Genomic DNA, 114299 nt, shown 5'->3' with positions numbered 1-114299 from the left:
CTTTCGCGCGCCGCAACTGCCGCAGCAACAGCCGGACCGCTCGACCCTCGACGCCGCCGACCACGCGATGCGGCACTGGACGAGCACCGTCAGCGGCCCGCTGCGGCCTGGCTCGGACGCGCACCGGCAGGAAATGTGCCGCATGTTTCGCGACACTTTTAATCCGTATCGCCCGTCCGTGCTAGCATGGCCGCAACTCGAAGCTGCAACGCTCCGGCGCATCGTCGCGCTGCCCATCTGGGACATCGCCGTGCAAACCGAAGGCAGGGCTCGCCTGCGCATGGCCGCCTACGCGGCGACGCTCGACACCCCGGACTTGCGCGACGCACTCGCGCTGAACGCGTGGGAAGAAAACCGCCATAAGGAAGTGCTGTCGCGCATGGTGCACGCGTATGGCATCGCGCTCGCGAGCGAGCCGCCCTACGTCTATCCAAAAGACACGGAACGGGCTTACCTCGTGACCGGCTATAGCGAATGTATCGACAGCTTCTTCGCCTTCGGCCTGTTCGAAGTGGCGCGGCGCTCGGGCCTGTTTCCGCCGGCGCTGACAGAAACCTTCGAGCCGGTGATGCAGGAAGAGTGCCGCCATATTCTGCTGTTCGCAAACTGGGTCGCATGGCATCGCGCGCAGCTTTCATGGTGGCGGCGCATCCGCTTCGAGATCAAGGTGGCGGGCGTGTGGGCGTTTCTGGTTTGGGAGCGTATCGGGCTCGCGCGTGCGATGGATGCCGACGGTAACGTCCACGAGCACGATAACAACTTCACGGTAAACGGTGCGCAGTCGGTGACGGATGTCGATATCAGCGTGCCCGAATTGATGCAGCTGTGTCTTCTGGAAAATGAACGGCGATTCGCGGGGTATGACCCACGGTTGTTGCGCCCCGAAACGATGCCGTGGCTGGTGCGCTTCGGCTTGAAGTTCGTGCGCAAGAAGAAATGAGCCGGGTCGCGGGCACACGCTCTGCCCGCGCGACCCGGCATTCGAGACTGGCGAATCGCTGAATGACGGTCTCGTCAGCGCCTCACCCCTGCCACGAACATCGCGATCCTCTCGCACGCCTCGATCAACCGATCCTCGCTCACCACCAGCCCCAGTCTCACGAATCCCTTCGCCGTCTCCCCGAACGCGCTCGCGTCGAGCACGGCCACGCCTTGCGCACGAAACAGCTGCCACGTGAACTCGATCGTATCGAGCCCGCTCCCGCTGACGTCGACCATCACGAACATACCCGCTTCGGGCAACAGGCATCGCAAGCCCGGCACGCGATGCAAGCGCTCGAACACGACGTCGCGCCGTCGCCGGTAGATCTCGCGAATGTCGGCGACGATGTCCGCCCTGTTCTCCAAAGCCGTCAACGCGGCCTGCTGGATGAAACCCGGCAGGCCGTACAGCATCGCGAGCGCGAGCCGCGCCATGTGCTCGATCAGCGTCGCCGGCCCGATTGCCCAGCCGACGCGCCACCCCGCCATCGCGTGCGACTTCGACAGACTGCCGAGCGTGACCGTGCGCGACGCCATGCCGGGCAACGACGCCATGCTCACGTGCTCACGCTCGAACGTGAGCTCCGCATAGACCTCGTCGGACAGCACCCACAGGTCGTGCTCGCACGCGAGCCGCGCGATGCGCTCGAGATCCGCGCGCTGCATGACGACGCCGGTCGGATTGCACGGCGTCGCGAAGAAGATCGCTTTGGTGCGCGGCGTGATCGCCGCTTCGAGCGCGTCGCAGTCGACGTGAAACGCGCGCGCCGGATCGACCGGCACCGCGACGAGCGTCGCGCCCGCCGCGCGCACGCAGGCCTCGTAGGTCAGATACATCGGTTCGGGGACGATCACTTCGTCGCCGGCTTCCAGCAGGCATAGCGACACCGCGAACACGCCGTTTTGCGCGCCGGCGGTCAACACCACGTTGGCGACGCTCACATCGCAGCCCGTCGTGCGCGCGTGCTGCGCGGCGATCGCCGCGCGCAGCGGCTCGCGACCGGCTATCGCCGTATAGTGCGTATCGCCGGCGCGCAACGCGTCGATGGCGCGCTCGACGATCGGCGCGGGCGTCGAGAATTCCGGATCGCCGACGCTCAGCACGATCACGTCTTCACCGTTGGCGGCGGCCTGCTGCGCGACGCGATGGATTTCCCACGCCGAGGTGCGCCGCCCTTGCAGTCGCTCGACCAGATTCGAATACTTCATTGCGCTCACCCGTTGTTGTGCCGTTCCGTTGATCGGTTCGGATTCGAGCCGCCAATGTAATGGCGCGCCGACGAAACGTCCAGAGACGAAAAAGGGTCATGCGAGTGGACAACCTCACATGACCCGGTGCGCAATGTACTGCTGTTTGAATGACTGCTTTTTTCACCCCCGCTAAGAACTTCGGTGCGTCAAAGCTGCCGGCGCAGTTCCGCCGGCGGCACCTTCATCAGATGCCGGTATTTCGCCACTGTGCGCCGCGCGACCAGTACGCCCTGATCCGCGAGCATCTTCGCAAGCGTCACGTCCGACAGCGGATCGCGCGTGTTCTCCGCGGCGATCATCTCCTTGAGCAGCGCGCGCACAGCCGCGGCCGAACAGGTGCCGCCGCTTTCGGTGCCGAGCTCGCGCGGGAAGAAATGCTTGAACTCGAAGATGCCGCGCGGCGTCGCCATATATTTGTTGCCGGTCGCGCGCGAGATGGTCGACTCGTGCAGGCCCAGTTCGTCGGCCACGTCGCGCAGCACCATCGGCTTGAGCGCGATTTCGCCGTATTGGAAGAAGGCCTTCTGATGCGCGACGATGCATTCGGCGACACGCTGAATCGTATCGAAACGCTGTTGCGCGTTACGGATCAGCCAGCGCGCTTCCTGCAGCTGCTGCGCGAGCGGCGAACGGCTCGCGCCGGCCGACTGCGCGAACAGCTGCGCATACATGCGATGGATTCGCGCCCGCGGCTGCACCGCCGGATTGATCGATACGACCCACTTGTTGCGCACCTGACGCACGATCACATCGGGCACCACGTAGTTATCCTCGGCTCGGCCGTAGCAATTGCCCGGCTTCGGATCGAGCTTGCGCACCAGCGCGCAGGCCACGCGCAGCTCCTCCGCGCTGCAGCCGATCTGCTTTTGCAACTCTGCCTGCTCGCGGCGTGCGAGACGTTCCAGATGATGCTCGGCGATCTGCCGCGCGACGTCGCGCCCGGGCGTATCGGCGGGCAGCGCATTGATCTGCAGCGCGAGGCATTCCGATAGCGAACGCGCGCCGAGCCCCGGACGATCGAGCGACTGCACGAGGCGCAACGCCACCAGCAGTTCTTCCTCGGTCAGCGTGGGTTCGAGATCGACGCTATCGGCCAGGTCCGCGAGCGATTGCCGCAGATAGCCGTCGTCGTCGAGCGCCTCGATGATGAAGCGCGCCACCGCGCGATCACGGTCGTCGAGCCGGTACAGGCGCAACGCGTCGTGCAACTGCTCGCGCAGCGTGGGTTGCGAACGAGCCCAATCGGCCGGGTCGCTGCCGTCCGAGTCGCCGTTCTGGCGTGTCGAGTTGCGCGAACCGTAGTCGCCGGAAAAGTCGGCGGGCATGTCGTCCTGGCCCGCGCTTTCGAGCGTGTCGCTAGCGGCGCTTTCCGCGGTCAACCCGTCGGGCTGGACGGCGGCAAGCGTATCCGCGGCGGGCGGCACGCTGGCGTCTTCGCCCGGCGTCGTGCCGGCGAGCGCGACGTCGTCCGCTTCGGATGAATCGTATTCGAGGAACGGATTGGTATCGAGCGCCGTGCGCAATTCCTGCTGAAACTCGAGAGCCGACAATTGCAAGAGCCGCACCGATTGCTGAAGACGAGGCGTCAGTGCAAGAGACTGCCTTGTGCGTAGTTCGATCGAAGGCATTGGAGTAGATCCCGTTCGTTAGTAGCCAAAGACTCAATGAGCCGCGTTCACCCACCAACGCAACGTCCGTACCAGTTTGCGCAAACCGCTGTTTCGATTGCGCTTTGTTTTTTCAGGCCCATGAATTGCACTGCCCGCGAGCGTCGGTTTTTACAAACGGCAGGCAATTTCCGGTCCCTTCTTCACCTCTCGGGCCGGCTTGCGCATTGCGGCGCCGGGACTCGATTCGTCAGTCGAAAAGTCCTTGGCGGCGCGGGTCCCGCTCGCGGCATCGTTTGGCATAGAGCGCGTGGGCACGATGCTTGCGGAGCGTGGTGGGTGGACGGACGCCGCCCTTCGCTAATGCGCCAATGCAGCGCGGATGCGAGTGCAGCGTCCGGTGTCGAGAAACGGGCCCTGACGGTACCGTAGCGGCGACGACCCACGTGCGTCATCAGCGGCTTCGGCCGCGATCGGCCACCGGCAACAAGACCGCCATTTTCATCACCACCGGAAGGAGAGAACCATGAAAAAGATCCAGCTTCTGAAGACCGCAGGCAGCATCGCCGTTGTCGCGTTTGCGTTGAACGCAAACGCACAGACCAGCGCCTCGGCCCCGCCCGCGGCGTCGGAGAGCGTCGGCCAGCATATCGACGACGGCACCATCACGACCAAGGTCAAGGCGGATCTGCTTGCCGCGAAGAACGTCAAATCGACGCATATCCACGTGAAGACCCGTAAGGGTGTCGTGTGGCTCACGGGTTCGGTGCCTTCGGCCGACGAGAAGTCCGCCGCCGAAGATGTCGTGCAGAACGTGAAGGGCGTGACCAGCGTGAAGAATCATCTGAAGGTCGCGGCCGAATAATACCGGCGCAATCGGTTCGCGCCGATTCGCCCGGGTGGAACGACAGAGAGCCGGCATCGCCGGCTCTCTTTCTACCGCACCGACACGTCGATCAACGCTTCATCGCCGCATACTGGTCGCGCAGATCGCGCACGCGATCATGCGTCTGCAGAAGGCCATGGTACTGCCGCTCGACGATCGCCCGCACGTCGGCTGGCAAGTCCTTTTCGAGCGCGTCGTGATAGTGTTTCTTCGCGACGTCTTCGCCTTTTTCGCACTCGGCGAGAATCGCATGGTCGCTGCGGTCCGACACCGCCGATCTCACGTCGACCCAGCCGCGATGCAGCGCACCGCTCATGCTGCCGCGGTTCTCGGGCTTGCCGCCCAGCGTCTGAACGACATCCTGCAACTCGCGTGCGCCGCGCGAGCAATCTTCAGCACTCGAGCGGAACAGCGTCTTCAGTTGTTCGTCGTGCGCATCCTCGGCTGCCTTCATAAAGCCCTTTTCGCCATCCTTCGACGTTTCGACGAGATCATTCAATACGGAAACAACGTTGGTAGCCATTCAATACCTCCAAGGGTTTCGTTCATCGCGCAATCCGCCGCGCCGGGCTTTTTATTCGCCTCGCGATGAATCGGTCCAACGCGCGGCAGACTGCCTGTGATGCCCGCACGACGCGTGCCCGGCATACATCGCTGCCGCCCCACGGTGCGCGGCGATCGAGGGCTAACGCGACGACGAAACCGCGCCGTAAACGGGAAACCCAAAACGGAAAACGGTCCGATCGCCGTCGGGCCGTTTTTGTCGATACGGCGCGTCGCTTACATCACGCGCTTCTCCGCGAATTCCTTGATTGGCTCGGGCGTCTTCAGCGGATCGAAATCGGCCCAGCGTCCTTGCTGCCAGCGGCCGGTCGCCTTCTCGATCGCCACGCCGCCCGCTTCACGCAGCACCCGCGCGGCCTGAAGCTGATTGTCGGGCGATACGTGCACGGCGACGAGCACGCCCGAATCGCGCGCCTCCTCGTGATAAGGCACACGATGGTCCGATTTGCGGCGCTCATGGGTGCGCGACATGGCGCCGGCCAGCGAGCCGACATACGCGCCGACGCCCGCCGCGAGCAGTGACACCAGCAGGGGTGCGGAAAACGCCGCGAAGATCGCCACGCCGACGACCGCACCGATCACCGCGCCGATAGTCACCCCAATGCCCGCGCCTTTGGGCGCCTCTCGCGCGGCGGGGTCGGTATCGGTGTCGCCGCCGATCGGGAAACGCGCATGCTGACCGCGCGGATTGACGAAAAACAGCGTGACGTCTTCTTCCACGAAACCTGCATCAAAAAGCTTTTGCGCCGCGCTTTCCGCGGCCGGGAAAGTCGTGAAGCGCGCTGCGACGATGAGTGACATAAGGCCTCCTTATCGTTAGTTGGCGTTCGCAGACCATACGGTCGCCGGGTGGCACGCGTCACAGCAGTGCGCCCGGTCAGCGCGGCACGCGGCGGCGCTACGCCGCGGCGCCGCGATCCGGTTCCATGCCTTCCACTCTGAACAGTCCGCTATGCAACACTACGCCTTCTCCATTGTTCTGGTCGAGCGCTTCGGCGCAGACCGAGCGGATGCGCTGACGGCCTCTGTCGAAGGCGGCCAACTGTGCCGCTTCGAGTGCCGACTCGGCGCCGAAATGATCTTCCAGCGCCTCGGCGGTGATCGCGCAGACCACCGGCTCGCCATCGACCCGCGCAACGAAGCGCACGATCAGATTGGCGCCGTCGAAGGCCGGTTCGTCGTCGGGGAAATCGATCTGCATCAGAGAGTCCTCATAGGCCGGCCGTGGCAGGATCGCGTTCATGACGAGCCCTTCAATTTGCCGGCAAGTTGCTGCGCCATCTCGAGGTGATGCTTGATGATCGGCAGCGCCTGCGTGGCCGCGGCCTTCAGTTGCGCGTCGGTGCCGCTGCCGCTTTGCTGCTGGAACAGATCCACCGCGCGCTGATGCGCTTCCACGCCGACCTGCTCGACGTAGGCCTGATCGAACGCGGTACCCTTCAACGTCTGCAGCTTGCCGACTAGCGCGGAATCCGCGGATGGCGTCGGCTTGAAGCCCTTCTTCGCGACCAGCGCGGCCATGGTGTGCGACAGCTTCGTGTGGTCGGTAATCATCTGCTGCGCGAACTTCTTGACCTGCGGATTGTTGGAGTTTTTCAGCGCGATCCTGCCGGCGGCAATCTCGGTCGCGTCTGACTTCGACGCATCGAGCACGAACTGCTGATCCGCTGGCGAGAGCGTCGTGCGGCCGGTGGGTGCGGCGCTCGCGGGTGCATCGCTCGCCTGCGCGCAGGCCGTGTCGATCGATGCCGCGCTCATGCCCAGCACGGCCAGCGCCGTAGTCAACACTTGTAGGGAATACCGGAATTTCATGCATTTTCTCCCTGTTGCGGCATCGATGCGCAAGCGCCGACGCGAACGCGCCGCCTGCGATCACGCCGCCTTGCGCTTCGTCAGTTGACCGATCAGCGTCTTGTTGAAGGCGGGAATGTCGTCGGGTTTGCGGCTCGAAATCAGATTGCCGTCCTCGACCACTTCCTGATCGACCCAGGTGCCCCCCGCGTTGCGAATATCGTCCTGCAGGCTAGGCCAGCTCGTTACCGTGCGCCCCTTGATGATCCCCGCCGACACCGGCAGCCACGTGCCGTGGCAGATCACCGCGATCGGCTTCTTCGCGTTATCGACCGCCTTGACGAAGGCTTGCGCCTGCGGCAGCAGCCGGAGCGCGTCGCCGTTCACGACGCCGCCCGGCAACACGAGCGCGTCATAGTCGTCGGGACTGGCCTTGTCGAATGTCGCATCGACGTCGACGGTGTCAGCCTTGTCGACGTGCTTGAAGCCCTGGATCTTGCCCGGTTTCGCCGAAATTACGTGGACCGTCGCGCCCGCCTCCACGAGCGCGCGTTTCGGCTCCACCAGTTCGGCCTGCTCGAAACCGTCCACGGCGAGTACCGCTACCTTGTAGCCATTCAGTGCGTCAGTCATGCGTCCTCTCCTTCGCGCAGTGCCGCGCTCATGCACGGGTCCGATATGCATGTGCACAGCGCGGCGCCTTCGTTAAAGCGCTGATACGCAAAACCTGTGCCCGCCGCATTGTCACAGCGTTCCCGCTGCGCAGCGCGGGCTGCGTCATCAGTACAGCGTCGTAGTCAGACGTCGGTTTCGTCTTCGCCGAGGCGCTCCGCGTCCGGCGGCACTTGCGGATCGACGACGTGGTCCGCCTCGATATCGCGGTCCAGCTCCAACGCTGAATCGCCATCGGCCGACGCGCGCTCGCCAGTACCCGCGCGATCGGTATCGCTGGCGAGTTCGGCGTCGCCGGTTTCCAGTGCGTGGTTGTCGAGCTCCGTATCGACGTCGAACTCGTGACGCTTTGCGCCCGCCACATCGCTGCCGCTATCGGACGAGTCGCTCGGACCCAGCGCGCCCGTCGTGCCGGACGTTTGCTTGACGGTCTGCTGCGGCTCTTCATCGGGATTGAGTGTGCTGCTCATGAAAGCCCCTTTCCGGTTGATCACACCGACTTTTGCGCAAGGACCGTTCCGCTGCGGCACTCCTCTCGATGCTGTCGAATGGCATCCCTCTTGCTTCCCGCCGAGCACACGGCATGCATCGCGCCCTGCCGGGCGAACCGATCCGAACCACGCTTGAAACTTCTACCTGCAACGATGGCTACCGCAACTCGTTCAACCACCGCATCACGCAGCCCGACGGCAGCGAATGGCAACACCGCCTCGCACGCCATGCCGCCGGGTCTGCACCACGCCGACGACAGCAGGCCCGGCTACACCCGCAAGCGCGACAGGAACGGCTTTGTGTATTTCGACGTGAACGGCGAGCGCATCATCGACGAGAACGAGATTCAACGCATCAACTCGCTCGCGATTCCGCCCGCTTATGAGAACGTGTGGATTTGCCCCGATCCGCGAGGTCATCTGCAGGCGACCGGCCGCGACGCGCGTGGCCGCAAGCAGTATCGCTATCACCCGCGCTGGCGCGAAACGCGCGACGCCGACAAGTACGAACGGATGGCCGAGTTCGGCCGGGCGTTGCCGAAAATCCGCGCGCGCGTCGCGCGTGATCTGAAGTTGCCTGGCATGCCGCTCGACAAGGTGGTCGCGGCCATCGTGCAATTGCTCGATACGACGCTGATCCGCGTCGGCAGCGTCGAATACGCGCGCGATAATCAGTCATACGGATTGACCACGCTGCGCAAGAAGCACGTGAAGATCAAGGCCGGTCAGTTGCGCTTCCAGTTTCGCGGCAAGAGCGGCATCGAGCACGACGTGACGGTGGGCGATCCGAACATCAAGCGCATCGTGCGGCGTTGCGCGGAGCTGCCGGGTCACGATCTGTTCCAGTATCTCGACGAAGACGGCACGCGCCACACCGTCGGCTCGACCGACATCAACGACTACCTGCGCCGCGTGAGCGGGGCGGACTTCACCGCCAAGGACTATCGCACGTGGGCGGGCAGCGTCTTCGCGCTTGCGGCATTGCGCCGGTTGATCTGCGGCAGCGTGGCCGAAGCGCGCCATCATATCGTTGCGACCGTGAAAGAAGTGGCGACGCTGCTACGCAACACACCCGCCGTCTGCCGGCGCTGCTATATCCACCCGGCGATCATCAGCGCGTTCGAAGCCGATGAGTTGCAAAGCCTCGCGCCGGGGCAATCGCGCCGCGGACTCAAAGCCGATGAGCTAGCCTTCGCGGTCCTCCTCGCGCAAGCGGAAAAACAAGCGGCGAAACTCGCGCGCGCTTCCGGCGCGAAAGGCCGCAAGACGCGGGAGTCGGCGGTCGACGAGAGCATCAACGGTTCGCTGACGAGTTTGCTGAAAAAGTCGCGCGTGGTGCGTAAGAAAACCGCCGGCGCGGCACCGACACGCGCCGGGGAAGATCTGCGCGCTCCCGCGCGCGCGCGTACGCCGCGCACTGCGCAGGAAATGGCATCCGAACTGAAACCGCCGACTCAGTGACAGGCTCAATGCTGAATCGATGATGGCTCAAACACGTTCGGCGAACGCGGCCATCACACCGTCACTGGCCTTTCGTATCGCTGCTGGCATTCGCGCCAGGTGTGTTAGTCGTGTCGGTCATCGGTTTGTTTGCCTTCGATTTCTTGTGATGATGCTTCATCGACGAAGTCGAACCCGCAGTGTTGCCCATGGCACCCGACGCAGGCTCGTTGCCCGCGGTCGGCGCGGCGGTCGCAGCGCCATGCGCGTTGCCGCCGCCGGCGCCGCTATTGCCGTTGCCGCCGCCCGCCTGCGCGAACGCAGCGCTCGATGCGATTACACATGCCGCGGCCAGCCATGCCTTCGGATACTTGCTCATCTGGGTTCTCCCTGAAGTAAAAAAGACGGACGTGATCCTTACCCTGCCGTCACCCGAAGTCGAGCAAAGGCTATGCCGCGCGGGGCGCTCGTCGCAACCCGCGTCAAGCTAGTCTTCTACCGGCTTGCGGCGACACAAACGAAATAATTTCAAACGCGCTCGCATCCTTTACGCGCGCGGTGCCTCGTCTCGCGGATGCGCCGAGCACCACGGCGCAACGGCGCGCACGGCTGGATGGAACGGCCGTTGCTAGATGCCTCTGTACATTCACCCCTTTAAAGGAGCCCATCATGGTCATCCAGACCCAGACGCAAGGTGCGAACATCGTCGGTAAAGGCGCCGCAACCGCGGAAGGCCCAGGCCCGGATGTGATGGCCGCGGATACGCTCGACGGCAACAAGGTCATCAGCAGCGACGGCGAGCACATCGGCAAGATCAAGGACATCATGCTCGACGTGCGTTCGGGCCGCATCGCGTATGCGGTGCTGTCGAGCGGTGGTTTCCTCGGCATCGGCGACAAGCTGTTCGCGATTCCCTGGCGTGCGCTGACGCTCGATACGGAGGAAAAATGCTTCGTGCTGAACATGACGGCCGAGCGCGTGAAGAACGCCCCGGGATTTGATAAGGATCACTGGCCATCGATGGCGGATGAGACGTGGGCTACCACCGTGCATCAGTATTACGGCAGCGAACCGTACTGGGGCGGCGACGTCTACACGAGTCGCGATGAGCCAGGCGTCGGTGACATTCCTCCGGGATCGTCGGACGCGCCCGAGGCCGGCGGCGTGAAACTCTGATCGCCAACTCGACCATTGTCGACGCGTGGCCTGTCCGACATTGCGCTTCAGAAGAGAACACCATGGGGACCCGAAAGACCAGCAGCAGATCAAAACGCCCTGTGGCCCGTGGGAAGTCGGGACGGCCACCGCGTCAGCGCCATGCGCAGGCGCACGCCGCGCATCGCGCGAAAACCGCGAAATCGAAAGGCGCTTCCGGCACGAAGAAATGGTCGCATCACGTGATGGAAACGAGCGACGCGATGGACATCCAGAAGGATATTTTCAAAACTGGCAGCGCGGAGTCCATCGCGCAATCGTTGAAGCATTCGTCGACGGTGAGCCGTCGACGCAAGGGCACACCGTTTCAATCGGCGATGTCGATGCTCAATTTCTACATCAATCGAGCGGGCCGCAACCTGCCTAAGGAGCGGCGCGATACGTTGCAGCGGGCCAAGCGCAAGCTGCGCGAAGCGTTTGGGCGCGAGCCGCGGTGAAGCGACGAAACGGCCGCGCCAGCACGCGACGCGGCGCCGCGCTTCAATCGGCTCCGGGCTGAAGGCCGAACGCACTCTGTACGGCTTCGAATCGCGAATTGACGTTCAGTTTCTCGAAGACGTTTTTCATATGCCATTTGACCGTCTCCGGCGCCAGATTCAATGAGCGTCCGACTTCCTTGTTGGACAGTCCGCGCGCAACGTAGCTCAGGATTTCGAGCTCTCGCGCGCTCAGCGTGCCCGGCGTCATCTTCGTGTCGGCATAGCTCGACGACGAAGATCGCATGTTGTCGGCATCGTCGAAAGCCGACAGCAGCGTGCCGATATAGCTGTCGTGCTTTGCCGCGATTTCCGACGGCGTGCGACGAAAGCGTGCCAGTAACGCACGCATCGGTGCCCCCTCATCCACGACGCTATTGATCATCCCTATCGCGCTGCCGATCCTCACCGCGTTGCCCAGTGCGGCGAACGCCTGTTCCGAAGCGCCGTTCTGCTCATGCGCGAGAGCAAGCAGCAATGACACAGCGGCCTCGGCATAGCGCCAGCCCAGCGCAACCAGATTCTCGAGTGAGCGCGAAAGAAAGCCGACGGCGTCCCCGGCGGCATTTTCCGCGAGCAGAACGCGGGCTTGCAGCACGCAGTAGCTTACCCACGTTTCGATCGCCGAGCCTCGCCGTCCTTCGCACATCATGGGTACGCTCGCGCTCAGATCGTCGGAGAGCTGTCGCGCCTCGGCCACCCTACCGTCGGCGAGGAGCTGTCTGGCGGTTTCCGCATCGCACGCGAGCTTAAGACGCAACCATCGACGGGTGATCGCGACCTGTCGACCATCCTCGAGAACGGCCAACGCCGGCCCCTTCTTGCCATCGCGCCACAGCAGACGTGACGCGGTGAGCATGTAGCGCATCGACGCGGCGAGTGGCGCCGTCTCCAAGGCGAGGGTCATGCGCCCCTCGATCAACTTTCGCGCTTCGGACAGTTCGTTGCACTCGTAGTAAATCGATGCAAGGCAGCCGGCCACCGCGGCCGCGCCCGCCGACCACTCCCCTTGCTCTTCTTCGGAGTACCGCATCGCTCGTTCCATCACCTGCCTTGCCTCTGGAAGTTCGCCGTGTATCAGTGCGGCGACGCCGTACATCACGTCGGGCAGCATATCGGTGCTGTTCGGCTTCCGGCTGAGTCCCACCTGATTGGCTGCGGCTCTCCACACGCTGGATATGTAGGCGAACTGCCCTCTATACACCAGGCCGAAAATTTCCGCGCTTTGAGCGTAGTGACGTACCCAGGAATCCACAGGCGCCGTCGATGCCACAACGGCGCGCCCGAGTTCGAGCGCATGCTCGCTGTCGTCATTCACGGCAGCGATCACCGCGCGGATCGCATTGATCTCCGCCCATGCGACCTCGTCGGCTACCGACCGATCATCGCGAGCGACACGCTCGAAGTCGTCGGCAATCTTGGTGATCTCCTTGGACGCGCGCGCGGTTTCAAGCGACATCGCGAGAGCCCAGGCTTTCGCGAGACGCAAGCGCAGTCGACCCGCGATCACATCCGGCGGAAGTTTCCGAATCCAGCCCGGCAGCTTGAACGGGTCGCCGCGTTGGAGCATCTCCATCGCGCAGTTTTCGGCCCACCCTGCCGCCTGCGCGAGATCGCCCGCCGCCAGCGCATGTCGCACGGCTTCGGGCCACAAACGAGCCCGCGCGAACCAGAGGCTTGCGCGCCGATGCAGCAACGGGACTTGTCGTGGCGTCTGACGCACGAGACGGCGACGGAGCGCATCGCTGAGCAACGCGTGATAGCGATACCAGCTTTGCGTTTCATCGAGCGGCCGAATGAACACGTTATGCCGCTCGAGCCAGTCCAGTTTCTCTCCACTGTCGCTTTCACCGCCCATGACTTCGTCGCACAGCGTCGCGGTGAGCCGCTCAAGGATCGACGTGCACAGCAGAAACGTCAACATATGCGACGGTAAATTTGCAAACACCGTATCGTTAAGATAGCGATCGATTCCGAATCGGGAATCGGCGAGATGACCGGCGAGCGCGGTTACGTCATCGACCCGGTTCAATCCCAGCACAGCCAGTTGCAAGCCGGCCACCCAGCCTTCGGTCGCGCTGTTCAACAACTCGACGCTGTTACGGCTGAGCAGCGTGTTACCGGTGTGGTCGAAAAACGCCTGAGCATCGTCGAGCGAAAAGCGAAGATCGTCGACATCCACATGCGAAAGTTTGTCGGGGGAGCACAGCCCGCTCAGCGATAGCGCCGGTTCGCCGCGCGCGCCGAGCAGGACGTGGAGGTTGTCGGGCGCGTAGCGCAGCAGGCGCGACACGATCGCGAGAACGGGTCTCGCGCTCAGGCGGTCGACGTCGTCGAGTACGAGGAAAACACTGCGGCCGTATGCGGCGATGCCATTGAGCAGCACTGAAATGACGGTTCTGACCGGCGTGTGTGCATCGTTATCGAGGACGTGCTGTGCCTGCCACGCGATCTCCGTCGACGCACGAGAAATCGCCGCCACCAGATAGGCACCAAGTTGCTGCGGATCGTCGTCTTCTTCATCGAGACTGAGCCACGCAACCGGACGCTTCTTTCTCGTTTGCGCTTCGCTCCACGCGGCAAGCAAGGTCGTTTTGCCGAAACCCGCGGGCGCGGTGACGAGCGTGATCTGACGTGGGCGTCGTTCATCGAGTCGCCGGAGCAATAGAGGCCGATGCACGCAACCCGCGGGAAGGCGCGGGGGCATCATCTTGGTCTGGATCAGCGACACGATCCATTCACGCTCGAAACTATCTGCGGGTGTATTCATGAGTAGTCCTCTCACAGCTATCGGTGAGGGGCAAGGAGGGTCTTGAGAATTCGCGTTTAAGATACGCCGAACCGTGTGATGACTCAATGCGGAGCTGTGCAACGAGGTGCGACGACCGGAATCCGCTTCAGATCGCGCATGGCCTCGTGTCGAATCGCTAGCGGCGATTGCTCTGCGCGCCGAGTTCCGGCGTGTCGTTCTGCGCGACGGGAACCTCGGGTTCGGAGTCCACCGACGCTTGCAGGTCCACGCTGCCGGCATCGACCTCGTCGAGCCGGTAGCCGTGCGTATAGACGGTCGTCAATCGCACGCCATTGTCCGGGCACAGCGCCAGCTTGCGTCGAAGCCGGTAGATATGCGTATCGATCGTGCGCGACGTACTGTCCAGTTCGCGGCCCCAGACCAGCTTCGCCAAAAGCCTTTTGGAAACGACCCGCCCCACGTTCGAGAAGAAATGCGCCGCTACGACGAATTCCTTTTCCGTCAGCAAGATCGATTCGCCATGCAGATAAGCGGCGCGCCGCGTGACGTCGAAGGAATACGGTCCAACAGCGATTGCGCTTTCGACTTTCGCGCTGCGCCGTGTGCGGCGCAACAGTGCGCCGACTCTCGCCACCAGTTCTTCGGTCCGGAACGGCTTGACGACGTAGTCATCCGCGCCAGCGTCTAGCGCCTGCACGATGTCGACTTCCAGAAGTCGGCTGGTCACGAACAGCACCGCGGGTTCGCGGCCCAGATGACGGCGTATCCAGTACAGCACCTCGAAGCCGCTCACGCCCGGCAGTTCCCAATCGAGCACCACGAGGTCGACTTCGTTAGCCTGAAGAAAACTGATTGCGTCCTTGCCCCGCTCCACCTTGCTTATTCGATGCCCGGATTGCCTGATTTCCCTTTCGACCGAATCAGCTTGCGCGGTATCGTCTTCTACCAACAGGATATTCATTTATCACCTTTTTTCTTTCGCTCGACTGGAACACCGACCCCCCACAAATGCGGCGAAAGACATTTGCTCTGGAATTCCACTCACACGAGCAACGAGTTCAACGGGACGAAAAACCAACTTGCTAATCGCATACGGTCCAGGGTCGGCGTGAGCGGGTAGCGACGTCGGCCCCATATGCTTTGTGAAATTCGAGAAGAAAGATAGAGCCAGTCGCCTTTCAAATGCCCCCCTTCGGGGAGGGGGGATGGCGTTTTTCGAAGGGGGGGTCATATTGTGTGGTCACCCCCCCTTGCCCGTCATTCGATCTGGCAAGCGCATCCGGCCGCGCGTCGGCGGCGGCGATAAAACGATCGCGGTCGTCGACGACGCACCGCCGGTTTGCCCGACTATGGTGGAATCATCGTCAGCGCGGTCGCGGCGATGAGGCGGGAATAAGCGTGGCGCGAGGTTCGAGATCGTCCGCTCGCGGGGGATGTTCGGGATAGTGCGAATTCAAAGGTCGCTGTTGAATCGCTGAGCGAGCTTGGACACCGACTTGCGAAGCGGCGTCGTTATCGAAGGTGCTGGAACGGCGGAACAGTTCGGGTCGAGATAATCAGCCGTCCCGGCCTGGATCAATCTCAAACGCCATTCCCGCCCACCGTCCGCTGACTCTTCCACTGCCCCTGCTGCACCTCGAACAGCGTATACGGCGGCTTGATCAGATCTCCGTGCGGATCAAACGCGATTTTCCCCGTCACGCCCGTCACGTTGACCTTCGGGAAAGCCGCGACGATCTTCGCGCGATCGAGCGAGTCCGCGTCCTGAATCGCCTGAATCATCGCGAGCGCGGCGTCGTAGGCAAACGGCGCATACAGTTCGACATCCTGATTGAAGCGCGCCTTGTAGCGCTTGCCGAACTCCTGCGCGGCCGGCAGCTTGTCGAGAGCCGGGCCGGGTTCGAGATCGCGCGTCCCCTCGCCCGCGTTGCCTGCGATCTGCAGGAACGCATTGCTCTTCAGCGCGCCCGCACCGAACAGTTGCGCGGGCATGCCGAGCGAGCGCATCTGCTTGACCAGCATCGCGCCTTGCTCGTCGAGACCGCCGAAGAAAACCAGATCGACGTTTTTCTGCTTCAACGAGGTCAGGATTGCGCGCAGATCGACCGCCTTGTCGTTCGTGAACTCGCGATCGACGATATTGCCGTTCGCTTGTTTTGCACCCTTCTCGAACGCATCGGCGAGGCCCTGGCCGAACGCGGTGCGATCGTCGATGATGCCGATGCGCTTCGCCTTCAGTTGCTGCACCGCGAACTCGCCCGCGATCACGCCGCCGACGCCGTCGTGTCCCATTGTGCGAAACACGTTTGCGAAACCCTGCGCGGTCAGAGCCGGGTTCGTCGAGCCCGGCGTGATCATCGCGACGTTCGCCGTGTGATAGACGGCCGAGGCGGGAATGCTGCAACCCGAGTTGTAATGGCCGATCACGCCGACCACGCCATCGTCGACCAACTTCTGGGCGACCTGGATCGCGATGCGCGGATCGGCCTGGTCGTCCTGCACGTCGAGCACATATTTGACGGGTTTGCCGCCGATCGTCGGATGCTTCGCGTTCGCTTCGTCCACCGCAAGCTGCGCGCCGTTCTGCAAGTCCTTTCCGACCCGCGCGACCGGTCCGGTCAGCGGTCCGGCGAAGCCGATCTTCACGACTTGTGGCTCGGCGCCGTACGACGGCGCATGCGCGCACAACATCCCAAGGGCGAGTGCGACGACCAGGTTTCTGCGTTTCATGATGTCCATCCTCTTCCGTGCAGCAGTTGCGGTGGTTAAAAACGACGCGGGCTATAAGGCGCGAGATCGACCGGCGGCATGCGCCCCGCCACCAGATCGGCGACGACGCTGCCCGTCACGCCGCCCAGCGTGACGCCCAGATGCTGATGGCCGAACGCGTAGACGACGCGTGGCGACGCGCTCGACGGGCCGACGACCGGCAGTCCGTCGGGCAGCTCGGCCGCAAGCCGAGCCAGTCGCTATCCGGCTGCGGCAATTGCGGCAGCGCGTGCCGCGCGGAGCGCGTGATCAGGTCGAGCAGCGCGGCATTGCGCTGCGATCCGTAGCCGCCGAGCTCGACGGTGCCCGCCGCGCGGATGCCGCCGTCCATCGGCACCATGTAGAAGCCGCGCTCAGCCCAGCCGCACGGCCGTGAAATCAGCGACGACGTGCCGGGGAAACGCACGTGATAGCCGCGCTCGGTATCGAGCGGTACGCGGTCGCCGCATTGGCGCGCGAAGCGTCGCGAAAACGCCCCCGTGCAGATCACCACCTGTGCGGCGTCATAGGCGCGACCCGCATCGTCGACGATGCGCACGCTGGCGCCGCCCGGCGCGAGGGTGCGAACCGCGATGCGCTCGTGCCGCAGACCGCGCGCGAGCAGCGCTGTGTGCAGCGCCTGCAAAAAGCCGCGCGGATCGCTGAGGAACCAACTGCCGTTGAACAAGGTGCCGTGCGCAAAAATGGGCGCGAGATTCGGTTCGAGTGCGGCGATGCCGGCTCGGTCGACGTTTTGGAAGCGCACGCCAAGCGAGCGGCGCAATGCGAGCGACGGCTGCGCCGCCTCGAACGACGCCGCACTCGAGTACAGATACAGGCATTCGCGCGGCCGCACGAAGCGAGACAGGTCGTCGCTCGCCAGCATTTCATCGTAGCCGTCAGACGCGCGCGACAGCAGGCTCGCAAGCGCCTGCGCGCTGTGCAGGTAGCGCCGCGGCATCGATGCGCACAGAAAGCGCGCGAGCCACGGCGCGAGCTGCGGCAGATAGCGCCAGCGGATCCGCAGCGGACTCGTCGGCGAAAACAGGAAACGCGGCAGATTGCGAAACACCGCCGGGTTGTTCACCGGAATGCAGCCGTAGTTGGCGAACGTGCCTGCGTTGCCGTACGACGTGGCCTCGCCCGGACCGAGCGGGTCGAACAGCGTGACGTGGTGACCGTCGCGCATCAGCCAGTAGGCGCTCGACAGGCCGATGAAGCCCGCGCCCAGCACGGCGACTTCGCTCATCGCGCTTGCCGGCCGGTACAACCGCCCGCGCGACCCGAAGCCGGGCCGAGTGCATCGACCGGGCGCAGCGTTCTCTGTTGCTCTGTCATGACTGTCCCTCCTGCACTGCAGTTGCAGGTCGCCGTTGGATGCAGCGCCATACAAATCATGCTTTAATACTCACACAAAGATTTTTTGTGCGCAATTACTTTGGCTTTGTGTGGACTTAGGTACTTTCCCGAGCCAATGCGGGCAGGCATCGTGCGTGTAGAGGTTCGCCTGTCGACCAGTCGGCAAATGGGTTTAGTATTGGCTTGCCGGCACGCTCGAACAAGTTTTTGTATGGAGAAGAAATCTGGATGAAGAGCACAATTGACCACACAAACGGCGAAGACATTCTCCAGTCAAAGGGACGTCAGCCGACCTATCTTGAGGTGTCGCGCAACCTCGAGGAAAAAGTCCGCAACGGGCTCTACCCGCCAGGTAGCCGCCTGCCGCCTCAGCGCGAGCTTGCGATCGAGCTGGGTCTGAATGTCTCCACCGTGTCACGTGCATACAAGGAATTGCAGGCGCGTGGACTGATCGTGGCGAGCAAGCGGCGCGGCTCGATCGTGACCGGCGGTGCCATGCCTGCCGTGCATGCCCGCAGCGACAACGCCTCGGCAAGCGGCAATGCAAAAACGAACGCCGTAATCGACCTGACCGTGAACCGGCCGGCCACCGGCGAGTTCCTGACGCAGCTCGCGCGGACGATGGCGCAGATCGCGCACGATCCCCGCTATCCGGAGACTCAGGAATATCAACCTCCGCAAGGCCCCGAGTGGGCGCGCGCGGCGGGTGCGCAGTGGCTCGCCGCGCCCGGCTTCGCACCCGGCGCCGACAGCGTGGTCGTCACGAGCGGCGCGCAGCATGGCCTGTATGCGGTGCTCAGCAGCCTGATGGGTCACGAGGGCGTGATCCTGTCGGATCAGCTGACCTACTACGGCCTGAAAGCACTCGCGCCGGTGTTCCAGTTCGAACTGGTCGGCATTCCGAGCGACGACGAAGGGCTGCTGCCCGACCGTCTCGAAGATGTGTGCCGCCACAGGCGCGTGAAGGCGATTTTCACGGTGCCGAATCTGCAGAACCCGACCGTCGTGACGATGAGCCTCGCGCGTCGCGCGGCGCTCGCCGACATTGCGCGTCGGCATCACATCGTGATCATCGAGGACGACGTGTACGGCCCGCTGCTGCAAGCGCGCCTGCCGACGATTGCGAGTCTGTGCCCGGAGCTGACCTTTCACATCACGTCGACGTCGAAGATCCTCGCGCCGGGTTTGCGCGTCGGCTATCTGCACACGCCGCCGCACGGCGCGGCGCTCGCCGCGGAGGCGGTACGCACGACCGCGTGGATGCCCGCGCCGCTGTCGACGCTGATCGCCACGCGCTGGATCGAGGACGGCACCGCGCTGACGATCCTCGACGCGCAGCGCACCGAGCTGCGCGCGCGCCAGCAGATCGCGCGCGAACTGTTGCCCATCGAGCATCTGAAGAGCGATCCCGCATGCATGTTCGTGTGGTTGCGCGTACCGCCGCCGTGGCGCTCGGACGACTTCGCGGCGAACGCGCTCGCGCGCGGCGTCAACACGATGCCCGCATCCGCGTTTGCGGTCGATCGCTCGACGGTCGAGCACGGCGTGCGCATCAATCTCGCTTGCGCCGAGTCGCGCGAGCAGTTGACGCGCGCCCTGCAGGTTCTGGCGCACACGCTGCGCGACCGGCCGCGCGCGCTGTTCGGCACGATTTAGATGTAGCGATGGAACCGTCAGGCGGCGCGGCTAGAATACGGCACTATCATGCCCCGCCGAGCCGCCTTCATCCGATGACTCCGTCCGACGATTCAAGCCATTCCTCGCGCACGACCGCCGCCGATGCGCTGTTCGCTTTCCTGAAGACGCTGCCGCTCGGCGACAGGTTGATCGAGGGCGGCTTCATGGCGGTGCAGGCGGTGGCAGGCGCGAGTCTCGCGTTCGGCATCGGCCACACGCTGCATATCGAGCAGGCGTTCTGGGCCGCGATCACCGCGATTGCGGTGAGCCAGCACAGCTATATCGACACCCGCAAGCTGTCGCGCGACCAGTTCATCGGCGCGATGGTCGGCGGCATCTGCGGGCTCGTCGGCACGCTCGTGGGCGGCGGCCATTTCGCCGCCTACGCGGCGACCGTAGCGATCGCGATCATGATCTGCTGGGTGGTCAACGTCGGCAGCGCGGCACGCCTCGGCGGCATCACCGCGACGATCATGCTGCTGGTGCCGGGCCTCGGCCCCGCATGGGACAAGGCGCTGGTGCGGCTTGCCGAAGTGACGCTCGGCACGGTCTGCGCGCTGCTGGTCGCGCGGTTGATGGCGTCGCTCGAAAGACGTGCATTCAGCAAGAGAGCACCGCACAAATAGCATCGCACGCACGCGTCGAGTTTTTAGTCAGTCATCCAGAGCATCGTCCGCTTGCTTGCGACGTCGGTAGCGTCCCGGCGTCACCCCGACGCTTTGCGCGAACGCCTTGCCGAACGCCGCTTCCGATTGATAGCCGACCGCCTCGCCGATGTCCGCCGCGCTGCGTCGGGTACGCAACAGCAGATCGCTGGCGATCGCCATGCGGATCTGCGTCAAGAAATCCAGCACAGTCATGCCCGCGCGCTCGTTGAAGTGGCGCGCGTAGGTCGCGCGCGACATCGCCGCGCGCTCGCCGAGTTCAGAGATCGTCCATGCCCGTTCGGGCGCGTCGAGCATCGCCTGAACCGATGCGCCGAGGCGGGCGTCCGTGAGCAACGCGAGCATGCCGGCGTTGTTCGCGTTGCGCTCGCCGTGCACGCGCAGCGCCATCGTGAACAGCGCGTGGCTCAGTGCCGTCACGATCGCCACCGCGCCAGGCTGACGCCGCTCCGCTTCGCCGCGCATGAGCGCGATCACCGTTTGCAACGCATCGAGCGTGTGCGGGTCGCCGAGCGACACGTGCAGCGGATCGGGCAGCGCATTGAGCAGCAGCGCCGATGAACCGGGCGCATAGACGAAGCGGCCGCACAGCAGATCGACACGGTCATGAATGGCCGTGTCGTTGGGCGCGCGCGCCGACGTGTCGGTGATTCGATGGCCGTCGTTGCGCCGCACGGGCAGCATGCCGTCATGCCCGAGCGTCACCGGCAAGCCGCCCGCCGAGCGCGTCACGTCACGCACGCGATGCGCGGCGCCACGCGGAAACAGTATGAAATCGCCGGCCTGCATGTCGAGCGACTCGCCGGCGGCGGTCTCGATCACGCAGGTGCCGGCGAGCACCAGATGAAACGGCGCGACGCCCGCTTCGAAAGGCGCATGATCGATATCGAATGCGCCCGACAGCAGGCAGCGAAGATCGAGACTCGCTTGCGGCCGGGCAAGGTCGATCAGGCGACTGAGCGTGTCCATGAGACGAGCGCGCTAAAAATTGAGTCGAATGAGTATTCAGGATATCGCGGTGCGGCGCAATACTGTGGCCCACGACGCCGGCATCCGCCGACGCGCAACGGACCAAGGAGCACTGCCATGTTGAACTGGATCGATTACCGCAAGGAACTGTTCGGCCGAATCGGCGAAATGTCGAAGCTCGCGCCGGACAGTGTGAAAGCCTATCAGGCGATGTCGAACGCCGGTCAGAAGACCGACCTGCTAGGCGCAAAAACACGCGAGCTGATCGCGCTCGCGGTCGCGGTCAGCCTGCGCTGTGACGGCTGTATCACGGTCCATACGGCCGAGGCGCTGAAGCACGGCGCGACGCGTGAAGAAATCGCCGAAGCGCTCGGCGTCGCGATGGCGATCAACGCCGGCGCGACGCTGGTGTATTCGGCGCGCACGCTGGACGCAGTGGCCGCGCATACGCAGGGATAAACCACATCGACGATTCGGTTATTCGCGGCAAGGAAAGCCCGCGCGCCACATCTTCGATCATGATCGGTAGAGGCGGCGCGTCAGGCTCGGGCGAAGACTGACCCGCGGCCGCGGCCAGAGCCGACGAACAGATGATGAGCGTCCCGGCCGCGCGATTACCGCGGCACGACGTGCCGAACCTCCGCCAGCTGCTGGCGGCGCTGCTCGCCCTGCCGCTCCAGCATCCAGCCCGGATACTCCGCTGGCAGCGTGCTGACCTCCGCGAGCTTCGCGAGTTCGTCGGCGGACAGCGCGACGTTGGTCGCCGCGATGTTGTCGTCGAGCTGCTCGATTTTCTTCGCGCCGACGATCACCGTGCTAACGACGCGCTGATGCAGCAACCACGCGAGCGCGATCTGCGCGACCGAGACGTTCTTCGCCGCGGCGATCCCGCGCATCACGTCGATGCAGTCATACGCCCGCTCGCGATCGACCGGCGGAAAATCGAAGCTGGTGCGACGGCTGCCCGCCTCGGCCTGCTGCTCGCGGCCGTATTTGCCGCTCAACAAACCACCCGCGAGCGGACTCCACACCATCAGGCCGAGACCTTCGCTTTGCAGCATCGGCACGAGCTCGCGTTCGAGATCGCGGCCCGCCAGCGTGTAATACGCTTGCAGCGATTCGAAGCGCGCGGTGCCGAGCCGCTCGGCGATCCCGAGCGCCTTGACGATCTGCCAGGCGGCCCAGTTCGACACGCCGACATAGCGCACGTGGCCGTGCTGTACGAGCGTATCGAGTGCGCGCACGGTTTCCTCGATCGGCGTGGCCGGATCGAAACCGTGGATCTGATACAGGTCGACATGATCGAGCTGCAGACGCTTCAGGCTCGCCTTGATGCCGTCGAGGATGTGATAGCGCGACGCGCCGCGAGCGTTCGCGAACTCGCCGGTCTGGCCGAACACCTTGGTCGCGATCACGACCTTGTCGCGCGGCACTTTCAGATTCTTCAGCGCCTGGCCGGTGATCTGCTCGGACAGGCCCCCCGCGTAGACGTCGGCCGTGTCGATGAAATTGATACCCGCGTCGAGCGCCCGGCCGACCAGCCGCTCCGCGTCGTTCTGCTGCAGATCGCCGATCTGCCGCCAGATGCCTTCGCCGCCGCCGAAGGTCATCGTGCCCAAACACAACTCCGAAACAAACACACCGGTACGGCCCAACTGGTTATATCGCATCGTCGACGCTCCATCGCGGGTGCAGGAAGAATCGTCAAGCGTACTGCAATTGGTGGCGCTGCGCAGGTGACGCGCATTGGCACGACCCATGTCCCTGACACCGACAGACCACGCGCACGGAAGAAAACGCCGCGGCGCGCGCAAGCCGCGAAAACCTGCGAGACTGAGCGTTGCCGCGCATCGGCCCGTGCCGGCCGGCAACGCCGCGGCGACCTCACGACTGACTACCCCGCCCCATCTACACGAGCATGACTTCGGCCAACCCATCCGCCGCACTCGACACGACGCCCGGTTCTCGCAAGACCCGCACCACAGTGAGCGCGGCGCGGCCCGCCGGGCCTACCCAGCCGCCGGTACGGCAGGCACTCGAAGGTTTTCACCCAGCCGTCGCCGGCTGGTTCCTGAAAACCTTCGCCGCCCCGACCGACGCGCAGGCCGCCGCATGGCCGCAAATCCGTAGCGGCCGCTCGACGCTGGTCGCCGCGCCGACCGGTTCCGGCAAAACGCTGACCGCGTTCCTGTCCGCGCTGAACGACCTGGTGTCGCGAGGCCTCGCCAACGGCGGCACGCTGCCCGACGAAACGCTGGTCGTCTACGTGTCGCCGCTGAAGGCGCTTTCCAACGACATCCGCCTCAATTTGCAGCTGCCGCTGCAAGGCATTGCCGCCGAGCTGGATGCGCTCGGCCAGCCGGCGCTCGAGATCCGCACCGCGGTGCGCACCGGCGATACCACGCAGCAGGAGCGCAACGCGCTAAAGAAACGCGCGCCGCACATTCTCGTGACGACGCCGGAATCGCTGTACGTGCTCCTCGGCTCGGACTCGGGACGCCGCATGCTGGCGACGGTGCGCACGGTGATCGTCGATGAAATCCACGCGCTCGCGGGCAGCAAGCGCGGCAGTCATCTCGCGCTGAGCCTCGAACGGCTCGACGCGCTGTGCGGGCAACGTCTGCCGCGCATCGGGCTGTCGGCGACGCAAAAACCGGTCAGTGCGGTCGCCCGGTTCTTAGTCGGCGGCGCGAGCCTCGACAGCGACGTGCCGGCCGAATGCGCGGTGATCGACGTCGGCCACGTCCGCGCGCGCGACCTCGCGCTCGAGATCCCGCCGGTACCGCTCGAAGCGGTGCTGCCCAACGAGGTGTGGGAGCGCGTCTACGACCGGCTCGCCGAGCTGGTCGCGCAGCACCGCACTACGCTGATCTTCGTCAACACGCGCCGCATGGCCGAGCGCGCCGCGCGTCATCTGACCGAGCGGCTCGGCAAGGACGCAGTCGCCGCGCATCACGGCAGTCTCGCCAAGGAACATCGGTTCGACGCGGAGCAGCGCTTGAAACGCGGCGAGCTGCGGGTGCTGATCGCGACCGCGTCGCTCGAACTCGGCATCGATATCGGCGATGTCGACCTCGTCTGCCAGATGGGTTCGCCGCGCGCGATCGCGCCGTTCCTGCAACGCGTCGGCCGCTCGGGGCACCACGTGGGCGGCATGCCGAAGGGGCGGCTGTTTCCGGCCTCGCGCGACGATCTGCTCGAATGCGCGGCGCTGCTCGATTGCGTGCGGCGTGGCGAGCTCGACGCGCTGCGCATTCCGCGCGCGCCGCTCGACGTGCTCGCGCAACAGATCGTCGCGGAAGTGTCGAGCGCCGAGTGGAGCGAGGATGCGCTGTTCGACATGCTGCGGCGCGCCGCGCCGTACGCGGATCTGCCGCGCGAACAATACGACGCGGTGCTGCGCATGCTCGCCGAGGGCTATACGAGCCGCCACGGTCCGCGCGCGGCGTACGTGCATCGCGATGCCGTCAGCGGCACGCTGCGGGGCCGGCGCGGCGGCAAGCTGGTCGCCGTGACCTCGGGCGGCACGATCCCCGAAAACGCGGATTATGCGGTCGTGCTCGAACCGCAGGCGATCAATATCGGCACCGTCAACGAGGACTTCGCGGTCGAAAGCCTCGCCGGCGATGTGTTCCAGCTCGGCAATGCGTCGTACCGGATTCTGCGCATCGAAAGCGGCCGCGTGCGGGTCGAGGACGCGCAAGGGCAACCGCCGAACATTCCGTTCTGGCTCGGCGAGGCGCCGGGGCGCAGCGACGAACTGTCGTTCGCGGTCGCGCGACTGCGCGAGCAGGTCGAAGGTCTGCTGACGGAGCGCGAGCCCGCGGCACGCGCGCTCGCGTCGGCGGGAATCGCCGCGACAGAAGTCGCACATGAAACCGGCCCCACCGCGCCGCGGCTCGACCACGCGATCGCATGGCTCATCGACAACCTCGCGCTCGACGAATCCGCCGCGCGCCAGATCGTCGAATACCTCGCTCGCGCCCGCGCGGCGCTCGGCGCACTGCCGACGCAGAGCACGCTCGTGATGGAGCGCTTCTTCGACGAATCGGGCGGCACCCAGCTCGTGATCCACTCGCCGTTCGGCAGCCGCGTGAATCGCGCGTGGGGGCTCGCGCTGCGCAAGCGCTTCTGCCGCAGCTTCAACTTCGAGCTGCAGGCCGCGGCCACCGAAGACGCGATCGTGCTGTCGCTGACCGGCAGCCACTCGTTCGTACTCGACGATGTCTGGCGCTATCTGCATTCGAACAGCGCCGAGCATCTGCTGATCCAGGCGCTGCTCGATGCGCCGTTATTCGGCGTGCGCTGGCGCTGGAACGCGACGACCGCGCTCGGCCTGCCGCGCTACACGGGCGGCCGCAAAACCGCGCCGCAACTGCAGCGCATGCGCAGCGAGGATCTGCTCGCCAGCGTGTTTCCGGAGCAGGCCGCGTGTCTGGAGAACGTCGTCGGCGAACGCGAGGTGCCGCGCCACCCTTTGGTTGACCAGACCATCGACGACTGTCTGCACGACGCGATGGACAGCGAACGCTGGCTCGCGCTGCTACGCCGCATCGAGCACGGCGAGCTGCGGCTCGTCGCGCGCGACCTGCCGGCGCCGTCGCCGCTCGCTGCCGAAGTCCTGACCGCGAAGCCCTACGCCTATCTGGACGACGCGCCGATCGAGGAGCGCCGCACCCAGGCGGTACTGAACCGCCGCTGGACCGATCCGGAAAGCGCCGACGATCTCGGCGCGCTCGACTCCGCCGCGCTCGACAGCGTGCGCGACGAAGCCTGGCCGCAGGCACGCACCGCCGACGAAATGCACGAAGCGCTGACCGGCCTCGCGTGCATCACCGCAGCCGAAGCGCTCGCGCACGAGGCTTGGCCGGCGCTGCTGGCGGGCTTGGCGAAGGCTGGCCGGGCGACGCGCTTGCCGCTGGCCACGACAGCAAACGCGGGCAGCGCCAATTACAGCGACAGCGACAGCGACAGCGCACTGTGGCTGCCCGCCGAACGCCTCACCTGCTTTGAAGCGCTCTACCTAGGCATCCCGCGCGATCGCTACGCTCCGCCGCTGAGCGCTCCGAAGGGCTACACCGAAAGCTGGAGCGCCGACGACGCGCTCGTCGACGTACTGCGCGCGCGTCTGACCGGTTTCGGCCCGCTAACGGTCGACGCGATCGCGCGCCCGCTCGGTTTGCCGGTCGATCGGGTCGAACCGGCGCTGATCCGGCTCGAAGCCGAAGGCTATCTGCTGCGCGGCCGCTTCACGCCGCACACGAGCGAGGAGGAATGGTGCGAGCGGCACCTGCTTGCGCGCATCCACCGCTACACGGTGAAGCGGCTGCGGCGTGAGATCGAGCCGGTCGAGCGGCACGACTTCATGCGCTTCCTGTTCGAGTGGCAGCATCTGACGCCGACCACGCGCGCCGAGGGCCGCGACGCGCTCGCCGCCGCGCTCGATCAGCTCGAAGGCTTCCAGGCCGCGGCCGGCGCGTGGGAGGAAGACATCCTGCCCGCGCGCGTGCGCGCCTACGCGAACAGTTCGCTCGACGAGCTTTGCCGCGCCGGCAAGATCGTCTGGACCCGTCTGACCGAGCGGGCGCGCGGCGCCGCCGGTCCGGTGCGCGGCACGCCGATCGTGCTGCTGCCGCGCGCCCAGCTGCGTGCGTGGCGCGCGTTGCTCGATCCGGCTCGCGAGGTCGAGTTGTCGGCGCTCGCGCAAGGCGTGCACGACACGCTCGCGCAACACGGCGCGATGTTCTTCGACGAACTGCTGGCCGAGGTGCGCGTGCTGCGCATCGAGCTCGAAAACGCGCTCGGCGAGTTGGTCGCGGCCGGCCTCGCGAACTCCGACAGCTTCGCGGGTCTGCGCGCGTTGCTGAAGCCGGCCGCCAAACGCAACGCGTTTTCCAGCAGCCGGCGCGCGCGCGCGAGCGCGCTGATCGGCGGCATGGACGACGCGGGGCGTTGGGCGCTGGTGAGCCGTCCGTCGGCCGCCGCGCCGGAACATCCATCCGAGCGGCGCCGCCAGTTGCCGCCCGAGGTGCTCGAACATGTCGCGATGACCTTGTTGCGCCGCTACGGCGTCGTATTCTGGCGCGTGCTCGAACGCGAAGCCGAATGGCTGCCGCCGTGGCGCGATCTGCTGCGCGTGCTGCAGCGGCTGGAAGCACGCGGCGTGATCCGCGGCGGTCGTTTCGTCAACGGGCTCGCCGGCGAGCAGTTCGCGCTGCCCGAGGCGATTCCACTGCTGCGCGAAGTGCGGCGCCAGCCGAGCGACGGCGCGCTTATTTGCGTTGCGGGCACGGACCCGCTGAATCTCGCCGGCACGCTTCTGGTCGGCGACAAGGTGCCGGCCGTCGCCGGAAACCGCGTGCTCTATCGCGACGGCGTCGTGGCGGCCACGCTGGTGGCCGGCAAGTTCTGGTTCGACGGGGCGCTCGACGCCAATCCGCTCGAGCGCGAACGTGCCCGCGCGTTGCTCACGCGCCGCTTCTAGCGGCGTCACCGCGGCGTCGTTTTGCCGTGAAATAGTCGCACCGCGCGGGCTCGCGCGCATGGTTAGCGAAACGTTAATGATTCTTCGCTCGAATAGTCACGCTTAGATACAATGAGACAGTTTCGAATTAGTATGAGGAAGACTGTCGGCCGCCGCCGCCCTTGATAAGGGATCGCCGGCACACTCCGGGGATTTCATGAGCGACGAGCTACACGACCAGGTGCTTCACGCGCGGTTCGGCACGAGCAGCCCCTGCTGGCGCCTGGCGGCCGCCAGCGACACGCTGGAACTCCTGCCAGCGCACGGCGACGCGGCCGCCGGCGTCGCGATTCCCCTCAAATCTCCTGAAGCCTCCCGGGTCCGCGCGCTGAGCGGCGTGACCTCGCACGTGGTCGTCGACGTGCAGCTGGACGGCGTGCCGCTGCGGCTGCATCTGGTCGGCAAGAAGCTCGACTGTCATCGCTGGGGCGGCACCGCCTCGGCCGATGCCGACACCGAATCCGTCGCGCGCGCGTTGCTGCACGGTCTGTCGTTCGCCGAACGGGTGGTCTCCGAGGTGAACTCGGTCGTCGTGATCGTCGACCGGCACGGCCGGATACAGCGCTTTAACCGCCTCGCCGAGGAGCTGACCGGACTCAGGGAAGAAGACATCATCGGCCGCAGCGTCTGGACGCTGTTCATGTCGTCCGACGACGGCGCGGTCTCGAACGAGGTCAGCGCGAACTTCTTCAATCGTGGCGAACCGTACGAGGTCGAACGGCGCATCAAGACGGTGCACGGCGAGCGGCTGTTCCTGTTTCGCAACAAGCTCGTGCGCAGCGGCAGCGGCATCGAAGGCCAGTTCCTGATCTGCTCGGGCACCGACATCACCGAGCAACGGCTCGCGCAGGACCGCCTGATCGAGCAGGCCACCACCGACCCGCTCACCGGCCTCGCCAATCGCAACGCAATCCAGGAGCGCATCCAGATCGCGATCGAACAGGCGGCGCCTGGCGAAACCGTCGGTGTGCTGTTTCTCGATCTCGACAACTTCAAGAAGGTCAACGATCACTACGGCCACGTGTTCGGCGATCGGCTGATCTGCGACGTGTCGGACGCGATCCGCAACTGCCTGAACCCGGGCGACTCGCTCGCGCGGCTCGGCGGCGACGAATTCATCGTGCTGGCCGCGAAGGGCGCCGCGCATGAGCTCGAAAACACCGCGCAGCGCATCCTCGACCGCATGCGCATGCCGTTCGCGGTCGGGCTGGTCGAGGTGTACACCGGCTGCTCGATCGGCATCGCGCGTTCGCCGGAGCACGGGGACACCCTCGAATCACTGATCCGTTCGGCCGACACCGCGATGTACGTCGCGAAGGACGAAGGCAAGCGCACCCATCGCGTGTTCTCGCCGGACATGAACCGCCGCGTCGCCGAGTTCATGTGGCTCGACACGAATTTGCGCCGCGGACTCGACGAGGGCCAGCTCGCGCTGCACTATCAGCCGAAGCTGAACCTTGCCACGGGCGCCGTGCAAGGCGCCGAAGCGCTGGTGCGCTGGAATTCGCCGGAGCGTGGACAGATCATGCCGGTCGAATTCATCCGTTATGCGGAGGAATCCGGACTGATCGGCGTGCTCGGCCGCTGGGTGATGGAAACCGCCGCCAAACAGGCGGCCCGCTGGAAAGCGGCCGGCTATGACCTGCGCGTCGCGATCAACGTGTCGGCGCGACAGCTCACGGATACGGCCGTGGTCCGCCATTTCACCGAGGCCTTGCAGCACGCGAGCCTCGATCCCTGTCTGATCGACCTCGAGCTGACCGAAAGCTGTCTGATCGAAAACGAAGCGGCCGCGATCGAACTGATCAAGCAGTTCCGCCAGCTCGGCGCGCAGGTGCATCTGGACGACTTCGGCACCGGCTACTCGTCGCTGTCCCAACTCGGCCGCATTCCGCTCGACGTAATCAAGCTCGACCGCAGCTTCGTGCGCTCGATCCACGCGGACATGAAGGCGCAGGCGCTGGTGCGCTCGATGGTCGCGGTCGCGCAGGAGCTCGATTTCCAGGTAGTCGCCGAAGGGATCGAAACCGAAGCGGAAGAAGCCTTCATGAAGGGGCTCGGCGTCGATTACGTGCAGGGCTTCCTGTACGCCAAGCCGATGCCCGCCACCGAGTTCGAGCGCTGGCTGCTCGATAGGCGCAGCAAGCTCAGGCTGATCGCCTGAGCCTCCTTTGTCGCGCGGGTCAGCGCAGGCGCGCCGACCACCCCGCTACTTCGTTCTCGCTGACGCCGACGGCGCGCGCCGCAGCGTGGATTTGCGTCCATGTGGCCGCGTCGATCGGAATGCCGGCGGCCTCGCGTTGCGCGCGTGTCACGCGCTCCGGCTCGCCGGGTTCGTAGATGTGCGCAGTGCCCGCCGCGAGCGGCGACGCCTTCACCCACGCGAGGAACGCATCGGCTTCGGCTTGCGCGTCGGGCGCGTCGAATGCGGCCGGATCGATGATCACCGACAGCATGCAGTTGATGATCGCGTGCGTGGTGACGAGCGTGTCCGCATGCGTCGTGAAGCCGCCCGACAGCGCGCCGCCGAAGATCTCGCACATCGCCGCGAGCCCGAAACCCTTGTATCCGCCAAACGGCGTCAGCGCGCCGAACGGCGCTTCGTGCATGACTTTCGGTTCGAGCGTCGGCATGCCGTCGTGATCGATCAGCGCGCCGGGTGGCGTGTGCTTGCCCTGGTTATAAGCGACGCGGGTCTTGCCGAATGCGATCGTGCTGGTCGCGAAGTCGAGCACGAGCGGCGGTTTGCCGGGCCGCGGATAAGCGGCGCAGAAGGGGTTCGTGCCGATGCGCCGGTCGGCGCCGCCGAACGGCGCGACGAGCGGGTCGCCCGCCACGTTCACGAAGTGGAACGACACCAGCCCGGCGCGCGCGCACTGCTCGGCCCAATGCCCGATGCGGCCGATATGATGCGCGCCGCGCAGGCCCACCGCGCAGATGCCGAGCCGCCGCGCACGCTCGATGCCCCGCTCCATCGCCTCGAACGCGATCACCTGACCGAAGCCCTGGCCGCCTTCGACGGTCAGTACCGCGCCCGCGTCTTTGACGATGTCGGCGTGCCGATTCAATTGCAGTTGCTTGTCGGCGAGCGACTCGACATAGCGCGGGATCATGCCGACGCCGTGCGAGTCGTGTCCGGTCAGATTCGCGGCCACCAGATGATCGGCCACCAGCTCCGCTTCGCGCGGCGCGCTGCCCGCTCGCTCCCAGATCGCCATGACGTAGGCATGCAGTTGATCGGCCGGAATCCGGGGCGTGGTGGCGCGGGCGGTCGGGGAGTCGGTCATTCAGCGGGTCGGCGTGGTTCGAACGGAGGGAATCAACCGGCGGGACGAAGCTCAAGGCGCCGCGGCGATCACCTCGGCAACCGCGGCTGTCAGCTTCTTGCCGTACGGCACGTGCAGGAATTCGTTCGGCCCATGGGCGTTCGACTTCGGCCCGAGCACGCCGCACACCATGAACTGCGACTTCGGGAATCCCGCCCTGAGCACGTTCATCAGCGGGATCGTGCCGCCGAGGCCCATGTAGGCAGCGTCGGCGCCGAAGTGCTGACGCGATGCGTCGTTGAGCGCGGTGGCGAGCCACGGCGCGACCTCCGGTGCGTTCCAGCCACTCGCCCCGCCCGCATCCGGCTTGAACGTGACCTTCGCGTTGTACGGCGGATCGAATTCGAGCAACGCCTTCAGTTCGGCGACCGCCTTGTCCGCTTCGATGGTCGGCGGCAGACGCAGCGACAGCTTGAACGCCGTGCGCGGACGCAGCACGTTGCCGGCGTCGGCGAGCGCGGGCAAACCCGCCGCGCCCGTCACCGACAGCGAAGGACGCCACGTCGAATTGAGCAGCGCCTCGCGCGGATCGGTCGTGGTGGGCAGCACCTGGCGGCCGTCCTGGCCGCACGCCCACGGCATCTTCTTCCAGACGTCATCGCCGAGGATCTTTGCGGCGGCTTCCGCTTCGCGCAGACGATCGGCCGGCACCGGGCAGTGGAAGCCCTTCGGCAACAGCGTGCCGTTCGCGGAGTCTTCGAGACGGTCGAACAGCTGCCGCATGATGCGGAAGCTCGACGGTACGATGCCGCCGTAGACGCCGGAGTGGATCCCTTCGTCGAGCACCTGCACTTCGAGATCGCCGCCGACGAGCCCGCGCAGCGACGTGGTCAGCCACAGCTGATCGTAGTTGCCCGCGCCCGAATCGAGACACACGACGAGCCCGACCTTACCGAGTCGCTCGCGCAGTGCGTCGACGTAGGGCAGCAGGTCGTAGCTGCCCGACTCCTCGCAGGTTTCGATCAGCCCGACGCAGCGAGGACGCTCGACACCCTGTGCATCGAGCGCGGCAAGCGCCGTCAAGCTGGCGTAGATCGCGTAGCCGTCGTCCGCGCCGCCCCGGCCGTAGAGCTTGCCGTCTTCGAGCTTCGGCGTCCACGGGCCAAGGTCGTTGCGCCAGCCGTCGAACTCGGGCTGCTTGTCGAGGTGGCCGTACAGCACGATGGTTTCATCGCTGCCCGAGCGCGTCGCGGCCGTCTCGAAGAAGATCACCGGCGTGCGGCCCGGCAGGCGGATCACCTCGAGCTTCAGACCGCGTACCGGTTGCTGCTCGGCCCATTGCGCGGCGTCGGTGATGACGCGCTCCAGATAACCGTGCTTTGCCCAGTCCGGATCGAACGCCGGACTCTTGGCCGGCACCGCGATGTAGTCCGTCAGCGCGGGCACGATCTCGTCGTTCCACTTGCGCTCGACGAATTCTCGTAGCGTGTCCGCGTTGAGTTGAGTCTGCCGGGTCGTGTCGTCGGTGATCATGATCGGGTCCATGAAGTACTGTGGGTCGAAACGATCATCATAGTCCCGATGCGTGCAGCGCTGAACCCCTTGCGGTGATGGAGTGCGCAGCGGCAATGCGCGAGGGCGAGGCGCGAAGCGGCCATTCGCGCGACAATCTCTACATGCATCGCGCACGAGGAGCTTTTATGGGTGGCAACGTGGCCGTTCAGGCCATCGCCGCGGCGTTCGCGCTGGCGCTGTATTTTCTGCCGGCGATCATCGCGGACCGGCGCAAGCGTCGCGACGTGCTGACGCTCGCGCTCTTTAACGCCTGCCTCGGCTGGACCGTACTCGGCTGGGTGCTCGCGTTGTATTGGGCGCTGCAGCCGAATCCGGCCGAGAGCCTCGCGAGCGACATCGTGCAGACACGCAAGCTGTCGAGCATGCGCGCGTTTTCATCGGCGCTGATGCTGCGCGTGCGGCGGCGTGAGGCCGCGCGCGACCGGCCCGAACGCTGAAACGCTTCGGGCGGCTCGATCGATACGAGCAATAAACGAGCAATAAACGGTGTGATTGACGTGCACGGGTGTCGTTCAGGCCGCGCGCCCGATGCGACTCCACTGTACCGAGCCCGCCGGAATCGAACGCGGTTCCGCACGCACGGCTTGCTGGGCAAACATTTCCTGGCGCAGTTCGCCGTGTTCGTCGAACCATTCGCAGATCAGCCACTCGCCGGGATTCAGCGCGACCGGACCTGCGTACGTCACGGTCATGCGCGGCCCCCCTTCCTTCAATTTGACCACGTCGCCCACGCTGAAGGCGGCGGATGTTGTCTCGAATGCGTCAATGGTAGCGGTCAGCATATTCGGCCCCCTATCTTGAGCGTTATTAAGTCATTGAGCCTAGGCTATATGGACTTCGACCTGTTGAATGAAGACTCTAAAGTTAAGACAGATTAACAATTCAATTTAAACGCGGCAAGCCCTTTTTATTGATACCGTTTTCAGCCGGAGCGGCGTTCATGCCTGCACGTAAAGCTGCCTGCGTTCCGAGAAAATATCGGCGATACCATACGGGTAACCCTATGTGCGCTACCGCACATACGCAACTGTTACTGCAGGCCGTTTGCGGGCCGGTAGAAAATGCGAGAATCGTTTCGTCTGATTAGAAATCCTGACGCAGTTCGGCAGCCGCGTTATTGCAGCAAGCCGGTTTATCTAAATCAGAATTACCTATGAACGAGTAGATCGCCGGTAAATGCCGCACAATGGGTTATACCGTTCCGTTCAAATTGAACGATTTGTTCCGGCAGCCAACCACTGAAAACGATTACGAACGAGTTAATCTGAAACTGCCTAGGCAGCTGAGCGTCGCACGGCTTGTTGATGACGCACCAGCAGCACGCTCAGGCCGATACACACGAACATCAGCACGGCATTGATCGCGAGGCTCAGCTGGAATGCTTGGGCATAGGACATGGGTGCTGCGCTGCCGCCGAGCGCCCCGAAAAACGCCCCGCTGATCGCCGCGGTGCCGAACGCGGAGCCAATCTGCAACGTCGACGACACCACTCCGGATGCAAGCCCGGCCTTCTCGGGCACCACCTCCTGCAGCACGATCCGCATGATCGATGGCAACAGCAGCCCATGTCCGACGCCCGCGCACACCAGCCCGCAGTAGAACAGCAGGTCCGGCGTTGCGGATCGGGTCGCGGACCAGCCGGTCACGGCAAAGCCCAGCGTCATCATCGAGAAACCGAGCGTCAGCACATGCGCGCCGATGCGCTTGACCACGGCCGGTGAAGTCAGCGGCCCGATCACGAAGCCGAGCGCGAACGGCATGATCGCGATACCCGACGCGAGCGGCGTCCAGTGCAGACCGGTCTGCAGGAAGATGCCGTAGGTCAGAAAGAACGCGCTATTGCAATAGAACAGGAACGCGAGCACGAGACCGAGCGCGAACGCGCGGTTGCGAAACAGTTGCAGATCGACGAGAGGATGGCCGCCGCCGTGCTCGACGCGCCGCTCGGTCGCGACGAACAGCGCGAACACCGGCACCGCCAGCGCAAACATCGCGAAGGTCCACGCGGGCCAGCCGGCTTCGCGGCCATGCGTCATCGGATAGATGACGAGCAGCAGCACCGCCGACAGCAGCGCGACGCCCTTCAGATCGACGCCTGTATGGGTGGCCGGCTGGTTCTCCGGCACGAACTTCCATGTGCCGATAAACGCCGCGATGCCGACCGGGATGTTGATCAGGAAGATCACGCGCCAGTCGAGCCCGAACGGGTGATACGTGATCAGCGCGCCGCCGCCGAGTTGCCCGACGATCGACGACAGCCCGAACACGAAACCATACAGACTCATCACGCGCGTCTGCTGATGCAACGGCACGACCGCGCGAATCGTCGCGAGCACTTGCGGCGCCATCACCGCGGCCGCGATGCCTTGCACGATGCGCGAGATCACGAGCATGTGGCCGCTCGTCGCGAAGCCGCACAGCGCCGACGCGATCACGAAAGCCGCCATGCCGGTCATGAACATGCGGCGGCGGCCGAACAGATCGCCGAGGCGGCCGCCCGTGATCAGCAGTACCGCGTAGGCGGACGCATAGGCCGATACGACGAGTTGCAGCTGCGCGTCGCTCGCATTGAGACCGGTGCGAATCGACGGCAAGGCGAGATTGACGATGAAGTAATCGAGCGGCGCGAGAAAGGCGCCGACGAACAGCACGGCGAGCGCGAGCGCCTGGCGCGGCGAGCGCGGCGGTGCCGCTTTGGCCGCCGCAGCCATGCCGGCCACCGCCGGGCCGGGACCGGTCACGGCCCCGGCTGCGCTGCCCGCGCCGTTGACGGATTCGGCGAATGCCGCCGGAGCGGACTTGATCGTTGCTCTTTTCATGACCGATCGTTCAAAAATTAGTTAAAAAATTTGCGCCGTCAGGCGCTACGCCAGCGCGCGCATCGCCACATCGACGATACCGGTCAGCGCATCTTCCTGATGCGCGACCCGTCCCATCACCCGCAAACCCTGCATCACGCACAGTAGGAAATCGCCGACGGCTTTTTCGTCGAGCGTCGAATCGAATGCGCCGCTCACCTGACCGCGAATCACCGCTGCGGCGAGCAAGGTTGCCATGCGGCGCTGAATCGCGGCGACGCGCGCGCGCAGCACCTCGTCGTCGGGTTGCATTTCCAGCGTGGTGTTCGTAATGAAGCAACTGCGCCGGCCGCTCAGCGCGCAGGCGACTCGCGCGTAGTGCAGCAGCGCGTCGCGCAGCGCCTGGGCGGGGTCGGCAGACGCGCTCAATCGCTGCGCAAGCCGCGCGACCGCGCCTTCCGAGTAATGATCCAGCGCGGCAAGCATGATGCCGTGCTTGTCGCCGAATACACCGTACAGGCTGCCGCGCAGCAGACCGGTGGCCTTGCAGAGATCGTCGATCGACGTCGCGTGATAGCCGTGATCCCAGAACACCTGGCTCGCGCTCGCCAGCACGGCGTCCGTGTCGAATTCGCGCGGACGGCCGCGCTGACATGTTTCGCCGGCTTTTTTCCCGGCTTGCTTCGAATGATCCACTTGCGATGACCTTGAATTCCTAGCGTCGATTCGTTGATATTATGACTGGACGTTCAATAAATCAAGGACGTGTTCCCGTAGGCCTGTTTGCGTTGGGGTTATACATGCATTCGACAACCGCATGAAAAAACCGGCGGCGGGCGTGGCCCTTCGCCGGCTTCGGTGTGCGCTGACAGTGACAGCGCAGGCTCAGGTCTCCAGCTTCGCATCCATCGTAATCGTCGCATTCAGCACTTTCGACACCGGGCAACCGGCCTTCGCGTCCGCGGTCGCCTTGTCGAACGCGGCCTTGTCGCCGCCCGGAATTTTCACGGTCACGTCGAGATGCACCGCGGTGATCGCGAACCCGCCGCCGTCCTTGTCGAGCGTCACGGTGGCCGTGGTGCCGATCCGCTCCGGTGTGATGTTGGCCTTGCCCAGCTCCGCCGACAACGCCATCGAGAAACACCCCGCATGTGCAGCCGCGATCAGCTCTTCCGGATTCGTGCCGATGCCGTCCGCGAAGCGGGTGGAGAACGAGTACTGAGTGTCCTTCAGGACGCCGCTGTCGGTGGAAATCGAGCCCTTGCCGTTCTGCAGGCCGCCTTGCCAGACTGCCGATGCCTTGCGCTTCATTGCTCTCTCCTGTTTGTGCCTTACCGCGTACGCTGCTCGACCGAAGCTGATGCCCGCTACGGCGGTCCGCCCGGATGTGTCCGCGCCTGGGCATCGGTCGCAGGTGCCGCGCGGCTTGCAGGCGCGGGCGTGGACCGGATTTCATCATAGGCGCTTCCGTGTGCCGGCGCGGAAAAGCGCCGTCCTTACCATCTCAATTTCGGCAACGATATTTCACTGGAATGCGGCTTTTTTGCAGACTTCGTAAGAAATAGACTGGTTCGAACGGATCGGGAAACGTGTTTGACGCCGATCCAGTCACTAAACAAACCGGAGGTCATCATGAAATCGCTTCTTTCCGCAGTCGTCGTCGCATCGGCTCTTATCGTTCCCGCAGCGTCGTTCGCCCAGCAGGCAAACGGTCCGGTCACGCGCGCGCAGGTGCGCGCTGAACTCGTCGCCGCACAAAAGGCGGGCCTTCTGAACCAGAACGACACCACTTATCCGAAGGCGGTGCCCCAGGATTCGACGATCGCCACCGCTTCGGCGCAAGCTTCACAGGATGTCGGCGGCGCGAAGGCCAGCTCGTCCGACGCGGGCGCGCCGGCGACGGTGCAGCAACGCCTGTTCTCGACGTATCGTGGTAACTGAGCGCGCTAGCAGTTAGTGCAGTACGCAGTAAAAAAGCCCCGGTTGCGAAGTTCGGCAACCGGGGCTTTTCGTTGGCGCACGCGGCGCTGCTGCGCAGCCGCGCGTCGGTCGACAGGCTATTCGGGAAACGGCAGGCTTTGCTGTCCCAATGCGCGCATGTCGAACACGTTCAGCGTCATCGCGACCAGCGCGTAGTAGCCGAGCAGGCCGACCAGATTGATCACGACCTCATGCCCGAAACGCCCGACGGCCTGCGCGTAGGTGGCGTCCGACACCCGCTTCGTCTCGTACAGTTCGCTCGCGAAGTCGTAGATCAATGCGTCGTCGGCATCGGCGAAATCAGGACGGCGCCCCTCGCGGATCGTCTCGGCATCGGCTTCGCCGACGCCCGCCTGCAGCGCAATCGGATAGTGGATGTACCACTCCGCCTGCGCCTGCCAGCGCGACGCGGTGACCAGGATCGCGAGTTCCGACAGACGCAGCGACAGGCCGGTCTGGTAGCGGCAAAACGCGCCGAGGCGCTGCGCGTGCTGCGCGAGCTCCGGGCTATGGATCCAGCCAAGGAACGGCCCGTTCAGGTTGCCGCGCGGGCCGGAACGGATTTCATCGAGCACCGCCTTCTGTTCAGGCGTGGCGGTAGATACATCGAAGTGAGGCAAGCGCTCGGTCATCATCGTTCTCGCAAGGGGGACGCGTCGAATGTCAGAGCGCGGCGAGCGACGCGCCGATCGCATCGCTCAGACGGCTGACGATCTCGTCGATATCGCGCGCCGTGCAGATGAACGGCGGCGCGAGCAGCACATGGTCGCCGCTGTTGCCGTCGACGGTGCCGCCCATCGGGTACACCATCAGGCCGCGCGCGAACGCTTCGCGTTTGATCGCCGCGTGAAGTTTCCGTTTGGCATCGAACGGCTCTTTGTTGGCGCGATCTTTGACGAGCTCGACGCCGACGAACAGCCCTCGCCCGCGCACGTCGCCGATATGCGGATGCTGCGCATAGTGCTCGCGCAGCCGGCCGCGCAACTGCTCGCCGCGCGCCTGCACATTCGCCAGCAACTGGTCTTCCGCGATCACGCGCTGCACCTCGAGCGCCGCCGCGCACGCGGTCGCATGGCCGATATAGGTATGGCCATGCTGGAAGAAGCCCGAGCCCCCGACGATCGTCTGATAGATGCGCTCGCTGACGAGCGTCGCGCCGATCGGCTGATAACCCGCGCCAAGGCCTTTGGCGATGGTCAGCAGGTCGGGCGCCACGCCGTCCTCCTCGCACGCGAACAGATAGCCGGTACGACCCATGCCCGACATGATCTCGTCGAGAATCAGCAGCACGCCGTAGCGGTCGCAGACCGCGCGAATCTTGCGGAAGTATTCGCGCACCGGCGGCACCGCGCCCGCCGTGGCGCCGACCACCGTTTCCGCGACGAACGCCGCGACCGTGTCCGCACCGAGTTCGAGAATCTTCTGCTCGAGTTCATCGGCGAGACGCTGCGCGAACGCTTCTTCGGTTTCGTCCGCGCGCTGCTCCCGATACGCGTAGCACGGGCTCACGTGATGCGCTTCGATCAGCATCGGCAGGAACGGCTCCCGGCGCCATGCATTGCCGCCGATCGCGAGCGCACCGAGTGTGTTGCCGTGATAGCTCTGCCGACGCGCGATGAAATGACGCCGCTGTGTCTCGCCCTTCTCGACGAAATACTGACGCGCGAGCTTCAGTGCCGCCTCGATCGCCTCCGAGCCACCGGACACGAAGTACACGTGTTCGAGTCCGGCCGGCGCACTCGCGACGAGCCGGCCGGCCAGTTCCTCGGCCGGCTCGGTCGTAAAGAACGAGGTGTGCGCGTACGGCAGCTGTTGCGCTTGCCGCTTGATCGCGTCGATCACGCGTTGGTTGCTGTGCCCGAGGCATGACACGGCGGCGCCGCCGGACGCGTCGATATAGCGCTTGCCGGTGGAGTCGATGAGTTCGATGCCGTCGCCTGCGACGGCCACCGGCAACGATTGCTTCGGAGAACGATGGAAAACGGTGGACATGGTGTTCAGTTCCTGGTGATCGCGGCATGCCCCGAAGCGCGGGCCGGCTCGAGCGTCGCACACGCGATGACGGTGTCGACCGCATATTCAACAATCGGTACGTATTTATACGCTCATACAACATTTGTTGTCAAATAATGTTGTATCGCACCGGTTGGCGCGTGGCGTGCGTCGGCCAACGCTCAGGGCACGTACGCGCCCTTCGCATGCAGCGATTGTTCGGCGAGCGCGAGTTGCTCGAGCGCGTCCGTGCCTTCGAGCGCGAGCAGATGCGCGACCAGCGCCTCGGCGATCGCGGTGGCGGCCACCAGCGATGGAAAGAACGACGGGCTTTCGTGCGAGAAGATCAGTACCTTGTCGGCGTTCAGCGCGATCGGCGATACGGCGCTGTCGGTGATGGCGATCAGCTTGCTGCCCTTTTCGAGCGCGGCCTCGGCGACGCGCGCCGCTTCGACCGAATAGGGCGCAAAGCTGATGACGACGGTCGCGCTGTCGCGCTCGATCGTGCGCAGCTGCATTTCGAGCGTGCCGGCCTCGCCGTTGAGCAGCGACACCGACGAACGAAACAGCCGGTAGCCATAGACGAGACCGAACGCGACCGGATAGCACGAACGGAAGCCCGCCACGTGCACGTGCGGGGCGCGCCGCAACACCCGCGCCGCCTCGACGATGACGCGGCCGCTATGCGCGGCGGTCGTTTCGAGATTGTGCTGCTGCGCGACGAGCAGATCGTTGGCGAGCGCATCTTTCGATTTGACCATCGAGCGCGCCCGGCTCGTCAACGGCTCGGGCCGCGTGCGCACGCGCGCAACGAACAGATCGCGCAATTCGTTCCAGCCGGGAAAACCCAGTTGCTGCGACAGCCGCACGAGCGACGCGGGCTGCACCTGCGCGCGCTCGGCCACTTTGCGCATCGAGGACACCGCGACCTCGTCGGGATGATCGAGCAGGAAGCCCGCTCCCATCTGAAACTGTGGGCTCAATTCGGGGAAGCGCGCCCGGATCAGGGCGGCCAGCTGATCGAAGCTGTCTGGCATGTCGAGTTGGGGGGCGCCGGGGTGAGAGATGTCAACAAATGTTACCACCGGGTCAGCGCGTTGCAACGCAGCGAATGCGCGCAACCGCTCAGTTTTCGAAGGCGCTATTCATCACACGTCCTTGCCTTGCGTCTTCTTTGCCGTCGCTCTGCCGCGGTTGCGAACCGCGAACAACGCACCGATTCCGATCGCGACGAGCAGGCCCAGGATCAGGCCGCCACTCATGCCGGGCATGCCGCGGGATTCGCTCTCGCGAGGAGCCGCCGACGCAGCTACGGGCGCGGAGGCCTCCGGCGCAACGGGCTGCGGAAGCGCCACGCCTGCGGCACTGCCTTGGCGTACCAGAGAAGCCTCCGATGTCGGCGAGGCCTGGGACGCCTGCGGCAGATCGGACGCGGATGGAACCGCAGGCGCGTCCGGATTGGGACCGACAGGCGCCATCGCCGTTTCCGAAACAGGCACGGCAGGCACAGCCGCCTGCGGAACCGTTTCGACGGACCGGGCCATTGTCTTCCACTGGGCGAACACGCCATCCACGCAGTGAACATCGATACAGGCGTTTCGCGCTTGCCGCCACCGGGCGAGCTGTGCGGACGAAAGTTTGCCGCTGCTCAGCAGAGCCTGTTGCTGCGCGAAGATATCGTCGTACTCGTTGTTCAGGATCGCGTGATCGCAAATCACGCGCTCAGCGGGTTGCTGCGTGCTTGCACACTGAATGTCGTTCGCCCATGCCGCGGTCGAACCCAACGCCGCCATGGAGAGCAGCCATACCGCAAGTCGTCGTTCCAGATGCACCCGTCCTCCCAGATGTGAGTGTCAAGTCCAGGCGCCACAAAGCATCCGCCCGGCGCGTCACCCTACGTATCGACTGTGCCGGGTAGCAGATAACGTGCCGCCCACGCGCGCAGCGTCAAAGCAACGCCACCACTCTCACATCGCCCTGCTCCGCCGACGCCACCACCTTGTCGCCGATCCGGCGGAACGTAATCGACACCGACGCATCGCCGACCCGCAGATCGCTGACCTCGAGCCAGTCGATACCGTCGGGCAGCATCGGCTGTTCGATCAGCACTTCGCGGCGCTCGGCATCGATCGTGATGCCTAGACATGCCTCGAGCATCATGAACGGCGAGCCCGCCGCCCATGCCTGCGGCAAGCACGCGACCGGGTAGGCAGTGGGCGGCTCGCCGCGGCGTCGCGGGAAGCCGCAGAACAGCTCGGGCAAACGCATGTCGAAATTGACCGCGGCCTGGAACAGCGCCTGCAGCAGCTTCACGGCCGACGCCTTACCGCCGTAACGCGACAGCCCGCGCGCGCATAGCGCGTTGTCGTGCGGCCAGACCGAGCCGTTGTGATACGCCATCGGATTGAAGCGCGCCTGGCTCGCGGCCAGCGTGCGCACGCCCCAGCCGGTATGAAACAGCGTCGAGTCGAGCGCCCGCACCACCGCGTCGCCGCGCTCGCGCGTGGGCAGCCCGAACGCCAGCAGATGCCCTGCGTTCGATGCCATCACGCGACACAGGTCGCCGTGACCGTCGAGCGCGATGCCGTAAAAGCCGACGTCGTCCATCCAGTACTTTTCCTCGACGCAGCGGCGGATCTTCTTCGCCCGCTCCGCGTATTGCGCGGCGTCGTCGCGCAGACCACGCAGCTTCGCGTAGTGAGCCATCGTGTCGAAGGCGGCGCTCGCATAGGCCTGCACTTCGACCAGCGCGATCGGCCCGTCGGGGAAGCGCCCGTCCGCATGAAACACCGAATCGTGACTGTCCTTCCAGCCCTGATTCGCGAGGCCGCCATCGGATTCGCGCTGATAGTCGAGCAGCCCGAAACGGTTCTTGTCGCACACGCCCGCGACCCATTGCGCTGCGCGTTCGAGCGCCGGCCACAATTCGTCGATCATCGCGAGGTCGCCGGTGCGCGCCGCGTAGGCGCCAGCCAACACGATGAAAAGCGGTGTGGTGTCGACACCGCCGTAGTACAGCGCGAACGGCACTTCGCCGGCCGCGGCCATTTCGCCCTTGCGCATCTCGTGCATGATCTTGCCCGGCGCGGCGTCGCGAAACGGCGAGTTTTCGCGCGCCTGGTGTTCGGCGAGAAAGCGCAGCACCCCGGCCGCGAGATGCGGCTGCAGCCACAGCGTCTGCAGCGACGTGATCACCGCGTCGCGGCCGAACGGGGTCGAGAACCACGGGATGCCCGCATAGGGGTACGGGCCGGTGGCGAGATCGGTTGTCAGCAGGCCGAGATCGGCGAACGAGCGGTCGATCCACGCGTTGAACAGCGGGTTGCTCGAACGCACGCGCGCGCTCACGCGGCGGCGCTCGCGCATCACCAGGTGCGCGTCCACCAATGCCGCGCGTACTGCCGCACGGCCGACGCGCGGCCGCTCCGCGTCGATCTGCGACAGATGCGCTTCGCTCAGCGCATGTACCGGCTTCGAAATGTCGGCGCCGGGCTTGCCCGTCATCGGCACGACGCGCACCGCCACCGACAGATAGATCGACACGCATGCCTGCGCGGGCAGCTTGACGGTGTAGTCGGCGCGGTCGGCGAACAGCTTATCCGGCTGCGGCGAGAAAGCGATCTGCACGTTGCGCGCCACGTCGTCGAGACCGACATAGCCGAGCAGCACCTCCTGATTCTCGATACGCGCGGGCTGGATGCGCCCCTGTTTGTCTCGCTTCAGGCCGCGCACTTCGAACATGTCGCGGAAATCGCTGGAAAACGAAATGGATAGCGGCACGGTCGCATCGCTCGTGCCGTAGTTCGTGAGTTCGATCGCCTCGTTGAGCACGGTACCGGACAGCACGCGCACGCGTTCGACGTGGATCACGCCTTCGGGCGTGCTGCTGCCGCCGAGCGGCGGCAGCGGACGGTTGGTCAGGTGCGCGGTGAAGGTGGTGTTGTCGCTGCTGACGCTGCCCGACAGCAGCGACGGCGCGCGACCGCCGAAGGTCAGGCGCAGTTGCGACATCACGCGCGTGTCGTTGACGAACAGGCCATCGTCGTGACCGGTGATATCGCCGAGCGCATCGTTGACGATAAAGGTGTCGCCCGACTTGAGCACGTGCTGCGTGGCGCTCGCGACGTTGAGGTTTTCCGTCGGGATGAAGACGCCGTCCTGCTCGGCGTCGCGATGATCGACACCGCCCGAGTGAGTCAGCCCGCCGAGGGCTTCTGGCTGCTGTATCAAGGTCGCTCCTATGGGTTCGCTGCTGCGTTCAGTTGCACATCGGGTCCCGCCCCGGATTTGCCACCCGGTTGCCCGGCGCCCGGATCGCTGGCCGATCCGATTGTAGAGGCTCTGTGCGCGTGAGACGAACTTATCGTGTCGGAGTTTCGGCTTTTTTTGCCGTTTCATGACGGCATTTGCGGTGGCACAGGACGTGCAGGCGGCGCGAATGCGCGCAACGCAAAAAAACCCACGGCCTTGTGAGCCGTGGGTCGGGGACCTTCAATCAACGTATTGCCGGCGTCTATCCGGCCTGTTAGCGCTTCGCGAGCGGCTTCGCTTCACGCAGCGTGTCGCCGACGAACAGCTGACGCGGACGGCCGATCTTCTGCTCGGGATCGGCGATCATTTCGGTCCACTGCGCAATCCAGCCGACCGTACGTGCCATCGCGAAGATACACGTGAACATCGACGTCGGGATGCCCAGCGCGCGCTGCACGATACCCGAGTAGAAGTCGACGTTCGGATACAGCTTGCGCGACACGAAGTATTCGTCTTCGAGCGCGATCTTTTCGAGCGCCATCGCGAGCTTGAACAGCGGGTCGTCGTGCAGGCCCAGTTCTTCGAGCACTTCGTGGCAGGTTTCGCGCATCAGCTTCGCGCGCGGGTCGTAGTTCTTGTAGACCCGGTGGCCGAAGCCCATCAGCTTCACGCCCGAGTTCTTGTCCTTCACCTTCGCGATGAATTCGGGGATGTTGTCGACCGAGCCGATTTCTTCGAGCATGTTCAGCGCGGCTTCGTTTGCACCGCCATGAGCCGGGCCCCACAAACATGCGATACCCGCCGCGATACATGCGAACGGATTCGCGCCCGATGAACCCGCGAGCCGCACGGTCGACGTCGACGCGTTCTGCTCGTGGTCCGCGTGCAGGATCAGGATGCGGTCGAGCGCGCGCACCAGCACGTCGTTGACCTCGTACTCCTCGGCCGGATTCGCGAACATCATGCGCATGAAGTTCGCGCTGTATGACAGATCGTTCTTCGGATACACGAACGGTTGACCGACGCTGTACTTGTACGCCATCGCGACCAGCGTGGGCAGCTTCGCGATCATGCGGATCGCCGATACGTCGCGGTGCTGCTGGTTCGTGATATCGAGCGAGTCGTGATAGAAGGCCGACAGTGCGCCGACCGCGGCAACCAGAATCGCCATCGGATGCGCGTCGCGACGGAAGCCGCGGAAGAAGAAATGCATCTGCTCGTGCACCATCGTGTGTTGCGTGACGGTGTTCACGAACTCGGCTTTCTGCTGCGCGTTCGGCAGTTCGCCCTTCAGCAGCAGATAACAGGTTTCGAGGAAGTCGGCGTTTTGCGCGAGGTTGTCGATCGGATAGCCGCGGTAGAGCAGTTCGCCCTTGTCGCCGTCGATGTAGGTGATCGCCGAATTACACGCCGCCGTCGACATGAAGCCCGGGTCGTACGTGAATTTGCCGGTCTGGCCGTACAGCTTGCGGATGTCGATGACGTCGGGGCCCAGCGAGCCCTGATAGATCGGCAGATCGATGGTCTGGTCGCTGTCGGAGAAGCTCAGCGTTGCGTGTGACTTCGAGTTCATCTACGTCTTCCTTTTGCTTGATACCGCACACGTGCCGGCATGCGTCGCGGTCGTACCGCGAGGCGCGACAGCAGCGCTCTCGAAGAAGTACGGGCATGCTCAGGCTCCGCTGCGCATTCTACGGGGCCGCGTGTCGTTGATTGCGTCGATTGATGGCAACAATCCATCTCGGCGTGTGCAACATTCGTTGTCGGCACGGCGAAGCCAATGAAAGTTGCCCGAAAGTCGGAACACCGGCCGCAACAATGTTTTGCTGCCGGCACCCTGCGTCGGTGCGGATTGATCTGCGATACTCAGTCCGTGCATGAATGCTTGCGGCCCGCGACTCGAAGCGGGCTTTTTTGATCACCCAGAAAAGCAGGAACAACAGAAATGAATGTCTCTCTCGAAACGCTGTTTCCGGATCACGTCCATACCGAAGACCACACCGTCACCGCGCTCAACCATCAGGACATCGTCGTCGCGTTGTCGGCAGCGCTGAAGACGCAGGACGTCGCCGTGTTGCACATGCTGTATCCGCGCACCGACGCGCGCACGCATCGCAGCCTCGACATGCTCGTCGACGTGCTGCATGGACACGGCCTGCATGAGGTAGCGGATCTGATCGCGCAGGAAGCGCACTATCTGCTGTTCAAGGACCCGGCGAAGGCGTGGAAGGTGTTCCACGAAATTCGCAACGACTCGCTCGCGATCGGCGTGCATCTGTACTATCACGGGCTCGTCGGCGAGGCGGCCGAACTCGCGCTCGACAAGGACGCGCATCGCAAGGCCTGATGTAGTCAACCGGCGATCGGCGGCGGCGCGCGCAGGCCGACTGCCGTTGACATCCGCTTCACGCGTTCAGCGCGCGCTCATCGTCTGAATGAATTCATCGACGTAACGATTGAACGCGGACGGATGCGCGAGGTTCATGCCGTGCGACGCACCGCGTACCGTTGCGCGGCGCGCCTCCGGCAACCATCCCTGCAACGCCGTCACCGTGCGGTGGAACATGTCGGGACTCTTCTCGCCGTCGATCAGCAGCAGCGGGCAGCGCAGGTCGGCCGCGTCCTCGGGCACGTACGCGGGCAGCGGATCGCGGAATTGCCGCGCAAGCGTGTGCGCGTTGTCGGTCGCCATGCGGCGAAAACCCGGCGTGCTCATCGTCCAGAAGCCGGGGCGGCTCACCGAATCGACGAACAGTTGCAAGCCTGCTTCGACCTTGCCGCTTTCGATCAGCTGGGCCGCTTTCGCGCGCAATGCGTTGACCGTCTCCGGCAGGCGCGTGGGCGGACGTCCGGCGATCTGCAGCGGGCCGCCCGGATCGGCGAGCGTCAGCGTGCGCACGCGTTCCGGATGGCGTCGCGCGAAATGATAGGCGACGCAACCGCCGCGCGAATGCCCGACTACATGCGCGGGCCCCGCGCCGAAACGATCGATGAATTCCGCCACTTCGTCCGCGTGGACGCTCCAGCTGAACGGCAGGTCCGCCGCGCTATCGGTCACCGGCCAGTAATGCGTGAGACTGACCGCGACGCAGCGATAGCGCTGCGACAGACCGGCTAGCTGCGGCTGCCAGTAACGGTAATCGCACAGCGAGCCGTGCACGAACAGCAGCAACCCACCTTCGCCGGCTTCGACGTAAGGCATGCGCAAGCCGCTGCGCAGATCGATGAAGGATGGCGATGACGACAGCGACGAAGCGGGAACGGATTGATTCACAGGTGATAGACGGACAGCGCGGCATCGGCGCGCGAATGCGAGGGAAGCCGGCGACAGGCATTGGGAAATGAGCGTACCGGTGTCCTGAAAATCGGGACGCGATGCGCATTGTCACATAAGCGGCAGCGACGCGTTGGGCAGGCGTCTTGATGAAACCACTGACGCGTAGCGAGCGCTGCGGCGGCAACGCTGGCCGCTTCTGTTCGCGGCCGCGTTCGTTAATTGAGTGTGTTTGTCAGCGTCGATCGAACAGCAGCCCGTTTACCCAGCCACCGAACGCCGGGGTTTTTGCGGACCCGCAGTGAAGCCCCTATCCACCGCTCACGCGCCCCCAACCTCGTCCACCCAGCCCGCCGCGGCCGCCGCGCCCGCGCCGCGCACCGCGCAGGTCAGCGGTTCGTCGGCGACGCGCACGTCGAGGCCGATTTCCTCGCTCAAACGCCGCCCCAGATGGCTGAGTAGCGCACCGCCACCGGTCAGCACGATGCCGTTGTGCGCGATGTCCGTCACGAGTTCGGCGGGCGCCATTTCGAGCCCGCGTTTGACCGCGCCGATCACCTGACGCAGCGGGCCTTCGATCGCCTCGGCGATATCGCGATTGCTCAGTTGCACCGTGCGCGGCAGGCCGTCGTCGACGCTGCGACCGGTCGCGTTCATCTGCTCGAGCGGCACGTCGTGGACGGCCGAGCCGATGTTTCGCTTCACGTGCTCGGCGGTCTGCTCGCCGAGCAGTACGCCGTACAGATTGCGCACGTAGCTGATGATCGCCGCGTCGAAATTGTCGCCGCCAACGCGCACCGAGCCGCTATACGCGGTGCCACCCAGCGCGAGCACGCCGACCTCGGTGGTGCCGCCACCGATGTCGACCACCATCGAGCCGGTCGCGTCGCGTACCGGCAGGCCCGCGCCGAGCGCGGACGCAAGCGATTCGCCGATCAGACTGACCTTCCACGCGCCGGCCGCCTCGGCCGCTTCGCGGATCGCGCGGCGCTCGACGTGGGTCGCCGCGGCCGGCACGCACAGCGTGAATGCCGCGCGCCGGCTGAATAGCGAGCGCGGCCGTGCCATGTCGACGAATTGTTTGATCATTCGTTCGGCGGCGGAGAAATTGGCGATGACGCCGTGGCGCATCGGCCGCACCGCTTCCAGATTGCGCGGCGCGCGGCCGAGCAGCTGGTGCGCCTCGACGCCGATCGCGGCGATCCGTTTCGATCCGCTCGTGGGCTGTTTCTCGAAGCACACGACGGACGGCTGGTTCAGCACGATGCCGCCGTCGTCGGTATAGATGAGCGTGTTGGCCGTGCCGAGATCGACCGCCACGGCGTGGCGGAACAGTCGCTCGAAGAGCGGGTAATGCGGCGTCGGTGTGGCCATATGCAGGCTCTGATGTGTCGTTATCCGCCGTCTTGGGCGGTGGAAATGCGCCCCCGGTACCCCGAAGCCGCGCGACACGCCCGGCGGGGCGTTGCGCTTCCCGCGCGGCGGGGGTGATTTTCAAGCTATTGCCCGTATGACGGCAAGTCCATCAGAATCTTTAGGCTTACTTTCTGTTGAGGTTGTGTCAATCGCGCGACAGTGCACCCAGAGCGCGTTCCAGTGCGTCACGGCCGAGCGCGACCCCGTCGGCGGTGATCGTGTGGCCGACGCCGGGCAGCACGTAGGCGTCGACCGGGTAGCCGGCTTCGTCGAGCGCTTCGGCCGCGGCTTCGAGTTCGCGCACCGGGATCACCTGGTCGTCCTCGCCGTGGACCAGCGTGAGCCGCGTCGCGCGATTCGACGACACGATGGGCGAGGCGAGCCGCCCCGAATACGCCACGACGCCCGCCGCGCCCTCCGCGCTCGACGCGACGTGATGCAGCGCCATGATCGAACCTTGCGAGAAGCCGACGAGCGCAAGCCGGTCGAAAGACAACCGCCAATGCGCGAGTTCGGCATCGAGCACGCGGCGCAGCGCCGTATAGGCGGCGGCGACGCGCGCCTCGCGGTTCGCCTCGTTGACGTCGCGCAGGCTAAACCACTGGCGGCCGCCGAAGCCGCCATCGAACGGATCGGTGCCATCGAGCGACACGAACGCCGTGCCGGGCAGGTCCTCGCTCCAGATGTCCGCGAGCGGCATCAGATCGCGCGCGTTGCTGCCGACGCCGTGCATCAGCACGACCAGACTCGAAGCGGGCGCATCGTTCGACGTGCGCTGCGATGCGTCTTGCGGCGCGCGCCGCCAGCCGTGTTCGAATTCCTGCCAGCTCATGGTGGTGTCCTTTTTTCCGTGGTTTCGTGTTCCGGCCCGGGTGACTCAGCCTTAGCCGCGAGCATACGCCGCGCGCCGCGCTCGCGTCGGCGCAAGCACCACGGGCCGCGGCTGTGGCCGACGCCGGCGGGCGATTGCAGGTATGCTTTTGCGCATCGACGGGCCGCCGCCGCGGCGCGTCGTGCGCGGCACCCCGCGCTGAGCATGCATTGCGAATCGCGCGCCCTCGCCGTTCGTCCCCACACCGTCCGCACTGTCCGCTGCAACCCATCCGGAGAACACCGTTTGAGCCAGCCTACCGCCGCGCCTAATTCCGCGTCGCCGCCGCCTCAGCCTCCCGCGCCACCGGCGCCGCCCGCGCCTCTCGAAGGCGGCCGGCTGGTGCTCGCGACGTTCGCGGTCGCGCTCGCCACGTTCATGAACGTGCTCGATACGTCGATCGCGAACGTCGCGATTCCGACCATTTCCGGCAACCTCGGTGTATCGGTCGACGAAGGCACGTGGGTCATCACCGTGTTCGCGGCGGCCAACGCGGTGGCGATTCCGCTGACCGGCTGGCTTACGCAGCGCATCGGCCAGGTGAAGCTGTTCGTCGGCGCGATTCTCTCGTTCACGCTCGCGTCATGGCTGTGCGGCATCGCGCCGACGCTGCCGATCCTGCTGCTCGCGCGGGTTTTCCAGGGCGCGGTGGCCGGCCCGCTGATTCCGCTGTCGCAAGCGATCCTGCTCGGCTCGTATCCGAAAGAGAAATCGTCGACCGCGCTCGCGCTGTGGGCGATGACCGCCACCGTCGGCCCGATCGCCGGCCCGCTGCTGGGCGGCTGGATCACGGACAGTTACAGCTGGTCGTGGATCTTCTACATCAACATTCCGGTCGGCCTGTTCGCGGCGAGTGTCACGTGGATGATCTACCGCACCCGTGAATCGCCGACCCGCCGTCCGCCGATCGACGTGGTCGGCCTCGGTCTGCTGATCACGTGGGTCGCGTCGTTGCAGATCATGCTCGACAAGGGCAAGGACCTCGACTGGTTCTCGTCGCCGGTCATCTCGATTCTCGGCCTCGTCGCACTGATCAGCTTCGCGTTTTTCCTCGTATGGGAGCTAACCGAGGAGCACCCGATCGTCGATCTGCGGCTCTTTGGGCAGCGCAATTTCCTCGGCGGCACCATCGCGATTTCGATCGCCTACGGCGTGTTCTTCGGCAACCTCGTGCTGCTGCCGCAATGGATGCAGGAGTATCTGAACTACCGCTCGGTCGACGCCGGTCTCGTCACCGCACCGCTCGGCGTCTTCGCGATCATTCTTGCGCCGGTGCTCGGCCGCGTGCTGCCGCGCTCGGATGCGCGCGTGATCTCGACGGTTGCGTTCGTCGGCTTCGCGATCGTGTTCTACATGCGCTCGAAGTACGTGATCGAGATCGACACGTGGCACCTGGTGCTGCCGACGCTGCTGCAAGGCATTCCGATGGCGCTGTTCTTCGTGCCGCTGACGGCGATCATCCTCGCAGGTCAGCCGCAGCACCGGATTCCGGCGGCGGCGGGTCTGTCGAATTTCGTGCGGGTGTTTTGCGGCGCGGTCGGCACCTCGATCGCGGGTACCGCATGGAACAACCGCACGATACTGCATCATGCGCGGATCACTGAGCAGGCGTCGGTCGACAACCCGCTGTTCACGCAGCAGATCGACACTACGCAGTCGCTGCTGCGGCTCAATACGCAATCGGCGCATGCGTTGTTCGATTTCACCGTGAACACCCAGGCCGCGATGATGGGCCTGAACGACATCTTCTTTGTCTCGGCGATCATCTTCGTGCTGATCATTCCGCTGATCTGGATCACGCGGCCGGGCAAGGGCGGTGGTGGGTCGGATGCGGCCGGCGCGCATTGACGCGGCTCGGTACGCGCGGCCGTGAGATTCGCGCGGTCGCCGGGAGGCCGCGTCAGCGGAAATCGCGCGCCGGCGTGGGGCCGAACGCGTCGCGAGAACTTGAATGCCGTTCTGCATGCCGGCTCCGATTCAGGAAGTCCTGACGACTGAAATCAGCGATTCCTGAGCCGACATTCCGGCCGGCGCCGATTGGACCCACACATTCGTCGCCATAGCATCGAATCATCGTGCATCACGAGGGAAATCATGGCGAGTAACCGATCGCTGCGTTCTCATCGGCCGACCGGTGCGTTTTCACCCTTCTTCTTTCGACATGCCGACGGCACGTGACACGTGTTTCCGCCGGGCCAGCGCCGTCCCGATGGGGATAGGCCGCATGGCGGTCTGATCATTCAGCAAGTCAGGGACACGCACGACCGTTGTCACGACCATGCTCGAAAAACGGTGAAGTCATTCAATGAAACATCACATTGTCGGGCGTTATCGCGGATTCGTCATCGAAGCGCACATCGAGCCGCGGACGGCCCGTCTATCCGATGGAATCGCGTTGACATATCGCGTCACGTGGTCGTTGCGTATGAGGACACGAAAACAGCACGTCACCGGTGAGTTAGCCGATGCCGTGACCTACGAGTCGGAAAGTGTTGCTCTCACGTGCGTCGACCGCAAGGCTCGTGCTCTTATCGATGCCCTGCTGGCGAATCAAGGAGCGTTAAAAGCCGTGGGGGCGTAACTCTGATGCCCTGAGGGCCCTCGCTTCGCGCGAGTCTTAGGTTCCCGCAGAACTCTGTCGTGCGCCCCTCCATCGCAAAAAGAGTTTGACAGACTATCTTAAGATATATATCTTAAGATGCATCTTACGACATCCATGCGAGATTCCGAGATGCATCATCCTCATCATTCTTCCAGCCCGCGCGGCACGCACGACCGTTGTCACGCCGGCCTACGCCGTGCGGCCTTCGCGTCGCCCGATACCCGCCACCGCTTCCTGCTCTACGTCTTGCTTCACTCGTTCGGCCGCCACCACGAGCGTCGCTTCGGCGGCCGTGGCTCACGCTTCGGCGGTCACGGCGGTCATGGCGGTCATGGGGGCTACGGTGGTTTCGGCGGCGCGCCGGGTGGCTTCGGCGGCGACGGCGAAGCTTTCCCGCGCGGCCGCAAATTCAGCTCCGACGATCTGCAACTGTTGCTGCTGTCGTTGATCGACACGCAGCCGAGCCACGGCTACGAGCTGATCAAGGCGCTCGAAGCGCGCTCGAACGGTTTCTACAGCCCGAGCCCCGGCATGGTCTACCCGGCGCTGACCTACCTGGAGGAACTCGGCTACGTGACGGTGCAGCTCGAAGGCAATCGCAAACGCTACGAGCTGGCGGAGGCGGGCCGCGAATATCTGGCCGCGAACCGCGAGCGCGTCGAGCTGATGCTGGCTCGGCTCTCCCATATCGCACGCAAGATGGATTCCGTGCGTCGCGCGTTTGCCGGCGAAGCGCCGGCCGATGTCAGTGAAGGTGGCTGGGTGCCAGAACTGAACGAAGCGCGCCGCGCACTAAAGAGCGCGCTGCTGCGCCGAGACAACGCACCAGCCGACGAGCAGCGCCGCATCGCCGCGATCCTGCTGCGCGCGGCCAAACAGATCGAAGGCGGCGACGACGGTGACAACGCAAAGGCCACCGACGGCGAGCCTACCGCCCTATAGCGCGCGCTCGTTCACGAGACAACCCGCGCGTCCTCCCGAACCGAACTGGAGCACCACCCTGATGCAAGAACAATCCAATCGCCCCGATCTCGCCGTGCATCGCGTGCGGCATCCGTTGAAGTTTCGTCTGCTGCAGGTCAAGCAGGTGCGCGCGCTGACGCCGCACCTGATTCGCGTGACCCTGACCGGCGACGATCTGCACGACTTCGTTTCCGCGTCGTTCGACGATCACATCAAGGTCTTTTTCCCCGAACCGGGCGCCGACAAACCGACGCTGCCGCAAGCCGGCCCCGACGGCCCGGTGTTCGCGGAAGGCAAGCGGCCGACGGCGCGCGATTTCACGCCGCGCCGTTTCGATCGCGACGCCCGCGAGCTCGACATCGAATTCGCGATGCACGATGCGGGTCCGGCCGCGACGTGGGCCGCGCAGGCGAAGGTGGGCCAATATCTGGGCGTCGGCGGCCCGCGCGGCTCGCTGGTGATTCCGACCGGCTTCGATTGGCATCTGCTGATCGGCGACGACACCGCGCTGCCCGCGATCGCGCGCCGTCTCGAAGAGTTGCCGGCCGGCACACGCGTCGCCGCGGTAATCGAAGTCGCCGATCCGTCGGCGCGCCTCGAATTCGCGACCCAGGCCGAGCTGCACCTCGTCTGGTGCTATCGCGGCGAAGCCGACACCCGGACCGGCGCGCGCAGCGAAGCGCTGTTGCACGCGGTGCGCGATACCTGGCTGCCGGTGAACGGCGAAGGCTATGTGTGGGCCGCCGGCGAAGCGGCGGCGATCCGCGCGGTGCGTCAGCATCTGTGCGGCGAGCGCGGCGTCGACAAGGCGCGGATTCGCGCGGCCAGCTACTGGAAACAGGGCGCGGTCGCTGTCCACGAAACGATCGACGACTGAGCGTCCGCTCGCTTGGCGAGCGGCACTAGCGGCGCATGAACGACACGACCAAAGGAAACCGAGGTGCGCGAGCACTTCACCCGAGCCCCGGTGTGAGCGGCTTGCGCGGCCCCCGCGCCACGCAAGCCTTCCCCCGTGAGCGCGCTACCTGCGCGTTTCGCCCAGCGTCGCGTCGCCCGCCTGCGCGGTTGCGGACGTCGTGGACGCTGACGACGGCGAGTGCACCGACTCAATGGCTTTGTGCGCATGCGTCGACGTCGTCTGCACCGCGTCGTCGGTCGCCGAGCGCACGCCTTGGGAAAGCTGCGTTGTCGCCGCCTGCGTGACCTGTTCCTTCGCCGACTGGAACAACTGGCTCAACTGCGCGTGACTGCTCACCGAGATCAACCCCACCACGATCCCGGCCAGAATTCGTTTCGTCATCGAAATGTCTCCATCTTCAAAAAGTTCGAGCGGGCGCGCCGACGCGCTGCCCGCGCGCATCATTGCCCGGTCCTGAAAGGGGCGAAGAACGCGTCGGCCATCTCTTCCGGAAAGCCGACGGAAGTGGTGGGACGCAGGTCGCGCATATCGACGTTGAAGTCATACGTCTTCTGACGCTGCTGCTTGTCCTGGTGCATCATCACCTGCTTGTCGACCGAGTCCTTGATCGTCGACATGTGCTCGAGCATCTTCGCGCCGATCTGCTGCACGCCCCCGATCACGTTGCTGGCATTGCTCGATGAAGCCGTCGACATATCCGGGACCGAGTCAAGAAACGGCTGCGCCATCGAACTGCTGGCGTCCTGTCCGTACTGATGTGCATTGCTGCATGCGGCGAGAATTTCCTTCGGATCGATCATTTCGTTTTCCCTTCAGATTGATGCGCGCTGTGGCGCGTGACTACCGATGCGCAAACGCATCAGGATGGACACCTGAACGACTGCAGGATGCCCGACCATAGAGGCGACGGCAGCGTCAACGCCTGCCATTCGATACGAACCGTGCCGAGGCTCGTGTGGTACAGCCGCTCGCGCCGGTCCGCCGTGCCCGCGCCGCCGGCGGCCTGGCCCGCGTCGAAGAAGCGGAACAGCGCCCACGGCCCGTCGAACTGCAGCGTCGTCATCCGGCCATCGACGGACTTCACCTGCAGCCGGATCGCAAGCGGTGTGTTCTGACCGCTCCAGTCGATCCGGTGCGGCGAGGTCACCCCGTGCGCAAAGCGCAGCGTCTGCCCGGCAACGCTCAACTGCGCGTCGGACAGTTGAGAGTCCATGTCGATGAAGCGCAGAACGGTGGAGATGCGCAAGTGTCCCGACTCGTCCAGCGCCGCGCCGCGGATGCGCTCGGCGCTCTCGTATGAATCGAGAACCGGCTGACTGACCATGCCGCTCGGGCCGCCGTTGGAACGCAATGCCTGCCAGGGTTTCGTCGACGTATCGACATAAGCGGCAAGATGATCGCGGAAGTAAGTCGCCATCAGTCCTTGCGCGCCGAACAGCCGTTCGAAATCCTCGACACCCGCATCCCCCTGCGCGCCGCGACGGAACGGATAGCGGCTCGTGAAGCCCTGATCGCAGACTGTCTTCGTCGCGCCTGCCGCGCCGCGACTGAGGAGCGCGCCCGTTTCGCGCGTCGACATCGTCGTGCCGCTGCTCACGAGGTCGAGCATGATCCCGCGCACGGGTTCCGGCTGACGCGCGGCCGTCTCCTTCAACTGCGCGAATGCATCGTACTGCGCGGGCAGCACCTGCCCCGCCAGCAGCGCGCCGTTGACGAGCCCGAGCTGCCGGTAGACCGGCTCGAACAGTCGCGACAGCGGATTGCTTGCGACCGTGCCGTTGCGATTCAACTCCGCGGCGAGCTGACGAATCGCCTGGAAGTGCTCCTCGACGACGTGCTCGGGCAGCAGCACAGTCCGGTAGTGCTGACCGTTCAGTTCGCCGACGATCTGGCGGCGCCCCTGCTCGAAGCGATATTTCTGACGGTCGACCCAGCTATCGATGTTGCCCTCGTCACCGGCACCGGTCAGCGTCGTCTCGCGCCCCGCGAAGCGCACCAGACTCGCAAGCGGCGATTGCGCCTCCATCATCGCGGCGGCCAGCTGCGACGCATCGTCGAGACCTGTCACGCCGCGCACCGTCACGTCGTTCAGGAAGTTCTGCCACGCGGCGATGTAGTCCTGCAGGAACTGATCGCGCGCGGAATCGGCGAGCTTCTGCACGAGCCCGTCGATCTCGAAGCTGTTGCCTGCGAGCGTCTCGTCGCGCAACACCCAACTGTCCTCTTCGAGCATCGCGCGCGCGCTCTTGAGCAATCGCGGCATGAACACGTCGGTATAGCCGGCCCGCGTGAACCAGCCGGACACCGCGGTGTCGGTAGCCGACATGTTGCTGCGCATGCGCAGACTCATCGCCGCTTCGAAGCCGGCGGCGCGCGACAGCGAAATGTCGTTGACCTGCGCAGGCAACCCCTGCGAGCGGACGTGCCGCAACACGCGCGTGACGAGCGGAATCTGCGCGGCCTTCGCGCGCGCCGAGCGCACGAGATTCTGGTCTTCCGGCGTCGCCGGAAGATCCGGCAGCGAGATCAGCGTGCGGACGTGCGCGAGCAGCGCGCGGCGCTCGTCGTCCGGATACTGGCCGCCCGATAACGCGTCCCAGCGGCCATCGAGCCAGCGGACGACCTCGTCGGCCGAGCGGCGAGACGGACGGCAAAGCATCAGGTAGACCTTCAGCGTCTGGTAGATGTCGCCCGCGCCGCTGTCGAGCTGCGACACCAGCGTGCGCCGCACCTCGTTGTACAACTCGGGCATCAGCATCTTGCGCAGATGCCGGTAATAGGTCGCGCGTGCCGCCTCGGCAACGAGCCCATGCTCGAAGTAAGGCGTCGTCACACCCTGCGCGGCGCCTTCGGCCTGTAGTTGCGCATAGCGCATCTGGCTTGCGATCTCGATGAGCGAGGAGCCGCCGTCCGCGCCGTACGACACCTGCGCCTGCGCAAGCCGCTTCGCCTCGGCAAATTGCGCCCCCACGCCGTCGAGGTAATCGCGCTCGGCCACATAGCCCCAGCCGAACCACGCGAGCAAAGCCAGCGCGACGAGCGGCACCGCGCCCCAGCGCAGCGCGGCGCCGAGGCGGCCACGCCACGTCCGCGAGCCGCTCGGGCGGGCCGCGTCGCGTTCCAGTCCCAGCTGGCGGATGAGCGGCGTCCACAGCTCGTTCAGCCGCGCAGCCGCCGGCGGCTGCGACGCGCCAAACTCCGCCGCGGCCGGCTGCGCCGCGGCGAACTCGGCCATCGAGCCCAGCCAGACGCCGCGCAGCCGCGCGGCCGCCTGCTCGTCGCCCGGCGCGAGTGCGACGTGCAGCCACGCGACGAGCGCCTTGTGCAGGCGGCTTAGCGTCTCGACGAAGCGCAGTTGCGCATGGTTCGTCGACACGTCGACGGCGGCGGGCGCCGAGTACAGCACCTGCTGCTGCACCCGCTGCTGCAAGCCGAGCAACGCCTGTTGCCAGACCGAGTCGGCGCGCGACGCATCGGCTTGCGCGTCGTCGTCGGGCAGTGCGAAGCCCATGCCGTTCGCCCATTTCGATGCATCGAGCAGCGACAGCATCGACACCGCCCCGTCGAGCCGGTCGACCCCGTTCAGCGCGACATACACCGGCGCCTGCTGGCCGAATGCATCGCGCACGTCTTCGAGCCGCGCGCGCACCGCGTCGGCGAGCCCCTTGCGCGTGTCGATCGACGCGTCGACCATCCCGGCGCTGTCGACGCACAGCACGACGCCGCTCACCGGCGTGTGCTTGCGCAATCGCCGGATCCCGCGCAGCAGCTTGCGCCACGCGCCCAGCTCGGCCTCGCCGGCGTCGGGGCGCAGACTCCAGCGACCGCCGATATCGATCCACACCGCGTCGCGCGTGACCCGGCAGTTGAAGTCGTCGCCGCGCGCATACGTCGCGTCCGTCCCCGATACCCCGTCGTAGCGTGCGCCGGACCAACCGGCCGCCTTCGCAACGAGGCTGGTCTTGCCGCTGCCTTGCGCGCCGAGTACGAGATACAACGGCAGCCTTGTGCGATAGGCACGTGTGAGCGCGCCGCTCCAGCGCTGCCAGCGGCTCCCCGGCTCCTTGCGCCAGCACGCCTTCAGTTGCCGGTCGAGTTCGCGCAAGTATCTGTCGACGAAGTCGAGCTGCCTGGCCTGCGGCGCGACCCTGATCTGCCGCGGACTCATCGCGAGCCGCGCCCATAGGCGCGCCAGAGTCGGCCAACAGCCCCACGACAGCACGAGCGCGACCAGCACCTCGCGCACCCACACGGAGCCGAGCGGATGATAGATGCCAAACGCGAACAGCGGCCCGATCCACCAGATCAGAAGCGCGACGAGGATCGCCACGGAGATTCTCAAGCTCGTGCGGATCATGGCTGACGGCCCTCGGTCGTGGCATACGGCGATTGCGGTTCAGGCGAGATGACGACGCCTTCCGGCATCGCCGGGCGCGCCGCCGAGTCGGCGGGCGACACCGGCCGCAGCAGCTCGACGTCGCTATCGCGCCGCGCGCCGCCATCGGGAATCACCTTCCACAGCACGTCGACGCGGCGGTTGCGCTCGTACGCGGCGGGAGTGTGTGCGGGGTCGATCGGCTGGCTGTCGCCGCGTCCCGAGTATTGGACGTTCCGCTGCACCGCGTTCTGCGGCGCGTGCGAGCCGCCCGGCAACGCGGTCTTGCGCAGCTCGTCGGCGACCGTGCGCGCCCGCGCCTCCGAGAGCGCCTGGTTGTCCGGGAACTCGCCCGTGTGGATCGGCTGCGGGTCGGTATGACCGATCACTTCGAGATCGCCCGGCCACGGCGCGAATGCGAGTCCGAGCCGCTCGATGTTGTTGATGAAGTCCGGCCGCACGCCGGCCTTGCCGGCTTCGAACGCGCCATCGCTCCTGAACACGAGCAGCCACCCTTGCGGATGCTTGTACGCGGTGAGCCACCCTTCCGTCAGCAGCTGCGGCAACGGCGGCGGCAGCGTCTCGGCGAGATTGATCGTCCGCGTCGGCGGCATCCACGCGGCGAGGGCGTGGCGGATCGGCCGCCCCTGCGAATCCAGCCCGACGCTGATCGCGCCGTACGCAAGCGCGAGCGCACCGAGCGAGACGGCCGCCGCGCGCGTCGGGTTCCACCACGAGCGCCGCCGCTTCGGCGGCTCGAACAGTTCCGTGCCGAGCGGGCCCGGCTGCGCGTGATGCCAGACCAGCGCGTGCAATTGCGAGCGCAGATCCTGCAGCAGCACGTCGCCGCGATCGAGCACGCGGTAGCGTCCGCGCCAGCCGAAAGACAGGATCAGTTCGTAAAACGACAGTAGCGCGACAGGGGGTTCGGCGGCCTTCATCCAACGCGACAGATCGGCGAACGCGTCCTCGCCACCCCATGCGTCGTCGTGAAATTCGACGAGAAGACTGCGTTCGCCGTCATACACGGTCTGCGACTGCTCGCGCGCCAGATCATTGACGGCCTCGTCGAGAAACGTGCACAGCAGATAGGACGCGTCGCGCGTCTGCTCCCATTCGCAGCCGGAGCCCGCGAGCCGCTCGCGATAGAGCCGCACTTCGAGCCCGAGCTGCGTACGGATCGCGCTCTGGCTGAGCGGCGCCGTCGCGCGATAGCGCTGCAATTGCAGCATCGCGGGCAGCGCATGCGACACGAACGGGTTGCTCCAGGTCGCCTGCTGCTGCCCCGCTTTGTTGATCGCCGGCTGCTCGCCGCGCGCTCCATGGACCAGCACCGGCGCCGAGCCCTGGCGGGTGTCCGCCTTGGCCGTGCCGCCCGCCACCGGCAATTGCAACACGGCCGAGTGGCGAGGCGCTTCATCGACGCGCGGCAACGCATCCGCGGAGCTCGATGCCGGCGTCGGAAGCCGCGTCGCAAGCGGCGGGCTCGCGCTCGCGAGGTCGAGCTGATCGGCCGAGGGAACGCGGCGTAACGCGGTGGATAGGTTTCTTAGCAGGCTCATGGCGGATTGCGTCTCGGGTCGTGCTTCAGGCCACCTTGTCATCTCTGAGCCCCCACGCTTCGAAGCGCAGTTCGGGAAAGTCGCCGACGATGCGCAGTGCCATCGCCGAGCCGGCGAGGGTCTGCGTCCAGAACGGATCGGTCGACTCCACCTCGAAGTACGTGCTCTGGGCGTAGTACGGAATCTGGCGCGGCGGATTGGCCAGCGCGATCAGGCGCGCGCCCGGCAGTTGCAGATCGACGAGCTTCTGGATCTGCTCGACGGCGCCCAGCTTGGCCTGCTGTGGCAGCAACTGGCGTAGTTTGTCTGCTGGCATCGCGGCCGAAAACACGAACACCAGTTTCTTCAGCTTCCACTGCCTGTCGACGATGCAAACGTGCACCTGGTCGCCCCGGTCCTCGAAACGCAGCGGCACCACCGGCGTCTCGATCACGCGCGCGAGCGCCTCGCGCAGCAGCGCCGCGAGCGGTTCGAAACTCGTTTGCAGATCGTGATGGCGGTAGCCGAGCTCGCGCTCAGCGAGCCCGTCGTCGAGGCCCGGCAGCACGCTCAGGCGTCCGAGCAGACCGACGAGTTCGTGGTACAGCATGGCGGGCGGCAGTGGATCGAACGCGTCGAGATTCGCGAGGCGCATCCTGTATTCGGCGATCGCCTGCCTCAACAGCAGTTCGCTGAAATCCGCGAGCCCGCCGCCCGTCGACAGCACGCGCTGCGCGGACGTGCTCGCGAGCCGCACCCGCAACGCGCTCTGCAGTTCGTCGATCAGCGAGCGCAGCACCAGGTGCGCGCGCGTATCGAGCAGCGGCGGGATGAAGCGCGGATCGAGCGACACCGTGCCGCTTACGTTGCGGCCGGCGACGCGAGCAATCGGCAGTGAGACTTCGTCCGAGCGCAACTGCGACTTCCAGCACAGCCGCGTGGCGAGCTGGCCCGTCTCGATGGTCAGGCGCCGTGGCGTACCTGGCGCGTCGAGTCCGACCGCGAGATCCGGCACCTCGCTCGACACCGCGCGATAGCGCGACGCCGACGCGACGTCGCCGAACGCCATCTCCGGGGCGCCCGTGCGCGCGGCCTGAAGCGCGAGAAACGCCATGTCGCCCGCCTGCGCGAACTGGGTTTCGAGCGGCGGCGGCAGCGGATCGTCGGATGGCAGCGAAAACGCGGTGCCGTCCTGAAATACGCCACGCGCGCGACGCAGCGCGAGCCGGCCGAGCCCGAGACCGTCCTGATCGAGATCGAGCAACGTGAATCCCCAACCGTGGTTCGAGGTCTGGTCGAGGCGCAGCGCGGCCTGATGCGCCAGATGCCGCTCCAGTTGCTGAAAGTGCTGCGTCTCGATCAGCATGCCGTCGCTCCATGCGACCGGCCCTACCGGCAGACTGCTCATGGCCTGCTTCTCCTTGTCGCTTCGGTGGTTTTCGTCTTGCGCGCGGTCTGAGAATCGTCAGCGCGCGCGGCCGGCACCGCGCCCGGCAACGACGCGTTGTAGATTCCGTCGCGGTCGAGCCAGACGGCCTGATGAATCAGTCCGCGGCCCTCGATCCGAATGCGCAACGGCGCGTAGTTCGACGGGCGCCGCGCATAGTCCGCGTCGGTCACGAGCCAGAGCTCGCCGGAACGCGGCAGATCGAGCGAGAACTGCAGCACCTGGTCCGGCGCGATCACGTGGCGCGACTCGGCGACGACCGTGCTGTCCTGACCGCGCGACGCGCACGACGAGTCGTCGCCGCCAGGCGCCGGTAGCCAGTCGGCCGCGCTCACGACGTAGATGCAAGCCTGGATCGGACGCGGCTCGCCGCTCGCGGAGACGTTCAGACGGCTGCCGCCGACCAGCGTCACGTGCAACTGACGCGGCAGCTGCGGCTCCGACGAGGAAAACACCGAACATCCGGCGAGAACCGTCAGCGTCGCCGTCACCGCAAACGCTTTGAAAAAGCTTCTGCTCATGTGGCGCCCGGCATCAACTGAGGGTCATCGTGATGGTCTGCGACGGAACCGCCGAGAAGCCGGACGTGTTCTGACTGTTCGGCAAGGTCGTGTCCGTGAGGCGCGTCTCGGGCGCGCCCTGGATCATCACCTTGCTCGAACCTTTTACGTGCCGCGACTGCCCGCCGACCGTGCCCGACGCGACGCCGCCCATCGATCCGGCCTCGTCGGCGTGCGTCATCGGGATGATCGTATTCATGTTGTGGACCGGGCCGCCCGCGCAAATGATGGTCGGAATGTTGGGCACCGCCTCGCACTTGTTCGCGATGTTCGAATAGGACATCGGTATCGCGACAGGCGGCGTTTTGCAGACGTCGTTGCCCGGCGCAATTGCCATTCCGCCGGCAGAGCAATTCGAAAACATGGAAACTCCTGGAGAAACTGCAAAGCAAACAGCCGCTAGCCCATATGGATCTGACCGGCGTCGATCTTCATGAGCGCCGACGCCGTGACGAAGGCACTTTTCGCATGCATCGCCAGATGCCGCTCGTTGTGCACGATGGTGCTGCCCGCGTGAGTCGTATCCGTTCCGCTCACGCGTGTCTGGCGCTCGGCGGCGGCCTGCGTGACGAGCTGCGCGCGGCTCGTGAGCCGGGCCGCCTCGAACGACAAGCCGTCGGATACCTCGACGCGCATCTCGCGCGCGCGCAGCGTCACCGGCGCGTCGCCGAAATCGAGCGCAAGCTCACTGCCCGCATCGCGTCGTTCGAGCACCGCGAGCACCCAGCAGCGCTCGCCGTCGACGCAGATCTGGACGAGGTCGCCCGGTTGCGGCACGACGATGCAGCTCACCGCCGGCTTCGCGCACAACTGCATACCCGGACGAATCGTCACCAGCCAGGTGCCCCGCGCCGTCCCCGCGTCGTCGACACGGGCGAGCTGCGTCGATACCGTCGTCGCGTTCATGCGGTCCGTGGCGCACGGCCGGAAACTGCCGTTCATGATTCTCGCGAGCGCATCGCGCGATCCGGCCGCGTCGGATGCGTCCAATGGCGCGCCGTGTCCGGCGGTTGGCTCCAGCACACTAGTCGTCATACTTTCTTGCTCCCGGTTGGTGACGACGCCGCCAGAGCTGTTCGTCAGCGCCGATGGCTTCATCGAAATTCGCGTTGCGCGTGTCAGCCGCACGCCATGCGTCGCGTGGCTGACCGATCAGATTGCCGTCGCGGCAATCCGCGCCATGCAAGCCGACTTCCTCGAGTGACGCGCCACGCGCGTCGATCTGCCGCAACTGCGCGCCCGCGAAGTTGACGCGCGTGAGCCACGCGTCGCGCAACGCGATACGCGGCGCGTGCAACTCCGGAAATTCGCTGTCGGCGATATGGGCGTTGTCGAAAATGGCCTGTGAGAGATCGCTCTGCATTACCGTCAAACCATCGAGAGCCGAGCAATCGAAACTCGCCAGCGCAAGCTGACAGGCGCGGATCTCGCCCGAGCGCCAGGTGCTGTGCGACCACGCCGCCTGCCTAAGCTCGCAACGATCGATCGCCAGGTCCTCGATGCGCGAACCGATCCAGCGCACGTTGATGCCGTGGCACCCGCTCAACGACGTACGCACGGCCGTGCTTTGCCCGACGATGAAATTCTCCAGCCGCGCGTTCTCGATCCGCAGACCGGCCAACTGGCTGTCGATCCACGCCGTATCGCTCCGGTGACCGCCAAGCAGAGCGAGCCCGTCGAGGCGGCTCGTCACGAGCGAAAAATGCGCGCCGCGCATGCCGTCGAATGTCCAGTTCGTACACGTCGAATGCGCAACGATCGAATCCCTGAGCAAGCTACCGGTCCATGCACCGTCTTCGATTTCGCATTCGGAATACGACACGCGCTCCAGCGCGCAATGCGTCGATGCACCCGAGCGAATCCTGCACGCGTCATGTGCCACCGCCAGCAGGTCGCAATGGTCGAAGCGGTTCGCATCGAATGTGCAATTCACGAAACGCAGATTCGACAGACGGCATCGGGTCCATTCGACGTGGTCGAAATGGCAGTCCGTGAACACCATCCCATCGAACCCGACGTCGCGCTGCGGCGACGTATAACGCTGCCCCTCGATGATTTCCGGCAACGCAGGCGCTGACGCGGTCATGTCGTGCGTATTCATCCCGCCCTCCCCGCTACATCGACCAGCCCCGGCGTCAGGTTGTGCCGCCACGCGCCGGGGTCCGGCGGCTCGCTCCACGACAGGCGGGCACGCGCGAGATTGCAGTCGTGCATCTGGCTCTCCCGCAGGTTCGCGCCGTACAGCATCGCCTCCGTCAGCGAACAGCGGACAAACGACGCCTGCGCCAATTGCGCGTGCATCATGTTGGCGCCGTCCAGCTCCGATTCGCTCCAGTGCGATTGCGATGCACGCAGATGCTGCGCATTGAGCTGAATGAACGAGCAATGGTCGACCCGTATCCGGTCCGCGTGGAGCTCCAACAGGCTCGATGATCTGAACGCGCAGTCCACCAGCCGCGCTTCGCTCATCGAGGTGCCGAGCGACAGCACGGCAAACGTCATGACATTGCGCTGCCAGTTGCTCCGCGATAGATCGGAGCTCAGCACGCTCAGCTTGCCGAGCGTGCACCGCGACACCGCGAGGCCGGCCATGTCGCACTCGACGATGGCGAAACCGTCGGCGCGCACGCGCACCCAGGTCCAATCGGGCGCGCTAACGTCCGACCAGGATATCGAATCCCATTTGACGTTCTCGATCACGCCACGTGCGCCGCTGCATCCCTGCAGCGATGTCATCGACCATGCTCCGCCCGATGCCTTCAGATCATCGAGCGTGCATTCGTCGATCGAGATCTGCTCGAAGACGGCATTCGTCCATTCGCTGCCCGCGAGGCTACAGCACCGCAGATGGCCGCCTTTCCATCGCCCGTCGTTCATCTTCACGTCGGCAAATGAGCAGTCAGTCGCATGCACGCGAGTGAAATCGCAATGCGACCATTCGCTTCGATCGAACCTGCAGCGTTCGAACCGTACGTCCTCCAGCTTCCATCCGTCGAAGCGCATCGACGACAGGTCCGCATCGCGAATCGTCACGTCCGCGAGTTCACGGGTCGGTGCATCGCTCAGCCGATCACGCCAGTTTGCGTCGCCATGCGGCGCCTCGGGCAACGTCACATCGCGGCTCTCCGCGCTGAACGCATCGAGACGCTGCCGCGCGTCGCGTAGTTCGAGCAACTGCTTGCGGTGTTCGTCCACGCGCTCGCGCAGCTCATCGTAGTCACGCGATGCAGGCGCGAAGCGTGGATGATCGTCCCCGCCAAGAATCATTTCCCATGTCCAGCCATTCGCGATCGACGGCATCAGTTCGTGGTCCGCGTATTGCAGCGGGTCCGCGCAGTTCAGGTCGGTGCGCCGGGCAGCGAATTCCATCACGGCGTCGACGTCGACTGACTCGCTGCTGTCCCTGAACGCCGTTACGAGCATCGAGGGGCTGTCGTCGAGCAGAAAATCGAGCGCGCTCATACCGTTCCACCACAGCACGCCGATGCCGCGATCGGGCAGGAACCAGACAGTCTGTTGCCGGAGCGCCAGCCGCTCGATATCCGGGCGGCCCGTGTGCGTGACGAGCGCGATCGGCGCGAGACGCGGCAGCTCGCCCGCATACCCTTCGCCCCGTGGGCCAAACGCGGCCAGCTCGAAATGCGCGCCTGATGCCCACGCTTCGCCGCGCGCCCACTGATCGGGCGCGGCCTGCTGAAAAAACCGCCGATCGACGCTCGCGGGCCACCCCATGTGGGTGCCGTCATCCGCCATCGCACCGGCAGTGCCTGCCCGCGGCGGCATCCATTGGACGCGCTCGGGCCAATCGGTGCCAATCGCGCCCATCGCTGCCAGCGGCGCGGGACCCGCGCCGAACGTACGCACCTGTTGTAGCGGCGGCGTGCCGGACGTCACGCCAAGCGGGTTTTCGCGCGCCCCGCCCGCGGCCGCGTACCGGTGGTCGATCGCGAGACGCGCAAGGCCGTCCGCCGGGTGCGGGTCGTCAACTTGCGTCGCGCACGACACGATCTTGCGCACGCCGTCAAGCTCGACCCACGCGGTCCAGTCGACATGGCGCGCGCGCGTGCCGCGAGCGACAGGATGCGACGCATGGCCGGCAAGCAGCCATTCGGCGCGCTGCTTTGGCAGCGCCGCCTCGAACAGCGGCATCGACGGCGCGGCAGCCTTCAAGGCCTCCCAGACGGCCGCTTCATGCACGAGGATGGAAGGCTGATCGAGTCTGAAGCCCACCCCGATACTGACCGCGAGCATCGGCTGCGCGCCAATCTGCGTATTGATCGTGCTCACGAGGGCCGATTGTGGTTTGACGTGTCGCATGCTCAGTCGCGCCTCACTTCGAAGCCTTACCTTCACCGATGAATTTGAAGCGCATCGCGGTCTTGCTCCATTCGAACAGCTTGATGTCGAACTTCACGGCCTTATAAGAAAAACTGGCTCCGTCCAGAGACACGCTGTTGCCGGTCGCCGACACATCCAGGCCGGTGTTGCTTATCGACACGCCTTTAACTGAGCTGCTTTGGCCGGTGACGCTTATCGAACTGCCGGTCATGGAGTTCGACACGCCGGTCACGCTCGTCTTGCTGCCGGTATTCGAAATAGCAGCACCGGTGATGCTTGTCTTCGTGCCGGTCACCGACGTGCTCGCGCCCGTCATGCTGTTCGACGTGCCGGTGTACGACAGCGATACGCCCGTGAGTTTCTGGGACTGACCGGTCACCGATGTGCGGACGCCGGTCAACGATGACGAGATGCCCGTCAGGCTGTTCGATACGCCGGTGACGGCAGTCTTGGCACCGGTGATCGAGGTGCTGACGCCGGTGAACGACGTCGACACGCCGGTCAAGCTGGTGCTCACGCCGGTGAGCGAGGTCCTGACGCCGGTGAACGACTTGCTGACGCCGGTAAAGGACGCCGAGACGCCGGTGAAGCTGGTATTCGTGCCGGTGAACGACGTGCTCGAGCCGGTAAACTTCGCGGCCACGCCGGTGAAGCCGACCGACAGGCCCTTGTACGACACGGAGATGCGGGTATAGCTGACCAATATATTGTGGACCGAGGTCGTCGTGCCCTTCACGGATGTATTGCTGTCCTGGCCCACCGCCGTCGAACTGTTGCGCTCGACCGTCTGCTGCATGTCGCGCTCCGCGTGCAGCATCAGGCGCTCCGCGCCGCGCTGGTCGTCGAAGGTCAGCTGGCTCGCGTTCTGCACCGCGCCGGGCGTCTTCAGCGAGCGCGACACGATCCCCGTATAGCGGGTGTCCTTCGGCAGGTCATAGGGCGTCGGGTTCTCGCCGTTGTAGACGATCCCCGTCACCAGCGGCCGGTCCAGATCTCCGTCCACGTACGTCACCAGCACTTCCTGACCCACCCGCGGCATCGCCAGCACGCCCCACCCCTTGCCCGCCCACGCCTGCGACACCCGGATCCAGCACGAGGCGTCCGCCTCCGTCGTCCGGTAGCGGTCCCAGTGGAAATGCACCCGGATGCGGCCCAGCCGGTCCGTATGCACCTCCGACATCTCCGGTCCCACCACCGTCGCGCTCTGGATGCCCGGCACCTCCGGGCGCAGCGCCGTGAGCAGCGCACGGAACGGCCGGTCGTCGGCCAGCGCGTGGAACTTCACCGCCACGTTGCGCCCCTGCGAGGTGCTGTCCGGCCCGTCCTGGATGAACACCAGTTCGCTGCCCGTCACGTAGTAGCGCCGGTTGCGCTGCGCGGCCGGATACCCCGCCAGCGTGAACGCGCGGCCCGTCGCCAGCGCGCGCACGTTCGCCTCGCCCACCAGCATGTGCGACTCCGCCTGGAACGACTCCAGACGCAGCCGTGCCAGACGCTCGCCCTGCTCCGTATCGCCGTAGCCCGCCGCGTAGTCGTAGTACTCCAGCTGGATCCCCGCCAGAGCCGGCTGCGCCACCTGCGCCTCGCTGTCGAGCCGGTTCGAGGGCGCCAGGTAGTCGAAGTCCCGCAGCGCCACATTGTTCGACCTGATGCGCCGCGTGCGCTGCAAGCGCTGCACGCCTTCGCGGCCCCGGATCGCGCGCGACTCCTCGGCGTCCGGCAGGTAGGCGAGCGTGCCCTGCGGCACCGGCAGATCCTCGAAGCGCTGCGTGTCCGACATCACCACCACGTGAGACGCCTGGCCGTGTTCCACCCAGAAATAGATCCCCTCGCTCTCCAGCAGCCGCTTCACGAAGTTCAGGTCCGTCTCCTGGAACTGCACGCAGTAGTCGCGCGCCGCGTAGCTGCCCTCCAGCTCGAACCGGTAGCCGCTGCGCTGATGGCCGTCGAACACCTGCGCGACGATCTGCGGCACGCTCAGGTTCTGGAAAATCCGGCTGTTGCGGTTCTCCGCCAGAAACGACAGCCAGCTCGCCAGCTCCAGCGTGTACGTGTACTGCCCGCTCATCTGTCCGGTGTCGGCACCGCCGAACACGAACGCGCTGAACGTGCGCACCGCGCCGTCATCCAGATCGATGTCCACCGACAGCGCCGAGCCCAGCAGCGCGTCGAAATCCAGATCGGCGTCCCGGCTCAGCAGCTCCAGCCGATACGACGGCTCACGCGACAGCGTCTCGTGCGCCACGAAGCTCAATGCCACCGCGTTCGGGTCCGGCAGCGAACCGCGCAATTCGATCAGGCGCATGCTGTTTCCTCGTGATTGAACATGGCCGCTGAAATCACATCGTTATTTCCATCAGGCGCTTCTTCAGGTCGACTGCTTGGTCCGAATAGCTGACGCCCGAATAAGAGAAGCTGAGGCCCGTCGTCACGGAAAATTTGCTGCCCGTCGTCGACATGCTCAAACCCGTCGAGCTCATCGAGACACCCGTCGTCGACACGCTCGAACCGGTAACACCCTTCGAGATACCCGTCATCGATACGCTCGAACCGGTGGTGCTAGTCGAACTGCCGGTGCTCGACGTCGACACGCCCGTGATGCTCGTCGACGTGCCAGTCACCGACGTGCTCGCGCCCGTCATGCTGTTCGACGTGCCGGTGTACGACAGCGATACGCCCGTCATGCTCTGGGACTGACCGGTCACCGATGTGCTGACGCCGGTCAACGACGACGAGATGCCCGTCATGCTGTTCGAGACGCCGGTGACCGAATTGCTGGCGCCCGTGATCGACGTGCTGACGCCGGTGAACGACGTCGACACGCCGGTCAAGCTGGTGCTCACGCCGGTGAGCGAGGTCGCGACGCCGGTGAACGATTTGCTGACGCCGGTAAAGGACGCCGAGACGCCGGTGAAGCTGGTATTCGTGCCGGTGAACGACGTGCTTGAGCCGGTAAAGCTCGCGGCCACGCCGGTGAAGCCGACCGACAGGCCCGTGTACGACACGGAGATGCGGGTATAGCTGACCAATTTATTGTGGACCGAGGTCGTCGTGCCCTTCACGGATGTATTGCTGTCCTGGCCCACCGCCGTCGAACTGTTGCGCTCGACCGTCTGCTGCATGTCGCGCTCCGCGTGCAGCATCAGGCGCTCCGCGCCGCGCTGGTCGTCGAAGGTCAGCTGGCTCGCGTTCTGCACCGCGCCGGGCGTCTTCAGCGAGCGCGACACGATCCCCGTATAGCGGGTGTCCTTCGGCAGGTCATAGGGCGTCGGGTTCTCGCCGTTGTAGACGATCCCCGTCACCAGCGGCCGGTCCAGATCTCCGTCCACGTACGTCACCAGCACTTCCTGACCCACCCGCGGCATCGCCAGCACGCCCCACCCCTTGCCCGCCCACGCCTGCGACACCCGGATCCAGCACGAGGCGTCCGCCTCCGTCGTCCGGTAGCGGTCCCAGTGGAAATGCACCCGGATGCGGCCCAGCCGGTCCGTATGCACCTCCGACATCTCCGGTCCCACCACCGTCGCGCTCTGGATGCCCGGCACCTCCGGGCGCAGCGCCGTGAGCAGCGCACGGAACGGCCGGTCGTCGGCCAGCGCGTGGAACTTCACCGCCACGTTGCGCCCCTGCGAGGTGCTGTCCGGCCCGTCCTGGATGAACACCAGTTCGCTGCCCGTCACGTAGTAGCGCCGGTTGCGCTGCGCGGCCGGATACCCCGCCAGCGTGAACGCGCGGCCCGTCGCCAGCGCGCGCACGTTCGCCTCGCCCACCAGCATGTGCGACTCCGCCTGGAACGACTCCAGACGCAGCCGTGCCAGACGCTCGCCCTGCTCCGTATCGCCGTAGCCCGCCGCGTAGTCGTAGTACTCCAGCTGGATCCCCGCCAGAGCCGGCTGCGCCACCTGCGCCTCGCTGTCGAGCCGGTTCGAGGGCGCCAGGTAGTCGAAGTCCCGCAGCGCCACATTGTTCGACCTGATGCGCCGCGTGCGCTGCAAGCGCTGCACGCCTTCGCGGCCCCGGATCGCGCGCGACTCCTCGGCGTCCGGCAGGTAGGCGAGCGTGCCCTGCGGCACCGGCAGATCCTCGAAGCGCTGCGTGTCCGACATCACCACCACGTGAGACGCCTGGCCGTGTTCCACCCAGAAATAGATCCCCTCGCTCTCCAGCAGCCGCTTCACGAAGTTCAGGTCCGTCTCCTGGAACTGCACGCAGTAGTCGCGCGCCGCGTAGCTGCCCTCCAGCTCGAACCGGTAGCCGCTGCGCTGATGGCCGTCGAACACCTGCGCGACGATCTGCGGCACGCTCAGGTTCTGGAAAATCCGGCTGTTGCGGTTCTCCGCCAGAAACGACAGCCAGCTCGCCAGCTCCAGCGTGTACGTGTACTGCCCGCTCATCTGTCCGGTGTCGGCACCGCCGAACACGAACGCGCTGAACGTGCGCACCGCGCCGTCATCCAGATCGATGTCCACCGACAGCGCCGAGCCCAGCAGCGCGTCGAAATCCAGATCGGCGTCCCGGCTCAGCAGCTCCAGCCGATACGACGGCTCACGCGACAGCGTCTCGTGCGCCACGAAGCTCAATGCCACCGCGTTCGGGTCCGGCAGCGAACCGCGCAATTCGATCAGGCGCATGACGGTTCTCGCGTTGTGCCGGCATCCGCCGAATGGATGTCGTCCGGCCGCCCAGCGGCCTGCTGCGCGTCGAGGGTCGGTGCGTCGGCTGCACTCAATTCCCACGCGTCCTCGTCGAACACGAGCGACAGCTTGTCGCGCGCGGAGAGCCGCACCGTCTTCAGCGCGCGTCCTTCCGCTCGCGCGGCGAGTACGCCGCGCGCGACGGCAGGCGTCACGTGCTGACGCAGCAGATCGCGCACCGCGCGACCATTCGCCGGATGCCGCGACAGCGCGCGGGCAATCCAGGCGGCGACCTCGTCGTCGACGCGCCATTGCAGGTCGTTGTCCGCGAGGCGCTCGCCGAGCTCGTCGAGCGCCTGGGTCGCGATGCCGGTCAACGCGTCGACATCGAGCGGGCGGAACGCGACGAGCTGAATCCGCGCGAGCAGCGCCGGCGAGAAACGCCCTTGCAGCCGCTCGCCGACGAGCTTGTCGAGCTGCGCCTGCGAGCTCAGAGGATCGGCCTTGCACGCCGCTTCGATTTCGACGTCGCCAAGATTGCTCGTCAGCAGGATCAGGCAATGACGGAAGCTGATCCGGCGACCTTCGCCGTCCTCCATCCAGCCCTGATCGAAGACCTGGTAGAACACTTCGTGGATGTCCGGATGCGCGCGGTCGAATTCATCGAGAAGCAGCACGCTGTAAGGCTTCTTGCGCACCGCCTCGGTCAGGCGGCCGCCCTTGCCGTAGCCGACGTAGCCGGGCGGCGCACCCTTCAGCGTCGACACCGTGTGCGCCTCCTGGAATTCGTTCATGTTGAACTGGATCAGATTGCGCTCGCCGCCGAAGAGGATCTCGGCGAGCTTTGCCGCGGCCTGACTCTTGCCGGTGCCGGTCGGGCCGGCGAGCAGCATCACGCCGAGCGGCCGGCGCGGATCGTTGAGCCCCGAATGCGACACCTGCAGCGCCTGCGCGATCGAGCGCATCGCGCCTACCTGCCCGTGGATCGCCGCATTCAGCGCACGCTCCAGCTCGACGACGCGCTGCGCGTCGTCCTGCCCGAGCTGCGCCACGGGCACGCCCGTCCACTCGGCGAGCACTTCCGCCACGACGTGTTCGTCGACCCACGGACGCACCCAGCGATTTGCACCCATGCGCGCGGCGAGCGCGGCGCTGTCGGTGTCGTTGTTGTTGTCGTTGTCGTCGCAGCCTCCATCGCCGTCGGCCGGCGCGGGAACTTCGTCGGTCAAACTCGCAAGCCATCCGCGCACCTCGTCCCGCTGCGCCGCGACGACCGTTTCGAGCGTCGCCGCCTGCTCGGCAAGGCTCGCCTTGCGCTCTGCGAGTTCGGCCTCGTCGCCCGGCGTGCGCACGCCCAGCCGGCGATCGCTGGCGCGCCAGTCGAGCGTCTGCCCCACCGCGAACGCCTCGTGCCGCAGTCGTTCGAGCTCGGCGGGCGCACAGCTCTGGCTCATCGCGACACGCGCGCACGCGGTGTCGAGCAGGCTGATCGCCTTGTCCGGCAACTGCCGCGCCGGCAGATAGCGCCGCGACAGTTCGACCGCGCCGCGCAGCGCCGAATCGACGATGCGCACCCGGTGATGCCGCGCGAAGCGCGGCGCGATCGTGCGCAGCATGTCCACGGCTGCGTCGTCGCCGGGCTCGTCGACGGGCACCGCCTGGAAGCGCCGCACCAGCGCCGCGTCCGGCTCGATGTACTGCTTGTATTCCGACCAGGTGGTCGCGGCGACCATCCGCAGTTGACCGCGCGCGAGCATCGGCTTGATCAGGTTCGCCGCGTCGCCGGTGCCAGCCGCGCCGCCCGCGCCGATCAGCGTGTGCGTCTCGTCGCAGAACAGAATGATCGGGTCTGGGGCGGCGATCACTGCATCGATCAGCGACTTGAGCCGTTGCTCGAATTCGCCGCGCACGCCCGCGCCGGCCTGCATCCGCGCGAGGTCGAGCGTCCACACCTGCGCGCCGATCAGTCCGGGTGGCACCGCGCCCGCATCGATCCGTTGCGCCAGCGCCTCGACCACGGCAGTCTTGCCGACGCCCGCCTCACCAACGAGGATCGGATTGTTCTGGCGGCGGCGCGACAGGATGTCGATCACCGTGCGCAGCTCGTCGTCGCGGCCGACGACCGGATCGAGCTCGCCACGCGCGGCCTGCCCGGTCAGACACGTCGCCCACTTCGCGAGCGCGTCGAGCGTCGTGACCGCTTCGGCTTCGCCGGGCCCGTCACTGCCGCCCGCGGCGGCAGGCGCGTCGCCCGCTTCCGGCCATCCCGCCGCCAGTTCCTCGTAGCGCGTGACCACTTCGTCGAGCGCAACCGATGCAATGGCGTTCGGAGCGCGCTGCTGCAGCCAGCGGCGCGTCAGATCGTCATCGAGCCACGCGAGCAACAGGTGCCCGGAGCGAACCTTGCCCGCACTCGCCGCGATCTGACTCCACACGACGGCCGGCCCGACGCTGCGCTCCAGCGCGCCCGAGATGTCACGCAGCGAATCGCCGCCGATGTCGAAACCGTCGAGCGCCTTCTCCATCCGGCGCTTGACTTCACCGACATCGGAGCCGAACTGCTCGAAGAGCCGCGCAACATCGCTCTGCTCGCGCTGCAACAGACACAGCGCCCAGTGATCGAGGTCGACGAAGGTGTGCCGGCGCGATCGGCCAAGCGCCGTGGCGTCGACGAGGGCCGCATAGGGGGTGCGGCCGAGGCAGTTGAATATGCGTTCGCGATTCACGTCTAGTCCCGAAAAGATTCATAGACAGTCAGGGTGCGCAGCGCGCGATCCGGCCGCGACCACGCGTCGACCCCGACCCGCATGCGCCCGATGCGGCCTGCGAGTTCAGGTCGTGTCCGCACCTGAACCTTGATGACCGGATCGATGCGTCCGTCGACGAAATCCGTCACCACGGCGGACATCGCCAGAACGGCCGCCGCGCGGCGTTGCCACCGCTGAAATCCGTCCGCCTCGAGCGGCCCGATCACGATCTCGGCCGAGTACTGCACATCCCAGATCCGCGCGCCGAGCCGCCATCCGCCGAGCCGCCGCGCCTCGCTCGCCGCGGCTGCCACCGGAATCCAGCGGCCATGCCGCGGCACGACCCGCAGCGGCACACCGAAGTACGCGGCGAGCATCCGCTGTAGATCGGCGAGCGAGCGGCGCGGCGCGCAATACAGGCCGGGAAACGCTCGCCGGCAGGCGAGCGCGTGGTCCGCGAACGGCTCGGCGTCGACCGTCGAAGCCCGGCGCGCGTCGGCAAGCGCGGTCACGCGCTCGACGAACGGATGGCGTACGCGCTCGTAGCCGAGCACCGGATGCATCGACGACCATGCCGTGTAGTGCAGCCACGCGAGTTCGCCGCACGCGACGTTGATGAAGCGCTCGAACGCCGCGTTGCGCTCGAAGCGCTTTTCCTGCATCGCGTGCTCGGTCACGTGCAAAGGCAGCGGCCCATACGGCGCGAACAGCCCGAAGTAGCGTTGAATCACCGTGACCTGCGCACCGTCGCCGTCTTCGGCGAACTGCGGCAGTTCGGCATGCACGCGCTCGACCTCGGTGCCTGCGAAATGCATTGCCGCCGGCTGCTCGATGCGCAGCCACGTCGGCATGCGTCGCTTGCGGGTCGCACGCGTGCCGTGGCGGCGCTGCAGCGCCTCGACACGCCGCATCAATTCGAAGAACGTGCAGCGCGCGCTCAACGTCTTCGTCACGCGTTCGAGCGTCTTCATTGCAGTGTCCCGTCGCTCGTGGCCGTGTTGACGTGTGTGCTGATGGCTTCGCCATCGAGACGCACGACGATCTCGACGCCGTCGTTAAGCGTTGCCGACTCCGCCAATGCCTGCGCGAGCAGCCGCCCGAACAGCCAGCCGCCGCGATCCGCGTGCAGCGCTTGTGCAATGTCGATTTCGACGTGGGTCGCGCGCACCAGCGCGGTCGGCACCGTACGTCCGGCGGCGACGAAGCGCGAGTGCAACTCGACCGAGCGCAGGCTATCGAGCCGCTGGCGGTCGAGCGTTCCGTGCGCATCGCTCGCGAGCAGCAGCAGCTCGACGATGCGCGTCGTCACGTCCTGCCGCTGCGGGGCGCGCAGCGCGAGCGGATTGCGGCCGATATGCGACACCGCCTCCCAGCAGGCTTCGATGCCCGGCCGCGCGCGCGGCGCGCTCGCGGGCCACAGGCACTCCACGCGTCTCACGGCGGCCGGATCGAGCAGTTGCAACTCCGCATCGAGCAGCGCGCCCGGACGCCAGTCGCGATCCGCGACGAGCGCGCGGCCTGTGATCGTCGCGATATCGTCCGGCTCCAGCGCGTCGTCGGCCACAGAGATCGCGATGAGATCGTGGCTCGCGAGCGGATCGGGGCGTTCAGGGCGCGCACCGCCGCCGGGTAGCGTTTCCTCGCGCCGCATCCCGTAGCGGATCGCGCTTGCCTCGCCGTCGCAGCCGGCCGTCTCCAGCACCGAGCGCGCGCGGTGCGCGCGGCCGCTGCGCTCGCACACCGAGACCTCGCTCAGCGCCCACAGATGGTGCGCGGCGGGCCGCATCCGGTCGACCGGAATCCATTGCTCGGGCTGATTCGCGTCGTAAGGCACCGGATCGAACCGTTTGGAATACAGATTGATCGCCGGTGTCGCGAACAACCTGAACTGGCTCGCGTCGACGTCGCCGATCAGATCGCCGGGCGCGCCATGCAACGCAAAAAACAGTTCGAACGCACGCGCGGTGGGCGCCTTGGCCGCGATTGCCGCCAGGGCATCGAGGTAGACACCGAGCAGATGGGTCGGCTGCGCGAAATACTCGCGCAGCAGACGCAGGCCCGGCAGTCCACCGAACGTTTCGGGCAGCAACGCGTCCGCGGCATCGACGCCGGATAGCCGGATGCCAGACATCGGCAGCGTCAGCACTTCGTCGCCGCGATTCGTGGATACCAGCGCGAACCACGCGGTGGTGTCCGCAAGGAGTGCGCGATGCAGCGCATAGGCGCGCGGCAAGTCGCCCGCGAGACTCAGATGCAGCGGCGCGAATCCCTCGCGTTCACGCGACAGATCGGCCACCGATGCGCCGCCCTCGAGCTCGAACCTGAAGCGCAACACGGCCGCCGACGACGCAAGCCGCTGCGACAGCAACAACGGCACGCCGGTGATGCCGCGACTGCATTCGACCGAGCCGAGACGCAGCGGCAGCAGCGTGACGCTGCGTGCCGTCGAGAACATCACGGGCTGCTTGCGCCCCGGCAAATAGGCGGCAACGAGCGAGCCGCGCGGCAGCGTGTTGCCGCGAAACGCGTCGGGCGAGCTCACGTCCGGATGAAACGCGAACGTCGAAATCGCGGGTGTCGACGCCGTATAGAGCGGGCAGATCCGTTCCAGCGCCTGCTGGGCGAACTCGGCGCATTCGCGATCGAGGCGCCTATGCACGCGCGCCGAGAGATACGCGACGCCTTCGAGCAGCCGCTCGACGAACGGATCGGTGACGGCGTCCGGGTGCAGCCCGAGCGCCGACGCAACCTGCGGGTGCTCCCTCGCGAAACGGGCGCCCGAGTCGCGCAACTGGCGTAGCTCGTCGTTGTAGTGGTCGAGGAAGTTCATGGCCGGGCGCTGTTCATTGCTGGTCCGCGAGGCTGAAATAGCCGCTCAGATAGTCGAGCGCCAGGCTCGCGTTGAGCGCCGAACCGTCGGCTCGCGCTTTCATCGCCACGTCGAAGCAGATTGTCTGCGGCAGCCGCCGACGATTCTCCGTTCGGGCGCTGACCGTCGTGCTGCCGGGCGCGACGCGTGGCTCGAAGCGGCGGATCACCTCGCAGATGTGGGCGGCCACATGGGATGGATCGATCTTCGTCACACCCGCCTCCCGCATCGGCGGGCAGCCGAAGTTCAGTACCGAGTGCGCGGCCGGACTGTCGTGCGCGACGGGCATTCGCGCGCCGCGGATCGCATGATTCATCAGGTCGACGAGATGGTCGGCAACGACCTCCTCGAGCGAATGACGACGAATCCGTCTGGACAGCCGGTTATAGAGTTGAAGATCGCTCACGTGCGTATTCCCCGAGTGTTGTGGCGCGAGGCCACAACACTGTCCAAGTAGCCAGAAACTGGAACCTGCCGCCCGATCAGATCGGCGCGTTCAGCTTGAGGTCGTAGCCAGCCTTGATCACCGCGCCCATCGCGCCGTCGTTGCGCTGCTCGCGGTACTCGAACTCGATCCGGGCGAAGTTGATCCGGATCTCGTCTGTCGGCAGCACGCCGTCAATTTCGCCGCTGCCATGACCGAGCTGCGTAATCGGCATGTTGCCGAGCGTGCGGAACGACGACACCAGACCGCTGCCGAACGAGATCGTCAGGAAGTCCTGCTGACCCTTGCCGGATTTGCGGCAAATCAGCTTCGCGCTCGAAATGTGCTCGCCCGTCGCGCACATCAGGAACAGCTTCGGCGAGGCCTTGTTCGACACCATGCGAAACTCGAAGTCCTTCATCTCGACCTTGCCGGCCCCGCCACCGCTGCCGAAACCCCAGCGACCCGAGTTCTCTTCCGCCCACTGCCAGCTCTGGATCTGGATCAGACCCGGGTATTGCTGATCGGTCGACTCGCCCTCGACACCATCGATCTGCAAGAAGTAATCAACCAACGCATTTGCCATGACACGAACTCCTTATTCATAACAGGACTACATCTAAAAGACCGCTATGGATTCCGTCGCGGAACGGGTCGACGCCAACCCACGACGCTTCGAGCCCCCTGCTTCAGGCGGCGCCGCAACCGGCCCGACAGTGACGGCTCAGGTCGCCGCCTCTTGCCGCGTCGACGGAAGCTTCGAAACCAATCGGAGGGAAACGGTCAAACCCTCCAGTTGAAAGTGAGGGCGCAGGAAAAACTGCGCGCGGTAGTAGCCGGGGTTTTCCGCGATCTCGTCGACGACGACCTCCGCGGCCGACAGTGGACGCTGCGACTTCGTGACTTCGCTCGATATGCTCGGGTCGCCGTCCACGTAATTCATCAGCCAGTCGTTGAGCCAGCGCTGCGTGTCTTCGGCCGACTTGAACGAACCGATCTTGTCGCGCACGATGCACTTCAGGTAATGCGCGAAACGACAGGTCGCGAAGATATAAGGCAGACGCGACGACAGATTCGCGTTCGCCGTTGCATCGTCGTCCTCGTAAACCGCGGGACGATGCACGGTCTTCGCGCCGATGAACGCCGCGGTATCCGAGTTCTTGCGGTACACGAGCGGCATCAGGCCGGACTCGGACAACTCGTGCTCGCGCCGGTCCGAGATGGCGATTTCGGTCGGACAGTGCAAGTCGACCTCGCGGTCCTGCGACGGCAGCATGAACTTCGGCAGCACCTCGACCGCTCCCCCCGACTCGACACCGCGAATCTTGGTGCACCAGCCGTATGTCTTGAAAGCGCGGGTAATGTTGACGCCCATCGCATAGGCCGAATTGGCCCAGCAAAAATCTTCCGATCGCGTCGAATCGACTTTTTCCTCGAAGCCGAACTCTTCGACCGACTGCGTCGCGGCGCCGTACGGAACGCGCGCGAGAAAGCGCGGCAGCGTGAGCGCCAGATAGCGTGAGTCGTTGCTTTCGCGCAGACGCCGCCACGATGCATATTCCGTCGACGTGAAGATCTTCGACACATCGCGCGGATTCGACAGCTCGCTCCAGTCGTCCATCTGCAGCAGGCCCGGCGCGGCGGCCGCGATAAACGGCGCGTGCGCGGCCGCGGCGATCTTCGATATCTCGGTCAGGATCGACACGTCCTGCATGCTGTGATCGAACTGGTAGTCGCCGATCAGGCAGGCGAACGGCTCGCCGCCGAACTGGCCGTACTCCTGTTCGTAGATCATTTTGAAAATGGGACTTTGATCCCGCACGACGCCTTTGAAGCGCCGCAGCGTCTTGCCGAGATCCGTTTTCGACACGTTGAGGTAGCGAATTTTCAGGTTCTCGCTCGTGTCGGTATTCGACACGAGATAGTGCAACCCGCGCCACGCGCCTTCGAGACTCTGGAATCGCTTGTTGTGCAGCACCAGCGTCAGTTGGCCGGAAATTTTTCTGTCCAGCTCGGCGACGAGTTGCTCGATGGTCTGCGCGACGTCTTCATGAATGACGACCTTGTTGCGTCGCGCATGCGTCAGCAAAGTGCCGACGGCATTCTGCACGGCCTCGGCGGCTTCGTTGGTCCGTGGTCGGAACGAACGGTGCAGGATTTCCTTCAGATCGTCGTCGACGTTCTGCCGTTCGACGACCGCTTTCGCGGCCGAAGCGTCAAACTGCTGCATGGTCATTTCGTCTCCGCGTCCGTTTGTTGTCCGAGACTCTCGCCTTGATCGCCGGACGGCGCATCAGTGCCGGAGAGGTCCGTCCATTGCGGATTCGTCAGCAGTTCATGAATGAGATCTTCCGCCGCGGCCTTGCCGTCCATGTAGGTGAGCAGTTCCTTGAGCCGGTTGCGTGCCTCCAGCAGCGTCGACAGTTCGGGGATACGCTTGACGACCGCCGCGGGCTCGAATGACTCCATCGACGTGAACGTGAGGTCGATCGGAATGAGCGTGCCGTCGTTGGTCAGCACGTTCTTGACGTGGTAGCTCAGGGACGGCGCGATCTGCGCCATGCGCTCGTCGAAATTCTCGACGCCGATTTCCTGGAAGCGCCGATCCTCGACAGCGCCGAGCGGCTCGACGTTGTCGCCGGACAGATCCGCCATCACGCCGGCGACGAACGGCAGCTCGACCTTCTTCTGCGATCCGTAAACCTCGACGTCGTATTCGATCTGTACGCGGGGCGCGCGACTTTCCCCGATGAATTTCTGTCCATCCTTTTGCCGTACCATGATGAGCAAGTCCTCTATACGAAGTTGTTCACGTTATTTGATGGAACTCTGCGGCCGGTTCAGCTGGGCCACCAGCGAGGCCGCCTCGGGATAGAGCTCCGCCATCACCTCCTCGAAACCCGAGCCCAGCATTCTCTGAATCCGCGACAGGAAGATCGGCGCCGGATGACTCGGCTCATGTACGCGAAAGTATTCGACGATCCGCTCGAGCGCCGCGCCGACCTCCCGGCGCGTTTTCAGCGCACCGCCGGGGCAGGCTGGTTCCGGCCGCGGCGCATCGGCCCGCGGCTGCGTGATCGATGCGGGTGCCGGTTTCGCCGCCGGTGCATCCGTCTGCGCAAGACGCGACGCGGCAACATCCAGCAAATCGAGCGCACGGGACAGGTCGAGGTCCTGCCCGATCGCGACAACCGATTTCATGACGGCAGACAGCGAATCCCGGATGTCCTGCACAACAGCCATGATTTTCGCGTCGTCACCATCCTCCGCGCTCGACGCAGCTCGTCCACTGACGAGATCGTTGAGTGTCTCTTCGCGGTTCGCGAGCCGGGCACTACCCAGTTGATGCACGAACTGCGGCCCGGCGATCCAGCCCAGATGAATCAGCAGCGCTTCCTCGTGTGACTCGCCGGCCAGCGCGCGGGGGTGCAATTCATCGACGGGCGCGCGCATTAGATCCGCCAGCAACCTGACGCCGTCGGCCAAACCGGCCAGGCCACGCCGCGCGATGCATGCGCGCAGGTGCCAGATCGCAACCCGCACGTCTTTCGCTTTTTCCAGCAGCGCCGCGCACGCGGTTTCCACGGAAGCCCATTGAAACGCGCTTTCTCCTTTACGCTGAGGCACCAGACCGACAGCGTCGTATTCGCAAATGGCGGCGTCGATTTTTATAAAATCCTCGTCGAAATCGAGCGAATCCGGAAAATACTCCGATACCAATTGATGCTGCGTCATATATTGCGGCTGCCGTCCATGTGGTATTCGAGTTCTGTGACATCAGGCGAGCGTCGGTCCAATGCATTCGCCTCATAGCGCATGCACCGCGGGGAATATCTTCGGGAAGAGTCTGGAATCGAATCGAGAAAATCGAATTCGATTCGACTCTCCATTTGGATTCATTCCATTTATCTCGCGCATGTCTCCGTTGAATATGCTCGTTACATGAGAGCAATCTATCAACGCGAAAAACGCGAGTTGTGAAGAATTGAAAAGTTAACGATATTTGGCATTGCGCCGGCCGCATACGCGACGGCCGAACCCGGTGCGCGAGCCGCGCGCTACGCCTCGTCGTCGGTGCTGCCCGTCAGCGCGCGCCGCGCAGCTTCGCCCTGCTCATGCGACGCCGAGTAAAACACGCGTGCCCGGCCGATCACGATCTTCAGTGTGGCAATCACGGGCACCGCGAGAAAAATCCCCGCGACGCCGCCCAACTGGTCGCCCGCTAGCAGTCCGACGATCACCAGAAACGGACTGACCTCGACGCCTTCACTCATCAGGTACGGATTGAGCACATAGTCCTGGAACAGCCGGTACAGCGCGATAAAAATCACCAGCCACAAGAGGTGCGGGTAGCCGCTGAACACCGCGACCACGAGCGTGATCGCGACCGCTGCAAGCGGCCCCGCGAACGGCACGAATTCGAGCAGCCCCGCGCTGACCGCGAGCAGAAACGCGTACGGCACGCCGAGCAGCGAGAACGCGACGCCGTAGCTGAACAGCGTGGCGAGAGACAGAAACAGCAGCGCGCGCACGTACTTCGAAAGCAGCACGTTCAGATCGTCGACGATGTCGTTCCACAGCACGCGATGCCGCTTGTTCAGCAACGCGAGAAACGCGTCGCGCATGCGTTCGCCGTCCTTGATCAGCAGGAAGCTCAGGATCGGAATCAGCACCAGATAGATCAGGTTGCTCACCGCATGGACGACGCCGAGCCCGAGGCTGCGCGCGAACGGCACGGCCTTGTCGGAGCCGGTCTCGATCTGGCCGCGCACGAAATCGACGATCCGCTCACGCAGCGGTTCGAGAAAATGCGGCAGTGGTAGACGGTTCGGCACATCGGTGCGCAGCAGCGCGGGCAATTGCGTGACGAGGCGCGTCGCCTGATCCTGCAATTCCACGCCGAATACCGAACCGGCCACTGCGATCAGCCCGACCACCACGACGAACACCAACGCGATCGACGCGACGCGCGGCACGCGGCGCGGCCTCACGCGTTCCACCAGCGTCACCATCGGGTACATCAGATAGCTGAAAAACACCGCGAACACGACGACGAGCACCGTCGTCGAGGCCTTATAGATGAGCAGAAACAGCAGCGCGATCAGAAACGCAGTCCAGACTTTTCTGGCCGCGCCGACGTCGAATCCCAGCATGAAGCGTCCTCGAATGGGCGATGCGGTCTGGCGCGAAAACCGCGCCGGCTGACTGCGGACCGTATCAGAAATCCATGCGATGCAAGTGTCGAGCGCCGCGCCGCGAGGCCGCGACGTGGCAAGCACCGAGGGCGTGCGCGGCGCTGCGCAGGTGGTGCGTCAATGCACGGCTTGCGTGCCTGAAATGATGCGCCCGGAACCGGGGCAGGTGAGATACGGTAGGTGAAATTGCGGCGCGCTAAGTTTTCACACGCTGTCGCATCGCTTCAGCTTCTTCTGCGATTCTCGCCTGGATGCGCCCGGCAATTTTTTCGGCCGCTCCTTCGGCCTGCTTCGCACGATTGCCGGTGACCTTGCCGATCGCTTCCTTGACGGAGCCCTTGAGCTCCTTCGCTGTACCTTCTACACGGTTCCTGTCCATGGTGCCTTCCTGCTAGGTTGACTGTGGAGTTGCCTGCTGGCGTTGCAACGAAACAGCCAATGTACGGCGCGACGCGCCTTGTTATGGCGCGGATCGCTTCGCCAGATGCGATCCGCGTCGGAGCAACGTGAAAAGTCCTAGCATGCCGCGTTCCCGGTTTCAGTACGACGTGCGTCGTCATCTCAAACTGACGGCGTCTTTCGCGACGTGAAAGATGTGCCTGAGAAATTGCTCGTTCTTTGCACCGTTCAAGAGATTCCCCAGCGGTCGATTTTCCGCGCGCGGGAACGCAGGATGTCGGCTTTCACGATGTCCTCTGGCACCGCATAGTAAATCCGATAACCCGCCGTCGGACACAGCGGTAGTGCAACACTTCGTAACAGCGCCCCAACCGTCAATTGGCGCACGTAGTCTGTGCGCCAGACCACAATCGGCGGAGGACTGCCGATAACCGCGCGCCGAGCGCCACGATGCCAGGCAGACCTAAGGGCGGGCGCGCTTCAGGTGGACGCCGGGACCGCGCAGCGGCACTTCGCAGGGCGCTCATCGCCCGGCCTCGCGCGGTGCATGATTGCTCTGCCAGCGCGGCGCGCGTTTTTCGAGGAACGCATTGACGCCCTCGCGCTGATCGGCGCCATCGAACAGATCGACGAAACGCTCGCGTTCGAGCGCGAGCGCGGCGGCGCGCGGCACGCCATGCCGCGCCTGATGGATCAGCTCCTTGCTGAAGCTCACCGCCTGCGGGCTCAAACCGGTGACGCGCTGCGCCATGTTCAGCGCAGCTTCTCGCGCTGCACCGCGCTCCACCACTTCTTCGACGAGACCGATGCGCAGCGCGCTCGCCGCATCGACGCGCTCGCCGGTCAGCATCATCCGCTTGGCCCAGCCTTCGCCGACGAGCCACGGCAGCGTCTGCGTACCGCAGCCGCATGGCAGCAAACCCACCGCGGTCTCGGGCAACGCCAGCACCGCATGCTGCTCGGCGATGCGGATATCGCATGCGAGCGCGCATTCGAGACCGCCGCCCATCGCAAAGCCGTTGAGCGCCGCAATCACGACGGGCCGCGCGTTCTGCAGCGTTTCGAACGCCGCGCCGAAACGCGCCGCCGCGGTACGCGCGACGTCGCGATCGCCGTCGGCGAATGCGTTCAGATCAGCGCCCGCGCTGAAGAACTTCGGGCCGTCGCCGGTGATGACGAGCGCGCGCACGTGCGCATCCGCATTCAGCTGCTCGACGGTGCGCTGCAATTGCAGCAGGCCCTCGGGCGTGAAGGCGTTGGCGGGCGGCCGTTTCAGCGTGATGACTGCGACGGCGCCGTCGTGCGCGTAATCGAGCTCGATCATTGCGCACCTGCCTCACCGCCAGCGCCGCGCTCTCGCGAGCGGTATAGCTTGATCACCGCCGAGAAGTCCAGCCGTCCCGCGCCGTTCGTGCTCATCGTTTGATAAAGCTGCTGCGCAAGCGCGCCGAGATAGACCGGCTGACGCACGCTGCGTGCGGCATCGGTGGCAAGGCCAAGATCTTTCAGCATCAGATCGGTGCCGAAGCCGCCGGTGTAGCCGCGCGACGACGGCGCGGTTTCGATCACGCCCGGCATCGGGTTATACGTGTCCGAACTCCAGCAGCGCCCGGTCGACGTATTGATGATGCTGCCGAGCACTTTCGGATCGATACCGAGCGCCTCGCCGAGCGACATCGCCTCCGCGACGCCCGCCATCGAGATGCCGAGCACGAGGTTGTTGCAGATCTTCGCGACCTGGCCGGTGCCGGTGCCGCCGCAATGGACGATGTTTTTGCCCATCGCCGACAGAACCGGCTTGACCTGTTCGTAAGCATCCACGCTGCCGCCGACCATGAAGGTCAGCGTGCCCGCCGCCGCGCCGCCGGTGCCGCCGGACACCGGCGCATCGACGAAGCTGTTGCCATGGGCCATGGCGAGTTCCGCAAACGCTTTTACGCTGGCGGGATCGATCGTGCTCGAATCGATGATCGGCACCCCCGGCGCGATGCCGGCGAGGACGCCGTCGTCCGCGACCAGCACGCTGCGAACGTGCGCCGCGGCGGGCAGCATCGTGATCACGCATTCGACTTCGCTCGCGGCGGCCTGCGGTGAGCGAGCGGCCTGCGCGCCCGCATCGACGAGCGTGCGCACGGCCTGCACGCTGAGGTCGAACACGTTGAGCGCGTGGCCCGCCTTCAGCAGGTTCAGCGCCATCGGCGCGCCCATGTTGCCGAGTCCGATAAAGCCTATTTTCATGGTGTCGTCTCCGGGTGTGCCCTCAGTGCCATCAATGCAGGCGGATCGTCGTGTTCACGCCGTCGTTGACGGTATCGTCGTCGAACCAGCGTGCGGTAACCGTCTTCGTTTGCGTATAGAACTGCACGACCTGCTTGCCGTACGGACCGAGATCGCCGAGCTTCGAGCCGCGCGAACCGGTGAAGCTGAAAAACGGCACCGGCACCGGAATCGGAATGTTGATGCCGACCTGGCCGATATCGATCTCGCTCTGGAACTTGCGCGCGGCCGCGCCGCTTTGCGTGAACAGACCGACGCCATTGCCGAACGGGTTGGCATTGACGAGCGCGATCGCATCGTCGAGCGTGGCGACGTTGAGCACCGCGAGTACCGGCCCGAAGATTTCGGTGCGGTAGATTTCCATGTCGGCCGTCACGTCGGTGAACACGGTGGGGCCGATGAAGTTGCCCTGCTCGTAGCCGCGCACGTTCACGTCGCGGCCATCGAGTGCGAGCGTCGCGCCTTCGTTCACGCCGGCGTCGATCAGATCGAGAATGCGCTGCTTGGCGGCGCGCGACACGACCGGCCCGACATCGGTGCCCGGCTCGTGACCCGCGTTGACCTTCAGCGTCTTCGCCTTCGCGACGAGCTCGGGCAGCCACGCGCGCGCCGCGCCGACCAGCACCGCCACCGAGGTCGCCATGCAGCGCTGCCCGGCCGCGCCGAACGCGGCGCCGGCGAGCGCGTTGAGCGTCTGCTCGCGGTTGGCGTCGGGCAGCACGACCGCATGGTTCTTCGCGCCCATCATCGATTGGACGCGCTTGCCGTGCTCGCTGCCGAGGCGATACACGTGCGTGCCGACCGCCGTCGAGCCGACGAACGAAATCGCCTTCACCCGTTCATGCGTGCACAGTGCATCGACCACTTCCTTGCCGCCGTGCACGACGTTCAGCACGCCCTTTGGCACCCCGGCTTCGAGCGCAAGCTCGACCAGTTGCATCGTCGACAGCGGGTCCTGCTCGGACGGCTTCAGCACGAAGGTGTTGCCGCACACGAGCGCCATCGGAAACATCCACAGCGGGATCATCGCGGGAAAATTGAACGGCGTGATGCCCACGCACACGCCGAGCGGCTGGCGCAGCGTGTAAGTATCCACGCCACCGGCGACGTTCTCGGCGAATTCTCCCTGCTGCAACGTGCCGATCGAACACGCGTGCTCGACGACTTCGAGACCGCGGAAGATGTCGCCCTCGGCATCGGGAATCGTCTTGCCCTGCTCGGCCGACAGCGTCTTCGCAATGCGCGGCAGATGCTCGCGAATCAGCGCCTGGTACTTCAGCATGATGCGCATGCGCGCGCCGATCGGCGTGTTTTTCCACGTCTTGTACGCCGCATGCGCGCTGCGCACCGCTGCGTCGACTTCCGCGACGGTCGCGAACGGCACGCGCGCGAGTACCGCCTGGGTGGCCGGGTTCACGATGTCGCGCCACTCGGTCGTGTTCGATTCGACGAACTCGCCGTTAATCAGCAGTTTGACGGTGGCGACTTCGGTGGCAACGTTGCGGCCGATCTCGTTCGAAGCAAAGGTGCTCATACTGAAACTCCTGTGATGAGAAAACAGTGCCCCGACGCGTTGAATCCGAAGCTCGAATTCGACGCGTGCGGTTCAACCCGGGGCCGCAAAACAGCAACAGCGAGGAATAAAGACAATCAACGCAGCTCGGGAAAATCCTCTTCCCAGTACTCGTCGGGCAGACGCGCGGGCTCGGCCGCGCGCTCCATTTCGCGGCGCCGCAGCTCGACGCGGCGGATCTTGCCGGAGATCGTCTTCGGCAGTTCGCTGAATTGCAGACGGCGAATTCGCTTGTACGGCGCGAGTTTTTCGCGCGAGAACGCGAACACCGCGCGCGCGAGTTCGGGACCGGCTTCATAGCCGTGACGTACCGTGACGAACGCCTTCGGCACCGACAGACGCAACGCGTCCGCGCTCGGCACGACGGCCGCCTCGCCGATCGCCTCGTGTTCGATCAGCACGCTTTCGAGTTCGAACGGACTGAGCCGGTAGTCGGACGACTTGAACACGTCGTCCGAGCGGCCGACGTACACGTAGGAGCCGTCATCGCGGCGCAGCGCGACGTCCGACGTGCGATAGAAGCCGTTGCGCATCGACTGCGCGGTGGCGGTGGCGTTGTTTGCGTAACCCGTCATCAGGCCGAGCGGCCGTTCGACGAGCGGCAGCGCGATTTCGCCTTCGCCTGCCGGCTGGTCGTCGGCGTCGAGCAGTTCGACCCGGTAGCCCGGCAGCGGGCGCCCCATCGAGCCGGGCACGACCGGCTGGCCTGGTGAATTGCCGATCTGGCAGGTCGTTTCGGTCTGGCCGTAGCCGTCGCGAATCGTGATGCCCCACGCGTGCTTGACGCGCTCGATGATCTCCGGATTCAGCGGTTCGCCCGCGCCGACGATCTCGCGCAACTTCACCGCATAGTCGCCGAGCCGCTCCTGCACGAGCATGCGCCAGACGGTCGGCGGCGCGCACAGCGTGGTGACGTTAAAGCGCACGAGCGCGGCGAGTGCGTCTCGCGGCACGAAGCGCGCGGAATTGAACACGAACACGCAGGCCTGCGCGTTCCACGGCGCGAAGAAGCAGCTCCACGCGTGCTTGGCCCAGCCCGGCGAACTGATGTTCCAATGAATGTCGCCCGGTTGCAGGCCGATCCAGTACATCGTCGATAGATGTCCGACCGGATAGCTCTGATGCGTATGCTCGACGAGCTTCGGCTTCGAGGTGGTGCCGGACGTGAAGTACAGCAGCAGCGGATCGCTGGCGCGGGTGACGCCGTCTGGCGTGAAATGCGGCGAAGCCTCGTACGCGGCGCCGACATCGATCCAGCCGTCACGCGGCGCGCCGACCGAGAAGCGGGTGAGCGGCAGGTCGAGCGCATCGAATTTGCCCGACTCCGCGCTGTCGACCACCACGAACTTCGCGCCGCCGATCTGCACGCGCTCGCGCACATCGTCGGCGGATAGTTGCGTGGTGGCGGGCAGCACGATCGCGCCGAGCTTCATCGCGGCGAGCATCACGTCCCATAGCTCGACGCGGTTCGGCAGCATCAGCAGCACGCGATCGCCACGACCGACGCCCGCGCCGCGCAGAAAGTTCGCCATCCGTGACGAGCGTTCCGACATCTGCGCGTACGACAGCCGCAGGCCGTCGCTGGAAGGATCGTCGACGATCCATAGCGCCGGGTCGTCGTTGTCACGCGCGATCGCGTCGAAGTAGTCGAGCGCCCAGTTGAACTCGCCAAGCACGGGCCACGCGAATTCGCGGTACGCGCGCTGGTAGTCGGTGCGGTGGCGCACTAGCAGATCGCGCGCGTCGAGAAAGGCTTTCGCTGCTGTCATCGTCGTCTCCTGTCGACCAGAGTTAGCGCTTTAGCGCTTACTCTGGTCCCATGCAACCTCGTTGCGGTTTCGCTCGGTCTTTTTCTGTGGCCGCCGGCTTTCGCCGGGTGGCCGCTGCGGTGCCTCAACGAACACCCTCGGCCAGGCTATTGTGCGCTCAAACGGCAGGCACCAACGCCACCGTCAAACGTGGCGCGCGATCACCATCCGCTGGACTTCGCTCGTGCCTTCGTAGATCTGCGTGATACGCGCATCGCGGTAGTGGCGCTCCACCGCGTAGTCCTCCAGATAGCCGTAGCCGCCATGAATCTGAATCGCGTTCGAGCAGACCTCTTCGGCCAGTTCCGATGCAAACAGCTTCGCTTGCGACGCCTCCGACAGACACGGCCGCCCCGCCGAGCGCAGCCGTGCGGCGTGATGCACGAGCAGGCGCGCGGCGTTCAGCCGCGTCGCCATGTCGGCGAGCATGTTCGCGATCGTCTGGTGGTCCTTCAGCGGCTTGCCGAACTGTTGGCGCTCGCTTGCGTAACGGCGCGCGGCATCGAACGCGGCGCGCGCAATGCCGACCGCCTGCGCGGCAATGCCGATGCGCCCGCCTTCGAGATTCGACAGCGCGATGCGCAGACCCTCGCCCGGCTCGCCGAGCAGATTGGCCTCGGGCACCGCGCAGTGATCGAGCGAGATCGGGCAGGTATCGGACGCGCGAATGCCGAGCTTGTGCTCGGGCCGGCCGACGTCGAAGCCCGGCGTCGCGGTCGGCACGATGAAGGCGGACAGGCCCCGCTTGCCGCGCTCGGGGTCGGTGACAGCGAACACGATCGCGAGCCCGGCGCGCGCGCCGTTGGTCACGAATTGCTTGCTGCCGCTCAGAATCCACTGCCCGTCGCGCAGCGCCGCGCGGGTGCGCAGATTGTTTGCCTCGGAGCCCGCCTGCGGCTCGGTCAGGCAAAACGCGCCGATCGTGCGGCCACTGGCAAGCTCGCGCAGATAGCGGTCTTTCTGCGCGGCGCTGCCGAAGTTAAGAATCGGCGCGCAGCCGACCGAGTTGTGCACGCTCATCAGCGTCGCGCAGGCGGCGCAGCCGGCCGCGATCTCTTCGAGCGCGAGCGCGTAGGCGACGTAGTCGGTGTAGGAGCCGCCCCACTCGGCCGGCACCATCATGCCCAGAAGGCCGAGTTCGCCCATCTGCGCGACGACCTCGGCCGGTAGTTGCGCGTCGCGATCCCATTGGGCCGCGTGCGGTGCGAGGCATTCGGTCGCGAAGTCGCGCGCGGCGTCGCGAATCATCCGTTGTTCGTCGGTATAGAAGCTGTCCATGACTGCGTCCTCGTGGGTGCTCGCGGCCGCGTTGGCGCTCGCGGTGATGCGGCAAGTGTAGGCAAGCGGCTCGTGCCGCTCGATGCTCGCTGCGCTCATTCTTGCTGAGCGCTTTGGCCATACTGCTACCATGCGTACGCACGGCGCCTCGACCCGAGTGGGGCTCCGCAACCCGCGAGCCAGCGCATGCTGAGCGCTTTTGCCAGAGCAACCGAATTCCGATGAAAAGCGACAAGGGCACGATCTCCGTCACTCTGGTCGAGGAAACGCTCGCGCTCGCGAGCTTGCGCGGCCTCGATGCGCGCGCGCTCGCCGAAGCCGTCGGTATCGCCGCGCCGATGCTCGCGTCGCCGAAAAGCCGCGTGTCGTCGACGCAATACGGTGCGCTGTGGACCGGCATCGCACGCGCACTCGACGACGAGTTCTTCGGCCAGGACTCGCATCCGATGAAAAGCGGCAGCTTCATCGCGATGACACAGACGGCGCTCGGCGCGCGCGACGGCGCGCAGGCGCTCGCGCGCGCGGTTGGCTTCATGCGGCTCGTGCTCGACGATCTCGGCGCGACCATCGACATCGACGCGCAGCGCGTGCGCCTGAAGTTCGTCGAACGCGCGGGCACGCGCAAGCCGGCGATGTTCGCTTACGCGACGTATTTCATCCTCGTGTACGGGCTCGTGTGCTGGCTGGTCGGCCGGCGCATTCCATTGCTCGAAGCGCGCTTTCGCTGCGGCGCGCCGCCGGCCGCGCACGAATACCGGCTGATGTTTTGCGAACACATGTATTTCGACGAGCCCGAGTCGTACGTCGATCTCGACCCAGCGTTTCTGCAGCTGCCGGTGATCCAGACCACGCGCTCGGCGCGTATGTTTCTGCGTGACGCGCCGGGCAGCTTCATCGTCAAGTACCGCAATGCGGGCTCGCTCGCCGCGCGCGTGCGCAAGACGCTGCGCGCGCTACCGATGTCGGGCTGGCCCGCCGCCGATCAGATGGCCGCGCGCCTGCACGTCGCCGAGGCGACGATGCGGCGGCATCTGAAGCAGGAGGGCCATACGTATCAGTCGATCAAGGACGCGCTGCGGCGCGACATCGCAATCGCCGAATTGCAGCGCACGCAACGCACGATCGCCGACATCGCGAACGCGGTCGGCTTCGCGGAGCCGAGCGCGTTTCACCGCGCGTTCCGCAAATGGACCGGCATGCGGCCGAGCGACTATCGGCCAGCCCGGGCAACGGGGTTCGATCTAACGCGACGCGCCGAATCGGACTAAGCTTTAAGCGGCAACCGGCCAGCCTTGATCGAGGTATCGGCCCGCGCCGCTGGTTCACACCGGCGGGTGCGGCGGCCGTCAGCGATGAACACGACTCCGCGTCTTCCGCTCCGGCAGTCCGGTCCGCGCAGGCCGCCTATCCGCGGCGGCATCGTGGGCCGTTTGATGCGCGGCATCGCCGTGCTCGGCGTGCTATGCGCGTTCGGCTTCGCGACGCGCGAAGCGCTGGCGCCGTTGCGATCGGCCCATGCGGCCAACGCGGCCAACGTCGGCGCCGCGACCGCGAACAGCGTCGTCGTGATTCCAGTGAACGGCGCGATCGGGCCGGCCAGCGCCGATTTCATCGTCCGTGGCTTGCAGCGCGCGGCCAGCCAGCGCGCGCAACTCGCGGTGCTGCAACTCGATACGCCCGGCGGCCTCGATACGTCGATGCGGCAGATCATCAAGGCGATCCTCGCCTCGCCGGTGCCGGTCGCCACCTTCATCGCGCCAAGCGGCGCGCGCGCCGCGAGCGCCGGCACCTACATCGTCTACGCGAGCCATATCGCGGCGATGGCGCCGGGTACGAACCTCGGCGCCGCGACGCCGATCCAGATGGGCATCGGCGGCAACGAGCCGCCCGCCGGAGGCGGTGCGCCGGGCACCTCGGGCACGCCGGGACTGCCGGACATGCGCACGCTGCCCGCCGGCGCATCCGCGCCCGCCGCTTCGTCACCCAACGCGTCGTCCGAAGCCGCCGGCGCGCTTCCACTCGACACCCAATCGACCGAACTGCGCAAGCAGGTCCACGACGCGGCCGCCTATATCCGCGGCCTCGCCCAGATGCGCGGCCGCAACGCCGACTGGGCCGAGCGCGCGGTTCGCGAAGCGGTGAGCCTGTCCGATCAGGAAGCGCTCGCGCAGCACGTCGTCGATCTCGTCGCGCGCGACGTGCCCGACCTGCTGCGCCAGCTCGATGGCCGCACGGTCGTCACGAGCGCGGGCAGCGTCACGCTGCACACCGCGCATGCGCCGTTGATCACGCTCGAACCCGACTGGCGCAGCCGCTTTCTCGCCGTGATCACCGATCCGAGCGTCGCGCTGATTCTCTTGATGCTCGGCATGTACGGCCTGTTCTTCGAATTCGCGAACCCGGGCTTCGTGCTGCCCGGCGTGGTCGGCGCGATCAGCCTGCTGCTCGGCCTGTTCGCGATGCAGATGCTGCCCATCAGCTATGTCGGCCTCGGTCTGATCTTTCTCGGCATCGCGTTTCTGATCGGCGAAGCGTTCCTGCCGACCTTCGGCTCGCTCGGCTTCGGCGGCGTGGTCGCGTTCGTGGTCGGCGCGATGATGCTGATGGATACCGACGTCCCCGGCTACGGCATCCCGCTGCCGCTGATCGCCGCGGTCGTCGTGTTCAGCGTCGCGTTCGTGCTGGGCGTATCGCAGCTCGCACTGCGCGCGCGGCGGCGACCGGTCGTGACGGGCTCGGAGGCGCTGATCGGCTGCGTCGGCGTAGTGCTGGACGGCGGCTTGCTGCCCGAACCCGAACACGCGGCGGGCGGCCCGCTGGCCGGCTGGGCACGCGTGCACGGCGAGCGCTGGCGCGTGTCGAGCACGACGCCGGCCGCACCGGGTCAAAGCGTGCGCGTCACGGCGCGCAACGGCCTCACGCTGACCGTGGTGCCCGTTACGTCAGTCGACGCCTTACAAGGAGAACGTTCATGATCGGCTTCACATTCGGCTTCGGCAGCATCCTGCTCCTGCTCGTAGTCGCGCTGATTGCGTCGTCGGTGCGGATTTTTCGCGAGTACGAACGCGGCGTCGTCTTCATGCTCGGCCGTTTCTGGAAGGTCAAAGGGCCCGGACTCGTGCTGATCATTCCGGTCGTGCAGCAGGTGGTGCGGATGGATCTGCGCACCGTCGTGTTCGACGTGCCGACGCAGGACGTGATCACGCGCGACAACGTGTCGGTGAAGGTCAACGCGGTCGTGTATTTCCGCGTGGTCGATCCGGAGAAGGCGGTGATCCAGGTCGCGCGCTACTTCGAGGCGACCAGCCAGCTGTCGCAGACGACGCTGCGGGCGGTGCTCGGCAAGCACGATCTCGACCAACTGCTATCGGAGCGCGAGCAGCTGAACGCCGACATCCAGCGGGTGCTGGACGCGCAAACCGACGCGTGGGGCATCAAGGTGTCGATCGTCGAGATCAAGCACGTCGACATCAATGAAACGATGATCCGTGCGATCGCGCGTCAGGCTGAAGCCGAGCGCGAACGGCGCGCGAAGGTGATTCACGCGGAAGGCGAGTTGCAGGCATCGAAGCAGTTGCTCGAAGCGGCCCAAACGCTCGCGCGGCAACCGCAGGCGATGCAGTTGCGCTATCTGCAGACGCTGACGACGATCGCCGCCGACAAGAACTCGACGATCGTGTTTCCGCTGCCGATCGATCTGGTGAGCGCGGTGCTGGACCGGTTCAACAAGCCTTCGGCGTGATAGGACGGCAAGGTATCATCGCGTCCCTCCAACTGCCACACAGCAACAAGCCGCACTCAGCCGGAACCCGCACCATGTCAATCTGGGTCGATGCCGACGCCTGCCCGGCGGTCGTCAAGGACATGCTCTATCGCGCGGCGCGCCGGACCGGCATGCCGCTGACGCTGGTCGCCAACGCCTTCCTGCGCGTGCCGGCGTCGCCGCTGATCCGCGCGATCCAGGTGCCGGCCGGTTTCGACGCCGCCGACCAGCTGATCGTCGAGCGGGTCGCCGCGGGCGAGCTCGTGATCACCGCCGACATCCCGCTCGCCGCCGCCGTGCTGGCAAAAAATGCCCATGCGCTCGATCCGCGCGGTAACTGGTACACGCCCGGCACGATCGAAGAACGGCTGCGCATGCGGTCGATGCTCGACCAGCTGCGCGCGAGCGGCGTCGACACCGGCGGCCCGGCCGCCTTCAGTGCGCGCGATGGCAAGACGTTTGCTGGCGAACTCGATCGCTGGCTCGCGCGTCACGCGCCGCGCGGTGATGCGCAGGCGCCACAGTCGCACGGCAAACCGCCCGCCTGACGGCCCGGGCGGCCTGCTCGCGCCGTTGGTGTTTAAAATTCCGCCATCGCGCCGCCGCGCGGCCCGCCGTGCCGCGCCGGGCCGTCACCGCCTCGACCACAAAACACTGTCTGAACGACGAAAGAGAGAACACCCACCACATGGACTCGATCAAACGCTACTTCGGCTTCGACGCCGTCGACACCGACCTGCGCACCGAAGTGCTAGCCGGCGCGACCACTTTCCTGACGATGGCCTACATCATCTTCGTGAACCCGGCGATTCTCGGCGACGCCGGCATGCCGAAAAGCGCGGTGTTCGTCGCGACCTGCCTCGTCGCCGCGCTCGCGTCGCTGATCATGGGTCTGTATGCGAATTACCCGATCGCGCTCGCGCCCGGCATGGGCCTGAACGCGTACTTCGCGTACACGGTCGTCAAGGGCATGGGCTACACATGGCAGGCCGCGCTCGGCGCGGTGTTCATCTCCGGGTGCCTGTTCCTGATCGTCACGCTGTTCCGCGTGCGCGAGGTGATCGTCAAAGGGATCCCGCATTCGATCCGGACTGCGATCACCGGCGGGATCGGCCTCTTTCTCGCGATCATTTCGCTGAAGTCGGCCGGCATCGTGGTCGGCAATCCGGCCACGCTCGTCACGCTCGGCAATCTGCATGATCCGCACGTCGTACTCGCCGCAATCGGCTTCTTCGGCATCGTCACGCTCGATCATTTGCGCGTGCGCGGGGCGATCCTGATCGGTATCGTCGGCGTGACGATCCTGAGCTTTTTCTTCGGCGGCAACCAGTTTCACGGCATCGTGTCCGCGCCGCCGTCGATTGCGCCGACGCTGTTCCAGCTCGATATCCGCAGCGCGCTGTCGAGCGGCGTGCTGAACGTGGTGCTGGTGTTCTTCCTCGTCGAGCTGTTCGATGCGACCGGCACGCTGATGGGCGTCGCGAACCGCGCGGGGCTGCTCGTCGAAGGCAAGATGCATCGGCTGAACCGCGCGCTGCTCGCGGACAGCACCGCGATCCTCGCCGGGTCGCTGCTCGGCACCTCGTCGACGACGGCGTATATCGAGAGCGCGTCGGGCGTGCAGGCCGGCGGCCGAACCGGCGTGACCGCGATCACGGTGGCCGTGCTGTTCGTCGCGGCGCTGTTTTTCGCGCCGCTCGCCGAAGTGGTGCCGCCGTACGCGACCGCGCCCGCGTTGCTGTACGTGTCGTGCCTGATGCTGCGGGAAATGCTCGACCTGCCGTGGGACGACGCCACCGAAGTCGTGCCGGCCGCGCTGACCGCGCTGCTGATGCCGTTCACCTATTCGATTGCGAACGGCGTCGCGTTCGGATTCATCTCGTACGCGGGACTCAAGCTGCTGACCGGCCAGGCGCGCAACGTGAAGCTGGTCGTGTGGATCATCGCGGCGATTTTCCTGTTCCGGTATTTCTATCTCGGCAGCGAGTGAGGACCTGGCGCCGGACGCATACGAGTCGGGGCCGTCAGTTACGCCAGTTCGCCTCGTAGAAACGCACGTAACCGCTTCTTAGCACCAGACACTGGGCGCGCGTTTCCGACAACAGCCGCCGCGTGGCGGCCTCGATGCGCGGCCGGTGCGTGTCGAACGCGACGACCATGTCCTCCAGCCGAGGGGACGCGGCGCCGAAGTGATCTTCGAGCGCTTCCGCGGTGATCATGCACTCCACCCTCTGCCCATCGACCATTGCCGGAAACGCCAAGGTAAGCTCGCGGCCTGAATACTCAGGGGCTTCGTTGGGAAATTGGATCTGCATGGGAGTCACCTGGAAGAGTGCGCGCACGATGCGCTCGGGTAATGCACGCGCGGATTGCTTGCTATCGCGTCCGCCGCTCGTTCCTCCATGTCTATGCAGTCGACGCGGGCCTTCACCTCGACGCCGCATAGTCAGTTCGCGTCGCGCGGAGGTGATTTGATTCACTTTAGACGAGTTCGGGCCGGGTGCAAGATTTCCCGGATTTTTTCTTGAAAGCGCGGTTGACGCGCGCATGTTGCGCCGCGGCACAGCGCGACGTCAGATCGATGTAAAGTGTCGCGCACCCAGCCACCGATCAATACGATGTCCGCTCCCACCCGCCCGCCTATGGTTCGCGTCGAGCCGCTCGGCCATCGCTTCGAAGCGCCCGATTCGCTGACGATTCTCGAAGCCGCCGCTTTCGCGAATCTGCGTTTGCCGCGTTCGTGCCGCAACGGCACGTGCCGAACCTGCTTGTGCCGGATGACGTCCGGGCGGGTGCGCTACGCGATTGAATGGCCCGGCGTGAGCCGCGAGGAAAAGGCGGACGGTTATATCCTGCCCTGCGTGGCGATCGCCGAAACCGATGTGGTGATCGAAGTGCCGGACGCGGTCGTGATACCGGCACGGTAAGCGGGAGTGCGAGCGTGCGGGCCCGTGCCCCGCTTGCCGACGGCGTTAGGCGCCGCCTGTTACCGCCCGTTGCCCATTGCCCGGGCGATTTTCTTGTCCGTGTTGTACTGGCTCAGCGCATACACCGACCATATGGCCGCCGGCACCCAGCCGATTACGGTGATCTGAAGAAGCAGGCAGATGATGCCGGCAAACGGACGGCCGATCGTGAAAAACTGCAACCACGGCAGAATGATGGCAAGCAAAAGACGCATTCGGTTTCCTGTTCGTGTCGTTCAGGCAGCCTGCGTTAATCCGCGTGGGACGCATCTGCCTCGTTGTTGAACTCATCAAGCGGCGCAAAGCGTGGCACCTTGACGCCTTCCTGCTCGACCAGCTCGAAAAATACCGTCGCTGGACGGGTCCAGATCGTACCATTGGCCGCCTTGTAGACGATCATCGTGACCGTCGGATCGGATTCGAGCGTGGCCTCGCAGACCCGTTCGTAAATGCCGCCTTTGTAGTGGCGGTAGCGCATCGCGTATGTCCTTGTTTTGGGCGTGATCGAAGCATTTGCAAGCGCGGCGCGCGCCTGAACTCAGCCGCCCTCTTTCATCTGCTTGAGGATCTTGTAGACGGTCGCGCGGCCCATCGTCAGCACCGCGGCGACGTAATTCGCCGAGCTGCGGCCGCGAAACGCGCCCTGTGCGTGCAGCGCCTCGACGATTTCGCGCTTGTGCTCGCGCGTCAGCGCATTGATGCCAATCTGCCGGTCGCGCAACCAGGTGTGCAGATAGGTGTTGATGCGGTCCTGCCAGTCGTCGCGGAACAGGTCGTCGGTGGGCGCCTCCGTCATCGTGCCGCCCTTGATGAACAGATCGAGCGTCGAGCGCACATCCTCGAACACGGCGATGTTGAAGTTCACGCACAGCATGCCGGCGGGCTTGCCGTCGTCGTCGAACAGGATGTTGCTCACGCAACGCATGCGGCGGCCGTCCCAGTTCAGTTTCTCGTAGGGACCGATGGTCTGGCCGCGCGCCGCGAAGTGCGCGTCGTCGAGCACCGACGGCGCACCCACCTCGAGCCGCGACAGATTGTTGACCAGATACGCGATGGTCTGATCGCGTAGATCGTGAATCACCACTTCGGCGCACGGATAGAGCAGCGCGGCGATGCCGTCGGCGATCGGCGCGTAGCGCTTCAGCAGCAAGTCTTTGACAGGAGACACGTTCGGGTTGCGCATGGAAAAACGCGAGGTTCGAAGCAGGCGCCGCGCGATGCCGAATGACGACGATGCGAGGCGCCTGCCGCCGACGCCGGCGCGCACGCCCGGTCGGCAATTCAGGAAGTCGCCATTGTAGCGGCCTCGCGCTGGCGCCGCGAATCAACGCACGACGGCAATTTTGTCGACCTCGCGGACGCTTTTTTTTCATGCGATAAACGCGGATCCACCAATATCCGACCGAACGGAGCCAACCGATGTCCACACTCGAAGCGCTTCGCGCCGTGCTCGACGACAAGCGCACGCCGGAGATCATCCGCAACCACGTCATCGATTCCCTGCAGTACGCGCTGCGCAACCACGGTCAGGTCTTCACGGCGAAGGAAGTCGAATGGCTGTCCGGCTGGGACGATGCGCGCCTGCCGCTCGCGGCCGCGCGCGAATTGCAGAAGCGCGTCGCCGAGACGTCGCGCTGACGCGTTAGGATCGCGAGCTTCGCGCGCGCGGCGCGCACCTCACATGCCTTTGCCAAGCGCTCGCGAAGCCCCGCCAGCGGGTCGTTGCGGCTGCGCGCTGAAGTTTGCACTATCCAATCAGTCGCATTTGAGGCATCATATTGCAATAGCTGCACCTCGCACCCATATAGCACTGGCAGCATCAGGCAGTCTCAAACCGGCATCTCCGCACCACCCCCGACTGTTCGACCGCCGCTTATCGGCGAGCCCGTCATTCCGGCAATGCGCCGCCTGCATTCGTCGTCGCGAGAAGTACAACCGAGCGGTTCAGCACCATGCGTACGGCGCGCGAATCGACGCGCCGCTTCAGCGTTTTTTCGGTCGAATCCGCGTTTCGCGCGACCGCTCGAGCCATTGTCATTGAGCCCGCCGGGTCTAGCAGGCCTGTGCCAACCATTTGTCGCGGCGCGCGCATCGGTGCTGCGCCGCCGGTCCACGTCGCAACGCGTCAAAGGGGCGCTGCCGGAAAGCAGCGCGATGCACGCGGCGCGTGAACCACGTAATACAGGACACGTTTTCCATGAATCCAGCAGTCAAAACCTACAAGGGTTACGAAATCCACCCGCTCGTTTATCCGCGCCGCCCCGCGGGCGCACAAGCGACCCGCAATCCGGACGCCGGTTACGACGCGTCGGTGCGCATCTGCCGCGTCGGCGCCAATCCGGCAGCCGACGGCCGGGTGTTCCGCCTGCAGTATCTGTTTCCGTTCGACGGCACGGGCAAGGCGCGCATCGCGTGCATGGTGCATGCCGAGCGGCTGATCGATGGCCAGGTGAGCGGTCAATCGGTCGCCGATCTTTGAGCGGCGTCATCGGCGCGTCACTGACGTCGCGCAGCGTGCTCTCGGGCGCCGCGGCTTTTCCAACGAATCCCCACTCGCGCCGCTCGCAATGTCCGCGGCCGATTTCCCCTTTATCCCATCGACCAGGAGTTATGCATGGCGAAAGAAGAACTGATTGAACTTGACGGTATCGTCGACGAAGTGCTTCCGGACAGCCGCTACCGCGTGACGCTCGACAACGGCGTGGTGGTCGGCGCTTATGCGTCCGGACGTATGCGCAAGAACCATATCCGTATTCTCGCGGGCGATCGCGTGACGCTCGAATTGTCGGTCTACGACCTGACCAAGGGGCGGATCAATTTCCGCCACAAGGACGAGCGTTCGAGCGGTGGCGGTGCGCCACGGCCGGCGCAGCATGGGGCGCGGCGGAGGTAAGCAGCGGTAACGGCGTCGCGCCGCGTACCTTGATGTTGTGCAGGTGACGCGGCCGCCCGCCCGAACTAGATGCGCAAGCGCGAGACCCTGCAGACTCGCGCCATACCTTCCGACTCCGCTTGTGGTCCAGCCCGACACGTCAGCTTCGCCGCGTTAGCGCGCGAAATCGGCGTTTGCCCCGACAGCCGCAAACACCGCCTCACATCCTCCCCGCCGCGCTTTTGCGCACCTGCTTGACCATCCGCTCCTCCGGTTCCGACAGATGCTTGTGCATCGCCGTCAACGCGGCCTGCAGTTCGCCGGCATGGCTGCGTCGATGATTGGCGCGTGCTAATCGGCGGAACAGCTCGCGTGATTCGCGCTGGCTTTGAAGCTTCGGTCGCGGCGCTCGCGATGCGCTGCTTCGGTGCATCGGGCGTCCGCAGTCTTGCATGCCCCGCACCGGTGCAGCGCGACCTGCGCAGCCGCGCTGCCTCTCGCGTGGACGATCGCAGCAAGCGCCCGCAAAAATCCCAAGCGGTCCGCGCCATTCGCACGCGCACTGTCTCACGACCCCCGTCAAGCCGCGCCGCGTCATAGATGGCATATCTATTGCTTGATAGGTAGTCAGTTGTCCCTTCCACCGACTCCATGCTGCGTGTTCTTCTTGTTACCGACACCGACAAACCCATTGGCGATCTGCGCGATGCGCTCGCCCAGCTAGGGTGCGAGATGCTCGCCGGCACCGCGACGCCGCAGGCGCTGCATCGCTCGGTGCAGGACGAGCGGCCCGACGTCATCATCATCGATACGGAGTCGCCGTCGCGCGATACGCTCGAGCAGCTCGCCGTGATGCACGCGACCGCGCCGCGTCCCGTGCTGATGTTCAGCCACGACGCGAACCAGCAACTGATCCGCGAAGCGGTCAACGCGGGCGTCACCGCCTATCTGGTCGAAGGCCTCGCGTCCGAACGACTGGCGCCGATTCTCGAAGTCGCGCTCGCGCGTTTCGCGCAGGAGTCGCAATTGCGCGAGCGGCTCGCGCAGGCCGAAAACGAACTGGCCGAGCGCAAGCTGATCGATCGCGCGAAACGCCTGCTGATGGATCAGCAGAAACTCACTGAGCCGGCCGCGTACGCGAGTCTGCGCAAACGCGCGATGAACCAGGGCGTCAAACTCGCCGAGGTCGCGCGTGAGGTCGTCGCGGCGGCCGGCTCGCTCAAATGACGCGCTCATGAATCCAGCCACTTCCGTCACCGCGGCGGGCTCTGCGGAGCCGCCTGAAAAGACCCACCTGCGGCTCGGCTTCGTCGCGTTGTCCGACGCGGCGCCGCTCGTCGCGGCGAAGCTGCTCGAGTTCGGCCACGCACACGGACTGACGCTCGAACTTTGCCGCCAGCCATCGTGGGCCGCCGTGCGCGACAAGCTGCTATCGGGCGATCTCGATGCCGCGCATACGCTTTACGGTCTCGTCTACGGCGTGCAACTTGGCTTGGGCAGTCCACGCACCGATATGGCCGTGCTGATGGTGCTGAACCGTAACGGCCAGGCGATTACGCTCTCGAATCGGCTCGCCGATGCGCTCGCGAAACAGGCAAGCTCGGGCGGCACCTTACGCGACGCGCTCGCGACGCTCGGTCGCAAGCCCGTGTTCGCGCACACCTTCCCGACCGGCACGCACGCGATGTGGCTGTACTACTGGCTCGCGGCGCAAGGCGTCGATCCGTTGCGCGACGTCGACAGCGTCGCGATCCCGCCGCCGCAGATGGTCGCCGCGCTCGCCGAAGACCGGCTCGACGGCTTATGCGTCGGCGAGCCGTGGAATACGATGGCCGAGGCGCACGGCGTCGGGAAAACGATCGCTTATACCAGCGAGGTATGGCCCGAGCATCCCGAGAAGGTGCTCGCCTGCCGGCGCGATTTCGTCGACGCGCATCCGCGCACGGCGCGCGCGCTCGTGCAGACGCTGCTCGAAGCGTGCCGCTGGCTCGATGGCGCCGGGCATCGCGACGAGATCGCGCGCTGGCTCGCGCGGCCCGATTACATCGGCATCGACGAGACGCTGATCGCGCCCCGGCTTGGCGACCAGGCCGACCCGGCGAACCCGCGTCGCCTGCCGATGCGTTTCTTCGACGACGGCGCGGTCAACTATCCGCATCCATTCGAAGGCGCGTGGTTTCTCACGCAGTTCGAGCGCTGGGGGATCATCGACGCGCGCAACGATTACGAAGCGATCGCCGCGCGCATCAACCAGACGCAGCTATATCGCGAGGCTGCCGCGCGCGTGAACGTGGCGGTGCCCGGCGAGGAGGTGACGCGGGCATTGATCGATGGGGAAATGTGGGGAAGCGGTTCTCCATCCGACGCGTATGCGCGGCGTTTTGCGATCCGCCGCTAAGCGAATCGCACGCGAAAGCTCACGATGATGCGCTGACTGCCCGCGCGCCGCCAACGGCGCCGATGCGGACAGCCGGCGTTGCGGCTCAAGCTCGGCCTAGAAGTTGTACTTGTCGATGTTGCTCGCATCGAAGGTGGTCGGCGGTCCGAGAATGATTTCGCCTTGCGCGCCGATCGTGCGCTTGCCGAGCTTGCCGGCCTCGAACGTTTCGCCCTCCTTACCCGTGATCTTGCCCGATGCGAGCGACGCCGCCGCGTACGCGGCGAGATAGCCCAGCTCGTTCGGATCCCACAACTGGAACGCGGTCACGGTGCCGTTCTTCACGAACGCGCGCATCTGGTTGGGGGTGCCGAGGCCCGTCACCGCCACCTTGCCCTTGCTCGACGACGACGAGATGTAGCGCGCCGCCGCCGCGATGCCGACCGTCGTCGGCGCGACGATCGCCTTCAGGTTCGGATACGCCTGCAGCAAGCCCTGCGTTTCGACGAACGACTTCTGATCGTCGTCGTTGCCGTACGCAATCTTGACGAGCTTGATCTTTGAGTACTCCGGTTTCTTCAGTTCCTCCTGCATCCACTTGATCCACGTATTCTGGTTCGTCGCGTTCGGCGTCGCCGACAGGATCGCGAACTCGCCCTCGCCGCCCATCAGCTTCGCCACCAGCTGCACCTGGCCGCGGCCGATGCCCTCCGCGTTCGCCTGATTGACGAACAGCTGGCGGCCTTCGGGCGCGGTATCCGAGTCGAACGTGACGACCTTGATGCCCTGGCCCATCGCCTTCTTCAGATACGGCACGACCGCGTTTGCATCGTTCGCGGCAATCACGATCGCGTCCTGGCGCTGGGTGATCAGCGTGTTGATGTACGACACCTGCGACGACGCGCCCGCATCGGACGGCCCGACCGCCTTGCCCACGCCGCCGAATTCCTTGATCGCGGCGAGGCCGCCGTCGTCGGCGATCACTTCGTACGGGTTGTTGATCTGCTTGGGCACGAACGCGATCTTCAGCCCGCTTTTCAGGTCCGCGGCGAACGCGCCGGCGCAGCTGATCGCGAGCAACGCGGCGCAGAGCGCGGCCATGCCGGTGTGACGTAGAGGTTTGATCATGAAGTGTCTCCTGCGTTGTTGTTGGACAGAGAGGGAAAGCTAGGTTGCGGATGAAGAAGACGCGGCGGCGGACTTCGCGATGAAACGCCGGTCGCGCGCCGCCCGCCAGCGCGCGACGAGGTTCGGAATCAGCACCGACGCGAGCAGCAGCACGCCGGTCACGATGGTCAGCGTTTCGCTCGATACGTCGTCGAGCGTCAACGCGTTCTTCAGCACGCCGATGATCAACAGCGACAACAGCACGCCGACCATCGAGCCGCGTCCGCCGAAAATGCTGACGCCGCCGAACAGCACCGCCGCGATCACCGACAACTCGAAGCCTTCGCCGTTATCGCCGCGCGCACTCGTGAAACGCAGCGTATAGACGATGCCGGCGAGCGCGCTGACGAGCCCCGACAGCACGAACAGGCGCAGGCGGATCTTCGCGACCTCGATACCGGAGAACGCGGCGGCGGTCGGATTCGCGCCGATCGCATACAGGCTGCGGCCGAACGCGGTGGCTTGCAGCAACACGGTGAACAGCACCGCGGCGACGATCACGATGACGAACGGCAATGGAATGAACGTGGGCCCGAGCGTGTTCATGCCGAACGCCGTATAAGCAGCCGGAAAATCCGCGACCGCCTGATCGCCGAGCAGCACGTACGCGAGACCGCGAAACAGCGCGAGCGTGCCGATCGTGACCGCGAGCGACGGCAGGTTCAGCTTGACGATCACGAGTCCGTTCAGCAAACCCGCCAGGGCGCCTGCGACCAGCACCAGAACGATCACGACCGGCATCGGCAGGCCCATGTGCCACAGCACGCCCATCAATGCACTCGATGCGCCCAGCACCGAGGCGACCGACAGATCGATTTCGGCCGCGACGATGATCAGCGTCATCGGCAGTGCCATCAGCGCGATCTCGGTCAGATCGGCGAGCACATTGCTCAGGTTCGCGCCGCTCAGAAACACCGGCGACAACCCACGCCCCAACCCAAGCGACGCGATCAGCACGATCACCAGCAACACCTCCCATTGCAGCGGCGTTTCGCGTTTGCGCGTGAGCAGCGCGGAATCGGGTTTAGCCATGATCGCGTTTCCTCATCATGCGTTTGGCGACGGAGCGGGCCAGCAGCGTATCGGCGGCGATCGCGGCAACGATCAGTGCCCCCTGGATCGCCTGCTCCCAGAACGGCGACACGTGCAGCACGACGAGCGCGATGCTGATCACGCCGAGCACGAGGGCACCGAGCGTCGCGCCGAGGATCGTGCCGACGCCGCCCGTGATCGCGACACTGCCGACCACCGCGGCCGCGACGACCTGCAATTCGATGCCCTTCGCCGTGCTCGCGTCGACGGTGCCGAAGCGCGCGAGCCACAATGCACCCGCAAAGCCCGCAATCGCGCCGGACAGCAGAAAGCCCGACATCACGCGCCGCTCGACGTTCACGCCCGCGAGCCGCGCCGCCTCCGGATTCGAGCCGATCGCGTAATGCTCGCGACCGCCGCGAAACTGCTTCAGATACACCGACAGACCGGCCAGCACGACGACCGCGATCAGCGCGAGCGTCGGGATGCCGAACAGCGTGCCGGTCGCGAGCCGCGAATACGCGTCGGGCAAACTGGTCGCGTTGATCTGGCCGCCGTGCACCCATGCGTAATCGGCGCCACGAAAGATATACAGCGTCGACAGCGTCGCGACCAGCGACGGCACGCGGCCCACCGCGACGAGCACCGCATTGATGCCGCCCGCGACGAGCCCGATCGCAAGCCCCGCGGCCAGCGCGACGAGCACCGGCAGATGCGGAAACGCGACGTACAGACTCCCCACCGCGTATGCGCTGACACCCACCGTCGAGCCGACCGACAGATCGATATGCCGCATCAGGATCACGACGGTCATGCCGGCCGTCAGCAGACCGATGATCGATACGTTCAGCAGCACGTCGCGCAGGTTTTGCAGATTCAGGAACTGCGGCTTCGCGAGCCCGGTCCCCACGATCAGCAGGATCAGCACGACGAACAACGTGGTCTCGCGGCTCTTCGCGACGCTCGCGACGAGACTGCCCGGCGAAGCGGCGGAACGCTTCGGCAGCGACTGCCGCACCGGCGCGGGATGAGTCGAATGGCGCATCATGCTGCACGTCCCATGGGTGAAAGTCCCTGACCGAGCGCGGCACCCATCACGCGCTCCTCGTTCGCGTCGGCGCGCGCGATCTCCGCGCTGATGCGACCTTCATGCATCACGAGTACGCGATCGGCCATGCCGAGCACTTCGGGCAATTCGCTCGAAATCATCAGCACGGCCATGCCCTCGCGCACCAGTTCGGCCAGCGCGCCATACACCTCGGCTTTCGCGCCAACGTCGATGCCGCGGGTCGGTTCGTCGATGATCAGCACTTTCGGGCCGGTCGCGAGCCACTTGCCGAGCACCACCTTCTGCTGGTTGCCGCCCGACAGCGTGCCGACCGGCGCGCTCGGGTCGCCCGCCTTCAGGCGCAGACGCGTGCCCCACTTGTTGGCGAGCTGCGTTTCGCTGCGCGTCGAAATGAGGCCATGCCGCACGAGCCGGCCGAGCACCGTCATCGACGCATTGCGCGCGATGCTCAGTTCGAGCGCGAGCCCTTGCTGGCGACGGTCTTCCGGCACGAGCGCGAGCCCGGCGCGCACCGCGGCCGCGGGCTGGCCGGTGTCGAGCCGCTTGCCGGCCAGCCATACTTCGCCCGAGTCGAGCGGATCGATGCCGAAGATCGCACGCGCGACTTCGCTGCGTCCCGCGCCGACGAGCCCCGCGAGCGCGACGATCTCGCCCGCGCGCACCTCGAACGACACGTCCTTGAACACGCCGATGCGCGTCAAGCCGCGCACCGACAGGCGCACGTCGCCGGGCGTGCAATCGGCCTTCGGATAGAAGGTTTCCAGATCGCGGCCGACCATCTTTGCGACGATCGCGTCGGTGCTCAGATCGGCGGTCAGTGCGTCGAAGACTTTGGCGCCATCTCGCATGATCGTCACGCGCTGCGTCAGCGCGAACACCTCGTCGAGGCGGTGCGTGATGAAGAGAATCGCAACATCCCGTTCGCGCAGCTTGCGCACGATGGCGAAGAGCCGCTCGACTTCGGGCAGCGACAACGCGGCCGTCGGTTCATCCATGATCAGCACGCTCGCGCTCAGCGACAACGCCTTCGCGATTTCAATCACCTGCTGATCCGCGATCGACAGACCGCGCACCAGTTGATCCGCGCGCAGCTCGACGCCGAGCGACGCCAGCAATCCGTCCACTTCGCGATGCATTGCGTCGTACTGGATGCGGCCGAAGCGGTCGACCGGCTGCCGGCCCATGAAGATGTTCTCCGCGATGGACAGATCGAAGAACAGCGTCGGCTCCTGATAGATGACCGCGAGCCCGGCGTCGCGTGCTTCGGCCGGCGTCGCGAAGCGGCGCGGCTCGCCGTTCATCAGAAGCTCGCCGGCATCGGGTTGATGCACGCCCGCGAGAATTTTCACGAGCGTCGATTTGCCCGCGCCGTTCTCGCCGAGCAGCGCATGCACCTCGCCTGGCCACAGCACGAGGTCGCCGTCGGACAGCGCGCGCACCCGGCCGAAGGATTTGCTCGCGTGCCGCAACTCGAGTCGCGGCACCGCGGAAGGGGATGGCTGCACTGCGTGTCTCCTGAACGGTTGCTTCTATGGTTCCTGGTCCGTGCGCGCGCGGCGTCAGATTCGGTAATAGCGTTCCGCGTTGCGCCGAAACAGCGCGTCTTTGTCAGCCTCGCTCGCATCGGCGACGATCGCCGCATACGCGCGCCACACATCCGTGTACGAACCAAACAGCCGGTCGACCGGAAAGTTCGACGCGAACATCGCGCGTTCGACGCCGAACGTATCGATCGTTTCGAGCACATACGGCCGCAGGCTTTCGACGCTCCAGTGATGATCGAACATCGCGAGCCCGCTGATCTTCACCGCGACGTTCGGACACGCCGCGAGCAAACGCATGCCTTCGCGCCACGCCCGATAACCGGCCACGCTATTGCGATCGACGAACATCCCCGCATGATTGAGGATCAGCAGCGTGTCCGCATGCGCACGCGCGAGCGCGGCCGCCTCTTCCATCTGCGACGGATAGAGTTGCAGATCGAACGACAGATGGTACCGGCGCAGCAACGCGAAATGCTCGCGCCACTGCGGCTCGCGCATGTAATGACGGCCGACGTAATCGAACAGCTTGTTGTCGTGCACGTTGAGAATCTGCCGGATACCGCGCGTATTCGCGAACGATGCATGCGCTTCGAGCAACGCGGGCGCGTTCTGCGCGGACAGATCCACGGCCGCGACGATCGCATTCGGCATGCCGCGCGAAGCGTTGCCATCCGCAATCGACTGCAACCAGCGAGTCTCTTCGACAGGATCGGCCGGATCGTGATTCGCCTCGACGTGCACGAGCTTCAGCACGTCGATGTCGCCCGCTTCACCGAGGAGATCGTCGAGCTGGTAGTCGTGCTTCAGATCGCGCGCATCACCGACAAACGACACGCCCGGGTTCTCCAGCCACGGATAGCGGTGCGTCTTCAGATCCCACAGATGGATATGCGAATCGACAACCTGCATGCGGCACCTTGTTCGGGTGGAAAGCGTTTCGGCATGACTCAATGACTGAGATGAAAGACCGGTTCGAGCGTCTGCGACAGCGGGGTATGGTCCGGCGCCGTCTGCATGATGTCAGCCATGTAATCCCACCATTTGCGCATCACGTCGAGTTGCGGTAACTGGTCCATCGTGTGATCGCTGGTGCGCGAGAGCACAGCGAAAAGATGATGCGTGTCGGGATCGAAGAAAATCCGGTAGTCGCGTACGCCGGCGTTGTGCAACGCGTCAACGAGTTCGGGCCAGACCTGCGCATGGCGCCGTTCGTATTCTTCGCGCATGCCGGGGTTGAGCACCATTCGGAAAGCAATTGTCTCCATTGCGGCCTGTCTCCTGTCCTGTAGCGCCCTTCAAAGGAACTATAATTCCTGCGTCGATAGCCTCTCAATCCGTTGTTGGGATTGGGCGATCCACAAACCGAATCGCAGCGCCCCTACACTGGCACCATGAGCCAACATTCAGCCGCCGTCGCACTCGTCAACCGTCTCAAGTTCAAGCACCTCGCCCTGCTCGTCGCGCTCGACGACACCCGCAACCTGCATCAGGCGGCCGAGGCCGTCAACGTCGCGCAACCGAGCGCGAGCCGCATGCTCGGCGACATCGAGGAAGCGTTCGGCTTCCTGCTGTTCGAGCGCAACGCGCGCGGCATGACGCCGACGCCGCTCGGCGTCGTCACGCTCGCTTATGCGCGCCGTGCCCTCGCCGAGCTGACGCGCTTCGCCGAAGACCTCGACGTCAAACGCCGCGGCGGTCACGGACAGCTGACCGTCGGCGCGATCATGGGCGCCGCGCCCGATCTGCTGGCGATGTCGGTCGCCGTGCTGAAGACCGAAAGCCCGCTGCTCAACGTGCGCATCCTCGGCGAAACGAGCGACCAGGTCGTGCAGTTGCTGCATCGCCGCGAAGTCGACCTTGCCTTGGGCCGGCTTACCAGTCCTTTGCAACACAACGACTTCACTTTCGAGCCGCTCGCGCGCGAAACGCTGCTTCTCGTGGTGCGCGCCGTGCATCCGCTCGCGCGGCGCACGCGCATCACGTTGCGCGAACTCGTCGCGTGGCCGTGGGTTGCGCAGCCGGTCACGAGTCCGGCGCGCGTGCTGTTCGAGGAAGAACTTGCGCGTGCGGGGCTCGCCACCCCGGTCAATCTGACTGAATGCGCGTCGATCTTCGCGACGCTGCAGTTGCTCGAGAACTACGACGCGGTCGCGATGCTGCCGGAGTCGGTCGTGCGCGATCATGTGCGCGGCGGCCTGCTGGTCGCGCTGCCGCTCGAAATCGGCAAGAGCCTCGCGGGTTTCGGCATTCTCACGCGCAAGGAAGAGCCGCTCGCCGAGCCCGCGCTGCGTCTGATCGAACTGCTGCGGAGCTTTTCGTGCAACCTCACGCGCGACAATCCGGCCGCCGCCCCCGGCACGCCGACCACGCCCGCCACGGTCAATTGACGCCCGCATCGCGGGTCGCTTATTGCAGATTCACGAACAGGCCGCCGTCGACGAGCAATGCGGCGCCGGTCACATAGCGCGCGCGGTCCGACGCGAGAAACACGACGCAATCGGCGACGTCGTCGGGGTGCCCGAGGCGGCCGAGCGGAATGCGCTTCTCGAAGTAAGCCTTCTTCGCTTCATCCGCGAGATCTTCGGCGTTCAGATCGGTGGCGATCGTGCCCGGCATCACCGAGTTGCAGCGGATGCCGAACGGCCCCAACGCTACCGCGCACGACTGCATCAGCGAATGCACGCCGGCCTTGGTGGGGGTGTAATGCGTTTGCATGCCGCCACCCACCAACGCGCTGATCGAACTCGTCGCGACGATCGCGCCGCCGGTGCCCTGCTTTTTCATCTGCTGCGCGGCGGCCTGGGTCACGAAGAACGCACCGTTCAGATTGACCGCGACCGTCGATTCGAGCACGTCCGCCGGCATGTCGAGAAACGCGTGGAACGGGCAGATGCCGGCATTGCTCGCCAGCACGTCGAGCTTGCCGAACGCGTCAACGGTACGGCGCACCAGCTCCTGACCGGTGTCGCGCGCCGCGACGTCGCCCTCCACCGCGATCACGCGCCGGCCCAACGCCTCGATGTCGCCGACCACTTCCGCGACCGCCGAGCGGCGGCCATACGATGCGTCGTTGTCGCCCCAGTAGTTGATCGCCACGTCCGCGCCTTCGCGGGCGCAGGCCACCGCGATCGCGCGTCCGATACCGCGCGAGCCGCCGGTGACGATCACGACTTTGTCCTTGAGCAGCACCTTGGTCTCCTTTGCCGGGGTCGCCGTTCGGCGCCCATTGTTCGAAGCGTTCAGTGCTGATAAGGCCGCACCAGCGCACATTCCGGATTGAGCCGCACACCAAACCCCGGCGTATCCGGCACCTTCATGCGCCCGTTCACCGGCACCGGCTCGTCGAGCAGCAGCGGGTTGAACATCGGCACGACTTCATCGGCTTTCGGCGCCATCATCAGGAACTCGGCGAACGGCGAGTTATGGCGGGTGACGACGAAGTGATAGCTGTACACCGACGACCCATGCGGCACCACCATGACATCGTGCGCATCGGCGAGCGCCGAAATCTTGACCAGCTCGGTGATGCCGCCGCACCAGCCGACATCGGGCTGGATCAGATCGCAGCACTGCATTTCAAGCAGCATCCGGAAGCCCCAGCGCGTCGCCTCGTGCTCGCCGGTCGACACCATCATGCCGCGCGGCACGTTGCGGCGCAGTTCGGCGTAACCCCAGTAATCGTCGGGCGGAAGGCATTCCTCGACCCATTTGAGCCCGTATTCGTGCGCGCCTTGCGCGAGCCGCGTCGCGTAGCGCACGTCGAGGCTCATCCAGCAGTCGTACATGAGCCAGAAATCGTCGCCGACGCGCGAACGCATGTCGGCGAGCTTGTCGAGGTTCTGCCTGAGTCCGTCTTCGCCTTCCGCGGGACCGTGCTGCAACGGCAGCTTGCCGCCGATGAAGCCCATTTCCCTGGCGAGATCAGGGCGCGCGCCGGTCGCGTAGAACACCAGCTCGTCGCGCACTGGGCCGCCCAATAGTTGATACACGGGCTCTTTGCGAACCTTCGCGAGCAGATCCCACAGCGCGAGATCGACGCCGGAAATCGTGTTGAGCACGATGCCCTTGCGCCCGTAGTACAGCGTCGCGAAGTACATCTGGTCCCACATCTTCTCGATGTCGGTCACGAGCTGCCCTTCGAGAAAACGCGCGAGATGCTTCTCGACGATGAATGCGCCGATCTCGCCGCCGGTCGTCACCGCGAAGCCCACGGTGCCGTCGCTCGCTTCGATCTCGACGACCAGCGTGCCGAGTACGTTGATGCCGAACGACTGGCGGCTCTGGCGATACTCGGGATAACGCGCCATCGGCGTCGCGATGTGGTCGTCGATCCAGTGTCCGCCGGCCTGGTCGTGATAGTCCGCGCCGCCGCCGCGAACAATGAAGGCACGCACGTGCCGGATGGTAGGCATGGCCATGAAAGGGCTCCGGTGAGAGAGGTGTCGAAGCGGCTCGCCAGCGCGCGTTCGACGCGTGTGTAATACGCTGCGGTAGGTGAGCAATGCGCGAGCAACGCGCGAGCAGCGCGCTCAGTAGGTGGCGCGGCCGCCGGACAGGTCGAACACCGAGCCGGTGCTGAACGCGCAGTCTTCGGAAGACAGCCACAGGATCAGCGACGCCGCTTCTTCCGGCAACAGAAAACGGTTCATCGGAATCTTGGAGAGCATGTAGTCGATGTGCTGCTGCGACATCGAATCGAAGATCTCGGTCCTGGCCGCGGCCGGCGTGACCGCATTGACCAGAATGTTCCTGGTCGCGAGTTCCTTGCCGAGCGACTTGGTAAGCCCGATCAACCCCGCTTTTGATGCGCTGTAGTGCGAAGCATTCGGATTGCCCTCCTTGCCGGCCACCGACGCGATGTTGACGATGCGTCCATAGCCCTGCTTCAGCATCTGCGGCACGACCGAGCGGCAGGTCAGGTACGGACCGATCAGGTTCACGTCGATCACGCGGCGCCACATCTCGGGCGCGAGTTCCCACGTCGCGCCGTTGCCGCCGGTGATGCCCGCGCAGTTGATCAGCACGTCGATCGAGCCGTGCGCGGCGACCGTTTGCGCGGTGGCCTGCTGGACCGCGGCGTCGTCGGTCAGCTCGACCGTGACGGTGCTGACCTTGCCGAGTTCGCCCAGCTCGCGCTGGCTGTGCGCGAGGCGTTCGCTATCGACGTCCCACAACGCAACCGACGCGCCCGAGCGCAACGCCCGCTGCGCGACCGCGTAGCCGATGCCGCGCGCGCCGCCGGTAATGACGACCGCGCGCCCCTCCAGATCGATCCGATTCATTGTTGTGCTCCTGTGGGCCGCCGTGCGGCGTGCCATCGCGTTGTTGTGTATCGCTGCAGTCAATATAAGGGCGGGGCGATGCGCCAACAATTCGAGTATCGGAGGGGGCGATAGCAAAAGTGGATCGGCAGCGGAATCGAACGCCGACGGGAAGCGCAGATGCTAATCACCGGCAGCAACGAAAAGCATGGAAACATAAAGAATGGTCGACACGACGATGATGCCGACGCCGACCAGCACTTTGGTCTGGTCATAGTTGATGCCGCCGATGATCGCTATACCGATCCCGAAGACCGACGCCAACGTGCCGAGCGCCGCGAAGCCGACGTGTATCTTGCCGCGGACCAGCCTTTTGCGCTCCGATTCGGCAGTGCTTTCCGTCTCGCTCTGTTCCATTCTCTGCTCCTTCGCACGCGACCGCGCTACGCTTCAGCGTAGTGTATTTAAGCCGTCTCAATCGCCGTTATTTGATGTCCGCGCCGATGCGCGACACCCACGCCGCGATGACCGACACGCACACCGCGCGCACCGAGCGCCGACCTGCAGCTTGTCGCGCGCGAGCGCCCAGAACCAGCGCATCACTTCGGAGCACGTTTATTGCAAGCGACGACATACTCCTTTTTTGATTGCATCGATAAAAAGGAACGCAGCGTATTAATCGCTTTTATCGAATGGCGATACGCTCCTTGAAACCAGCGGCGGTTCCTTTCCAATGCGTCGGATCTCATGAAGAACGGATCCCGAAAGCTTGACGCGCACTGCACGCATGGCAGCCTAGGCACAGCGCTTGCTGAAACTCGCATCGGCGTTTGACGCACACTCATCGATTCATCGAACGGACACCAACATGGTCACGACTCGCCCCTGCACCGCCGCCTGCTTTATCGACGGCCGCCTCGTCACGCTGACGTTCTATCCGGACAACGGCGCGTTGCGTATTGCCGATCCGTCCGGCGTCTGCCTACGGGAAACGCGCTGGCACGGTTCATGGCGCGATGTGCTCGACGTATTCCGCGGTTACAACGAAGCGGGGGAAAACCACGACACAGCGCGCGGCGTCGACGATATCGTCGCGCGCCTCGGCGAGCGCAACGGTCATGCGCAGGGGGAATCGGCATTGGCGTGACATTGGATGCGCTTGCAGTCAAGCGGCGCAAGAGCGGCGGCGGTACAGCGCGGCACCCGTTGGTCACCTGGCACCACGCGCCTGCCGCCCGCGAACCGGTCATTGACCGAAATAAGTCTTGCACTCCGTGCCGAACGAGCAAGACTGGCTGCGGCGCCCTCCCGCCTGCGACTCGCCCGCCGGTACGCCGCCATACGACGCGTTGCGCACGCCCTGCTCGCGCGCATCCCAGCTGTGACCGAACGACATATCGGTCGTCGCCTGTGCCGATTCATCCGCATCGTGTTGCATCATCGCGCGACCCGACATGGCGGGGTCCGCCTGGCCGCTCAACTCATCCGCGGCGGCCGTTCTCGGCACGAGAAACAGAACGGCGGTCGCCGCAATCATCAATATACGTACTCTCATTTCCGGACTCCTCGAATCCGGCGCAGCAGTGTTCGTCCTCCACAAGAATTGATCCGCGAACAGCCAACCTGCCCAAGGGGCCGAGGAACGCGTCGATGCCAATGCGCTACTGCTGCGACGGGTCATCGAACAAACAGATGAAGAATTACCGCCTTTTCAACCGATATTCGACGGGTTCCGAGCGTCGGCGCAATCGGTCTGTAAGTCTGCAATGCGCAGCTTCTCGTCCTTCTTTTATAGTTCGCGGCCCCCGGAATTCAATCCAGGCGCTTCCACCGGTGTCGTCAATTGTCCACACCGTTCGATAAACCGCATTCACCGACAAATTCGCTGTGAACTAAGCGTGCTTTGCTCTCGCATTGCGTTATGATGTTGCTACAACGCACAAAAAGCGGCACCGCACATCGACGAAAGTCCGGTGAAAGACGGACAGCGTGGAGTGACTTCATCCATTCGCAATCATTGCATCGAGACACAGCTTTTCATCGCGAACGTCAGGCTTACCGGCCTCGTTCGCCGCGCTGCGACATGCTGAAATATTTGCTGATTGAGACCCTCGGTTCGAGGGTCGGTTGTTCCTGCGGCCGTCTTTGTTCGAGGCCCTATTGCAGTTCAGGGAGCAACGTTTTTTAACCCGGCACATGGCATCTCCGTCAATCGACAAACCCCCACCGCGGGGCGGCCCCTTCAGTCGGGCTGACGCTTCGCAGCTTTTTCCCCGCAATCTGTCTTTGACAGCACGCTGCACGTTTTAGAAGGACAAATATCCTATGGACGAAAGGAAGCGAGATAGCATGATTGCGTATCTCCGCCATCGTATGGAAGAGTTTGGTATCAGACCTGAAGACCTTGCCGCGGCGCTGGCGACCGAGTCATTGGCCAAAAAGGCGGCGCGCTATCGCAATGCGACCGGAGACAGTTGGGACGGCAACGGCGAAATGCCGCAATGGTTGAAGCAGGCCATTAGCGCCGGCCAAAGCATCGAGCATTTCGAATTGGCCGCAAAACCGCCGCCCGCACCCCAGCCGAAAAAGCAGGTGGACTGGTCGAATGACCCGTTCGCCGGCACACCGCTCGGGCGCCCCAGCAATCGCTAGGTGCAGGCCGCCGCGCTCGAAGGCGCGGAAACACTGGCTGCGACTTCGAAATGAGCCGCCGTGCCACGCACCGGTTTTGCGCCACCGCTTGCCCCATTCACCGCATTCGCGGCATTCACCGTATTTCCCGCATCGATCGCATTCGCCGCATCGGCGA

General features: G+C 65.3%; 104 protein-coding genes and 1 pseudogene (2 of these 105 only partly in view). 31 read left to right on the top strand and 74 right to left on the bottom strand.

What is annotated here, in order from left to right:
• On the top strand, window positions 1-940 hold the 3' portion of the coding sequence (locus tag BJG93_RS21480; protein WP_027196264.1) for a hypothetical protein. The gene continues 50 nt to the left of window position 1, outside the view; the window shows 940 of its 990 coding nt (coding positions 51-990); its start codon lies off the left edge, out of view; it ends in the stop codon at window positions 938-940.
• A 74-nt stretch (window positions 941-1014) separates the two neighbouring features.
• Here the strand turns inward: BJG93_RS21480 and BJG93_RS21475 are convergent, their stop codons facing one another.
• Together BJG93_RS21475 and BJG93_RS21470 are read right to left on the bottom strand one after the other, a co-directional pair.
• Complete coding sequence (locus BJG93_RS21475; protein WP_027196263.1) at window positions 1015-2190, bottom strand: pyridoxal phosphate-dependent aminotransferase; 1176 nt, start codon at window positions 2188-2190, stop codon at window positions 1015-1017.
• A 188-nt stretch (window positions 2191-2378) separates the two neighbouring features.
• The gene (locus BJG93_RS21470) at window positions 2379-3860 is read right to left on the bottom strand and encodes an RNA polymerase factor sigma-54 (RefSeq protein WP_027196262.1); all 1482 of its coding nucleotides are present in this window, start codon (window positions 3858-3860) and stop codon (window positions 2379-2381) included.
• A gap of 505 nt (window positions 3861-4365) precedes the next feature.
• Between BJG93_RS21470 and BJG93_RS21465 the strand changes: the two genes are divergently transcribed.
• Window positions 4366-4704 (top strand): BON domain-containing protein, encoded by a 339-nt coding sequence (locus BJG93_RS21465; RefSeq protein WP_027196261.1) that lies wholly within the window; start codon window positions 4366-4368, stop codon window positions 4702-4704.
• 91 nt (window positions 4705-4795) lie between these two features.
• Here BJG93_RS21465 and BJG93_RS21460 read toward each other — a convergent pair whose 3' ends face one another.
• The 6 genes from BJG93_RS21460 to BJG93_RS21435 form a co-directional block, all read right to left on the bottom strand.
• Window positions 4796-5248: a PA2169 family four-helix-bundle protein gene (locus BJG93_RS21460; protein WP_027196260.1), complete on the bottom strand. Its 453-nt coding sequence runs from the start codon at window positions 5246-5248 to the stop codon at window positions 4796-4798.
• A gap of 257 nt (window positions 5249-5505) precedes the next feature.
• Window positions 5506-6090, bottom strand: coding sequence for a membrane protein (locus BJG93_RS21455; protein ID WP_027196259.1), 585 nt, complete (start codon window positions 6088-6090; stop codon window positions 5506-5508).
• A gap of 97 nt (window positions 6091-6187) precedes the next feature.
• Window positions 6188-6532, bottom strand: coding sequence for a DUF1488 family protein (locus tag BJG93_RS21450; RefSeq protein WP_027196258.1), 345 nt, complete (start codon window positions 6530-6532; stop codon window positions 6188-6190).
• Complete coding sequence (locus BJG93_RS21445; RefSeq protein WP_027196257.1) at window positions 6529-7101, bottom strand: DUF4142 domain-containing protein; 573 nt, start codon at window positions 7099-7101, stop codon at window positions 6529-6531. The genes BJG93_RS21450 and BJG93_RS21445 overlap by 4 nt, the downstream gene beginning before the upstream one ends.
• A gap of 60 nt (window positions 7102-7161) precedes the next feature.
• On the bottom strand, window positions 7162-7713 hold the full coding sequence (locus BJG93_RS21440) for a type 1 glutamine amidotransferase domain-containing protein (RefSeq protein WP_027196256.1): 552 nt from the start codon (window positions 7711-7713) through the stop codon (window positions 7162-7164).
• 164 nt (window positions 7714-7877) lie between these two features.
• On the bottom strand, window positions 7878-8222 hold the full coding sequence (locus BJG93_RS21435) for a hypothetical protein (protein ID WP_027196255.1): 345 nt from the start codon (window positions 8220-8222) through the stop codon (window positions 7878-7880).
• Between the two features lie 174 nt (window positions 8223-8396).
• On the opposite strand from BJG93_RS21435, the gene BJG93_RS21430 reads away from it, so the two are divergent.
• Window positions 8397-9704, top strand: a complete 1308-nt coding sequence (locus BJG93_RS21430) for a DNA topoisomerase IB (protein WP_027196254.1) — start codon at window positions 8397-8399, stop codon at window positions 9702-9704.
• A gap of 61 nt (window positions 9705-9765) precedes the next feature.
• Here BJG93_RS21430 and BJG93_RS21425 read toward each other — a convergent pair whose 3' ends face one another.
• Window positions 9766-10062: a hypothetical protein gene (locus tag BJG93_RS21425; RefSeq protein WP_027196253.1), complete on the bottom strand. Its 297-nt coding sequence runs from the start codon at window positions 10060-10062 to the stop codon at window positions 9766-9768.
• A 290-nt stretch (window positions 10063-10352) separates the two neighbouring features.
• On the opposite strand from BJG93_RS21425, the gene BJG93_RS21420 reads away from it, so the two are divergent.
• Together BJG93_RS21420 and BJG93_RS21415 are read left to right on the top strand one after the other, a co-directional pair.
• The gene (locus tag BJG93_RS21420; RefSeq protein ID WP_027196252.1) at window positions 10353-10859 is read left to right on the top strand and encodes a PRC-barrel domain-containing protein; all 507 of its coding nucleotides are present in this window, start codon (window positions 10353-10355) and stop codon (window positions 10857-10859) included.
• Window positions 10860-10921: 62 nt separating this feature from the next.
• Entirely contained in the window at window positions 10922-11335 is a 414-nt protein-coding gene (locus BJG93_RS21415; protein WP_027196251.1) for a DUF3175 domain-containing protein, read from the top strand.
• Between the two features lie 43 nt (window positions 11336-11378).
• Here the strand turns inward: BJG93_RS21415 and BJG93_RS21410 are convergent, their stop codons facing one another.
• The 4 genes and pseudogenes from BJG93_RS21410 to BJG93_RS21395 form a co-directional block, all read right to left on the bottom strand.
• Complete coding sequence (locus BJG93_RS21410) at window positions 11379-14144, bottom strand: LuxR C-terminal-related transcriptional regulator (RefSeq protein WP_027196250.1); 2766 nt, start codon at window positions 14142-14144, stop codon at window positions 11379-11381.
• A 157-nt stretch (window positions 14145-14301) separates the two neighbouring features.
• On the bottom strand, window positions 14302-15087 hold the full coding sequence (locus BJG93_RS21405) for a response regulator transcription factor (RefSeq protein ID WP_051374311.1): 786 nt from the start codon (window positions 15085-15087) through the stop codon (window positions 14302-14304).
• A gap of 620 nt (window positions 15088-15707) precedes the next feature.
• On the bottom strand, window positions 15708-16856 hold the full coding sequence (locus BJG93_RS21400) for a branched-chain amino acid ABC transporter substrate-binding protein (RefSeq protein WP_027196249.1): 1149 nt from the start codon (window positions 16854-16856) through the stop codon (window positions 15708-15710).
• A 35-nt stretch (window positions 16857-16891) separates the two neighbouring features.
• Window positions 16892-18123, bottom strand: a pseudogene (locus BJG93_RS21395) (NAD(P)/FAD-dependent oxidoreductase).
• A 338-nt stretch (window positions 18124-18461) separates the two neighbouring features.
• On the opposite strand from BJG93_RS21395, the gene BJG93_RS21390 reads away from it, so the two are divergent.
• Both BJG93_RS21390 and BJG93_RS21385 read left to right on the top strand, forming a co-directional pair.
• Window positions 18462-19889: an aminotransferase-like domain-containing protein gene (locus BJG93_RS21390; protein ID WP_027196248.1), complete on the top strand. Its 1428-nt coding sequence runs from the start codon at window positions 18462-18464 to the stop codon at window positions 19887-19889.
• Between the two features lie 74 nt (window positions 19890-19963).
• Window positions 19964-20536, top strand: a complete 573-nt coding sequence (locus tag BJG93_RS21385) for an FUSC family protein (RefSeq protein WP_027196247.1) — start codon at window positions 19964-19966, stop codon at window positions 20534-20536.
• A gap of 27 nt (window positions 20537-20563) precedes the next feature.
• Here BJG93_RS21385 and BJG93_RS21380 read toward each other — a convergent pair whose 3' ends face one another.
• A complete protein-coding gene (locus BJG93_RS21380; RefSeq protein WP_027196246.1) occupies window positions 20564-21544 on the bottom strand; it encodes a cupin domain-containing protein in 981 nt (326 codons plus the stop codon).
• A gap of 117 nt (window positions 21545-21661) precedes the next feature.
• Here BJG93_RS21380 and BJG93_RS21375 point away from each other — a divergent pair, with 117 nt between their 5' ends.
• Window positions 21662-22003 carry a carboxymuconolactone decarboxylase family protein gene (locus tag BJG93_RS21375; RefSeq protein ID WP_027196245.1) on the top strand — a complete coding sequence of 114 codons (342 nt, stop codon included), beginning with the start codon at window positions 21662-21664 and terminating at the stop codon, window positions 22001-22003.
• Between the two features lie 155 nt (window positions 22004-22158).
• Here the strand turns inward: BJG93_RS21375 and BJG93_RS21370 are convergent, their stop codons facing one another.
• A complete protein-coding gene (locus tag BJG93_RS21370) occupies window positions 22159-23214 on the bottom strand; it encodes an aldo/keto reductase (RefSeq protein WP_027196244.1) in 1056 nt (351 codons plus the stop codon).
• A gap of 248 nt (window positions 23215-23462) precedes the next feature.
• Here BJG93_RS21370 and BJG93_RS21365 point away from each other — a divergent pair, with 248 nt between their 5' ends.
• Window positions 23463-28028, top strand: a complete 4566-nt coding sequence (locus tag BJG93_RS21365; protein ID WP_027196243.1) for a DEAD/DEAH box helicase — start codon at window positions 23463-23465, stop codon at window positions 28026-28028.
• A 196-nt stretch (window positions 28029-28224) separates the two neighbouring features.
• A complete protein-coding gene (gene pdeR / locus BJG93_RS21360) occupies window positions 28225-30231 on the top strand; it encodes a cyclic di-GMP phosphodiesterase (protein WP_027196242.1) in 2007 nt (668 codons plus the stop codon).
• A 19-nt stretch (window positions 30232-30250) separates the two neighbouring features.
• Here pdeR and BJG93_RS21355 read toward each other — a convergent pair whose 3' ends face one another.
• Entirely contained in the window at window positions 30251-31354 is a 1104-nt protein-coding gene (locus BJG93_RS21355) for a malate/lactate/ureidoglycolate dehydrogenase (protein WP_027196241.1), read from the bottom strand.
• A 51-nt stretch (window positions 31355-31405) separates the two neighbouring features.
• Window positions 31406-32866 (bottom strand): M20 family metallopeptidase, encoded by a 1461-nt coding sequence (locus tag BJG93_RS21350; protein WP_027196240.1) that lies wholly within the window; start codon window positions 32864-32866, stop codon window positions 31406-31408.
• A 167-nt stretch (window positions 32867-33033) separates the two neighbouring features.
• Between BJG93_RS21350 and BJG93_RS21345 the strand changes: the two genes are divergently transcribed.
• Entirely contained in the window at window positions 33034-33345 is a 312-nt protein-coding gene (locus BJG93_RS21345) for a superinfection immunity protein (protein WP_027196239.1), read from the top strand.
• 75 nt (window positions 33346-33420) lie between these two features.
• Here the strand turns inward: BJG93_RS21345 and BJG93_RS21340 are convergent, their stop codons facing one another.
• The 4 genes from BJG93_RS21340 to BJG93_RS21325 all read right to left on the bottom strand — a co-directional run bounded on the left by BJG93_RS21340 (window position 33421) and on the right by BJG93_RS21325 (window position 37017).
• Window positions 33421-33690 (bottom strand): YodC family protein, encoded by a 270-nt coding sequence (locus tag BJG93_RS21340; RefSeq protein ID WP_027196238.1) that lies wholly within the window; start codon window positions 33688-33690, stop codon window positions 33421-33423.
• A 492-nt stretch (window positions 33691-34182) separates the two neighbouring features.
• Entirely contained in the window at window positions 34183-35727 is a 1545-nt protein-coding gene (locus BJG93_RS21335) for an MFS transporter (protein ID WP_027196237.1), read from the bottom strand.
• A gap of 45 nt (window positions 35728-35772) precedes the next feature.
• Window positions 35773-36402, bottom strand: a complete 630-nt coding sequence (locus BJG93_RS21330) for a TetR/AcrR family transcriptional regulator (RefSeq protein WP_027196236.1) — start codon at window positions 36400-36402, stop codon at window positions 35773-35775.
• A gap of 189 nt (window positions 36403-36591) precedes the next feature.
• On the bottom strand, window positions 36592-37017 hold the full coding sequence (locus BJG93_RS21325) for an OsmC family protein (RefSeq protein ID WP_027196235.1): 426 nt from the start codon (window positions 37015-37017) through the stop codon (window positions 36592-36594).
• 321 nt (window positions 37018-37338) lie between these two features.
• Here BJG93_RS21325 and BJG93_RS21320 point away from each other — a divergent pair, with 321 nt between their 5' ends.
• Window positions 37339-37647 carry a DUF4148 domain-containing protein gene (locus BJG93_RS21320; protein WP_027196234.1) on the top strand — a complete coding sequence of 103 codons (309 nt, stop codon included), beginning with the start codon at window positions 37339-37341 and terminating at the stop codon, window positions 37645-37647.
• A 116-nt stretch (window positions 37648-37763) separates the two neighbouring features.
• Here the strand turns inward: BJG93_RS21320 and BJG93_RS21315 are convergent, their stop codons facing one another.
• From BJG93_RS21315 to gltA, 6 genes are all read right to left on the bottom strand, one after another.
• Window positions 37764-38318 carry a carboxymuconolactone decarboxylase family protein gene (locus BJG93_RS21315; RefSeq protein WP_027196233.1) on the bottom strand — a complete coding sequence of 185 codons (555 nt, stop codon included), beginning with the start codon at window positions 38316-38318 and terminating at the stop codon, window positions 37764-37766.
• Between the two features lie 31 nt (window positions 38319-38349).
• The gene (locus tag BJG93_RS21310; protein ID WP_027196232.1) at window positions 38350-39678 is read right to left on the bottom strand and encodes an aspartate aminotransferase family protein; all 1329 of its coding nucleotides are present in this window, start codon (window positions 39676-39678) and stop codon (window positions 38350-38352) included.
• Between the two features lie 182 nt (window positions 39679-39860).
• A complete protein-coding gene (locus tag BJG93_RS21305) occupies window positions 39861-40715 on the bottom strand; it encodes a MurR/RpiR family transcriptional regulator (RefSeq protein WP_027196231.1) in 855 nt (284 codons plus the stop codon).
• A gap of 111 nt (window positions 40716-40826) precedes the next feature.
• Complete coding sequence (locus tag BJG93_RS21300; RefSeq protein ID WP_051374310.1) at window positions 40827-41471, bottom strand: lysozyme inhibitor LprI family protein; 645 nt, start codon at window positions 41469-41471, stop codon at window positions 40827-40829.
• A gap of 154 nt (window positions 41472-41625) precedes the next feature.
• A complete protein-coding gene (locus BJG93_RS21295; protein ID WP_027196229.1) occupies window positions 41626-43905 on the bottom strand; it encodes an amylo-alpha-1,6-glucosidase in 2280 nt (759 codons plus the stop codon).
• Window positions 43906-44203: 298 nt separating this feature from the next.
• Window positions 44204-45502 carry a citrate synthase gene (gene gltA, locus BJG93_RS21290; RefSeq protein WP_027196228.1) on the bottom strand — a complete coding sequence of 433 codons (1299 nt, stop codon included), beginning with the start codon at window positions 45500-45502 and terminating at the stop codon, window positions 44204-44206.
• Between the two features lie 372 nt (window positions 45503-45874).
• Between gltA and BJG93_RS21285 the strand changes: the two genes are divergently transcribed.
• Window positions 45875-46276 (top strand): hypothetical protein, encoded by a 402-nt coding sequence (locus tag BJG93_RS21285; protein ID WP_027196227.1) that lies wholly within the window; start codon window positions 45875-45877, stop codon window positions 46274-46276.
• 66 nt (window positions 46277-46342) lie between these two features.
• Here BJG93_RS21285 and BJG93_RS21280 read toward each other — a convergent pair whose 3' ends face one another.
• The 3 genes from BJG93_RS21280 to BJG93_RS21270 form a co-directional block, all read right to left on the bottom strand.
• Window positions 46343-47203, bottom strand: a complete 861-nt coding sequence (locus BJG93_RS21280) for an alpha/beta fold hydrolase (protein WP_174566122.1) — start codon at window positions 47201-47203, stop codon at window positions 46343-46345.
• A 321-nt stretch (window positions 47204-47524) separates the two neighbouring features.
• Complete coding sequence (mreB, locus tag BJG93_RS21275) at window positions 47525-48577, bottom strand: rod shape-determining protein (protein WP_027196225.1); 1053 nt, start codon at window positions 48575-48577, stop codon at window positions 47525-47527.
• 187 nt (window positions 48578-48764) lie between these two features.
• Window positions 48765-49451, bottom strand: a complete 687-nt coding sequence (locus tag BJG93_RS21270; protein WP_027196224.1) for an alpha/beta hydrolase — start codon at window positions 49449-49451, stop codon at window positions 48765-48767.
• 285 nt (window positions 49452-49736) lie between these two features.
• Between BJG93_RS21270 and BJG93_RS21265 the strand changes: the two genes are divergently transcribed.
• From BJG93_RS21265 to BJG93_RS21250, 4 genes are all read left to right on the top strand, one after another.
• The gene (locus BJG93_RS21265; protein ID WP_027196223.1) at window positions 49737-51338 is read left to right on the top strand and encodes a DHA2 family efflux MFS transporter permease subunit; all 1602 of its coding nucleotides are present in this window, start codon (window positions 49737-49739) and stop codon (window positions 51336-51338) included.
• Between the two features lie 457 nt (window positions 51339-51795).
• Window positions 51796-52071 carry a hypothetical protein gene (locus tag BJG93_RS21260; RefSeq protein ID WP_027196222.1) on the top strand — a complete coding sequence of 92 codons (276 nt, stop codon included), beginning with the start codon at window positions 51796-51798 and terminating at the stop codon, window positions 52069-52071.
• A gap of 150 nt (window positions 52072-52221) precedes the next feature.
• Complete coding sequence (locus BJG93_RS21255) at window positions 52222-53034, top strand: PadR family transcriptional regulator (RefSeq protein WP_027196221.1); 813 nt, start codon at window positions 52222-52224, stop codon at window positions 53032-53034.
• A 61-nt stretch (window positions 53035-53095) separates the two neighbouring features.
• Window positions 53096-53932 carry a siderophore-interacting protein gene (locus BJG93_RS21250; protein ID WP_027196220.1) on the top strand — a complete coding sequence of 279 codons (837 nt, stop codon included), beginning with the start codon at window positions 53096-53098 and terminating at the stop codon, window positions 53930-53932.
• A 144-nt stretch (window positions 53933-54076) separates the two neighbouring features.
• On the opposite strand, the gene BJG93_RS21245 is transcribed toward BJG93_RS21250, so the two are convergent.
• The 27 genes from BJG93_RS21245 to BJG93_RS21115 all read right to left on the bottom strand — a co-directional run bounded on the left by BJG93_RS21245 (window position 54077) and on the right by BJG93_RS21115 (window position 89439).
• Complete coding sequence (locus BJG93_RS21245) at window positions 54077-54355, bottom strand: hypothetical protein (RefSeq protein ID WP_027196219.1); 279 nt, start codon at window positions 54353-54355, stop codon at window positions 54077-54079.
• 59 nt (window positions 54356-54414) lie between these two features.
• Window positions 54415-54774 carry a DUF6277 family protein gene (locus tag BJG93_RS21240; RefSeq protein WP_027196218.1) on the bottom strand — a complete coding sequence of 120 codons (360 nt, stop codon included), beginning with the start codon at window positions 54772-54774 and terminating at the stop codon, window positions 54415-54417.
• A 59-nt stretch (window positions 54775-54833) separates the two neighbouring features.
• Window positions 54834-58331, bottom strand: a complete 3498-nt coding sequence (gene tssM, locus BJG93_RS21235; RefSeq protein WP_071336641.1) for a type VI secretion system membrane subunit TssM — start codon at window positions 58329-58331, stop codon at window positions 54834-54836.
• The gene (gene icmH / locus BJG93_RS21230; protein ID WP_027196217.1) at window positions 58328-59911 is read right to left on the bottom strand and encodes a type IVB secretion system protein IcmH/DotU; all 1584 of its coding nucleotides are present in this window, start codon (window positions 59909-59911) and stop codon (window positions 58328-58330) included. Before icmH ends, tssM begins: the two co-directional genes overlap by 4 nt.
• 25 nt (window positions 59912-59936) lie before the next feature.
• The gene (tssK, locus tag BJG93_RS21225) at window positions 59937-61298 is read right to left on the bottom strand and encodes a type VI secretion system baseplate subunit TssK (protein WP_027196216.1); all 1362 of its coding nucleotides are present in this window, start codon (window positions 61296-61298) and stop codon (window positions 59937-59939) included.
• Complete coding sequence (locus BJG93_RS21220) at window positions 61295-61858, bottom strand: type VI secretion lipoprotein TssJ (protein WP_027196215.1); 564 nt, start codon at window positions 61856-61858, stop codon at window positions 61295-61297. The genes tssK and BJG93_RS21220 overlap by 4 nt, the downstream gene beginning before the upstream one ends.
• Before the next feature lie 13 nt (window positions 61859-61871).
• Window positions 61872-62261 (bottom strand): DUF4150 domain-containing protein, encoded by a 390-nt coding sequence (locus BJG93_RS21215; protein ID WP_027196214.1) that lies wholly within the window; start codon window positions 62259-62261, stop codon window positions 61872-61874.
• A gap of 35 nt (window positions 62262-62296) precedes the next feature.
• A complete protein-coding gene (locus BJG93_RS21210; RefSeq protein WP_027196213.1) occupies window positions 62297-62932 on the bottom strand; it encodes a DUF3540 domain-containing protein in 636 nt (211 codons plus the stop codon).
• On the bottom strand, window positions 62922-63998 hold the full coding sequence (locus tag BJG93_RS21205) for a pentapeptide repeat-containing protein (protein WP_027196212.1): 1077 nt from the start codon (window positions 63996-63998) through the stop codon (window positions 62922-62924). Before BJG93_RS21205 ends, BJG93_RS21210 begins: the two co-directional genes overlap by 11 nt.
• A complete protein-coding gene (locus BJG93_RS21200; RefSeq protein WP_027196211.1) occupies window positions 63995-66214 on the bottom strand; it encodes a DUF2169 family type VI secretion system accessory protein in 2220 nt (739 codons plus the stop codon). Before BJG93_RS21200 ends, BJG93_RS21205 begins: the two co-directional genes overlap by 4 nt.
• 13 nt (window positions 66215-66227) lie before the next feature.
• Entirely contained in the window at window positions 66228-68540 is a 2313-nt protein-coding gene (locus BJG93_RS21195) for a type VI secretion system Vgr family protein (protein WP_071336640.1), read from the bottom strand.
• A gap of 34 nt (window positions 68541-68574) precedes the next feature.
• Window positions 68575-70866 (bottom strand): type VI secretion system Vgr family protein, encoded by a 2292-nt coding sequence (locus BJG93_RS21190; RefSeq protein WP_027196210.1) that lies wholly within the window; start codon window positions 70864-70866, stop codon window positions 68575-68577.
• The gene (tssH, locus tag BJG93_RS21185; protein WP_034478313.1) at window positions 70857-73595 is read right to left on the bottom strand and encodes a type VI secretion system ATPase TssH; all 2739 of its coding nucleotides are present in this window, start codon (window positions 73593-73595) and stop codon (window positions 70857-70859) included. Before tssH ends, BJG93_RS21190 begins: the two co-directional genes overlap by 10 nt.
• 2 nt (window positions 73596-73597) lie before the next feature.
• Complete coding sequence (gene tssG, locus BJG93_RS21180) at window positions 73598-74587, bottom strand: type VI secretion system baseplate subunit TssG (protein WP_027196209.1); 990 nt, start codon at window positions 74585-74587, stop codon at window positions 73598-73600.
• Window positions 74584-76446: a type VI secretion system baseplate subunit TssF gene (gene tssF / locus BJG93_RS21175; RefSeq protein ID WP_027196208.1), complete on the bottom strand. Its 1863-nt coding sequence runs from the start codon at window positions 76444-76446 to the stop codon at window positions 74584-74586. The genes tssG and tssF overlap by 4 nt, the downstream gene beginning before the upstream one ends.
• 13 nt (window positions 76447-76459) lie before the next feature.
• Window positions 76460-76891, bottom strand: a complete 432-nt coding sequence (locus tag BJG93_RS21170) for a GPW/gp25 family protein (RefSeq protein WP_027196207.1) — start codon at window positions 76889-76891, stop codon at window positions 76460-76462.
• 76 nt (window positions 76892-76967) lie between these two features.
• Window positions 76968-77495, bottom strand: a complete 528-nt coding sequence (locus BJG93_RS21165; protein ID WP_027196206.1) for an Hcp family type VI secretion system effector — start codon at window positions 77493-77495, stop codon at window positions 76968-76970.
• 138 nt (window positions 77496-77633) lie between these two features.
• The gene (gene tssC, locus BJG93_RS21160) at window positions 77634-79139 is read right to left on the bottom strand and encodes a type VI secretion system contractile sheath large subunit (protein ID WP_027196205.1); all 1506 of its coding nucleotides are present in this window, start codon (window positions 79137-79139) and stop codon (window positions 77634-77636) included.
• 2 nt (window positions 79140-79141) lie between these two features.
• Entirely contained in the window at window positions 79142-79690 is a 549-nt protein-coding gene (tssB, locus tag BJG93_RS21155; RefSeq protein WP_051374309.1) for a type VI secretion system contractile sheath small subunit, read from the bottom strand.
• Window positions 79691-79723: 33 nt separating this feature from the next.
• Complete coding sequence (locus BJG93_RS21150) at window positions 79724-80644, bottom strand: type VI secretion system protein TssA (RefSeq protein WP_034478310.1); 921 nt, start codon at window positions 80642-80644, stop codon at window positions 79724-79726.
• 323 nt (window positions 80645-80967) lie between these two features.
• Entirely contained in the window at window positions 80968-82062 is a 1095-nt protein-coding gene (locus tag BJG93_RS21145; RefSeq protein ID WP_027196203.1) for an AI-2E family transporter, read from the bottom strand.
• Between the two features lie 238 nt (window positions 82063-82300).
• Complete coding sequence (locus BJG93_RS21140; RefSeq protein WP_027196202.1) at window positions 82301-82483, bottom strand: CsbD family protein; 183 nt, start codon at window positions 82481-82483, stop codon at window positions 82301-82303.
• Between the two features lie 543 nt (window positions 82484-83026).
• Window positions 83027-83827 (bottom strand): enoyl-CoA hydratase, encoded by an 801-nt coding sequence (locus BJG93_RS21135; protein ID WP_027196201.1) that lies wholly within the window; start codon window positions 83825-83827, stop codon window positions 83027-83029.
• Window positions 83824-84741, bottom strand: a complete 918-nt coding sequence (gene mmsB / locus BJG93_RS21130) for a 3-hydroxyisobutyrate dehydrogenase (protein WP_027196200.1) — start codon at window positions 84739-84741, stop codon at window positions 83824-83826. Before mmsB ends, BJG93_RS21135 begins: the two co-directional genes overlap by 4 nt.
• A gap of 31 nt (window positions 84742-84772) precedes the next feature.
• A complete protein-coding gene (locus BJG93_RS21125) occupies window positions 84773-86314 on the bottom strand; it encodes a CoA-acylating methylmalonate-semialdehyde dehydrogenase (RefSeq protein WP_034478305.1) in 1542 nt (513 codons plus the stop codon).
• A 116-nt stretch (window positions 86315-86430) separates the two neighbouring features.
• Window positions 86431-88122, bottom strand: a complete 1692-nt coding sequence (locus tag BJG93_RS21120) for an AMP-binding protein (RefSeq protein WP_027196198.1) — start codon at window positions 88120-88122, stop codon at window positions 86431-86433.
• Between the two features lie 183 nt (window positions 88123-88305).
• Entirely contained in the window at window positions 88306-89439 is a 1134-nt protein-coding gene (locus tag BJG93_RS21115) for an acyl-CoA dehydrogenase family protein (protein ID WP_027196197.1), read from the bottom strand.
• Window positions 89440-89660: 221 nt separating this feature from the next.
• On the opposite strand from BJG93_RS21115, the gene BJG93_RS21110 reads away from it, so the two are divergent.
• The 5 genes from BJG93_RS21110 (at window position 89661) to BJG93_RS21090 (ending at window position 95192) form a co-directional block, all read left to right on the top strand.
• Window positions 89661-90707 carry an AraC family transcriptional regulator gene (locus tag BJG93_RS21110; RefSeq protein WP_027196196.1) on the top strand — a complete coding sequence of 349 codons (1047 nt, stop codon included), beginning with the start codon at window positions 89661-89663 and terminating at the stop codon, window positions 90705-90707.
• A gap of 84 nt (window positions 90708-90791) precedes the next feature.
• Window positions 90792-92414 (top strand): NfeD family protein, encoded by a 1623-nt coding sequence (locus tag BJG93_RS21105; RefSeq protein WP_027196195.1) that lies wholly within the window; start codon window positions 90792-90794, stop codon window positions 92412-92414.
• Window positions 92411-93181 carry a slipin family protein gene (locus tag BJG93_RS21100; protein WP_027196194.1) on the top strand — a complete coding sequence of 257 codons (771 nt, stop codon included), beginning with the start codon at window positions 92411-92413 and terminating at the stop codon, window positions 93179-93181. The genes BJG93_RS21105 and BJG93_RS21100 overlap by 4 nt, the downstream gene beginning before the upstream one ends.
• A 74-nt stretch (window positions 93182-93255) precedes the next feature.
• Window positions 93256-93750, top strand: coding sequence for a YaiI/YqxD family protein (locus BJG93_RS21095; RefSeq protein ID WP_027196193.1), 495 nt, complete (start codon window positions 93256-93258; stop codon window positions 93748-93750).
• Between the two features lie 140 nt (window positions 93751-93890).
• Window positions 93891-95192, top strand: coding sequence for an NCS2 family permease (locus tag BJG93_RS21090; protein ID WP_027196192.1), 1302 nt, complete (start codon window positions 93891-93893; stop codon window positions 95190-95192).
• Between the two features lie 34 nt (window positions 95193-95226).
• On the opposite strand, the gene BJG93_RS21085 is transcribed toward BJG93_RS21090, so the two are convergent.
• Window positions 95227-95517: a DUF1488 family protein gene (locus tag BJG93_RS21085; protein ID WP_027196191.1), complete on the bottom strand. Its 291-nt coding sequence runs from the start codon at window positions 95515-95517 to the stop codon at window positions 95227-95229.
• 303 nt (window positions 95518-95820) lie between these two features.
• On the opposite strand from BJG93_RS21085, the gene BJG93_RS21080 reads away from it, so the two are divergent.
• The gene (locus tag BJG93_RS21080; protein ID WP_027196190.1) at window positions 95821-96129 is read left to right on the top strand and encodes a 2Fe-2S iron-sulfur cluster-binding protein; all 309 of its coding nucleotides are present in this window, start codon (window positions 95821-95823) and stop codon (window positions 96127-96129) included.
• Window positions 96130-96188: 59 nt separating this feature from the next.
• On the opposite strand, the gene BJG93_RS21075 is transcribed toward BJG93_RS21080, so the two are convergent.
• The 3 genes from BJG93_RS21075 to BJG93_RS21065 are packed head-to-tail and all read right to left on the bottom strand — an operon-like array spanning window position 96189 to window position 97351.
• Window positions 96189-96383 (bottom strand): YqaE/Pmp3 family membrane protein, encoded by a 195-nt coding sequence (locus BJG93_RS21075; RefSeq protein ID WP_027196189.1) that lies wholly within the window; start codon window positions 96381-96383, stop codon window positions 96189-96191.
• A gap of 35 nt (window positions 96384-96418) precedes the next feature.
• On the bottom strand, window positions 96419-96646 hold the full coding sequence (locus tag BJG93_RS21070) for a DUF1653 domain-containing protein (RefSeq protein ID WP_027196188.1): 228 nt from the start codon (window positions 96644-96646) through the stop codon (window positions 96419-96421).
• A gap of 60 nt (window positions 96647-96706) precedes the next feature.
• On the bottom strand, window positions 96707-97351 hold the full coding sequence (locus BJG93_RS21065) for a helix-turn-helix transcriptional regulator (RefSeq protein ID WP_027196187.1): 645 nt from the start codon (window positions 97349-97351) through the stop codon (window positions 96707-96709).
• Between the two features lie 236 nt (window positions 97352-97587).
• Here BJG93_RS21065 and BJG93_RS21060 point away from each other — a divergent pair, with 236 nt between their 5' ends.
• Window positions 97588-97806 carry a hypothetical protein gene (locus BJG93_RS21060; RefSeq protein WP_027196186.1) on the top strand — a complete coding sequence of 73 codons (219 nt, stop codon included), beginning with the start codon at window positions 97588-97590 and terminating at the stop codon, window positions 97804-97806.
• A 250-nt stretch (window positions 97807-98056) separates the two neighbouring features.
• On the opposite strand, the gene BJG93_RS21055 is transcribed toward BJG93_RS21060, so the two are convergent.
• Window positions 98057-98206, bottom strand: coding sequence for a hypothetical protein (locus tag BJG93_RS21055; RefSeq protein WP_154671766.1), 150 nt, complete (start codon window positions 98204-98206; stop codon window positions 98057-98059).
• Between the two features lie 159 nt (window positions 98207-98365).
• On the opposite strand from BJG93_RS21055, the gene BJG93_RS21050 reads away from it, so the two are divergent.
• The 4 genes from BJG93_RS21050 to BJG93_RS21035 all read left to right on the top strand — a co-directional run bounded on the left by BJG93_RS21050 (window position 98366) and on the right by BJG93_RS21035 (window position 101438).
• The gene (locus BJG93_RS21050) at window positions 98366-98647 is read left to right on the top strand and encodes a hypothetical protein (protein ID WP_027196185.1); all 282 of its coding nucleotides are present in this window, start codon (window positions 98366-98368) and stop codon (window positions 98645-98647) included.
• A gap of 135 nt (window positions 98648-98782) precedes the next feature.
• Window positions 98783-99061, top strand: a complete 279-nt coding sequence (gene infA, locus BJG93_RS21045; RefSeq protein WP_027196184.1) for a translation initiation factor IF-1 — start codon at window positions 98783-98785, stop codon at window positions 99059-99061.
• Window positions 99062-99691: 630 nt separating this feature from the next.
• The gene (locus BJG93_RS21040) at window positions 99692-100267 is read left to right on the top strand and encodes an ANTAR domain-containing response regulator (RefSeq protein ID WP_027196182.1); all 576 of its coding nucleotides are present in this window, start codon (window positions 99692-99694) and stop codon (window positions 100265-100267) included.
• 7 nt (window positions 100268-100274) lie between these two features.
• Complete coding sequence (locus tag BJG93_RS21035; protein WP_027196181.1) at window positions 100275-101438, top strand: CmpA/NrtA family ABC transporter substrate-binding protein; 1164 nt, start codon at window positions 100275-100277, stop codon at window positions 101436-101438.
• 96 nt (window positions 101439-101534) lie between these two features.
• Here the strand turns inward: BJG93_RS21035 and rhaS are convergent, their stop codons facing one another.
• From rhaS to rhaM, 6 genes are read right to left on the bottom strand one after another with little or no spacing between them, the layout of a single operon-like run.
• Window positions 101535-102545 carry a rhamnose ABC transporter substrate-binding protein gene (rhaS, locus tag BJG93_RS21030; protein ID WP_027196180.1) on the bottom strand — a complete coding sequence of 337 codons (1011 nt, stop codon included), beginning with the start codon at window positions 102543-102545 and terminating at the stop codon, window positions 101535-101537.
• Between the two features lie 39 nt (window positions 102546-102584).
• On the bottom strand, window positions 102585-103616 hold the full coding sequence (locus BJG93_RS21025; protein ID WP_027196179.1) for an ABC transporter permease: 1032 nt from the start codon (window positions 103614-103616) through the stop codon (window positions 102585-102587).
• Entirely contained in the window at window positions 103609-104664 is a 1056-nt protein-coding gene (locus tag BJG93_RS21020; protein ID WP_027196178.1) for an ABC transporter permease, read from the bottom strand. Before BJG93_RS21020 ends, BJG93_RS21025 begins: the two co-directional genes overlap by 8 nt.
• Entirely contained in the window at window positions 104661-106190 is a 1530-nt protein-coding gene (locus BJG93_RS21015) for a sugar ABC transporter ATP-binding protein (protein ID WP_027196177.1), read from the bottom strand. The genes BJG93_RS21020 and BJG93_RS21015 overlap by 4 nt, the downstream gene beginning before the upstream one ends.
• A gap of 54 nt (window positions 106191-106244) precedes the next feature.
• Entirely contained in the window at window positions 106245-107138 is an 894-nt protein-coding gene (locus tag BJG93_RS21010; protein WP_027196176.1) for an amidohydrolase family protein, read from the bottom strand.
• 38 nt (window positions 107139-107176) lie between these two features.
• Complete coding sequence (rhaM, locus tag BJG93_RS21005; protein ID WP_027196175.1) at window positions 107177-107494, bottom strand: L-rhamnose mutarotase; 318 nt, start codon at window positions 107492-107494, stop codon at window positions 107177-107179.
• A gap of 126 nt (window positions 107495-107620) precedes the next feature.
• On the opposite strand from rhaM, the gene BJG93_RS21000 reads away from it, so the two are divergent.
• Complete coding sequence (locus BJG93_RS21000) at window positions 107621-108616, top strand: LysR family transcriptional regulator (protein ID WP_027196174.1); 996 nt, start codon at window positions 107621-107623, stop codon at window positions 108614-108616.
• A gap of 19 nt (window positions 108617-108635) precedes the next feature.
• Here the strand turns inward: BJG93_RS21000 and BJG93_RS20995 are convergent, their stop codons facing one another.
• From BJG93_RS20995 to BJG93_RS20980, 4 genes are all read right to left on the bottom strand, one after another.
• A complete protein-coding gene (locus tag BJG93_RS20995) occupies window positions 108636-109418 on the bottom strand; it encodes an SDR family NAD(P)-dependent oxidoreductase (protein ID WP_027196173.1) in 783 nt (260 codons plus the stop codon).
• 50 nt (window positions 109419-109468) lie between these two features.
• Window positions 109469-110647 (bottom strand): L-rhamnonate dehydratase, encoded by a 1179-nt coding sequence (gene rhmD / locus BJG93_RS20990; protein WP_027196172.1) that lies wholly within the window; start codon window positions 110645-110647, stop codon window positions 109469-109471.
• Between the two features lie 111 nt (window positions 110648-110758).
• Window positions 110759-111511, bottom strand: coding sequence for an SDR family NAD(P)-dependent oxidoreductase (locus tag BJG93_RS20985; RefSeq protein WP_027196171.1), 753 nt, complete (start codon window positions 111509-111511; stop codon window positions 110759-110761).
• 162 nt (window positions 111512-111673) lie between these two features.
• Window positions 111674-111907 carry a hypothetical protein gene (locus tag BJG93_RS20980; RefSeq protein ID WP_027196170.1) on the bottom strand — a complete coding sequence of 78 codons (234 nt, stop codon included), beginning with the start codon at window positions 111905-111907 and terminating at the stop codon, window positions 111674-111676.
• Window positions 111908-112358: 451 nt separating this feature from the next.
• Between BJG93_RS20980 and BJG93_RS20975 the strand changes: the two genes are divergently transcribed.
• Window positions 112359-112637 (top strand): hypothetical protein, encoded by a 279-nt coding sequence (locus BJG93_RS20975; protein ID WP_027196169.1) that lies wholly within the window; start codon window positions 112359-112361, stop codon window positions 112635-112637.
• Between the two features lie 99 nt (window positions 112638-112736).
• Here the strand turns inward: BJG93_RS20975 and BJG93_RS20970 are convergent, their stop codons facing one another.
• A complete protein-coding gene (locus BJG93_RS20970) occupies window positions 112737-113045 on the bottom strand; it encodes a hypothetical protein (RefSeq protein ID WP_027196168.1) in 309 nt (102 codons plus the stop codon).
• A 770-nt stretch (window positions 113046-113815) separates the two neighbouring features.
• On the opposite strand from BJG93_RS20970, the gene BJG93_RS20965 reads away from it, so the two are divergent.
• A complete protein-coding gene (locus BJG93_RS20965; protein ID WP_027196167.1) occupies window positions 113816-114142 on the top strand; it encodes an H-NS histone family protein in 327 nt (108 codons plus the stop codon).
• Here BJG93_RS20965 and BJG93_RS20960 read toward each other — a convergent pair.
• On the bottom strand, window positions 114139-114299 hold the final stretch of the coding sequence (locus BJG93_RS20960; RefSeq protein ID WP_034478293.1) for an arsenate reductase/protein-tyrosine-phosphatase family protein. Its footprint extends 469 nt past the window's final position; only the last 161 of its 630 coding nucleotides appear in the window; its start codon lies beyond the right edge, outside the window — the gene reads right to left on this strand; the stop codon is at window positions 114139-114141. The genes BJG93_RS20965 and BJG93_RS20960 overlap by 4 nt on opposite strands.

The sequence above is a fragment of the Paraburkholderia sprentiae WSM5005 genome, assembly GCF_001865575.2.
GTDB lineage: Bacteria > Pseudomonadota > Gammaproteobacteria > Burkholderiales > Burkholderiaceae > Paraburkholderia > Paraburkholderia sprentiae.
Note: the sequence above shows the minus strand (reverse complement) of the source record. Positions and strands in the feature narration are given on the sequence as shown.

What these genes read in the sequence shown, in the direction of transcription:
- BJG93_RS20980 (WP_027196170.1), bottom strand. Translation starts at nt 111,907, where the DNA reads ATGGAACAGAGCGAGACGGAAAGCACTGCCGAATCGGAGCGCAAAAGG.
- BJG93_RS21135 (WP_027196201.1), bottom strand. Translation starts at nt 83,827, where the DNA reads ATGATCGAGCTCGATTACGCGCACGACGGCGCCGTCGCAGTCATCACG.
- BJG93_RS21450 (WP_027196258.1), bottom strand. Translation starts at nt 6,532, where the DNA reads ATGAACGCGATCCTGCCACGGCCGGCCTATGAGGACTCTCTGATGCAG.
- BJG93_RS21460 (WP_027196260.1), bottom strand. Translation starts at nt 5,248, where the DNA reads ATGGCTACCAACGTTGTTTCCGTATTGAATGATCTCGTCGAAACGTCG.
- BJG93_RS21390 (WP_027196248.1), top strand. Translation starts at nt 18,462, where the DNA reads ATGAAGAGCACAATTGACCACACAAACGGCGAAGACATTCTCCAGTCA.
- BJG93_RS21340 (WP_027196238.1), bottom strand. Translation starts at nt 33,690, where the DNA reads ATGCTGACCGCTACCATTGACGCATTCGAGACAACATCCGCCGCCTTC.
- BJG93_RS21140 (WP_027196202.1), bottom strand. Translation starts at nt 82,483, where the DNA reads ATGGACAGGAACCGTGTAGAAGGTACAGCGAAGGAGCTCAAGGGCTCC.
- BJG93_RS21405 (WP_051374311.1), bottom strand. Translation starts at nt 15,087, where the DNA reads ATGAATATCCTGTTGGTAGAAGACGATACCGCGCAAGCTGATTCGGTC.
- BJG93_RS21435 (WP_027196255.1), bottom strand. Translation starts at nt 8,222, where the DNA reads ATGAGCAGCACACTCAATCCCGATGAAGAGCCGCAGCAGACCGTCAAG.
- rhaM (WP_027196175.1), bottom strand. Translation starts at nt 107,494, where the DNA reads ATGGAGACAATTGCTTTCCGAATGGTGCTCAACCCCGGCATGCGCGAA.
- BJG93_RS21105 (WP_027196195.1), top strand. Translation starts at nt 90,792, where the DNA reads ATGAACACGACTCCGCGTCTTCCGCTCCGGCAGTCCGGTCCGCGCAGG.
- mmsB (WP_027196200.1), bottom strand. Translation starts at nt 84,741, where the DNA reads ATGAAAATAGGCTTTATCGGACTCGGCAACATGGGCGCGCCGATGGCG.
- BJG93_RS21055 (WP_154671766.1), bottom strand. Translation starts at nt 98,206, where the DNA reads ATGACAATGGCTCGAGCGGTCGCGCGAAACGCGGATTCGACCGAAAAA.
- tssC (WP_027196205.1), bottom strand. Translation starts at nt 79,139, where the DNA reads ATGCAGCAGTTTGACGCTTCGGCCGCGAAAGCGGTCGTCGAACGGCAG.
- BJG93_RS21210 (WP_027196213.1), bottom strand. Translation starts at nt 62,932, where the DNA reads ATGACGACTAGTGTGCTGGAGCCAACCGCCGGACACGGCGCGCCATTG.
- BJG93_RS21445 (WP_027196257.1), bottom strand. Translation starts at nt 7,101, where the DNA reads ATGAAATTCCGGTATTCCCTACAAGTGTTGACTACGGCGCTGGCCGTG.
- BJG93_RS21000 (WP_027196174.1), top strand. Translation starts at nt 107,621, where the DNA reads ATGAGCCAACATTCAGCCGCCGTCGCACTCGTCAACCGTCTCAAGTTC.
- BJG93_RS21150 (WP_034478310.1), bottom strand. Translation starts at nt 80,644, where the DNA reads ATGACGCAGCATCAATTGGTATCGGAGTATTTTCCGGATTCGCTCGAT.
- BJG93_RS21220 (WP_027196215.1), bottom strand. Translation starts at nt 61,858, where the DNA reads ATGAGCAGAAGCTTTTTCAAAGCGTTTGCGGTGACGGCGACGCTGACG.
- BJG93_RS21285 (WP_027196227.1), top strand. Translation starts at nt 45,875, where the DNA reads ATGAATGTCTCTCTCGAAACGCTGTTTCCGGATCACGTCCATACCGAA.
- BJG93_RS21075 (WP_027196189.1), bottom strand. Translation starts at nt 96,383, where the DNA reads ATGCGTCTTTTGCTTGCCATCATTCTGCCGTGGTTGCAGTTTTTCACG.
- BJG93_RS21025 (WP_027196179.1), bottom strand. Translation starts at nt 103,616, where the DNA reads ATGGCTAAACCCGATTCCGCGCTGCTCACGCGCAAACGCGAAACGCCG.
- BJG93_RS21020 (WP_027196178.1), bottom strand. Translation starts at nt 104,664, where the DNA reads ATGATGCGCCATTCGACTCATCCCGCGCCGGTGCGGCAGTCGCTGCCG.
- BJG93_RS21400 (WP_027196249.1), bottom strand. Translation starts at nt 16,856, where the DNA reads ATGAAACGCAGAAACCTGGTCGTCGCACTCGCCCTTGGGATGTTGTGC.
- BJG93_RS21095 (WP_027196193.1), top strand. Translation starts at nt 93,256, where the DNA reads ATGTCAATCTGGGTCGATGCCGACGCCTGCCCGGCGGTCGTCAAGGAC.
- BJG93_RS21255 (WP_027196221.1), top strand. Translation starts at nt 52,222, where the DNA reads ATGCATCATCCTCATCATTCTTCCAGCCCGCGCGGCACGCACGACCGT.
- rhaS (WP_027196180.1), bottom strand. Translation starts at nt 102,545, where the DNA reads ATGATCAAACCTCTACGTCACACCGGCATGGCCGCGCTCTGCGCCGCG.
- BJG93_RS20975 (WP_027196169.1), top strand. Translation starts at nt 112,359, where the DNA reads ATGGTCACGACTCGCCCCTGCACCGCCGCCTGCTTTATCGACGGCCGC.
- BJG93_RS21355 (WP_027196241.1), bottom strand. Translation starts at nt 31,354, where the DNA reads ATGACCGACTCCCCGACCGCCCGCGCCACCACGCCCCGGATTCCGGCC.
- BJG93_RS21300 (WP_051374310.1), bottom strand. Translation starts at nt 41,471, where the DNA reads ATGGCGGCGTTGGGTTCGACCGCGGCATGGGCGAACGACATTCAGTGT.
- BJG93_RS21125 (WP_034478305.1), bottom strand. Translation starts at nt 86,314, where the DNA reads ATGAGCACCTTTGCTTCGAACGAGATCGGCCGCAACGTTGCCACCGAA.
- BJG93_RS21110 (WP_027196196.1), top strand. Translation starts at nt 89,661, where the DNA reads ATGAAAAGCGACAAGGGCACGATCTCCGTCACTCTGGTCGAGGAAACG.
- BJG93_RS21165 (WP_027196206.1), bottom strand. Translation starts at nt 77,495, where the DNA reads ATGGCAAATGCGTTGGTTGATTACTTCTTGCAGATCGATGGTGTCGAG.
- tssK (WP_027196216.1), bottom strand. Translation starts at nt 61,298, where the DNA reads ATGAGCAGTCTGCCGGTAGGGCCGGTCGCATGGAGCGACGGCATGCTG.
- BJG93_RS21070 (WP_027196188.1), bottom strand. Translation starts at nt 96,646, where the DNA reads ATGCGCTACCGCCACTACAAAGGCGGCATTTACGAACGGGTCTGCGAG.
- BJG93_RS21010 (WP_027196176.1), bottom strand. Translation starts at nt 107,138, where the DNA reads ATGCAGGTTGTCGATTCGCATATCCATCTGTGGGATCTGAAGACGCAC.
- BJG93_RS21115 (WP_027196197.1), bottom strand. Translation starts at nt 89,439, where the DNA reads ATGGACAGCTTCTATACCGACGAACAACGGATGATTCGCGACGCCGCG.
- BJG93_RS20985 (WP_027196171.1), bottom strand. Translation starts at nt 111,511, where the DNA reads ATGAATCGGATCGATCTGGAGGGGCGCGCGGTCGTCATTACCGGCGGC.
- BJG93_RS21305 (WP_027196231.1), bottom strand. Translation starts at nt 40,715, where the DNA reads ATGCCAGACAGCTTCGATCAGCTGGCCGCCCTGATCCGGGCGCGCTTC.
- BJG93_RS21250 (WP_027196220.1), top strand. Translation starts at nt 53,096, where the DNA reads ATGCAAGAACAATCCAATCGCCCCGATCTCGCCGTGCATCGCGTGCGG.
- BJG93_RS21040 (WP_027196182.1), top strand. Translation starts at nt 99,692, where the DNA reads ATGCTGCGTGTTCTTCTTGTTACCGACACCGACAAACCCATTGGCGAT.
- BJG93_RS21380 (WP_027196246.1), bottom strand. Translation starts at nt 21,544, where the DNA reads ATGGACACGCTCAGTCGCCTGATCGACCTTGCCCGGCCGCAAGCGAGT.
- BJG93_RS21385 (WP_027196247.1), top strand. Translation starts at nt 19,964, where the DNA reads ATGACTCCGTCCGACGATTCAAGCCATTCCTCGCGCACGACCGCCGCC.
- BJG93_RS21120 (WP_027196198.1), bottom strand. Translation starts at nt 88,122, where the DNA reads ATGACAGCAGCGAAAGCCTTTCTCGACGCGCGCGATCTGCTAGTGCGC.
- BJG93_RS20970 (WP_027196168.1), bottom strand. Translation starts at nt 113,045, where the DNA reads ATGAGAGTACGTATATTGATGATTGCGGCGACCGCCGTTCTGTTTCTC.
- BJG93_RS21270 (WP_027196224.1), bottom strand. Translation starts at nt 49,451, where the DNA reads ATGAGCTGGCAGGAATTCGAACACGGCTGGCGGCGCGCGCCGCAAGAC.
- BJG93_RS21425 (WP_027196253.1), bottom strand. Translation starts at nt 10,062, where the DNA reads ATGAGCAAGTATCCGAAGGCATGGCTGGCCGCGGCATGTGTAATCGCA.
- BJG93_RS21440 (WP_027196256.1), bottom strand. Translation starts at nt 7,713, where the DNA reads ATGACTGACGCACTGAATGGCTACAAGGTAGCGGTACTCGCCGTGGAC.
- rhmD (WP_027196172.1), bottom strand. Translation starts at nt 110,647, where the DNA reads ATGGCCATGCCTACCATCCGGCACGTGCGTGCCTTCATTGTTCGCGGC.
- BJG93_RS21090 (WP_027196192.1), top strand. Translation starts at nt 93,891, where the DNA reads ATGGACTCGATCAAACGCTACTTCGGCTTCGACGCCGTCGACACCGAC.
- BJG93_RS21325 (WP_027196235.1), bottom strand. Translation starts at nt 37,017, where the DNA reads ATGAAGCGCAAGGCATCGGCAGTCTGGCAAGGCGGCCTGCAGAACGGC.
- icmH (WP_027196217.1), bottom strand. Translation starts at nt 59,911, where the DNA reads ATGAGCCTGCTAAGAAACCTATCCACCGCGTTACGCCGCGTTCCCTCG.
- tssF (WP_027196208.1), bottom strand. Translation starts at nt 76,446, where the DNA reads ATGAACTTCCTCGACCACTACAACGACGAGCTACGCCAGTTGCGCGAC.
- BJG93_RS21240 (WP_027196218.1), bottom strand. Translation starts at nt 54,774, where the DNA reads ATGATCGATCCGAAGGAAATTCTCGCCGCATGCAGCAATGCACATCAG.
- BJG93_RS21350 (WP_027196240.1), bottom strand. Translation starts at nt 32,866, where the DNA reads ATGATCACCGACGACACGACCCGGCAGACTCAACTCAACGCGGACACG.
- BJG93_RS21065 (WP_027196187.1), bottom strand. Translation starts at nt 97,351, where the DNA reads ATGCGCAACCCGAACGTGTCTCCTGTCAAAGACTTGCTGCTGAAGCGC.
- BJG93_RS21365 (WP_027196243.1), top strand. Translation starts at nt 23,463, where the DNA reads ATGACTTCGGCCAACCCATCCGCCGCACTCGACACGACGCCCGGTTCT.
- BJG93_RS21195 (WP_071336640.1), bottom strand. Translation starts at nt 68,540, where the DNA reads ATGCGCCTGATCGAATTGCGCGGTTCGCTGCCGGACCCGAACGCGGTG.
- BJG93_RS21215 (WP_027196214.1), bottom strand. Translation starts at nt 62,261, where the DNA reads ATGTTTTCGAATTGCTCTGCCGGCGGAATGGCAATTGCGCCGGGCAAC.
- BJG93_RS21475 (WP_027196263.1), bottom strand. Translation starts at nt 2,190, where the DNA reads ATGAAGTATTCGAATCTGGTCGAGCGACTGCAAGGGCGGCGCACCTCG.
- BJG93_RS21145 (WP_027196203.1), bottom strand. Translation starts at nt 82,062, where the DNA reads ATGCTGGGATTCGACGTCGGCGCGGCCAGAAAAGTCTGGACTGCGTTT.
- tssM (WP_071336641.1), bottom strand. Translation starts at nt 58,331, where the DNA reads ATGATCCGCACGAGCTTGAGAATCTCCGTGGCGATCCTCGTCGCGCTT.
- BJG93_RS21465 (WP_027196261.1), top strand. Translation starts at nt 4,366, where the DNA reads ATGAAAAAGATCCAGCTTCTGAAGACCGCAGGCAGCATCGCCGTTGTC.
- BJG93_RS21470 (WP_027196262.1), bottom strand. Translation starts at nt 3,860, where the DNA reads ATGCCTTCGATCGAACTACGCACAAGGCAGTCTCTTGCACTGACGCCT.
- BJG93_RS21100 (WP_027196194.1), top strand. Translation starts at nt 92,411, where the DNA reads ATGATCGGCTTCACATTCGGCTTCGGCAGCATCCTGCTCCTGCTCGTA.
- BJG93_RS21415 (WP_027196251.1), top strand. Translation starts at nt 10,922, where the DNA reads ATGGGGACCCGAAAGACCAGCAGCAGATCAAAACGCCCTGTGGCCCGT.
- BJG93_RS21410 (WP_027196250.1), bottom strand. Translation starts at nt 14,144, where the DNA reads ATGAATACACCCGCAGATAGTTTCGAGCGTGAATGGATCGTGTCGCTG.
- BJG93_RS21245 (WP_027196219.1), bottom strand. Translation starts at nt 54,355, where the DNA reads ATGACGAAACGAATTCTGGCCGGGATCGTGGTGGGGTTGATCTCGGTG.
- BJG93_RS21315 (WP_027196233.1), bottom strand. Translation starts at nt 38,318, where the DNA reads ATGACCGAGCGCTTGCCTCACTTCGATGTATCTACCGCCACGCCTGAA.
- BJG93_RS21420 (WP_027196252.1), top strand. Translation starts at nt 10,353, where the DNA reads ATGGTCATCCAGACCCAGACGCAAGGTGCGAACATCGTCGGTAAAGGC.
- tssB (WP_051374309.1), bottom strand. Translation starts at nt 79,690, where the DNA reads ATGGTACGGCAAAAGGATGGACAGAAATTCATCGGGGAAAGTCGCGCG.
- BJG93_RS21050 (WP_027196185.1), top strand. Translation starts at nt 98,366, where the DNA reads ATGAATCCAGCAGTCAAAACCTACAAGGGTTACGAAATCCACCCGCTC.
- BJG93_RS21085 (WP_027196191.1), bottom strand. Translation starts at nt 95,517, where the DNA reads ATGCAGATCCAATTTCCCAACGAAGCCCCTGAGTATTCAGGCCGCGAG.
- BJG93_RS21200 (WP_027196211.1), bottom strand. Translation starts at nt 66,214, where the DNA reads ATGCGACACGTCAAACCACAATCGGCCCTCGTGAGCACGATCAATACG.
- BJG93_RS21335 (WP_027196237.1), bottom strand. Translation starts at nt 35,727, where the DNA reads ATGAAAAGAGCAACGATCAAGTCCGCTCCGGCGGCATTCGCCGAATCC.
- gltA (WP_027196228.1), bottom strand. Translation starts at nt 45,502, where the DNA reads ATGAACTCGAAGTCACACGCAACGCTGAGCTTCTCCGACAGCGACCAG.
- pdeR (WP_027196242.1), top strand. Translation starts at nt 28,225, where the DNA reads ATGAGCGACGAGCTACACGACCAGGTGCTTCACGCGCGGTTCGGCACG.
- mreB (WP_027196225.1), bottom strand. Translation starts at nt 48,577, where the DNA reads ATGGCCACACCGACGCCGCATTACCCGCTCTTCGAGCGACTGTTCCGC.
- BJG93_RS21370 (WP_027196244.1), bottom strand. Translation starts at nt 23,214, where the DNA reads ATGCGATATAACCAGTTGGGCCGTACCGGTGTGTTTGTTTCGGAGTTG.
- BJG93_RS21060 (WP_027196186.1), top strand. Translation starts at nt 97,588, where the DNA reads ATGTCCACACTCGAAGCGCTTCGCGCCGTGCTCGACGACAAGCGCACG.
- BJG93_RS21260 (WP_027196222.1), top strand. Translation starts at nt 51,796, where the DNA reads ATGAAACATCACATTGTCGGGCGTTATCGCGGATTCGTCATCGAAGCG.
- BJG93_RS21375 (WP_027196245.1), top strand. Translation starts at nt 21,662, where the DNA reads ATGTTGAACTGGATCGATTACCGCAAGGAACTGTTCGGCCGAATCGGC.
- BJG93_RS21320 (WP_027196234.1), top strand. Translation starts at nt 37,339, where the DNA reads ATGAAATCGCTTCTTTCCGCAGTCGTCGTCGCATCGGCTCTTATCGTT.
- BJG93_RS21190 (WP_027196210.1), bottom strand. Translation starts at nt 70,866, where the DNA reads ATGCGCCTGATCGAATTGCGCGGTTCGCTGCCGGACCCGAACGCGGTG.
- BJG93_RS21345 (WP_027196239.1), top strand. Translation starts at nt 33,034, where the DNA reads ATGGGTGGCAACGTGGCCGTTCAGGCCATCGCCGCGGCGTTCGCGCTG.
- tssG (WP_027196209.1), bottom strand. Translation starts at nt 74,587, where the DNA reads ATGAAGACGCTCGAACGCGTGACGAAGACGTTGAGCGCGCGCTGCACG.
- BJG93_RS21310 (WP_027196232.1), bottom strand. Translation starts at nt 39,678, where the DNA reads ATGTCCACCGTTTTCCATCGTTCTCCGAAGCAATCGTTGCCGGTGGCC.
- BJG93_RS21430 (WP_027196254.1), top strand. Translation starts at nt 8,397, where the DNA reads ATGGCTACCGCAACTCGTTCAACCACCGCATCACGCAGCCCGACGGCA.
- BJG93_RS21455 (WP_027196259.1), bottom strand. Translation starts at nt 6,090, where the DNA reads ATGTCACTCATCGTCGCAGCGCGCTTCACGACTTTCCCGGCCGCGGAA.
- BJG93_RS21205 (WP_027196212.1), bottom strand. Translation starts at nt 63,998, where the DNA reads ATGAATACGCACGACATGACCGCGTCAGCGCCTGCGTTGCCGGAAATC.
- BJG93_RS21035 (WP_027196181.1), top strand. Translation starts at nt 100,275, where the DNA reads ATGAATCCAGCCACTTCCGTCACCGCGGCGGGCTCTGCGGAGCCGCCT.
- BJG93_RS21080 (WP_027196190.1), top strand. Translation starts at nt 95,821, where the DNA reads ATGTCCGCTCCCACCCGCCCGCCTATGGTTCGCGTCGAGCCGCTCGGC.
- infA (WP_027196184.1), top strand. Translation starts at nt 98,783, where the DNA reads ATGGCGAAAGAAGAACTGATTGAACTTGACGGTATCGTCGACGAAGTG.
- BJG93_RS20965 (WP_027196167.1), top strand. Translation starts at nt 113,816, where the DNA reads ATGGACGAAAGGAAGCGAGATAGCATGATTGCGTATCTCCGCCATCGT.